The sequence below is a fragment of the Citrobacter pasteurii genome (assembly GCF_019047765.1).
GTDB lineage: Bacteria > Pseudomonadota > Gammaproteobacteria > Enterobacterales > Enterobacteriaceae > Citrobacter > Citrobacter pasteurii.
The window spans coordinates 4,597,355-4,712,697 of the sequence record NZ_CP077262.1 but is presented as its reverse complement, the minus strand read 5'-3'; the positions used below and the strand labels follow the sequence as shown (position 1 = coordinate 4,712,697).

The 115,343-nt window shown below is 52.9% G+C and carries 107 protein-coding genes, 3 tRNA genes and 1 pseudogene (2 of these 111 running past the window's edge); 70 read left to right on the top strand and 41 right to left on the bottom strand.

What is annotated here, in order from left to right; all coding sequences use genetic code 11:
- A protein-coding gene (gene frdA, locus I6L54_RS22725) for a fumarate reductase (quinol) flavoprotein subunit (protein WP_005122152.1) crosses the window boundary here: on the bottom strand, positions 1–1,011 show its 5' portion. 780 nt of this gene lie to the left of the window's left edge; only the first 1,011 of its 1,791 coding nucleotides appear in the window; its start codon is at positions 1,009–1,011; the stop codon falls past the left edge of the window.
- A gap of 324 nt (positions 1,012–1,335) precedes the next feature.
- Between frdA and epmA the strand changes: the two genes are divergently transcribed.
- Complete coding sequence (epmA, locus tag I6L54_RS22720; protein ID WP_040232947.1) at positions 1,336–2,313, top strand: elongation factor P--(R)-beta-lysine ligase; 978 nt, start codon at positions 1,336–1,338, stop codon at positions 2,311–2,313.
- Between the two features lie 214 nt (positions 2,314–2,527).
- Positions 2,528–4,030: a glutamate/gamma-aminobutyrate family transporter YjeM gene (gene yjeM / locus I6L54_RS22715; protein ID WP_040232949.1), complete on the top strand. Its 1,503-nt coding sequence runs from the start codon at positions 2,528–2,530 to the stop codon at positions 4,028–4,030.
- Between the two features lie 136 nt (positions 4,031–4,166).
- On the opposite strand, the gene mscM is transcribed toward yjeM, so the two are convergent.
- The 3 genes from mscM to rsgA form a co-directional block, all read right to left on the bottom strand.
- Positions 4,167–7,481 (bottom strand): miniconductance mechanosensitive channel MscM, encoded by a 3,315-nt coding sequence (gene mscM / locus I6L54_RS22710; RefSeq protein WP_040232951.1) that lies wholly within the window; start codon positions 7,479–7,481, stop codon positions 4,167–4,169.
- Positions 7,482–7,498: 17 nt separating this feature from the next.
- Complete coding sequence (asd, locus tag I6L54_RS22705) at positions 7,499–8,467, bottom strand: archaetidylserine decarboxylase (RefSeq protein WP_005122156.1); 969 nt, start codon at positions 8,465–8,467, stop codon at positions 7,499–7,501.
- A 93-nt stretch (positions 8,468–8,560) separates the two neighbouring features.
- Positions 8,561–9,613 carry a small ribosomal subunit biogenesis GTPase RsgA gene (gene rsgA, locus I6L54_RS22700; protein WP_005122157.1) on the bottom strand — a complete coding sequence of 351 codons (1,053 nt, stop codon included), beginning with the start codon at positions 9,611–9,613 and terminating at the stop codon, positions 8,561–8,563.
- A 105-nt stretch (positions 9,614–9,718) separates the two neighbouring features.
- Here rsgA and orn point away from each other — a divergent pair, with 105 nt between their 5' ends.
- From orn to I6L54_RS22680, 4 genes are all read left to right on the top strand, one after another.
- Complete coding sequence (gene orn, locus I6L54_RS22695) at positions 9,719–10,264, top strand: oligoribonuclease (protein WP_040232952.1); 546 nt, start codon at positions 9,719–9,721, stop codon at positions 10,262–10,264.
- A gap of 241 nt (positions 10,265–10,505) precedes the next feature.
- Positions 10,506–10,581 (top strand) — tRNA-Gly (locus I6L54_RS22690).
- A gap of 37 nt (positions 10,582–10,618) precedes the next feature.
- Positions 10,619–10,694: transfer RNA gene (locus I6L54_RS22685), tRNA-Gly, on the top strand.
- Positions 10,695–10,849: 155 nt separating this feature from the next.
- Positions 10,850–10,925: transfer RNA gene (locus tag I6L54_RS22680), tRNA-Gly, on the top strand.
- Positions 10,926–11,194: 269 nt separating this feature from the next.
- On the opposite strand, the gene queG is transcribed toward I6L54_RS22680, so the two are convergent.
- A complete protein-coding gene (queG, locus tag I6L54_RS22675) occupies positions 11,195–12,334 on the bottom strand; it encodes a tRNA epoxyqueuosine(34) reductase QueG (protein WP_040232954.1) in 1,140 nt (379 codons plus the stop codon).
- On the opposite strand from queG, the gene nnr reads away from it, so the two are divergent.
- From nnr to I6L54_RS22600, 15 genes are all read left to right on the top strand, one after another.
- Positions 12,333–13,880 (top strand): bifunctional ADP-dependent NAD(P)H-hydrate dehydratase/NAD(P)H-hydrate epimerase, encoded by a 1,548-nt coding sequence (gene nnr / locus I6L54_RS22670; protein ID WP_040232955.1) that lies wholly within the window; start codon positions 12,333–12,335, stop codon positions 13,878–13,880. The genes queG and nnr overlap by 2 nt on opposite strands.
- On the top strand, positions 13,852–14,313 hold the full coding sequence (gene tsaE, locus I6L54_RS22665) for a tRNA (adenosine(37)-N6)-threonylcarbamoyltransferase complex ATPase subunit type 1 TsaE (RefSeq protein WP_003025570.1): 462 nt from the start codon (positions 13,852–13,854) through the stop codon (positions 14,311–14,313). Before nnr ends, tsaE begins: the two co-directional genes overlap by 29 nt.
- 16 nt (positions 14,314–14,329) lie before the next feature.
- A complete protein-coding gene (amiB, locus tag I6L54_RS22660) occupies positions 14,330–15,661 on the top strand; it encodes an N-acetylmuramoyl-L-alanine amidase AmiB (RefSeq protein WP_005122164.1) in 1,332 nt (443 codons plus the stop codon).
- A 9-nt stretch (positions 15,662–15,670) separates the two neighbouring features.
- Positions 15,671–17,533, top strand: coding sequence for a DNA mismatch repair endonuclease MutL (gene mutL, locus I6L54_RS22655; protein WP_040232957.1), 1,863 nt, complete (start codon positions 15,671–15,673; stop codon positions 17,531–17,533).
- Complete coding sequence (miaA, locus tag I6L54_RS22650; protein WP_005122167.1) at positions 17,526–18,476, top strand: tRNA (adenosine(37)-N6)-dimethylallyltransferase MiaA; 951 nt, start codon at positions 17,526–17,528, stop codon at positions 18,474–18,476. Before mutL ends, miaA begins: the two co-directional genes overlap by 8 nt.
- Positions 18,477–18,686: 210 nt before the next feature.
- Positions 18,687–18,995: an RNA chaperone Hfq gene (hfq, locus tag I6L54_RS22645; RefSeq protein WP_003025584.1), complete on the top strand. Its 309-nt coding sequence runs from the start codon at positions 18,687–18,689 to the stop codon at positions 18,993–18,995.
- A gap of 74 nt (positions 18,996–19,069) precedes the next feature.
- Positions 19,070–20,350, top strand: a complete 1,281-nt coding sequence (gene hflX / locus I6L54_RS22640) for a ribosome rescue GTPase HflX (protein ID WP_003830495.1) — start codon at positions 19,070–19,072, stop codon at positions 20,348–20,350.
- A 189-nt stretch (positions 20,351–20,539) separates the two neighbouring features.
- Complete coding sequence (gene hflK / locus I6L54_RS22635) at positions 20,540–21,793, top strand: FtsH protease activity modulator HflK (RefSeq protein WP_005122168.1); 1,254 nt, start codon at positions 20,540–20,542, stop codon at positions 21,791–21,793.
- Positions 21,794–21,795: 2 nt separating this feature from the next.
- A complete protein-coding gene (gene hflC, locus I6L54_RS22630; protein WP_005122169.1) occupies positions 21,796–22,800 on the top strand; it encodes a protease modulator HflC in 1,005 nt (334 codons plus the stop codon).
- Positions 22,801–22,882: 82 nt separating this feature from the next.
- Positions 22,883–23,080 (top strand): DUF2065 domain-containing protein, encoded by a 198-nt coding sequence (locus I6L54_RS22625; RefSeq protein ID WP_005122170.1) that lies wholly within the window; start codon positions 22,883–22,885, stop codon positions 23,078–23,080.
- Positions 23,081–23,182: 102 nt separating this feature from the next.
- Entirely contained in the window at positions 23,183–24,481 is a 1,299-nt protein-coding gene (gene purA / locus I6L54_RS22620) for an adenylosuccinate synthase (protein WP_005134423.1), read from the top strand.
- Positions 24,482–24,697: 216 nt separating this feature from the next.
- Positions 24,698–25,123, top strand: a complete 426-nt coding sequence (gene nsrR, locus I6L54_RS22615; protein ID WP_005134424.1) for a nitric oxide-sensing transcriptional repressor NsrR — start codon at positions 24,698–24,700, stop codon at positions 25,121–25,123.
- A 156-nt stretch (positions 25,124–25,279) separates the two neighbouring features.
- Entirely contained in the window at positions 25,280–27,742 is a 2,463-nt protein-coding gene (rnr, locus tag I6L54_RS22610; protein WP_040232960.1) for a ribonuclease R, read from the top strand.
- Between the two features lie 70 nt (positions 27,743–27,812).
- A complete protein-coding gene (gene rlmB / locus I6L54_RS22605; protein WP_003830482.1) occupies positions 27,813–28,544 on the top strand; it encodes a 23S rRNA (guanosine(2251)-2'-O)-methyltransferase RlmB in 732 nt (243 codons plus the stop codon).
- 119 nt (positions 28,545–28,663) lie between these two features.
- Entirely contained in the window at positions 28,664–30,286 is a 1,623-nt protein-coding gene (locus tag I6L54_RS22600) for an isovaleryl-CoA dehydrogenase (RefSeq protein WP_040232962.1), read from the top strand.
- Positions 30,287–30,371: 85 nt separating this feature from the next.
- Here I6L54_RS22600 and yjfN read toward each other — a convergent pair whose 3' ends face one another.
- Together yjfN and bsmA are read right to left on the bottom strand one after the other, a co-directional pair.
- Positions 30,372–30,647: a DUF1471 family protease activator YjfN gene (gene yjfN, locus I6L54_RS22595; RefSeq protein ID WP_005134428.1), complete on the bottom strand. Its 276-nt coding sequence runs from the start codon at positions 30,645–30,647 to the stop codon at positions 30,372–30,374.
- 147 nt (positions 30,648–30,794) lie between these two features.
- The gene (gene bsmA / locus I6L54_RS22590) at positions 30,795–31,124 is read right to left on the bottom strand and encodes a biofilm peroxide resistance protein BsmA (RefSeq protein ID WP_040232967.1); all 330 of its coding nucleotides are present in this window, start codon (positions 31,122–31,124) and stop codon (positions 30,795–30,797) included.
- A 181-nt stretch (positions 31,125–31,305) separates the two neighbouring features.
- On the opposite strand from bsmA, the gene yjfP reads away from it, so the two are divergent.
- On the top strand, positions 31,306–32,055 hold the full coding sequence (yjfP, locus tag I6L54_RS22585; RefSeq protein ID WP_005134430.1) for an esterase: 750 nt from the start codon (positions 31,306–31,308) through the stop codon (positions 32,053–32,055).
- Here the strand turns inward: yjfP and ulaR are convergent.
- Together ulaR and ulaG are read right to left on the bottom strand one after the other, a co-directional pair.
- Entirely contained in the window at positions 32,052–32,807 is a 756-nt protein-coding gene (ulaR, locus tag I6L54_RS22580) for an HTH-type transcriptional regulator UlaR (RefSeq protein WP_005134431.1), read from the bottom strand. The two genes, yjfP and ulaR, sit on opposite strands and share 4 nt — an antisense overlap.
- 106 nt (positions 32,808–32,913) lie before the next feature.
- The gene (gene ulaG, locus I6L54_RS22575; protein ID WP_040232968.1) at positions 32,914–33,978 is read right to left on the bottom strand and encodes an L-ascorbate 6-phosphate lactonase; all 1,065 of its coding nucleotides are present in this window, start codon (positions 33,976–33,978) and stop codon (positions 32,914–32,916) included.
- Positions 33,979–34,341: 363 nt separating this feature from the next.
- On the opposite strand from ulaG, the gene ulaA reads away from it, so the two are divergent.
- From ulaA to I6L54_RS22545, 6 genes are read left to right on the top strand one after another with little or no spacing between them, the layout of a single operon-like run.
- On the top strand, positions 34,342–35,739 hold the full coding sequence (ulaA, locus tag I6L54_RS22570; RefSeq protein ID WP_040232971.1) for a PTS ascorbate transporter subunit IIC: 1,398 nt from the start codon (positions 34,342–34,344) through the stop codon (positions 35,737–35,739).
- Between the two features lie 15 nt (positions 35,740–35,754).
- Positions 35,755–36,060, top strand: a complete 306-nt coding sequence (gene ulaB, locus I6L54_RS22565) for a PTS ascorbate transporter subunit IIB (protein ID WP_003025655.1) — start codon at positions 35,755–35,757, stop codon at positions 36,058–36,060.
- A 9-nt stretch (positions 36,061–36,069) separates the two neighbouring features.
- A complete protein-coding gene (ulaC, locus tag I6L54_RS22560) occupies positions 36,070–36,537 on the top strand; it encodes a PTS ascorbate transporter subunit IIA (protein WP_005134435.1) in 468 nt (155 codons plus the stop codon).
- A 12-nt stretch (positions 36,538–36,549) separates the two neighbouring features.
- Positions 36,550–37,200, top strand: coding sequence for a 3-keto-L-gulonate-6-phosphate decarboxylase UlaD (ulaD, locus tag I6L54_RS22555; protein ID WP_005134436.1), 651 nt, complete (start codon positions 36,550–36,552; stop codon positions 37,198–37,200).
- Between the two features lie 9 nt (positions 37,201–37,209).
- Positions 37,210–38,064 (top strand): L-ribulose-5-phosphate 3-epimerase, encoded by an 855-nt coding sequence (locus tag I6L54_RS22550; RefSeq protein WP_005134437.1) that lies wholly within the window; start codon positions 37,210–37,212, stop codon positions 38,062–38,064.
- A complete protein-coding gene (locus I6L54_RS22545) occupies positions 38,064–38,750 on the top strand; it encodes an L-ribulose-5-phosphate 4-epimerase (RefSeq protein ID WP_005134438.1) in 687 nt (228 codons plus the stop codon). Before I6L54_RS22550 ends, I6L54_RS22545 begins: the two co-directional genes overlap by 1 nt.
- Before the next feature lie 129 nt (positions 38,751–38,879).
- On the opposite strand, the gene yjfY is transcribed toward I6L54_RS22545, so the two are convergent.
- On the bottom strand, positions 38,880–39,155 hold the full coding sequence (gene yjfY, locus I6L54_RS22540; RefSeq protein ID WP_003025668.1) for a DUF1471 family protein YjfY: 276 nt from the start codon (positions 39,153–39,155) through the stop codon (positions 38,880–38,882).
- Between the two features lie 298 nt (positions 39,156–39,453).
- On the opposite strand from yjfY, the gene I6L54_RS22535 reads away from it, so the two are divergent.
- The 6 genes from I6L54_RS22535 to I6L54_RS22510 all read left to right on the top strand — a co-directional run bounded on the left by I6L54_RS22535 (position 39,454) and on the right by I6L54_RS22510 (position 42,882).
- A complete protein-coding gene (locus I6L54_RS22535; RefSeq protein ID WP_040232973.1) occupies positions 39,454–40,218 on the top strand; it encodes a TSUP family transporter in 765 nt (254 codons plus the stop codon).
- Positions 40,219–40,376: 158 nt separating this feature from the next.
- Positions 40,377–40,772: a 30S ribosomal protein S6 gene (gene rpsF / locus I6L54_RS22530; RefSeq protein WP_003025672.1), complete on the top strand. Its 396-nt coding sequence runs from the start codon at positions 40,377–40,379 to the stop codon at positions 40,770–40,772.
- Between the two features lie 6 nt (positions 40,773–40,778).
- On the top strand, positions 40,779–41,093 hold the full coding sequence (priB, locus tag I6L54_RS22525; protein WP_003025674.1) for a primosomal replication protein N: 315 nt from the start codon (positions 40,779–40,781) through the stop codon (positions 41,091–41,093).
- 4 nt (positions 41,094–41,097) lie between these two features.
- Positions 41,098–41,325, top strand: a complete 228-nt coding sequence (gene rpsR / locus I6L54_RS22520) for a 30S ribosomal protein S18 (RefSeq protein ID WP_000135199.1) — start codon at positions 41,098–41,100, stop codon at positions 41,323–41,325.
- Between the two features lie 41 nt (positions 41,326–41,366).
- On the top strand, positions 41,367–41,816 hold the full coding sequence (gene rplI, locus I6L54_RS22515; RefSeq protein WP_005134442.1) for a 50S ribosomal protein L9: 450 nt from the start codon (positions 41,367–41,369) through the stop codon (positions 41,814–41,816).
- Positions 41,817–41,958: 142 nt separating this feature from the next.
- The gene (locus I6L54_RS22510) at positions 41,959–42,882 is read left to right on the top strand and encodes a DMT family transporter (protein ID WP_005134443.1); all 924 of its coding nucleotides are present in this window, start codon (positions 41,959–41,961) and stop codon (positions 42,880–42,882) included.
- Positions 42,883–42,911: 29 nt separating this feature from the next.
- Here the strand turns inward: I6L54_RS22510 and I6L54_RS22505 are convergent, their stop codons facing one another.
- Entirely contained in the window at positions 42,912–43,562 is a 651-nt protein-coding gene (locus I6L54_RS22505; protein WP_040232975.1) for an OapA family protein, read from the bottom strand.
- A gap of 218 nt (positions 43,563–43,780) precedes the next feature.
- On the opposite strand from I6L54_RS22505, the gene bamJ reads away from it, so the two are divergent.
- Both bamJ and cycA read left to right on the top strand, forming a co-directional pair.
- Positions 43,781–44,401, top strand: coding sequence for a BamJ family beta-barrel-assembly machinery protein (gene bamJ, locus I6L54_RS22500; RefSeq protein WP_040233001.1), 621 nt, complete (start codon positions 43,781–43,783; stop codon positions 44,399–44,401).
- A gap of 308 nt (positions 44,402–44,709) precedes the next feature.
- The gene (cycA, locus tag I6L54_RS22495) at positions 44,710–46,119 is read left to right on the top strand and encodes a D-serine/D-alanine/glycine transporter (protein ID WP_005134446.1); all 1,410 of its coding nucleotides are present in this window, start codon (positions 44,710–44,712) and stop codon (positions 46,117–46,119) included.
- Positions 46,120–46,205: 86 nt separating this feature from the next.
- On the opposite strand, the gene ytfE is transcribed toward cycA, so the two are convergent.
- A complete protein-coding gene (gene ytfE, locus I6L54_RS22490; protein WP_005134449.1) occupies positions 46,206–46,868 on the bottom strand; it encodes an iron-sulfur cluster repair protein YtfE in 663 nt (220 codons plus the stop codon).
- Between the two features lie 246 nt (positions 46,869–47,114).
- Here ytfE and I6L54_RS22485 point away from each other — a divergent pair, with 246 nt between their 5' ends.
- Positions 47,115–48,686, top strand: coding sequence for a methyl-accepting chemotaxis protein (locus I6L54_RS22485; RefSeq protein WP_040232976.1), 1,572 nt, complete (start codon positions 47,115–47,117; stop codon positions 48,684–48,686).
- 61 nt (positions 48,687–48,747) lie between these two features.
- On the opposite strand, the gene I6L54_RS22480 is transcribed toward I6L54_RS22485, so the two are convergent.
- From I6L54_RS22480 to I6L54_RS22470, 3 genes are all read right to left on the bottom strand, one after another.
- Entirely contained in the window at positions 48,748–49,716 is a 969-nt protein-coding gene (locus I6L54_RS22480; protein WP_040232977.1) for a DMT family transporter, read from the bottom strand.
- Between the two features lie 76 nt (positions 49,717–49,792).
- The gene (locus tag I6L54_RS22475) at positions 49,793–50,617 is read right to left on the bottom strand and encodes an AraC family transcriptional regulator (RefSeq protein ID WP_040233002.1); all 825 of its coding nucleotides are present in this window, start codon (positions 50,615–50,617) and stop codon (positions 49,793–49,795) included.
- Between the two features lie 81 nt (positions 50,618–50,698).
- Positions 50,699–51,547 (bottom strand): SDR family oxidoreductase, encoded by an 849-nt coding sequence (locus tag I6L54_RS22470; protein ID WP_005134461.1) that lies wholly within the window; start codon positions 51,545–51,547, stop codon positions 50,699–50,701.
- Positions 51,548–51,637: 90 nt separating this feature from the next.
- Here I6L54_RS22470 and I6L54_RS22465 point away from each other — a divergent pair, with 90 nt between their 5' ends.
- Positions 51,638–52,018 carry a winged helix-turn-helix transcriptional regulator gene (locus I6L54_RS22465; protein ID WP_005134463.1) on the top strand — a complete coding sequence of 127 codons (381 nt, stop codon included), beginning with the start codon at positions 51,638–51,640 and terminating at the stop codon, positions 52,016–52,018.
- Between the two features lie 97 nt (positions 52,019–52,115).
- On the opposite strand, the gene cpdB is transcribed toward I6L54_RS22465, so the two are convergent.
- Complete coding sequence (gene cpdB / locus I6L54_RS22460; protein ID WP_005134464.1) at positions 52,116–54,059, bottom strand: 2',3'-cyclic-nucleotide 2'-phosphodiesterase; 1,944 nt, start codon at positions 54,057–54,059, stop codon at positions 52,116–52,118.
- Positions 54,060–54,246: 187 nt separating this feature from the next.
- Between cpdB and cysQ the strand changes: the two genes are divergently transcribed.
- On the top strand, positions 54,247–54,987 hold the full coding sequence (cysQ, locus tag I6L54_RS22455; protein ID WP_040232979.1) for a 3'(2'),5'-bisphosphate nucleotidase CysQ: 741 nt from the start codon (positions 54,247–54,249) through the stop codon (positions 54,985–54,987).
- Here cysQ and I6L54_RS22450 read toward each other — a convergent pair.
- Positions 54,977–55,534 (bottom strand): YtfJ family protein, encoded by a 558-nt coding sequence (locus tag I6L54_RS22450; protein WP_040232981.1) that lies wholly within the window; start codon positions 55,532–55,534, stop codon positions 54,977–54,979. The genes cysQ and I6L54_RS22450 overlap by 11 nt on opposite strands.
- A 326-nt stretch (positions 55,535–55,860) precedes the next feature.
- On the opposite strand from I6L54_RS22450, the gene I6L54_RS22445 reads away from it, so the two are divergent.
- Positions 55,861–56,067, top strand: a complete 207-nt coding sequence (locus tag I6L54_RS22445) for a DUF1107 domain-containing protein (protein WP_003025710.1) — start codon at positions 55,861–55,863, stop codon at positions 56,065–56,067.
- A gap of 65 nt (positions 56,068–56,132) precedes the next feature.
- On the opposite strand, the gene paeA is transcribed toward I6L54_RS22445, so the two are convergent.
- Together paeA and msrA are read right to left on the bottom strand one after the other, a co-directional pair.
- Positions 56,133–57,473 (bottom strand): polyamine export protein PaeA, encoded by a 1,341-nt coding sequence (paeA, locus tag I6L54_RS22440; RefSeq protein WP_005134468.1) that lies wholly within the window; start codon positions 57,471–57,473, stop codon positions 56,133–56,135.
- 152 nt (positions 57,474–57,625) lie between these two features.
- Positions 57,626–58,264, bottom strand: a complete 639-nt coding sequence (msrA, locus tag I6L54_RS22435; RefSeq protein WP_040232983.1) for a peptide-methionine (S)-S-oxide reductase MsrA — start codon at positions 58,262–58,264, stop codon at positions 57,626–57,628.
- Positions 58,265–58,476: 212 nt separating this feature from the next.
- On the opposite strand from msrA, the gene tamA reads away from it, so the two are divergent.
- Genes tamA through I6L54_RS22420 form a run of 3 tightly spaced genes read left to right on the top strand, consistent with a single transcriptional unit; the run spans position 58,477 to position 64,330 of the window.
- Entirely contained in the window at positions 58,477–60,210 is a 1,734-nt protein-coding gene (gene tamA, locus I6L54_RS22430) for an autotransporter assembly complex protein TamA (RefSeq protein ID WP_040232984.1), read from the top strand.
- Positions 60,207–63,983, top strand: coding sequence for an autotransporter assembly complex protein TamB (gene tamB, locus I6L54_RS22425; protein WP_040232986.1), 3,777 nt, complete (start codon positions 60,207–60,209; stop codon positions 63,981–63,983). Before tamA ends, tamB begins: the two co-directional genes overlap by 4 nt.
- 2 nt (positions 63,984–63,985) lie before the next feature.
- Entirely contained in the window at positions 63,986–64,330 is a 345-nt protein-coding gene (locus tag I6L54_RS22420) for a gamma-glutamylcyclotransferase family protein (RefSeq protein WP_003025723.1), read from the top strand.
- 59 nt (positions 64,331–64,389) lie between these two features.
- Here the strand turns inward: I6L54_RS22420 and I6L54_RS22415 are convergent, their stop codons facing one another.
- The 3 genes from I6L54_RS22415 to ppa all read right to left on the bottom strand — a co-directional run bounded on the left by I6L54_RS22415 (position 64,390) and on the right by ppa (position 68,292).
- Positions 64,390–66,399 carry a TonB-dependent receptor domain-containing protein gene (locus I6L54_RS22415; protein ID WP_040232987.1) on the bottom strand — a complete coding sequence of 670 codons (2,010 nt, stop codon included), beginning with the start codon at positions 66,397–66,399 and terminating at the stop codon, positions 64,390–64,392.
- 85 nt (positions 66,400–66,484) lie between these two features.
- Positions 66,485–67,555: a 7-bladed beta-propeller protein YncE gene (gene yncE, locus I6L54_RS22410; RefSeq protein ID WP_040232988.1), complete on the bottom strand. Its 1,071-nt coding sequence runs from the start codon at positions 67,553–67,555 to the stop codon at positions 66,485–66,487.
- A 209-nt stretch (positions 67,556–67,764) separates the two neighbouring features.
- Positions 67,765–68,292: an inorganic diphosphatase gene (gene ppa, locus I6L54_RS22405; RefSeq protein WP_005134479.1), complete on the bottom strand. Its 528-nt coding sequence runs from the start codon at positions 68,290–68,292 to the stop codon at positions 67,765–67,767.
- 309 nt (positions 68,293–68,601) lie between these two features.
- On the opposite strand from ppa, the gene ytfQ reads away from it, so the two are divergent.
- From ytfQ to I6L54_RS22380, 5 genes are all read left to right on the top strand, one after another.
- Positions 68,602–69,558: a galactofuranose ABC transporter substrate-binding protein YtfQ gene (gene ytfQ, locus I6L54_RS22400; RefSeq protein WP_005134480.1), complete on the top strand. Its 957-nt coding sequence runs from the start codon at positions 68,602–68,604 to the stop codon at positions 69,556–69,558.
- A gap of 121 nt (positions 69,559–69,679) precedes the next feature.
- On the top strand, positions 69,680–71,182 hold the full coding sequence (gene ytfR, locus I6L54_RS22395; RefSeq protein WP_005134481.1) for a galactofuranose ABC transporter, ATP-binding protein YtfR: 1,503 nt from the start codon (positions 69,680–69,682) through the stop codon (positions 71,180–71,182).
- Positions 71,183–71,195: 13 nt separating this feature from the next.
- The gene (ytfT, locus tag I6L54_RS22390; RefSeq protein ID WP_005134482.1) at positions 71,196–72,218 is read left to right on the top strand and encodes a galactofuranose ABC transporter, ATP-binding protein YtfT; all 1,023 of its coding nucleotides are present in this window, start codon (positions 71,196–71,198) and stop codon (positions 72,216–72,218) included.
- Positions 72,205–73,206, top strand: a complete 1,002-nt coding sequence (gene yjfF, locus I6L54_RS22385) for a galactofuranose ABC transporter, permease protein YjfF (protein ID WP_005134488.1) — start codon at positions 72,205–72,207, stop codon at positions 73,204–73,206. Before ytfT ends, yjfF begins: the two co-directional genes overlap by 14 nt.
- A 103-nt stretch (positions 73,207–73,309) precedes the next feature.
- Positions 73,310–74,422, top strand: a complete 1,113-nt coding sequence (locus I6L54_RS22380; RefSeq protein WP_082031753.1) for a methyl-accepting chemotaxis protein — start codon at positions 73,310–73,312, stop codon at positions 74,420–74,422.
- A gap of 115 nt (positions 74,423–74,537) precedes the next feature.
- Here the strand turns inward: I6L54_RS22380 and fbp are convergent, their stop codons facing one another.
- Positions 74,538–75,536 (bottom strand): class 1 fructose-bisphosphatase, encoded by a 999-nt coding sequence (fbp, locus tag I6L54_RS22375; protein WP_003025742.1) that lies wholly within the window; start codon positions 75,534–75,536, stop codon positions 74,538–74,540.
- Between the two features lie 175 nt (positions 75,537–75,711).
- Between fbp and mpl the strand changes: the two genes are divergently transcribed.
- Positions 75,712–77,082 carry a UDP-N-acetylmuramate:L-alanyl-gamma-D-glutamyl-meso-diaminopimelate ligase gene (mpl, locus tag I6L54_RS22370; RefSeq protein WP_040232991.1) on the top strand — a complete coding sequence of 457 codons (1,371 nt, stop codon included), beginning with the start codon at positions 75,712–75,714 and terminating at the stop codon, positions 77,080–77,082.
- A 403-nt stretch (positions 77,083–77,485) separates the two neighbouring features.
- On the opposite strand, the gene I6L54_RS22365 is transcribed toward mpl, so the two are convergent.
- Positions 77,486–79,357 carry a YadA-like family protein gene (locus I6L54_RS22365; protein ID WP_217124629.1) on the bottom strand — a complete coding sequence of 624 codons (1,872 nt, stop codon included), beginning with the start codon at positions 79,355–79,357 and terminating at the stop codon, positions 77,486–77,488.
- 900 nt (positions 79,358–80,257) lie between these two features.
- On the opposite strand from I6L54_RS22365, the pseudogene I6L54_RS22360 reads away from it, so the two are divergent.
- Positions 80,258–80,371, top strand: a pseudogene (locus I6L54_RS22360) (IS3 family transposase); the annotation flags it as partial.
- A gap of 14 nt (positions 80,372–80,385) precedes the next feature.
- Here the strand turns inward: I6L54_RS22360 and yjgA are convergent.
- Positions 80,386–80,937: a ribosome biogenesis factor YjgA gene (gene yjgA, locus I6L54_RS22355; RefSeq protein WP_137378430.1), complete on the bottom strand. Its 552-nt coding sequence runs from the start codon at positions 80,935–80,937 to the stop codon at positions 80,386–80,388.
- 95 nt (positions 80,938–81,032) lie between these two features.
- Here yjgA and pmbA point away from each other — a divergent pair, with 95 nt between their 5' ends.
- From pmbA to I6L54_RS22300, 11 genes are all read left to right on the top strand, one after another.
- Entirely contained in the window at positions 81,033–82,385 is a 1,353-nt protein-coding gene (pmbA, locus tag I6L54_RS22350; RefSeq protein ID WP_040230369.1) for a metalloprotease PmbA, read from the top strand.
- A 46-nt stretch (positions 82,386–82,431) separates the two neighbouring features.
- Entirely contained in the window at positions 82,432–82,818 is a 387-nt protein-coding gene (cybC, locus tag I6L54_RS22345) for a cytochrome b562 (protein WP_005134218.1), read from the top strand.
- A 347-nt stretch (positions 82,819–83,165) separates the two neighbouring features.
- Positions 83,166–83,474, top strand: coding sequence for a glycine dehydrogenase (locus I6L54_RS22340; RefSeq protein WP_040230366.1), 309 nt, complete (start codon positions 83,166–83,168; stop codon positions 83,472–83,474).
- A gap of 10 nt (positions 83,475–83,484) precedes the next feature.
- Positions 83,485–83,847, top strand: a complete 363-nt coding sequence (locus I6L54_RS22335; protein ID WP_003830384.1) for an SFCGS family glycine-rich protein — start codon at positions 83,485–83,487, stop codon at positions 83,845–83,847.
- A gap of 2 nt (positions 83,848–83,849) precedes the next feature.
- Positions 83,850–84,149 (top strand): DUF4312 family protein, encoded by a 300-nt coding sequence (locus tag I6L54_RS22330; protein ID WP_005134212.1) that lies wholly within the window; start codon positions 83,850–83,852, stop codon positions 84,147–84,149.
- Between the two features lie 22 nt (positions 84,150–84,171).
- Positions 84,172–84,948, top strand: a complete 777-nt coding sequence (locus tag I6L54_RS22325; protein ID WP_005134210.1) for a DUF4311 domain-containing protein — start codon at positions 84,172–84,174, stop codon at positions 84,946–84,948.
- Positions 84,949–84,959: 11 nt separating this feature from the next.
- Entirely contained in the window at positions 84,960–85,604 is a 645-nt protein-coding gene (locus I6L54_RS22320) for a DUF4310 family protein (RefSeq protein WP_003830379.1), read from the top strand.
- Positions 85,605–85,662: 58 nt separating this feature from the next.
- The gene (locus I6L54_RS22315) at positions 85,663–86,796 is read left to right on the top strand and encodes an amidohydrolase/deacetylase family metallohydrolase (protein WP_040230362.1); all 1,134 of its coding nucleotides are present in this window, start codon (positions 85,663–85,665) and stop codon (positions 86,794–86,796) included.
- Positions 86,780–87,898, top strand: coding sequence for a DgaE family pyridoxal phosphate-dependent ammonia lyase (locus I6L54_RS22310; protein ID WP_040230360.1), 1,119 nt, complete (start codon positions 86,780–86,782; stop codon positions 87,896–87,898). Before I6L54_RS22315 ends, I6L54_RS22310 begins: the two co-directional genes overlap by 17 nt.
- The gene (dagF, locus tag I6L54_RS22305) at positions 87,895–88,635 is read left to right on the top strand and encodes a 2-dehydro-3-deoxy-phosphogluconate aldolase (RefSeq protein WP_005134201.1); all 741 of its coding nucleotides are present in this window, start codon (positions 87,895–87,897) and stop codon (positions 88,633–88,635) included. Before I6L54_RS22310 ends, dagF begins: the two co-directional genes overlap by 4 nt.
- 21 nt (positions 88,636–88,656) lie before the next feature.
- Positions 88,657–90,570 (top strand): BglG family transcription antiterminator, encoded by a 1,914-nt coding sequence (locus tag I6L54_RS22300; protein WP_005134200.1) that lies wholly within the window; start codon positions 88,657–88,659, stop codon positions 90,568–90,570.
- Positions 90,571–90,603: 33 nt separating this feature from the next.
- Here the strand turns inward: I6L54_RS22300 and nrdG are convergent, their stop codons facing one another.
- The 5 genes from nrdG to treR all read right to left on the bottom strand — a co-directional run bounded on the left by nrdG (position 90,604) and on the right by treR (position 97,946).
- Positions 90,604–91,068: an anaerobic ribonucleoside-triphosphate reductase-activating protein gene (gene nrdG / locus I6L54_RS22295; protein WP_040230358.1), complete on the bottom strand. Its 465-nt coding sequence runs from the start codon at positions 91,066–91,068 to the stop codon at positions 90,604–90,606.
- A gap of 106 nt (positions 91,069–91,174) precedes the next feature.
- Positions 91,175–93,313, bottom strand: coding sequence for an anaerobic ribonucleoside-triphosphate reductase (gene nrdD / locus I6L54_RS22290; RefSeq protein WP_005134198.1), 2,139 nt, complete (start codon positions 93,311–93,313; stop codon positions 91,175–91,177).
- 408 nt (positions 93,314–93,721) lie between these two features.
- The gene (gene treC / locus I6L54_RS22285; RefSeq protein ID WP_040230356.1) at positions 93,722–95,374 is read right to left on the bottom strand and encodes an alpha,alpha-phosphotrehalase; all 1,653 of its coding nucleotides are present in this window, start codon (positions 95,372–95,374) and stop codon (positions 93,722–93,724) included.
- A gap of 49 nt (positions 95,375–95,423) precedes the next feature.
- The gene (treB, locus tag I6L54_RS22280; RefSeq protein ID WP_040230354.1) at positions 95,424–96,842 is read right to left on the bottom strand and encodes a PTS trehalose transporter subunit IIBC; all 1,419 of its coding nucleotides are present in this window, start codon (positions 96,840–96,842) and stop codon (positions 95,424–95,426) included.
- Positions 96,843–96,998: 156 nt separating this feature from the next.
- Positions 96,999–97,946, bottom strand: coding sequence for a trehalose operon repressor TreR (gene treR / locus I6L54_RS22275; protein WP_005134192.1), 948 nt, complete (start codon positions 97,944–97,946; stop codon positions 96,999–97,001).
- A gap of 191 nt (positions 97,947–98,137) precedes the next feature.
- On the opposite strand from treR, the gene mgtL reads away from it, so the two are divergent.
- The 5 genes from mgtL to I6L54_RS22250 all read left to right on the top strand — a co-directional run bounded on the left by mgtL (position 98,138) and on the right by I6L54_RS22250 (position 104,281).
- Positions 98,138–98,191 carry a mgtA regulatory leader peptide MgtL gene (gene mgtL / locus I6L54_RS24650; protein ID WP_223237025.1) on the top strand — a complete coding sequence of 18 codons (54 nt, stop codon included), beginning with the start codon at positions 98,138–98,140 and terminating at the stop codon, positions 98,189–98,191.
- Between the two features lie 144 nt (positions 98,192–98,335).
- Positions 98,336–101,044: a magnesium-translocating P-type ATPase gene (gene mgtA / locus I6L54_RS22265; RefSeq protein WP_040230351.1), complete on the top strand. Its 2,709-nt coding sequence runs from the start codon at positions 98,336–98,338 to the stop codon at positions 101,042–101,044.
- A 377-nt stretch (positions 101,045–101,421) separates the two neighbouring features.
- On the top strand, positions 101,422–102,399 hold the full coding sequence (locus tag I6L54_RS22260) for a TRAP transporter substrate-binding protein (RefSeq protein ID WP_040230348.1): 978 nt from the start codon (positions 101,422–101,424) through the stop codon (positions 102,397–102,399).
- A gap of 55 nt (positions 102,400–102,454) precedes the next feature.
- Positions 102,455–102,964 carry a TRAP transporter small permease gene (locus tag I6L54_RS22255; protein ID WP_040230347.1) on the top strand — a complete coding sequence of 170 codons (510 nt, stop codon included), beginning with the start codon at positions 102,455–102,457 and terminating at the stop codon, positions 102,962–102,964.
- 30 nt (positions 102,965–102,994) lie between these two features.
- Positions 102,995–104,281: a TRAP transporter large permease gene (locus I6L54_RS22250; RefSeq protein WP_005134186.1), complete on the top strand. Its 1,287-nt coding sequence runs from the start codon at positions 102,995–102,997 to the stop codon at positions 104,279–104,281.
- Between the two features lie 91 nt (positions 104,282–104,372).
- Here I6L54_RS22250 and ridA read toward each other — a convergent pair whose 3' ends face one another.
- From ridA to pyrL, 4 genes are all read right to left on the bottom strand, one after another.
- Complete coding sequence (gene ridA, locus I6L54_RS22245) at positions 104,373–104,759, bottom strand: 2-iminobutanoate/2-iminopropanoate deaminase (RefSeq protein ID WP_000047544.1); 387 nt, start codon at positions 104,757–104,759, stop codon at positions 104,373–104,375.
- 76 nt (positions 104,760–104,835) lie between these two features.
- Complete coding sequence (gene pyrI, locus I6L54_RS22240; protein WP_003025816.1) at positions 104,836–105,297, bottom strand: aspartate carbamoyltransferase regulatory subunit; 462 nt, start codon at positions 105,295–105,297, stop codon at positions 104,836–104,838.
- Between the two features lie 13 nt (positions 105,298–105,310).
- Positions 105,311–106,246, bottom strand: a complete 936-nt coding sequence (pyrB, locus tag I6L54_RS22235) for an aspartate carbamoyltransferase (protein WP_003025818.1) — start codon at positions 106,244–106,246, stop codon at positions 105,311–105,313.
- A gap of 36 nt (positions 106,247–106,282) precedes the next feature.
- Entirely contained in the window at positions 106,283–106,384 is a 102-nt protein-coding gene (gene pyrL, locus I6L54_RS22225; protein WP_016155570.1) for a pyr operon leader peptide, read from the bottom strand.
- Here pyrL and I6L54_RS22220 point away from each other — a divergent pair.
- Positions 106,364–106,486, top strand: coding sequence for a hypothetical protein (locus tag I6L54_RS22220; protein ID WP_085951582.1), 123 nt, complete (start codon positions 106,364–106,366; stop codon positions 106,484–106,486). The genes pyrL and I6L54_RS22220 overlap by 21 nt on opposite strands.
- Here the strand turns inward: I6L54_RS22220 and I6L54_RS22215 are convergent.
- From I6L54_RS22215 to arcA, 5 genes are all read right to left on the bottom strand, one after another.
- On the bottom strand, positions 106,483–106,962 hold the full coding sequence (locus tag I6L54_RS22215) for an arginine repressor (RefSeq protein ID WP_003839609.1): 480 nt from the start codon (positions 106,960–106,962) through the stop codon (positions 106,483–106,485). The two genes, I6L54_RS22220 and I6L54_RS22215, sit on opposite strands and share 4 nt — an antisense overlap.
- A gap of 144 nt (positions 106,963–107,106) precedes the next feature.
- Positions 107,107–108,510, bottom strand: a complete 1,404-nt coding sequence (locus tag I6L54_RS22210) for a YfcC family protein (RefSeq protein ID WP_005134184.1) — start codon at positions 108,508–108,510, stop codon at positions 107,107–107,109.
- A 55-nt stretch (positions 108,511–108,565) separates the two neighbouring features.
- Positions 108,566–109,570: an ornithine carbamoyltransferase gene (argF, locus tag I6L54_RS22205; protein ID WP_005134183.1), complete on the bottom strand. Its 1,005-nt coding sequence runs from the start codon at positions 109,568–109,570 to the stop codon at positions 108,566–108,568.
- 59 nt (positions 109,571–109,629) lie between these two features.
- Positions 109,630–110,562 (bottom strand): carbamate kinase, encoded by a 933-nt coding sequence (gene arcC / locus I6L54_RS22200; RefSeq protein ID WP_040230342.1) that lies wholly within the window; start codon positions 110,560–110,562, stop codon positions 109,630–109,632.
- 9 nt (positions 110,563–110,571) lie between these two features.
- Positions 110,572–111,792, bottom strand: coding sequence for an arginine deiminase (arcA, locus tag I6L54_RS22195; protein ID WP_003025834.1), 1,221 nt, complete (start codon positions 111,790–111,792; stop codon positions 110,572–110,574).
- A 672-nt stretch (positions 111,793–112,464) separates the two neighbouring features.
- Between arcA and I6L54_RS22190 the strand changes: the two genes are divergently transcribed.
- Positions 112,465–112,917, top strand: a complete 453-nt coding sequence (locus I6L54_RS22190; RefSeq protein ID WP_040230339.1) for a YhcH/YjgK/YiaL family protein — start codon at positions 112,465–112,467, stop codon at positions 112,915–112,917.
- A gap of 106 nt (positions 112,918–113,023) precedes the next feature.
- On the opposite strand, the gene argF (I6L54_RS22185) is transcribed toward I6L54_RS22190, so the two are convergent.
- Positions 113,024–114,028 (bottom strand): ornithine carbamoyltransferase, encoded by a 1,005-nt coding sequence (gene argF, locus I6L54_RS22185; RefSeq protein ID WP_040230337.1) that lies wholly within the window; start codon positions 114,026–114,028, stop codon positions 113,024–113,026.
- Positions 113,998–114,093 (bottom strand): putative translational regulatory protein ArgL, encoded by a 96-nt coding sequence (gene argL / locus I6L54_RS24645; RefSeq protein ID WP_371414859.1) that lies wholly within the window; start codon positions 114,091–114,093, stop codon positions 113,998–114,000. The genes argF (I6L54_RS22185) and argL overlap by 31 nt, the downstream gene beginning before the upstream one ends.
- A 98-nt stretch (positions 114,094–114,191) precedes the next feature.
- Here argL and rraB point away from each other — a divergent pair, with 98 nt between their 5' ends.
- Together rraB and miaE are read left to right on the top strand one after the other, a co-directional pair.
- Entirely contained in the window at positions 114,192–114,617 is a 426-nt protein-coding gene (rraB, locus tag I6L54_RS22180) for a ribonuclease E inhibitor RraB (RefSeq protein ID WP_005134179.1), read from the top strand.
- Between the two features lie 51 nt (positions 114,618–114,668).
- A protein-coding gene (gene miaE, locus I6L54_RS22175; RefSeq protein WP_040230336.1) for a tRNA isopentenyl-2-thiomethyl-A-37 hydroxylase MiaE crosses the window boundary here: on the top strand, positions 114,669–115,343 show its 5' portion. The gene runs 84 nt beyond the window's last position; the window shows 675 of its 759 coding nt (coding positions 1–675); the start codon lies at positions 114,669–114,671; its stop codon lies beyond the right edge, outside the window.

Here is a 115,343-nt window from a genome sequence, read left to right as displayed (position 1 = left end):
TTTCGCCAGTTCGCAGATGAACGGTAAACGTTCGAGCAGTTTTTTCTCGCCGAGGTGACGCAGGTCGAGGTGAACCACATCGCCACGCGGAGTGGAAATGGTGTTGCCTTTGCGCCATTCGTGCCAGAAAGCCTGAGAAACTTTGTCGCGCGGACCGAGTTCCATATATTTGTTTTTCGGCTCGCCCAGCGGAGTTTCTGGGCCCATGCCGTAGTCTTGCAGATAACGATAGCCGTTTTTGTTGACCAGAATACCGCCTTCACCGCGGCAGCCTTCAGTCATCAGGATACCGGAACCAGGCAGACCAGTTGGGTGATACTGAACGAATTCCATATCACGCAGCGGAACGCCGTGGCTCAGCGCCATGCCCATACCGTCGCCGGTTACGATGCCGCCGTTGGTGTTGTAACGGTAAACACGACCCGCGCCGCCCGTTGCCATCACGACTGCGTTTGCACGGATTTGGACCAGGGTGCCTTCCATCATGTTCATGGCGACCAGGCCGCGAGCATGACCGTCGTCCACCAGGATATCCAGAACGAAGTGTTCATCAAAGCGCTGAATTTGCGGGAACTGCAATGAAGTTTGGAACAGCGTATGCAGCATGTGGAAGCCGGTTTTATCCGCGGCAAACCAGGTACGCTCGATTTTCATGCCGCCGAAGCGACGTACGTTGACGCTACCGTCTTCACGGCGGCTCCATGGGCAGCCCCATTGTTCCAGTTGCGTCATTTCAGTTGGGCAGTGGTGGACAAAGTAATCCACGACATCCTGCTCACACAGCCAGTCTCCGCCTGCTACCGTATCGTGAAAATGGTAGTCAAAGCTGTCATGATCCTGCGCGACAGCAGCAGAGCCGCCTTCGGCAGCAACGGTATGGCTGCGCATTGGGTACACTTTTGAGATCAGTGCGATTTTAGCGTTGGGATTTGCTTGTGCGGCAGCAATTGCAGCACGTAATCCCGCGCCACCGGCGCCTATAATGGCAAGATCGGCTTGAAAGGTTTGCACGACATTCCTCCAGATTGTTGTTATTTCATCCCCGTCCGAATTCAGATGCTTAATCGGCTTCAAACAGGTTATGAACGCGTTTCCACTGCTCCTTTATAGGTACAATAGTATAGTCTTAGGGATGTGAGGGAAATTTGACGTGTTCGATTTTTTTAGCGTATCAGAGGGCTGAATTATCATTGAATTTGATTAATTTAATTACTAAACCACCCATTGTTACTTTTTTTACCCGCCAGCCAGTGTTTATTATTCCCGCGTGAAATTTGTCTCGCTAGCGCGATACGAGTAGACTTCGTGCCCTTGTCTGAAATCGGAGAAACAACCATGAGCGAAACGGCAACCTGGCAGCCGAGCGCGTCCATCCCCAATCTGTTAAAACGTGCAGCAATTATAGCGGAGATTCGTCGCTTTTTTGCCGATCGTGGAGTGCTTGAGGTTGAGACACCTTGCATGAGTCAGGCGACGGTAACGGACATCCACCTGTTCCCGTTCGAAACGCGTTTCGTTGGCCCTGGTCATTCCCAGGGGATGAACCTCTATTTAATGACCAGCCCGGAATACCATATGAAGCGCCTGCTGGTCGCAGGATGTGGCCCGGTGTATCAGCTATGTCGCAGCTTCCGTAATGAAGAGATGGGGCGTCATCATAATCCTGAGTTCACCATGCTTGAGTGGTATCGCCCACACTACGACATGTATCGCCTGATGAATGAAGTGGATGATTTGCTGCAGCAAGTGCTGGACTGTTCACCTGCCGAAAGCCTTTCTTACCAGCAAGCTTTCCAGCGTCATCTGGAGATTGACCCGCTGTCTGCGGATAAAACCCAACTGCGGGAAGTGGCGGCGAAGCTGGATCTCAGCAATATCGCCGATACCGAAGAAGACCGGGATACCTTGCTGCAACTGCTGTTTACAATGGGCGTTGAGCCGCATATTGGCAAAGACAAACCAACGTTTGTGTACCATTTCCCGGCCAGTCAGGCGTCACTGGCACAAATCAGTACCGAAGATCATCGGGTCGCTGAGCGATTTGAGGTTTATTACAAAGGTATTGAGCTGGCGAATGGTTTCCATGAGTTGACCGACGCGCGCGAGCAGCAGCAACGGTTCGAGCAGGATAACCGCAAACGTGCTGCACGTGGTTTGCCGCAGCAGGCTATCGACACCAACCTGCTTGAAGCGTTAAAGGTAGGGATGCCGGATTGTTCTGGCGTGGCGCTGGGCGTTGACCGTCTGGTGATGCTGGCGCTGGGCGCAGAGAGCCTGGCTGAGGTTATCGCATTTACTGTCGATCGCGCGTAACCCACTCTTCTTCAATGCAAAGTGGCGGTAAAATCGCCACTTTGTAGCATATTTTTTCATTTTCCCTCTAATGGCCACAATTTAATCCTGGATATTTGATATCGTTCAGGTATCAATTCTGTGTTGATTTTTCTATCGCTGAACTCTGTAAAGAGAGCAGTGCCAATCGGTGAGCGGCGTTGGTTAAACGCTTGCCAGAGTAAGGGATGGTTTAATGACCCAAACAATAAAAAAGATGAGCCTGATTGGTCTCATCCTCATGATATTTACGTCAGTTTTTGGATTTGCCAATAGTCCTTCGGCTTTCTATTTAATGGGATACAGTGCTATTCCATGGTATGTATTTTCTGCATTGTTATTCTTTATTCCATTCGCGTTAATGATGGCAGAAATGGGGTCCGCCTATCGGAAAGAAGAGGGCGGAATCTATTCGTGGATGAATAATAGCGTTGGACCTCGCTATGCCTTTATCGGCACCTTTATGTGGTTCTCTTCCTATGTTATCTGGATGGTCAGTACTGCCGCGAAAGTCTGGGTACCTTTTTCAACCTTCCTGTTTGGCGCTGATATGACGCAGCACTGGCGTATCGTGGGGCTTGAGCCTACGCAGGTCGTCGGACTGCTCGCCGTTGGCTGGATGATTCTGGTGACCTGCGTGGCCTCCCGAGGTATTAATAAGATTGCCCGTATTACGGCAGTAGGCGGAATTGCCGTAATGTGTCTTAATTTAGTTCTGTTGTTAGTGAGTGTCGCTATTTTGTTATTAACTGGTGGCCACTTTGCTCAGGATATTAATTTTATCTCCTCGCCTAATCCGGGGTATCAGTCTGGTCTGGCCATGCTGTCATTTGTGGTATTTGCCATTTTTGCTTATGGTGGAATTGAAGCCGTTGGTGGACTGGTCGATAAAACGGAAAAACCCGAAAAGAACTTTGCAAAAGGCATTGTCTTTGCCGCTATCGTCATTTCAGTTGGTTATTCGCTGGCTATATTTTTGTGGGGTGTTAGCACCAACTGGCAGCAGGTATTAAGTAATGGCTCGGTTAACCTTGGTAATATTACTTATATCCTGATGAAAAGCCTTGGGATGACATTGGGTAATGCGCTGCACCTTTCCCCTGAAACGGCGATGACAATTGGGGTATGGTTCGCGCGAATTACCGGACTTTCTATGTTCCTCGCCTATACCGGCGCTTTCTTCACGCTCAGCTACTCGCCGTTGAAAGCGATTATTCAGGGTACGCCGAAGGCATTGTGGCCCGCGCCGATGACCAAACTGAATGCGGTGGGGATGCCGACGACCGCAATGTGGTTGCAGTGTCTGCTGGTAAGCCTGTTTATCCTGCTGGTTTCGTTTGGCGGCGATACGGCGTCAGCGTTCTATAACAAACTGACCCTGATGGCGAACGTTTCGATGACGCTGCCGTATCTGTTCCTTGCGTTGGCGTTTCCGTTCTTTAAAGCCCGCACGGGTCTGGAAAGATCATTTGTGGTCTTTAAAACCCGAGCGGCGACGCTACTGGCAACAGGTGTGGTGGTGCTGGTGGTGACGTTTGCCAACGTATTCACCATCATCCAGCCGGTGATTGAAGCCGGGGACTGGAACAGCGCATTGTGGATGACCGGTGGCCCGATCTTCTTCTCGCTGCTGGCGATGACGATTTATCAGAACTACAGCCGCCGCGTTAACCGTCAGCCGGTTCTGGTGACAGAGTAAATTGGGCCGTTGTAGGCCGGATAAGGCAATGCCGCCATCCGGCAATCAGCATCGAATTGCCTGATGGCGCTACGCTTATCAGGCCTACAGGACCCACACCGTAGCTTGGCGTCACTGCGTTCGAGCTACTCAGGTATTACAAACTTCCCGCCGGGCGACTGCCTCTTCCTGCAGAACTTAATGTTCTCCCTGTTTGCTTACCGCCGAGGCTCTCCAGACGCATCTGGAACGGTGGGAATGGCATATCAATACCATGCTCGCGGAAGCCTGCCAGAATCAGCTGGTGGATTTCATGGCGCAGCGGCATGCGATGCCCCATTTCAGCGGCATAAATACGCAGTTCGAAGATTTGAATCCCCTGCTGCAGGTCAACCAGGAAGACTTCCGGGGCAGGTGTGTCGATCACCAGTGAACAGCGGTGTGCGGCAGTAAGCAGGATCTGCGTCACCTCCTCGCTGTTCGCCTCCGACGGCGCCGGGATGGTTAACACCACGCGGGTGACCGAATCGGACAACGACCAGTTGATAAACTGCTCGGTGATAAAGGCTTTGTTGGGCACAATGATCTCTTTGCGGTCCCAGTCGCTGATGGTCGTGGCGCGGGTATTAATTTTCGTCACGCTACCGGTGAGATCGCGAATGGTCACCGTGTCGCCAATACGGATTGGTTTTTCAAACAGGATGATCAGACCGGAAATAAAGTTGGCGAAGATCTCCTGCAAGCCAAAACCCAGCCCCACACCGAGAGCGGCTACCAGCCACTGCAATTTCGACCATTCGATACCGATCATCGAGAAGCCAACCAGACCGCCAATCAGCATTAGCAGGTACTTGGTGATGGTGGTGATGGCGTAACCGGTGCCGGGGGTTAAATCCAGGTGCTGCAGCAACGCCAGTTCCAGCAATGCGGGCAGGTTTCGCACCAACTGCGTGGTGATGATAAACACCAGAATCGCAATTAACACTGCACCCAGTGTAATGGGCTCTAAACTTTCCACGCCCTGCACCGTGGAGGTGACATCCCACAGTGAGATATTTTCCAGAAAGCCGAAAGCGGAATGAATTTCTGACCACAGCACGATAACCGAAAGCAGGGCGATGAGCATCAGGATAGAACGCACCAGGCGCAGCGATTGTGCGCTGATCGCATCCAAATCTACTTCGCTTTCATCAACATCAATTGTGCCTTCAAGGCTGGTGGAATGCGGCGGTTCTTCTTCACCTCGCGCGCGCTGCGCCAGCATTTCGGCGCGTCGATGCTTGGCACGATCGAAGGCCAGACGGCGCCGTTGGATTAGCATCCAACGGCGGATGACGTGATAGACCACCAGTAACAAGAACCAAATTGCTACCGAAGTCTCCAGGCGCGCCAACAGGGCTTGTGATGTTGCCAGGTAGCCCACAGCTGCCGCGAGAATAGCAATCAGCGGTGCACCCATCAGCATATTCCACAGCATGCTGTTGACCATGTTGTCGCCATTGCCTTCTTTGTCGAGATACAGCGGTATGCCGGCGCGTTTCAGGCTCAGGGTCACGATCGCCAGCGCTCCGCAAATCAGGATAAAGCACAGGCGCCCCAATGAGGCGGAGAATTCCCGGTCATTGAGGTTATCAAACATAATCACCGCCATGATCAGCGGGACAATCAGCCCGATACTCATCAGGTAATAGTGCATGGCCTTCGCGACACGGTTACGCGGCCAGCCAAAGTGGGCAATGAACAGACCGTTGGGACGCGCAAAGGTGGCGCAAATCATTACCGCCCATAGCATAGGCACCGTGGCGGTAACGCCATCGCCGATAGCAACAGCCAGCGGGTAAGGCCAGGCTTCCTGCAACCCGTAACCGAGCGTTGCCCACAGCACCGGCAGCGGTGAGGCGACGAGTATCGACCAGAATACCGTGCGTATCGTCAGCCAGAAGTGATCCTGGGTTACTTTACCAACACGCGCTGACGAGCGTTCCAGAAAGCGGGTAAAGTGTTTACGTGAAGAAAGGCTAAACCCAACCAGCACCAGTGCACCGAACAGTGGTAGCAGCGTTTCCTTGCTGGTCAGCATCATGATAGTGGCTTTGCCAAGCTGATTAAATGTATCGAGTGAGATCAGACGGCGCAGGTCCTGAACAATGTCGACGGGCCAGGAGAGCGAGATGGGGCTGACGTCTGATGTCCAGAACAGATAACGGTGCGTCGCCTCGTTGACCTCCTTCAGGGCGTCTTCCAGTTGGCTATTGGAGACTTTTAGCTTAGTGAGCTCGAGGATCAGCGTATCGCCACCCTGTAGCAGAGAGTTCAGTAGTTCACGCTGAGTGCGTAACTGGGCGTTGAGAATGCTGCTCTGCTCAGCGGTTAGCGGTTGTCCGTCGGCCTGGTGAATTTGACGTAATTGCGGCTGCTTGTTGAGGAGGTCTTCATAGCGCATACGGTGTACGCGCAGCTGCGCCATTTCGGTATCTAACTGCTGGGGTTTGGGCATTTCTGGCAGGCGAGAAACTTGTGCACGCAGTGCTTCCCCCAGCATATTCGAGACGCCAAGCCATTGTGACTGTTCCCGCAGCGTATTCAGCGCCTGACGTACCTGCAACGTTTGGCTGGTGGCCTGACGCTGCTGGGAGGCGACCAGATCCATACGTTGCGCCTGCTGATTGAGCGCCTGAGACAGCTCACGGTTAACTTTAAACTGGTCAATGATGCCTTCCGGCAATCCTGCGCTGTTTTCTGCCAACAGTTCCGTGCTCTCCAGCGCACGTTCGGCTTCACGCTGGCGCTGGCTGTTGAGTTGGTTGCGTAATGCTTGCAGATAAGCGTCGAGTTGTTGGCTCTGCTTTTCTGCCAGTTCGGAGCGCATTCGCGCCAGTTCCTGGCGGTTATTAGCGGAAAGCTGCGCCAGTTCCAGTTCATCGACCTGGGCTTTAAGCCTGGCGGATTCCGCCTGCATCGCCTGATTGAGCGCTGAGTTACTGTTAGCTGTACCCAGGCGTCGCTCAATATCATTTAACTGGCGGCGGGCATCGGTTTGTTGCTGAGGAAGCTGGCTTAACGAGTCGGCGATTTCCCGGGCGCGATCCTGCTCCTGTTGAGCCTGGCGGCTTTTATCCAGTAACTGACTGCTGACCTGAAGGATCTCCTGGTTTAATGCATCCGTCGTGAGACCTGTTGGTACGCTACGCGGTTCGTCGCGCAGGTTATTTAGCTGTGCGCGTAACGTGGCGGACAGCTTGGGGAAGTTATCGATAACCTGCTGATATTGTTCAGCACGCTCAAGGGAGCCTTTCCGCTCCTCAAGGGCATTCAGCGCGGACTGGAGCGCCTCAACGGTTTCTGGCTGAGCGGGTTTCGCCGCTTTTGCCTGCTCCAGTTCCTGGGTGAGTTGTTTGGCATCGGGGGCCGTCGCAGCGTACGCCCCCAGGCTGAGGCACCAGGCCATCAGAAAAGTGATAATCAGGCGCACTGCAGCGATCCCTATGGTTAACTTTCGTCTTTTTTGTCGTCAACCAGCGGGCTGACGTCGTGTTCTGCTTCGATTTCTTCTTTCGGCAATGGCGCGGGTTCTGCCTCTGGCGTCACAAAGGTCTCGGTAGAGATGGCCATTGGCTGGCCAATTTTGGTTACCGACAGATCCTGCAACTGTGCAACCAGGTTAACTTTGCCTGGCGCGAACAGGTTGATGACGGTGGAACCGAGTTTAAAGCGGCCCATTTCCTGACCTTTCAGCAGCGCCACAGAGCCTTCGCTTTCGCCTTCCGGCCATGTCCAGCGTTTGATCACGCCTTCACGCGGTGGGGTAATGGTGCCAGCCCATACGGTTTCAATGCTGCCGACGATGGTCGCGCCGACCAGAATCTGCACCATCGGGCCAAATTCGGTATCAAACAGGCAAATAACACGTTCGTTGCGGGCAAACAGGTTCGGCACATTCTGAGCGGTCAGGATGTTCACAGAGAAGAGATCGCCTGGCACGTACATCATTTCACGCAGGATACCGTTACACGGCATATGTACACGGTGGTAATCGCGTGGAGACAAGTAAGTGGTTACAAACGTCCCGTTACGGAATTTATCCGCCATCTGGTAGTTGCCTGCCAGCAGCGCTTCAAGGGTGTAGCTATGCCCTTTAGCCTGCAGCAGTTTGTCTTCTTCGATACTGCCTAACTGGTTAATCACGCCGTCAGCGGGCATGACCAGTATGTTTGGATCGGTATTGATCGGGCGTGCATCTTCGCGCAGTGGGCGAACAAAGAAGTCGTTAAAGGTACGATAGCTGGCGGTGTCCGGCTTTTGCGCCTCTTTCATATCGACCTTGTAATATTTCACGAACAGATCGATAACCAGTTTAGTCAGCCATCCTGCTCGTTTGCTTGCACCCCAACCCGCCAGGCGAGTGAGCCATAGTTTCGGCAGAATGTATTGTAGCGAAAGCTTAAATGAGTTTAACAAGGTAGCCTCCAGGCCATAATTTGTTCCCGATCCGACATATGAGCCGGATCCTGAAAAAAAGGGGGACGATTCTAGCGATGCTTAGCTTAGTTGTCAGTTGTCTGTATCAGAAAAGTTTTTACGCGTTTTTACCTGCGCCATGCTTTCCAGGATGCGGTGATAATTTTCAAACCGAATCTCAGCAATTTTCCCTTCCTCGACAGCTTCACGAATTGCACAGCCCGGATCTGCATCATGTTTACAGTCGCGGTACTTGCAATGACCTAAATAGTCATGAAATTCGACAAAGCCATCAGTGATTTGTTCCGGCTCCAGATGCCACAGCCCAAACTCACGTACACCAGGGGAGTCGATGACATCGCCGCCGTGAGGGAAGTGGTACAGGCGAGACGCTGTGGTGGTGTGCTGCCCAAGACCAGAGTTGTCGGAGACATCATTGGTCAGGATCTCTTCCTGCAGGCCGAGAAGGTTATTGAGCAGGCTGGATTTTCCTACGCCAGACTGACCGGCAAAAATGCTGATGCGATCGGTCAACGCTGCTTCAAGCGGTTTCAGACCGTCTTTGGTGCGGCTGGAGACCATCAACACGCGATAACCAATGTTGCGATAGATGTCCATCTGTTCGTTAACAAAGGCCATACCTTCGTCATCCAGCAGATCGATCTTATTCAGTACGATAATCGGTTCAACGTGCAAGGTTTCGCAAGCTACCAGATAGCGGTCGATAATATTCAGTGACAGCTCAGGTAAGATGGCTGAGACAATTACGATTTGATCAATGTTGGCCGCAATGGGTTTCACCCCGTCGTAAAAGTCCGGGCGAGTGAGTACTGAGGTACGCTCATGTACCGCCTCAACGATCCCTTTGACATTCACGCCTTCAGCCGCCGCTTTACCCGGACGCCAGACTACACGATCGCCGGTAACCAGCGAACGAATGGTACGGCGGATGTTGCAACGGTGAATTTCCCCGTCAGCAGATTCTACGTCGGCATGCATGCCAAAACGGCTGATAACGATGCCTTCAGCAGTCTCGCCGAACAGGTTGTCGTCGTAGTCGGGCTTCTCCGCGGACGTTTTAAGACGACGCTGGTGATTGGCGTTCACGCGGCGCTGTTGGCCTTTGGAGAGTTTATTCTTACTCAATCGGACTGGCTCCTGGTCGCCCATAATGGGCAAAACATTTATGATACACGCAATTTTAGATGAATATAGTCACACTGAATGTGACGCTGAAGGGTGGAAAATAGCATGAGTGCCAATGAAAACAACCTGATTTGGATCGATCTGGAGATGACAGGTCTGGATCCCGAGCGCGATCGCATTATTGAGATCGCTACGCTAGTGACTGATGCCAACCTGAATATCCTGGCTGAAGGACCGACAATTGCGGTGCATCAGTCTGATGAGCAACTGGCGTTAATGGATGACTGGAACGTACGTACGCATACCGGAAGTGGGCTGGTGGAACGCGTAAAAGCGAGCACCATGGGCGATCGTGAAGCCGAACTGGCGACGCTGGCCTTTTTAAAAGAGTGGGTTCCGGAAGGAAAATCACCTATCTGCGGCAACAGCATCGGTCAGGATCGTCGTTTCCTGTTTAAATATATGCCGGAGCTGGAGGCGTATTTCCATTATCGCTATCTGGACGTCAGCACGCTTAAAGAGTTGGCCCGTCGCTGGAAACCAGAGATCCTTGATGGCTTCAAGAAACAAGGAACGCACCAGGCGATGGACGATATTCGTGAATCGGTTGCCGAGCTTGCTTACTATCGCGAACATTTCATTAAGCTTTGATTTTGTGGATTGCCGGGTGGCGGCTACGCCTTACCCGGCCTACGAATATCGTTCCTGTGAGCTTGCACTGAGGCAGAATTGTCGCTAAATTAGACGACTTGCCGATAAATTCAGCACTTAAACAGAAAAACGAAAAAATCGCTTTTCTGGGGGTTGCAGCTAAACGGATTTCTCGTATAATGCGCCTCCCGTAACGACAGAGAATTACGCGTTACGGCAGCAACAAAAGCAGTACAGATTTGCGGGAATAGCTCAGTTGGTAGAGCACGACCTTGCCAAGGTCGGGGTCGCGAGTTCGAGTCTCGTTTCCCGCTCCAAAATTTGAAAATGCTTGTAAAGCAAAGACACACCCAAGCGGGAATAGCTCAGTTGGTAGAGCACGACCTTGCCAAGGTCGGGGTCGCGAGTTCGAGTCTCGTTTCCCGCTCCAAAATTTGAAAGTGCTTATAAGCACAGACCACCAATCGCAGGATTTCGAATTGCGACAAGGCGGCAACTGAATGATTCCTTAGGAGCTTACTGAAGTAAGTGACTCAGGCGAATGAAGGCGGCCAAAGCAGTAGCGGTTCGAAAGACGAAGATTATGCGGGAATAGCTCAGTTGGTAGAGCACGACCTTGCCAAGGTCGGGGTCGCGAGTTCGAGTCTCGTTTCCCGCTCCAAATTCTTACCTCAATAAAAATATCCACAACGAATAATCGCGTTGGGGACGTTTTTTTTCGTCATTGACATACTCTTGTAAACAGACTTATCCACAGGTTCGGGTATTATCCCTGGAATACAAAAAACTTCGCTGGGTGAATAGTATCATTTTAACTATTTGAAATTATTGAATTAATTATCATTTCAAATTGTTAATGCGATCACTTGACGATCTTTTCCCTCTTGAATATCAATGTGTTTTTATTTTTATACACAAGCTGTGGATGACTTACGCGTCGCGCGGCAGCCCCTTTTCAATGACCCTGACCAAACGTTGTTTCTTCGGTAACTGCACCTCAACTACGCAGGCATTTCGCTTCTCAATTTGCTGAGCAACCGCCCAGTCTATGTGTTCGTCGAGAAGTGGGTGCTCACCTCTGCGACTTTCCAGCGCGTGAATAACCGCTTCATCCCATGGGGCATTACCCAACGCAACGGCGATATTTCGCAGCCAGCGCAGGTGGCCAATACGGCGAATGGCAGAACCTTCCGTGACTTTTAAAAACCACGCCTCGCTCCAGCTAAACAGTGCTATTAACTCTGGAGCATGAAGCTGCTTACGGGGGGAGAAGTCATCCTCTGTCGTCAACTGCGAATAGCGGTTCCACGGACAAATGAGCTGACAATCATCGCAGCCGTAAATTCGATTCCCCAGCAGAGGACGAAATTCTTCTGGGAGCGCGCCTTCCAGTTCGATAGTGAGATACGAAATACAGCGGCGTGCATCTACCGTGTAGGGTTCCACGATGGCTCCGGTGGGGCAGATGGTCATACAGGCAACACACTTCCCGCAGCCTTCTTCGACTGGCTTATCGACCGGCAGGGGCAAGTCGATCAGTAATTCCCCGAGGAAGAAAAATGATCCCGCTTCGCGATTGAGGATAAGTGAGTGCTTACCTGTCCAGCCAAGCCCGGCTTTTTCCGCCAAAGGACGCTCAAGAATGGGCGCGGAATCGACAAAAGGTCTAAAATTCAGCGAAACGCAGTGCTGTTGAATCCTCTCTCCCAGCTTTTTTAAGCGGTTACGCAGCAGCTTATGGTAGTCGCGCCCAAGCGCGTAACGGCTGACGTAACCGAGTGAGGGGTTTTTCAACGTACTGGCAAAGGCTGCATTAGCAGGAAGATAGTTCATACGTACGCTGATGACGCGTAGCGTACCGGGTAATAATTCGTGAGGTCGGGCGCGCATCATGCCGTGACGGGCCATCCAGTCCATCTCGCCGTGGTATTGTTTATCCAGCCAGGCCTGCAGTTTGGGCTCCGCTTCGCTGAGGTCAGTATCGGCAATACCGACCTGCTGAAAGCCAAGCTCCAGCCCCCACTGCTTAATATTTTGCGCTAACTGATTGAGATCGAGGGGCTCTGACATGATGGACCATACAATGAAGAAAAACCTCGCAAGTATACCACACTCCATCTGGCACGCCGATGACATCAGGCGGATGGAGCAAGAGGCGGCAGACAGTTTAGGGCTGACGTTGTACGAGCTGATGCAACGGGCGGGAGAGGCGGTGTTTCAGGTCACCCGCGAACGCTATCCGAATGCCCAACACTGGCTGGTGCTATGCGGTCATGGCAACAACGGCGGTGATGGTTACGTGGTGGCAAGGCTTGCCAAAGCGCAGGGGCTTGACGTTACGTTGCTGGCGCACGAGAGTGATAAACCGCTGCCCGAGGACGCACTGCAGGCGCGTGATGCCTGGCTTAATGCGGGGGGCGTCATTCACTCTACAGACATCGTCTGGCCTGGTCGTGTGGATGTCATTATCGACGCGTTATTGGGGACCGGTTTAAAACAGGCACCGCGCGAACCTCTCCAGACGTTGATTGAGCATGCCAATGCCCATCCTGCCCCCATCGTCGCCGTAGATATTCCTTCTGGTTTGCTGGCACAAACAGGAGCGACGCCGGGGGCCGTCATCAACGCTGCGCACACCGTTACCTTTATTGCGCTCAAGCCAGGCCTGCTCACCGGTAAAGCTCGCGATGTCACCGGACGTCTGCATGTTAACGCACTCGGGCTGGACGACTGGCTGGCGGGGCAGAACGCGCCGCTGCAACGTTTTGATGCTCAACAGCTTGCGCACTGGCTAACGCCGCGTCGACCTACCTCGCACAAAGGCTCCCATGGTCGGTTGGTGATTATTGGCGGTGACCACGGCACGGCGGGTGCCATTCGTATGGCCGGTGAAGCGGCGCTGCGTACGGGGGCTGGGTTGGTCAAAGTACTGACGCGCAGTGAAAATATCGCCCCCATTTTGACTGCCCGACCGGAACTCATGGTCGATACGCTAACGCCGAAGACGCTGGAAGAGAGCCTGGCATGGGCGGATGTTGTAGTGATAGGACCAGGGCTTGGTCAGCAGGAGTGGGGCAAAAAAGCACTGCAAAAGGTCGAGAATTTTCGCAAACCGATGCTCTGGGATGCCGATGCGCTGAACCTGCTGGCAATCAATCCCGATAAACGTCACAATCGCGTGATCACGCCGCATCCTGGTGAAGCCGCGCGGCTGCTGGGCTGTTCCATTGCAGAAATTGAAGACGATCGCTTACTTTGTGCGCAGCGTCTGGTAAAACGGTACGGAGGCGTGGTAGTGCTGAAAGGCGCGGGTACGGTTGTTGCTGCTGAACAAACTGAGATGGGTATTATTGATACCGGCAATGCCGGGATGGCCAGCGGCGGAATGGGTGATGTGCTTTCCGGTATTATTGGCGCATTGCTCGGACAGAAGCTTACCCCGTATGATGCAGCCTGTGCGGGATGTGTTGCGCATGGTGCGGCAGCGGATGTGCTGGCGGCGCGTTTTGGTACGCGCGGCATGCTGGCGACAGATCTCTTTACCACGCTACAGCGTATTGTTAACCCTGATGTGATTGACGTTTATCATGATGAATCGAGTAATTCCACTACCTGATGAACAGGCGACTTTAGACCTGGGACTGCGGGTAGCTAAAGCCTGTGACGGCGCGACGGTAATTTATTTGTACGGCGACCTGGGGGCGGGTAAAACCACTTTCAGCCGGGGATTCCTGCAGGCGTTAGGCCACAAAGGTAATGTAAAAAGCCCCACCTACACGCTGGTTGAACCTTATTCGCTCGATAATTTGATGGTATATCACTTCGATCTGTACCGACTTGCGGACCCGGAGGAGCTGGAATTTATGGGGATCCGCGATTATTTTGCCAATGATGCCATCTGCCTGGTGGAGTGGCCGCAACAAGGTAAAGGTGTACTGCCAGACCCGGACGTCGAAATACACATTGAATATCAGGCGCAAGGTCGGGAGGCGCGCGTAAGCGCAGTCTCCTCATCGGGTGAATTATTGCTGGCGCGTTTAGCCGAATAACCTTAAGGGTGGCGGGATGATTTATCGCATCAGAAACTGGCTGATGGCAACCCTGGTCCTGCTGTGCGCGCAGGCAGGAGCCGCCAGCCTCTCCGATCTTCAGGTTTCCAATGGCGATCAACAGGCGCGGATCACGCTGAGCTTTATTGGCGATCCTGAATACGCCGTGACCCAGGACGGGAAACGCACCGTCGCGCTGGATATTAAACAAACCGGAGTGATTCAGGGATTACCGCTGCTGTTTAGCGGCAATAATCTGGTGAAATCTATCCGCTCCGGCACGCCAAAAGATGCGCAGTCTCTGCGCCTGGTGGTGGATTTAACCGAGAACGGCAAGGCCGAAGCCGTTAAACGCCAGAACGGCGGTAATTATACCGTTGTGTTTACCATCAAAGCGGATGCGCCACCGCCGCCGCCTCCACCTCCAGTGGTTGCTAAGCGTGTTGAAACGCCGGTTGTCGCCCCGCGTCCTGCCGTGCCTGCGCGTAACCCGTTTAAAGCAGAGAACGATCGCACTACGATCGTTACCAACAGTAATACCTCCACACGACCTGCGGCGCGCGCCAGCTCCGGCAGCGGTGAAAAAGTGGTTATTGCCATTGATGCAGGACACGGCGGGCAGGATCCGGGGGCGATTGGCCCTGGCGGCACGCGTGAGAAAAACGTCACGATTGCCGTGGCGCGCAAACTGCGCAGTTTGCTCAATGATGACCCGATGTTTAAAGGCGTACTCACCCGTGATGGCGATTACTTTATCTCGGTGATGGGGCGTTCAGACGTCGCGCGTAAACAAAACGCCAATTTCCTGGTCTCTATCCATGCGGATGCCGCGCCAAACCGGGATGCCACCGGCGCTTCCGTCTGGGTACTGTCCAACCGTCGGGCGAACAGTGAGATGGCCGGCTGGCTGGAACAGCACGAGAAGCAATCAGAGCTGTTGGGCGGCGCAGGCGATGTGCTGGCAAACAGCCAGTCCGATCCTTATCTCAGCCAGGCCGTGCTGGATCTGCAGTTCGGCCATTCGCAACGTGTCGGGTATGATGTGGCGACCAGCATGATCGGCCAGTTAGAACGTATTGGCTCGATGCATAAACGCCGCCCGGAACACGCCAGTCTGGGCGTATTACGCTCGCCGGATATCCCGTCAGTGCTGGTCGAAACCGGTTTTATCAGCAACAACAGCGAAGAGCGTCTGTTGGCGAGTGATGATTATCAGCAGCAACTGGCCGAGGCGATTTACAAAGGATTGCGTAACTATTTCCAGGCGCACCCAATGCAAACCGGGCCGCAGGGCGCACCGGCGCAAACCGCCAGTGCGGTATCGCCTGGTAACACGTTAACAAATTAAGGATTAGCCATGCCGATTCAGGTTCTACCGCCACAGCTGGCGAACCAGATTGCCGCAGGCGAGGTGGTAGAACGGCCTGCGTCAGTGGTGAAAGAGCTGGTGGAAAACAGCATTGATGCCGGTGCGACGCGCATTGATATTGATATCGAGCGCGGCGGCGCAAAGCTTATCCGTATTCGTGACAACGGCTGCGGGATTAAAAAAGACGAGCTGGCGTTAGCGCTGGCCCGCCATGCCACCAGTAAAATTGCCTCGCTTGACGATCTCGAGGCCATCGTGAGCCTCGGATTTCGCGGCGAAGCGCTGGCCAGCATTAGCTCCGTTTCTCGTTTAACCCTGACGTCGCGTACACAAGAACAGGCTGAGGCCTGGCAAGCCTATGCAGAAGGGCGCGACATGGATGTGACGGTTAAACCTGCCGCACATCCGGTGGGAACCACGCTGGAGGTGTTAGATCTGTTCTACAACACCCCGGCGCGGCGCAAGTTTATGCGCACCGAAAAAACCGAATTTACTCATATTGATGAGGTTATTCGCCGCATTGCGCTGGCACGTTTTGATGTGACGATTAATTTGTCACACAACGGCAAAATGGTGCGCCAGTATCGTGCCGTAGCGGCGGATGGACAAAAAGAGCGCCGACTGGGCGCGATATGCGGCACGCCGTTTCTGGAACATGCGCTGGCGATTGAATGGCAGCATGGCGATTTAACGCTGCGCGGCTGGGTGGCCGATCCGAACCACACAACGGCAGCGCTGGCGGAAATCCAGTACTGCTATGTGAATGGCCGGATGATGCGCGATCGGTTGATCAACCATGCTATTCGTCAGGCCTGTGAAGATAAACTGGGCGCCGATCAGCAACCCGCTTTTGTACTGTATCTGGAAATCGACCCGCATCAGGTGGATGTAAACGTGCATCCAGCCAAACATGAGGTACGTTTTCACCAGTCTCGTCTGGTGCATGATTTTATTTATCAGGGCGTGTTAAGCGTCCTACAACAGCAGTTGGAAACCTCGCTGCCGTTGGTTGATGACGAAGAGCTCGCCCCAAGACATATCCCGGAAAATCGCGTAGCGGCAGGGCGTAACCATTTTGCCGAACCTGCGCCAGCGCGTGAACCTGCTACTCCCCGTTATTCTGCCTCTTCCGGCAGCGGAAGTGGTCGCCAGGGGCAGGCAAGCGTCAGTTGGCCGCATGCCCAGCCTGGATATCAAAAGCAGCAGGGCGAAATTTATCAGCGCCTGCTGCAGACACCGGCTCCGATGCACAAACCGCCGGTCGCTGAAACACCGACAGCACCTCTTACCGGCAACAGTCAGGGGTTTGGAAGGGTGCTGACTATCGTAGGGACCGACTGTGCATTACTGGAAAGCGAGGGCCAGATTCGGTTGCTGGCATTACCAGTGGCGGAACGGTGGTTGCGGCAGGCGCAGCTTACGCCCGGGCAGACCCCTGTTTGCGCTCAGCCATTGCTGATCCCGTTACGTTTAAAAGTCAACGCCGATGAAAAAGCGGCGCTGCAAAAAGGACAGAGCCAACTGGCTGAGCTGGGCATTGAATTTCAACTGGATGCGCAGCATGTGACCATCCGGGCGGTGCCTTTACCCTTACGCCAACAAAATTTACAAATCTTGATTCCTGAACTGATAGGCTACCTGGCGCAGCAAACCGTATTCGAAGCGGGCAACATTGCGCAGTGGATTGCTCGTAACCTGATGAGCGAGCATCCGCAGTGGAGCATGGCCCAGGCGATTACGCTGTTGGCGGATGTTGAGCGGCTCTGCCCACAACTCGTGAAGGCGCCGCCGGGTGGTCTGTTACAACCTGTTGATTTACATTCGGTAATGAACGCCCTGAAACATGAGTGATACCTGTAAGGCGAGCCTGCCAAAGGCAATTTTTTTGATGGGGCCGACGGCCTCCGGTAAAACGGCATTAGCAATTGAATTGCGTAAAGTTTTGCCCGTAGAGTTGATAAGCGTTGATTCCGCCCTTATTTACAAGGGGATGGATATCGGCACCGCGAAGCCTGATGCTGATGAATTGAAGGCCGCACCACACCGATTGCTGGATATTCGTGATCCGGCGCAAGTGTATTCTGCTGCGGATTTTCGTCGCGATGCGCTAGCCGAGATGGCCGATATCACCGCAGCGGGGCGTATCCCGCTGTTAGTGGGTGGCACGATGTTATATTTCAAAGCGTTGCTTGAAGGGTTGTCACCGTTACCGTCGGCAGATCCGGAGGTCAGGGCCAGAATCGAGCAGCAGGCGGCAGAGCTTGGATGGGACGCGTTACACCGACAGCTTCAGGAGATTGACCCGGTAGCTGCAGCGCGGATTCATCCAAATGATCCGCAAAGACTTTCCCGGGCACTGGAAGTTTTTTTCATTTCGGGTAAAACTTTAACGGAGCTGACGCAAACGTCAGGAGATGCTTTGCCGTATCAGGTGCACCAGTTTGCGATCGCTCCGGCGAACCGTGAATTGCTCCATCAGCGAATTGAGCAGCGTTTTCATCAGATGTTAGCTTCAGGTTTTGAAGCAGAAGTCCGGGCGCTTTTTGCCCGAGGAGATTTGCATACGGATTTGCCTTCCATTCGTTGTGTCGGGTATCGCCAGATGTGGTCATACATTGAAGGCGAAATTTCACACGATGAAATGGTTTATAGAGGTGTTTGCGCCACGAGGCAGTTAGCGAAGCGGCAGATAACCTGGTTGCGTGGTTGGGAAGGGGTGCACTGGCTTGACAGTGAAAAGCCTGACCAGGCGCGAAACGAAGTATTACAGGTTGTTGGTGCTATCGCGAACTGAATGTGTACAATTGAAACGTATCGTGCGCAATTTTTCAGAACCATAAGGTTCAATACGCAAAGTCATTCAAGTTGCATCAAGGCAGCAAGAGAGTGAATCCCCAGGAGCTTACTCAAGTAAGTGACAGGGGGGAACGAACGTCGCTAACGTAGAGGCAACCTGAAGGATGAAGCGTATTAAGTACAAATAAGCATATAAGGAAAAGAGAGAATGGCTAAGGGGCAATCTTTACAAGATCCGTTCCTGAACGCACTGCGTCGGGAACGTGTTCCAGTTTCTATTTATTTGGTGAATGGTATTAAGCTGCAAGGTCAAATCGAGTCTTTTGATCAGTTCGTGATCCTGTTGAAAAACACGGTCAGCCAGATGGTTTATAAGCACGCGATTTCTACGGTTGTCCCGTCTCGCCCGGTTTCTCATCACAGTAACAATGCCACCGGCGGCACTGGCAGCAACTACCATCACGGTAGCAACGCGCAAGGTTCATCTGCGCAACAGGACAGCGAAGAAACCGAATAAGGTTGTCAGCTGTTTTACACACGGGGAGCCAGCGATCCTGCGTTCCCCGTTGATACATATTAAGGGGTTGACGCTTGTTTGACCGTTATGATGCCGGTGAGCAGGCGGTACTGGTACACATCTATTTTTCGCAAGACAAAGATATGGAAGACCTCCAGGAGTTTGAATCTCTGGTTTCTTCCGCCGGTGTCGAAGCAATGCAGGTGATTACCGGGAGCCGTAAAGCACCGCACCCGAAGTATTTTGTTGGTGAAGGTAAGGCAATCGAAATTGCCGAAGCCGTAAAAGCGACTGGCGCTGCGGTGGTGATTTTTGATCATGCTCTAAGCCCCGCCCAGGAACGTAACCTGGAACAGTTGTGCCAGTGTCTTGTTATCGACAGGACTGGTCTTATTTTAGATATTTTCGCCCAGCGTGCGCGCACCCATGAGGGTAAGTTGCAGGTTGAGCTGGCGCAGTTGCGCCATATGGCTACACGCCTGGTCCGTGGCTGGACTCACCTTGAAAGGCAAAAAGGCGGGATTGGTTTGCGTGGTCCGGGTGAAACCCAGCTCGAAACCGACCGTCGTTTGCTGCGTAATCGCATTTTGCAAATACAGTCGCGCCTGGAAAAAGTTGAAAAGCAACGTGAGCAGGGGCGGCAGTCGCGCAAGAAAGCGGATGTCCCAACCGTATCACTGGTGGGGTATACCAACGCCGGAAAATCCACCCTGTTCAACCAGATAACCGAAGCCCAGGTCTACGCAGCGGATCAACTGTTCGCGACCCTGGATCCGACGCTTCGTCGAATAGACGTTGCGGATGTCGGTGAAACCGTGCTGGCGGATACCGTAGGGTTTATCCGTCATTTGCCGCACGACCTGGTGGCGGCGTTTAAGGCCACTTTGCAGGAGACTCGTCAGGCGACCTTGCTGTTGCACGTTATTGATGCGGCAGATTTTCGTGTGCAGGAAAACATTGAGGCCGTCGACACGGTACTCGAAGAGATCGATGCGCATGAGATCCCGACTCTGCTGGTGATGAATAAGATCGATATGCTGGATGATTTTGAGCCGCGTATCGACAGAGATGAAGAGAATAAACCGATTCGCGTTTGGGTTTCAGCGCAAACGGGAATAGGTATACCACAGCTTTTTCAGGCTTTGACTGAGCGACTTTCCGGTGAGGTGGCGCAACATACGTTGCGTTTGCCGCCGCAGGAAGGGCGACTGAGAAGCCGGTTTTACCAACTTCAGGCAATAGAGAAAGAGTGGATGGAGGAAGACGGTAGCGTAGGTCTGCAAGTACGTATGCCGATCGTAGACTGGCGTCGCCTCTGTAAACAAGAACCGGCACTGGAAGACTATGTTGTCTGACCTGACGGATATGGCCTGAAGATTTTTTCGCCTCTATTCCTCGTGGATTTTATGCGGCAGAAAGGCGGCAAGTCCTGGAATCTCCAGGCGCATAGTCAACTATGTGACTGGGGTTGAAAGACGTAGCCAACGCATCTGCAGCGCAAAAAACGCAGGTATAGCATCGCATAACAAATATGGAGCACAAAAATGGCGTGGAATCAGCCCGGTAATAACGGACAAGACCGCGACCCCTGGGGAAGCAGCAAACCTGGCGGCAACCCTGAGGGAAATGGAAACAAAGGTGGTCGCGAACAGGGACCTCCCGATCTGGATGATATCTTCCGCAAACTGAGTAAAAAGCTCGGTGGTCTGGGTGGCGGTAAAGGCACGGGTTCTGGCGGCGGTAGTTCATCGCAAGGCCCGCGTCCGCAACTGGGCGGCCGAGTCTTTACTATCGCAGCGGCAGCTATCGTCATTATCTGGGCGGCCAGCGGTTTCTACACCATTAAAGAAGCGGAACGTGGCGTGGTGACACGCTTCGGTAAATTCAGCCATCTGGTTGAGCCGGGTCTGAACTGGAAACCGACCTTTATCGACGAGGTGACTCCGGTCAACGTTGAAGCCGTGCGTGAACTTGCCGCATCCGGCGTGATGTTGACATCAGATGAAAACGTCGTGCGCGTTGAAATGAACGTGCAGTACCGCGTGACCGATCCGCAGCGTTACCTGTTTAGCGTAACCAGCGCGGATGACAGTCTGCGTCAGGCAACCGACAGCGCCCTGCGTGGGGTTATCGGTAAATACACTATGGACCGTATCCTGACCGAAGGGCGTACCGTTATTCGTAGCGATACCCAGCGTGAACTGGAAGAAACCATTCGTCCGTACAACATGGGTATCACCCTGCTGGACGTCAACTTCCAGGCCGCACGTCCGCCGGAAGAAGTAAAAGCCGCGTTTGACGATGCCATTGCAGCCCGTGAAAACGAGCAGCAGTACATCCGTGAAGCAGAAGCGTACACCAACGAAGTGCAGCCACGTGCAAACGGTCAGGCGCAGCGTATTCTGGAAGAAGCGCGTGCGTATAAGACCCAGACCATCCTGGAAGCTCAGGGTGAAGTGGCTCGTTTCGCAAAAATTCTGCCGGAATATAAAGCCGCACCGCAAATTACTCGCGAGCGTCTGTATATCGAAACCATGGAAAAAGTGCTGAGCCATACCCGTAAAGTCCTGGTTAACGATAAGGGCAGTAATCTGATGGTTCTGCCGTTGGATCAGATGCTGAAAGGCGGTAATGCGCCAGCAGCTAAGACTGACAGCAGTTCAAATCTGCTGCGTCTGCCACCGGCAACGTCTTCCGGCACTGGAGCAAGCAACACCTCGTCCACCAGTCAGGGCGATATTATGGACCAACGCCGCGCGAATGCGCAGCGTAACGACTACCAGCGTCAGGGGGAATAACGATGCGTAAGTCAGTTATTGCGATTATCATCATCGTTCTGGTAGTTCTGTTCATGTCTGTCTTTGTGGTCAAAGAAGGCGAACGCGGTATTACTCTGCGCTTTGGTAAAGTTCTGCGTGACGATGACAACAAGCCGCTGGTCGTTGCACCAGGCTTGCACTTCAAGATTCCGTTTATTGAATCCGTGAAGATGCTGGATGCGCGTATTCAGACCATGGACAACCAGGCCGATCGCTTTGTTACCAAAGAGAAGAAAGACCTGATCGTTGACTCCTACATCAAGTGGCGCATCAGTGACTTTAGCCGCTACTACCTGGCAACGGGCGGTGGCGATGTTTCTCAGGCAGAAGTCCTGCTGAAACGTAAGTTCTCTGACCGTCTGCGTTCTGAAATTGGTCGTCTGGACGTGAAAGACATCGTTACCGATTCCCGCGGTCGTCTGACCCTGGAAGTTCGTGACGCGCTGAACTCCGGTTCTGCCGGCACGGAAGATGAAGTCGCGACGCCGGCGGCGGACAGCGCGATTGCCGAAGCGGCTGAACGTGTGCAGGCTGAAACGAACGGTAAAGTCCCGGTCATCAACCCGAACAGTATGGCGGCACTGGGTATCGAAGTGGTCGATGTGCGTATCAAGCAAATCAACCTGCCAGCTGAAGTATCCGAAGCTATTTACAACCGTATGCGCGCTGAGCGTGAAGCGGTAGCGCGTCGCCATCGTTCACAGGGTCAGGAAGAAGCGGAAAAACTGCGTGCAACGGCGGACTATGAAGTCACCAAAACGCTGGCAGAATCTGAGCGCCAGGGCCGCATTATGCGCGGCGAAGGTGATGCAGAAGCCGCTAAATTGTTTGCCGACGCGTTCAGTCAGGATCCTGACTTCTACGCCTTCATCCGTAGCCTGCGCGCTTACGAGAAGAGCTTCGAAGGAAACCAGGATGTCATGGTCATGAGCCCGGACAGCGATTTCTTCCGTTACATGAAGACGCCGAATAGCGCAACACGCTAAAATAGCTCCAGCGGTTTTAGACCAGCAAAACCACCGGCATCCCCAGGGATGCGGTGGTTTTCTTTTTAGATAAGGACGGCAGATGAACTCAACAATTTTGCTGGCGCTCGCGCTGGTTTTGGTGCTGGAAGGCTTGGGTCCTATGCTGTATCCCCGCGCCTGGAAGAAAATGATCTCGGCGATGGCACAACTTCCTGAAAATATTTTGCGTCGTTTTGGTGGCGGTCTTGTGGTCGCGGGCGTGGTCGTCTACTACATGTTGAGGAAAACGATTGGCTGATCAATAAGTAGACTAATTTGCGGATTTTTGGATGCAAAAAGTGCTGTATATCTGAAAAAGCGGTGGTAGAATCCATTTTTAAGCAAACGGTGATTTTGAAAAATGGGTAACAACGTCGTCGTACTGGGCACCCAATGGGGTGACGAAGGTAAAGGGAAGATCGTCGATCTTCTGACTGAACGGGCTAAATATGTTGTGCGCTACCAGGGCGGTCACAACGCAGGCCATACTCTCGTAATCAACGGTGAAAAAACCGTCCTCCATCTTATTCCATCAGGTATTCTTCGCGAGAATGTAACCAGCATCATCGGTAACGGTGTTGTGCTGTCTCCGTCCGCGCTGATGAAAGAGATGAAAGGGCTGGAAGATCGTGGTATCCCGGTTCGTGAGCGCCTGCTGCTGTCTGAAGCGTGTCCGCTGATCCTTGATTATCATGTGGCGTTGGATAACGCTCGTGAGAAAGCGCGCGGTGAGAAAGCGATCGGTACCACCGGTCGTGGTATCGGCCCGGCTTATGAAGATAAAGTGGCTCGTCGCGGTCTGCGCGTTGGCGATCTGTTTGATAAAGCAACTTTCGCTGAAAAACTGAAAGAAGTGATGGAATATCACAACTTCCAGTTGGTGAATTTCTACAAAGTTGAAGCAGTTGACTACCAGAAAGTGCTGGATGACGTGATGGCGATTGCCGACATCCTGACGTCTATGGTTGTTGATGTTTCCGATCTGCTGGACCAGGCGCGTAAGCGTGGCGATTTCGTCATGTTTGAAGGTGCGCAGGGTACGCTGCTGGATATCGACCACGGTACCTATCCGTACGTAACGTCTTCCAACACCACTGCAGGTGGCGTGGCGACCGGCTCCGGCCTGGGCCCGCGTTATGTGGACTATGTTCTGGGTATCATCAAAGCTTACTCCACCCGTGTCGGCGCGGGTCCGTTCCCGACTGAGCTGTTTGATGACGTTGGCGAGTTCCTGTGCAAACAAGGTAACGAGTATGGCGCGACCACCGGTCGTCGTCGTCGCACCGGTTGGCTGGATTCCGTTGCTGTGCGTCGCGCAGTACAGATTAACTCCCTGTCTGGCTTCTGCCTGACCAAACTGGACGTACTGGACGGTTTGAAAGAGGTTAAAATCTGTGTTGCTTACCGTATGCCGGATGGCCGTGAAGTCACGACGACTCCGCTGGCAGCAGACGACTGGAAAGGTATTGAGCCGATTTACGAAACCATGCCGGGCTGGTCTGAATCCACCTTCGGCGTGAAGGAACGTAGCGGTCTGCCGCAGGCAGCACTGAACTACATCAAGCGTATTGAAGAACTGACCGGTGTGCCAATTGATATTATCTCAACTGGTCCAGACCGTACTGAAACCATGATCCTGCGCGACCCGTTCGACGCATAATTCTGGTTATAGCGTGGCGTCGAATGGCGCTGCGCTTGCACTATCTTAGGCCGGATGGAGCGCTTTGCAGCAGAATCCGGCTTAAAATCACATAAGTTCCTCGCTTTTTTCCTTCCTGAATTGAAATAAATTAGCGACCTGGCTGGTGGCTGGTTTATCATCAATATAATTAATACCACCAGGTTTATCCGTTTTATCCCTTTTCCTGAGGTTGATGTGCAGTTAACAAGTTTCACCGATTACGGATTACGTGCGCTAATCTACATGGCGTCACTTCCCGAAGGACGTATGACCAGTATTTCTGAGGTGACAGAAGTCTACGGCGTGTCCCGTAATCATATGGTCAAAATAATCAATCAACTTAGCCGGGCGGGCTTTGTTACTGCTATTCGTGGAAAAAATGGCGGTATCCGCCTGGGCAAACCGGCTAAGGCTATTGGTATTGGTGATGTGGTTCGCGAGCTGGAACCTCTATCGTTGGTCAATTGTAGCAGCGAGTTTTGCCACATTACCCCAGCCTGTCGACTCAAACAGGCGCTTTCTAAAGCAGTGCAAAGTTTTCTCACGGAACTGGACAACTACACACTTGCTGATTTGGTTGAAGAAAATCAACCGCTTTATAAATTATTGCTGGTGGAGTAATGAAGTCCAAAGTAATTCGCGTCGCATCGCGGCGGCAACTGAGCGACTCCTCAGGAGCTTACAAAAGTAAGTGACTAAGGGGAGCAAAGGCAGCCAACAAAAAGGCGTCGTGAAAGACGAAGGAATTCCATCAGAGCTGACAATGGAGGAACCTCGATGTCACAAGATCCTTTCCAGGAACGCGAAGCAGAAAAATACGCGAATCCTATCCCGAGCCGGGAATTTATCCTCGAACATTTAACTAAACGTGAAAAACCGGCCAACCGCGATGAGCTGGCCGCTGAACTCAACATTGAAGGTGAAGAGCAGCAAGAAGCGCTGCGTCGCCGCCTGCGCGCCATGGAGCGTGACGGACAACTGGTCTTCACCCGCCGTCAGTGCTATGCGCTGCCGGAACGTCTTGACCTGCTGAAAGGTACCGTTATTGGCCACCGTGATGGCTACGGCTTTCTGCGCGTTGAAGGTCGCAAAGATGACCTGTATCTGTCCAGCGAGCAAATGAAAACCTGCATTCATGGCGATCAGGTGCTGGCACAACCGCTGGGCGCGGACCGTAAAGGTCGTCGCGAGGCGCGTATTGTGCGCGTACTGGTGCCAAAAACCAGCCAGATTGTCGGTCGCTACTTCACCGACGCTGGCGTTGGGTTTGTTGTCCCTGACGATAGCCGTCTGAGCTTCGATATCCTGATCCCGCCGGAAGAGGTGATGGGGGCTCGTATGGGCTTTGTGGTGGTGGTTGAACTGACCCAGCGCCCGACCCGCCGTACCAAAGCTGTGGGTAAAATTGTTGAAGTGTTGGGCGATAATATGGGTACCAGCATGGCCGTTGATATGGCTCTGCGTACTCATGAAATTCCCTATATCTGGCCGCAGGCAGTAGAGAAACAGGTCGCCGGCCTGAAAGAAGAAGTACCGGAAGAAGCGAAAGTCGGGCGTGTTGATTTGCGCGATTTGCCGCTGGTTACTATCGATGGTGAAGATGCGCGTGATTTCGATGATGCCGTCTATTGCGAGAAGAAACGTGGCGGCGGCTGGCGTTTATGGGTGGCGATTGCTGACGTAAGCTATTACGTTCGCCCACCGACCCCGCTGGACCAGGAAGCCCGCAGCCGTGGCACATCCGTCTACTTCCCGTCGCAGGTTGTTCCGATGCTGCCGGAAGTGCTGTCTAACGGATTGTGTTCGCTCAACCCGCAGGTGGACAGGTTGTGTATGGTCTGCGAAATGACCATTTCGTCGAAAGGCCGTTTAACCGGCTTTAAATTCTACGAAGCGGTCATGAGTTCCCATGCTCGTCTGACTTACACCAAGGTCTGGCACATGCTGCAGGGCGACCAGGAACTGCGTGAGCAGTACGCGCCGTTGGTGAAACATATTGAAGAGCTGCATAACCTCTACAAAGTGCTGGATAAAGCGCGTGAAGAGCGTGGCGGTATCTCGTTTGAAAGTGAAGAGGCGAAGTTTATCTTCAATGCTGAACGTCGTATTGAGCGTATTGAGCAGACGCAGCGTAACGACGCGCACAAACTGATTGAAGAATGCATGATCATGGCGAACATCTCAGCGGCGCGATTCGTTGAGAAAGCCAAGGAACCTGCGCTGTTCCGTATTCACGATAAGCCAACGACCGAAGCGATTAACTCTTTCCGCTCGGTACTGGCTGAGCTGGGGCTGGAGCTGCCGGGTGGCAACAAACCGGAGCCACGTGATTACGCGGAACTGCTGGAGTCGATTGCTGACCGACCTGACGCAGAAATGCTGCAAACCATGCTGCTGCGTTCGATGAAGCAGGCGATTTACGATCCGGAAAACCGTGGGCACTTTGGTCTGGCGCTGCAATCTTATGCGCACTTTACCTCGCCGATCCGTCGTTACCCGGACCTCTCGTTGCACCGTGCAATCAAATATCTGCTGGCGCAGGAGCAGGGTCATAAAGGTAACACCACGGAAACGGGTGGCTACCATTATTCGATGGAAGAAATGCTGCAACTGGGTCAACATTGTTCAATGGCCGAGCGCCGTGCTGACGAAGCCACGCGGGATGTTTCTGACTGGCTGAAGTGTGACTTTATGCTGGATCAGGTCGGTAATGTCTTTAAGGGCGTGATTGCCAGCGTGACGGGTTTTGGCTTCTTTGTTCGTCTTGATGAGCTGTTTATCGACGGTCTGGTGCATGTCTCCTCGCTGGATAACGACTACTATCGTTTTGACCAGGTAGGTCAGCGCCTGACGGGTGAATCCAGCGGTCAAATGTATCGCCTGGGCGATCGGGTGGAAGTTCGCGTGGAAGCGGTCAATATGGACGAGCGCAAAATCGACTTTAGTCTGATTTCCAGCGAACGTGCGCCGCGCAATGAAGGTAAAACCGCGCGCGAAAAAGCGAAAAAGGGCGATGCGGGTAAAAACACCGGTAAACGCCGTCAGATGGGCAAAAAGGTGAATTTCGAGCCGGACAGCGCTTTCCGCGGCGAGAAGAAAGGCAGAGCCAAACCTCAGACAGATAAGAAAGCGGCTGAGAAGAAAGGCGATAAAAAAGCGAAAAAGCCATCGGCAAAAACGCTTAAAATCGCTGCCGCCACCAAAGCTAAACGCGCGGCGAAAAAGAAAGTCACGGAATAAGCCATAAACCGTAAGCCGGGTGGTCAGCGTGCCGCCCGGCGTTACACCTAAACTATTAACGAGTACATTCATGAGTGAAATGATTTACGGCATCCATGCGGTGCAGGCTCTGTTGGAGCGTGCGCCTGAGCGCTTTCAGGACGTCTTTATTCTCAAAGGTCGTGAAGATAAACGTCTGCTGCCGCTGATCCATGCACTGGAAGCACAGGGTGTTGTCATCCAGTTAGCTAACCGCCAGTTCCTGGATGAGAAAAGTGAGGGTGCGGTTCATCAGGGGATTATTGCGCGAGTGAAGCCGGGTCGTCAGTATCAGGAAAACGATCTTCCGGATCTGATTGCTACGCTCGATCAGCCGTTCTTTTTGATCCTCGATGGCGTTACCGATCCGCATAACCTGGGCGCATGCCTGCGTAGTGCAGACGCTGCCGGTGTGCATGCGGTTATCGTGCCGAAAGATCGTTCTGCACAATTGAATGCGACGGCGAAAAAAGTCGCCTGTGGCGCGGCAGAAAGCGTACCGCTGATCCGCGTGACCAACCTGGCGCGCACCATGCGTATGTTGCAGGAAGAGAACATCTGGATCGTTGGTACCGCAGGCGAAGCTGACCATACGTTGTATCAGAGCAAAATGACCGGACGTCTGGCGCTGGTAATGGGCGCAGAGGGCGAAGGTATGCGCCGCCTGACCCGTGAACACTGTGATGAACTGATCAGCATCCCAATGGCCGGGAGCGTTTCATCGCTTAACGTCTCTGTCGCGACGGGAATTTGCCTGTTTGAAGCTGTTCGTCAGCGCGGGTAATTGATTCCCCCTTCTCTTAAGCCATCCTTCGGGATGGCTTTTTTGTGACCTTTATCCCAGGCACCCTCTTCTCTGACTGGCCATACTTAAGGCGACGGCCATTGACGGAGGGAGACACAATGCACTGGCAAACGCATACCGTTTTTAACCAACCTGTCCCGCTCAATAACAGTAACTTATATTTGTCCGACGGCACGCTGTGCGAAGCGGTTCTCCGTGAAGGCGCTGGCTGGGATAGCGATCTTCTCGCCAGTATTGGCCAGCAATTAGGGGCCGCGGAATCGCTTGAGCTGGGTCGCCTGGCTAATGCCTTTCCCCCCGAATTATTGCGTTACGATCCGCAGGGGCAGCGACTGGATGATGTGCGGTTTCATCCCGCCTGGCATTTGCTGATGCAGGGATTGTGCGCCAACCGCGTGCATAACCTGGCCTGGGAAGAAGAGGCCAGGCAGGGCACGTTTGTTGCCCGGGCGGCACGTTTTATGCTGCATGCGCAGGTGGAGGCGGGCACGTTGTGCCCGATAACCATGACCTTTGCCGCCACGCCGCTGTTACTGCAGATGCTACCTTCACAATTTCATGACTGGTTTACCCCTCTGCGCAGCGATCGCTATGACTCACATTTACTGCCTGGTGGACAAAAGCGTGGTGTGCTGATTGGTATGGGGATGACGGAGAAGCAAGGTGGCTCAGATGTGTTGAGCAATACCACTCAGGCTGAGCGTCTTGCAGATGGCTCATATCGCCTGGTGGGACATAAATGGTTTTTCTCCGTGCCGCAAAGCGATGCCCATTTGGTGCTGGCGCAGGCAAAGGGGGGATTATCCTGCTTTTTTGTACCGCGATTTTTACCTGATGGTCGGCGCAACGCCATCCGCCTTGAACGTCTGAAAGATAAGCTCGGTAATCGTTCTAATGCCAGTTGTGAGGTCGAGTTTCAGGATGCCATTGGCTGGTTGCTGGGCGAGGAAGGGGAAGGTATTCGCCACATCCTGAAAATGGGGGGTATGACGCGTTTCGACTGTGCAATTGGTAGCCACAGCATGATGCGACGTGCCTTTTCCGTGGCGATTTACCATGCGCACCAGCGACAGGTTTTTGGCAAGGCATTGATTGAACAGCCGATGATGCGTCAGGTATTAAGTCGAATGGCGCTCCAGCTGGAAGGTCAGACAGCGTTATTGTTCCGACTGGCGCGGGCCTGGGACCGTCGTGCTGATGCCAAAGAAGCGCTGTGGGCCAGGTTGTTCACGCCAGCAGCGAAATTCTCCGTTTGTAAGGCCGGTATGCCGTTTGTTGCAGAGGCGATGGAAGTGCTGGGTGGGGTGGGATATTGCGAAGAAAGTGAGTTGCCTCGTTTGTACCGTGAAATGCCGGTGAACAGTATCTGGGAGGGTTCCGGTAACATTATGTGCCTTGATGTATTGCGGGTACTGACAAAACAACCCGGCATCTACGATATGCTCAGCGAAGCCTTTGCGGAGGTAAAGGGGCAAGATCGGCATTACGATCGGATGGTACGTCAGCTACAGCAGCGTTTACGTAAACCCAGCGAGGAGTTGGGGCGGGAGATTACGCAGCAACTGTTCCTGCTCGGCTGCGGGGCGCAGATGTTACGCTATGCCTCTCCGCCAGTGGCGCAGGCCTGGTGTCAAATGATGCTCGATACGCGGGGTGGACTACGATTGTCTGAACCGGTGCAGAGTGATTTGTTGCTGCGGGCGACGGGAGGAATACGGTAATACCATGCCAGATGGCGATGCCGTCGCGTCGTATCCTGCCTACGTTCAATACAGGCAGGATACGTTTACGCCATCTGGCAATCTGTTATGCATAAAGTATGGCCTGTACGCGCCAGTTATCGGGCTGCTGTTCTTCATACATCTGAATAATCCGGTACCATGAGGCACCTTGTTCATCCGCTTTTAACGCCACAACGCGTTCTACGTCCTGCGGGTTTCCTGCAATGTTACTGACCGATATCAGGCCAATTTCGTTCAGGCCTGTTACGCAGTCAGCACTGGCGAATTCGGCAGACTGCGCCGTTGTACCTACCAGTCCGGCAGAAAGCAGCAGTGAGGATAAGGCAAGTGATTGTTTCATCGTCAGCTCCATTATTCGTACCCCTACACATGGCAGGGCATTCCATCGCGATAATAAACCTCAAGCTCCCTGCTGTTGGTTTATTGTGCACAGGTAAACGCATAGGGGCGCAAAGCAATGTAAAGCTGACTAAATGTCAAGCCAATGTTATTTACGATACAAAATAGCTTGTGAATACCATTGGCCTGTCACGATGGTCTCATCAACTAATAAGACAACGTAATAATCAGCTTTAGCCGCGACGGCTTTGGCACGGATCTCTGCCAGCGCATCATCTGGAGAGCCTCTTACCAGCGCATTGACTGTCCCTATTCGCTGCAACCCGTTGCTCTGGTCACGGCGGATCTCTTGCGGGTGGTCGGCTACGGGCGGTGCAGGTTGTGGTGTACCCTGTAGCACGCTACAGGCGCTTAAAAACGTCACCAGCAACAAAGAGGCAAACCGACGCATAACTCTATCTCGTTTCCTGATAGCCATAGTGTAGTGCCTTATTAAATTCCCTTTAGGGGAATGTTCCCGAATTGTTATCTCTCACGCGATTTTCGAATGAAAATGTTGCGAAAGCGTAACCCAGTTCTCAACATTATGAATCATTGCCGAACACATTCGCTTGCGTTAAGTATTGCGGGATGGCATACCAGAAAGAAAGAGGCGACAAATGATCGAAATTGAAACACGACAGTTGGCGGGTATCCCTGTCCTGCACGCCGTTCCGGCTGGCAAACGCGAATGTTCACTCCCTTGTATTATCTTCTATCATGGGTTTACTTCTTCAAGCGTGGTCTACAGCTATTTTGCCGTTGCTCTGGCTCAGGCCGGATTTCGCGTCGTCATGCCAGATGCGCCCGACCATGGTGCCCGCTTTGACGGTAATGCTCAGGAGCGAATGTTCCGCTTCTGGCAGATTTTGCAGCAAAACATGCAGGAGTTTACGACGTTACGTGCGGCGCTGGTGGCAGAAAATTGGCTATCAGATGAACGTCTTGCCGTCGGCGGTGCCTCAATGGGGGCAATGACGACTCTGGGCATTATGGCACGCCATCCTGACGTAAAATGTGCAGCGAGCCTGATGGGGTCGGGTTATTTTACCCGGCTGGCGCAGACGCTTTTTCCCCCTGTAGTGGTTCATACGCCAGAACAGCAGGCGGAGTTCGATGCCGTTATTGCACCACTCGCCGAATGGGACGTTACGCATCAACTGCAATGCCTGGCCGACAGGCCGTTGCTGCTGTGGCATGGTCAGGATGACGATGTGGTTCCGGCTGTGGAAACTTTTCGTTTGCAGCAGGCATTAATTCAGGCAGGTCTGGATAACCATCTGACCTGCCTGTGGGAAGCGGGCGTACGCCATCGCATCACGCCAGAAGCGCTGGCTGCGACGGTAACGTTTTTCCGCCAGCACCTTTAAACGCGCATAATGCTTACGCCCTGAGCCTCAAGCTGTTGCAGAATCTCAGGGTTCGCGTTTTTACCGGTAATCAGCATATCGATTTGATCGGCGCGGCTGAACAGCATCCCCGCGCGTTCACCGACCTTACTGCTATCGACCAGCACCACCAGTTTGCCTACTACATTAAGCATCTTCTGCTCGGCCATCGCGGTCAGCATATCGGTTTTATACAGCCCGTCCGCAGTCAATCCTTTACCGCTGGTAAACATCCAGTGTCCGGCATACAGGCTATTTTCACTGCCTTGCGGGCTAAGCGTGATGGATTGGCTTTTGTTGTATTGCCCACCCATGATGATCACGCTGTCATGCTCCTGGTCGATCAGAAAATTCGCCAGCGGCAGGTAGTTGGTGATGATCTGCACCGGCTTGCCGCACATTTCTCGACCCAGCAGGAACGCTGTTGATCCGCAGTTGATCACCACGCTTTCACCTGCATTCACTAACTGGGATGCCGCTTTGGCAATACGGACTTTTTCATCGTGGTTCTGCGCCTGGTGCAGATTCATTGGCGTCCAGCGCGGACGCTGCTGGGTAATGGCTTCTGCGCCGTTGCGGACTTTCTTGAGTTTGCCGCTTTCGTCGAGTTTGTTGATGTCCCTACGTGCCGTTGCGGGTGAAATTCCCAGACGCTCAATCACGTTCTCAACGGTAACAAAGCCCAACTGCGCCAGCATATCCAGCAATATTTGATGTCTTTGTGCTTCAGTCATGAGCTATTCCGATACAAATTGATTTGAAAAGATGATATTTGAAATAGCCTGGAAATACTAAAGTAAAAGGGAAAAAATGCCGGTATTACCCGGCATTTTGAGTTGATCACAGAAAGGATTTAAACGGTAAATCCGGTTCAATGGTGAAGCAGTCATCAAAGCCGCGCGGATAGTGATATTCAAAGTTATCTTTGTCCAGCGGCCAGGTGAACTTGCCGCCTACCTGCCAGATGAATGGCTTAAAACCATACTTCAGCCGATCTTTTTTCATCTCCCACAGGACGCGGATCTCCTGAGGGTCGGCCTGAAAATTTGACCAGATATCATGATGGAAAGGGATCACTACTTTTGTATTCAGCGCTTCCGCCATACGCAGCATGTCGGCGCTGGTCATTTTGTCCGTAATCCCACGCGGATTCTCACCGTAGGAGCCGAGCGCGACGTCGATCTGATGCTCGTTGCCATGTTTTGCGTAGTAGTTGGAGTAGTGGGAGTCACCGCTGTGGTACAGCGTGCCGCCCGGAGTCTTGAACAGATAGTTGACTGCGCGTACATCCATGCCATCTGGCAGCACGCCAGCGGCTTTCTGATCGGCGGGCAGGGTGATTAACGCAGTACGATCGAACGCGTCAAGCGCATGAATTTCAATATCTTTTATTTTAACAACATCACCCGGTTTTACCACGATACAGCGTTCTTTTGGCACACCCCAACCGATCCACAGATCCACGCAGGTTTGTGGTCCGATAAACGGCACGTCGTCGGTGCAGTTCTGCATGACGGCTGCCGCAACATTCACATCGATGTGATCGTTATGATCGTGCGTCGCCAGTACCGCATCGATCTGTCGAATGGCAAACGGATCAAGAACAAACGGCGTGGTGCGCAGGTTCGGCTGCAGTTTTTTCACCCCAGCCATACGTTGCATTTGGTGGCCGGTTTTCATCAGCGGGTTACCGTGACTCTGTTTACCCGTGCCGCACCAGAAATCGACGCAGACGTTAGTCCCGCCCTCCGACTTCAGCCAAATTCCGGTACAACCCAGCCACCACATAGCGAAAGTGCCAGGTGCGACCTGTTCCTGTTCGATCTCTTCATTCAGCCAGCTTCCCCACTCCGGGAATGTACTCAGGATCCATGATTCACGCGTGATGCTTTTCACTTTACTCATCGCATTTACCTTCATGTTTGTTCAAGTTGAATCAATGTGTGATTTGTTTTGATTAATTCTGACATTATTTTTTCATATTAGCAATGGGGGATTTTTGAGCTTTGTGCGGATGACAGAAAAGGCAATGTAATGATTTTAGGTGGTGTTACGCTATATTTCTTTTTGTAATTTATTGATTTAATTGATATTAAATGTTGTTCATAGCATTGGATAATTACCCACTCTTCAAATGTGGTAATTATTTGCGTACTTCATCACATTTAATCAAATTTAATCTTGTTGTGATTATTTTTGAAAATTACAGTGAGTGCACAACATCCTGGCGTGTGGAAAGCCCGGCAACTTCGTCTACTGGAGATCGTTATGGAGATCCTCTACAACATCTTTACCGTCTTTTTTAATCAGGTTATGACCAACGCCCCGCTGTTGCTGGGTATTGTGACCTGTCTTGGCTATATCCTGTTGCGTAAAAGTGTCAGCGTTATCATTAAAGGCACGATCAAAACGATTATCGGTTTTATGCTGCTGCAGGCGGGGTCTGGCATTCTCACCAGCACGTTCAAACCGGTAGTGGCGAAGATGTCCGAGGTTTACGGTATCAACGGTGCGATTTCCGATACCTATGCCTCCATGATGGCAACCATCGAACGTATGGGGGATGCCTATAGCTGGGTAGGGTACGCGGTACTGTTGGCGCTGGCGCTGAACATTTGCTACGTACTGCTACGGCGGATTACCGGTATTCGCACCATCATGCTGACCGGGCATATCATGTTCCAGCAGGCGGGCCTGATCGCCGTCTCTTTCTACATCTTTGGCTATTCCATGTGGACGACCATCATCTGCACTGCGGTGCTGGTGTCGCTCTACTGGGGCATTACCTCCAACATGATGTACAAGCCGACCCAGGAAGTGACCGACGGTTGTGGTTTTTCCATCGGTCACCAGCAGCAGTTCGCCTCGTGGATTGCCTACAAAGTCGCGCCTTACTTGGGTAAGAAAGAGGAGAGCGTGGAAGATCTCAAGCTGCCAGGCTGGCTGAATATCTTCCATGACAACATCGTTTCAACCGCGATTGTGATGACCATTTTCTTCGGCGCTATTCTGCTCTCTTTTGGTATTGATGTCGTTCAGGCGATGGCAGGTAAAACCCACTGGACGGTCTATATCCTGCAGACTGGTTTTTCGTTCGCCGTCGCTATTTTCATCATCACCCAGGGCGTACGTATGTTCGTTGCTGAACTTTCAGAAGCGTTCAACGGTATCTCTCAACGTTTGATTCCGGGCGCAGTGCTGGCCATCGACTGCGCGGCGATTTATAGCTTTGCTCCTAACGCGGTGGTCTGGGGCTTTATGTGGGGCACTATCGGCCAACTGATTGCGGTGGGCATCCTGGTGGGCTGTGGCTCCTCCATCCTGATTATCCCAGGCTTTATCCCGATGTTCTTCTCGAACGCGACTATCGGCGTATTTGCTAACCACTTTGGCGGCTGGCGCGCGGCGCTCAAGATTTGCCTGGTGATGGGGATGATCGAAATCTTCGGCTGCGTTTGGGCTGTGAAGCTCACCGGTATGAGCGCCTGGATGGGCATGGCGGACTGGTCAATTCTGGCACCGCCAATGATGCAAGGCTTTGCCTCCATCGGCATCGTGTTTATGGCCGTCATTATTCTGATTGCACTGGCTTATATGTTTTTCGCAGGACGCACGTTGCGCGCTGAGGAAGACGCAGAAAAACAACTGGCAGAACACTCTGCTTAATAAGGAGTTCCGATTATGACCGTACGTATTCTGGCTGTATGTGGCAATGGGCAGGGCAGCTCCATGATCATGAAAATGAAGGTGGATCAGTTTTTAACCCAGTCAAATATCGACCATACGGTAAACAGCTGTGCCGTGGGTGAATACAAAAGTGAACTGAGCGGCGCAGATATCATCATCGCCTCTACCCATATTGCCGGCGAGATTACCGTATCTGGCAATAAATATGTTGTCGGCGTGCGCAACATGCTGTCTCCCGCCGATTTTGGACCAAAACTGCTGGAAGTGATCAAAGCGCATTTCCCACAGGACGTGAAGTAAGGACGCGCCATGAAATTACGTGATTCGCTGGCAAACAATAATTCCATCCTTTTACAGGCTGACGCCAGCACCTGGCAGGAAGCGGTAAAGCTTGGCGTGGATCTGCTGGTTAAGGCTGATGTGGTCGAGCCACGCTACTACCAGGCCATCCTCGACGGAGTAGAACAGTTTGGCCCGTACTTTGTGATTGCGCCTGGCCTTGCTATGCCGCATGGACGTCCGGAGGAAGGGGTCAAGAAAACCGGTTTTGCGCTGGTAACGCTGAAAACACCGCTGGTGTTTAACCACGAAGATAACGACCCGGTCGATATCCTGATAACGATGGCGGCAGTTGATGCCAACACGCATCAGGAAGTCGGCATCATGCAGATCGTGAATCTGTTTGACGACGAAGCCAATTTTGACCGTTTACGTGCCTGCCGCACCGCGCAGGAAGTGCTGGATTTAATTGATAACGCCACTGCGGCGGCTGTTTAAAGGAACAATAAAATGTCATTACCTATGTTGCAGGTTGCGCTGGATAACCAATCAATGGCTTCTGCGTATGAAACGACGCGACTGATTGCCGAAGAGGTGGATATTATTGAGGTCGGCACCATCCTTTGTGTTGCTGAAGGTGTGCGTGCTGTTCGCGATCTGAAGGCGCTCTATCCACATAAAATAGTGCTGGCGGACGCCAAAATTGCCGACGCGGGTAAAATCCTCTCCCGCATGTGTTTCGAAGCTAACGCTGACTGGATTACTGTCATCTGCTGTGCTGATATCAACACCACTAAGGGTGCGCTGGAGGTGGCGAAAGAATTTAACGGTGACGTACAGATTGAACTGACCGGCTACTGGACCTGGGAGCAGGCGCAGGAGTGGCGTGACGCAGGTATTGGGCAAGTTGTCTATCACCGCAGTCGTGATGCGCAGGCGGCAGGCGTGGCGTGGGGAGAGGCAGATATCAGCGCGATCAAGCGTCTGGCTGATATGGGCTTTAAAGTTACCGTTACCGGCGGTCTGGCGCTGGAGGATTTGCCGCTGTTCAAAGGGATCCCGATTCACGTCTTTATCGCTGGTCGCAGCATTCGCGACGCCGCTTCTCCGGTTGAGGCCGCACGTCAGTTCAAACGTTCCATCGCCCAGTTGTGGGGATAAGGAGCGGCTATGCTGTCGAAACAGGTTCCGCTCGGTATTTATGAAAAAGCGCTCCCCGGCGGGGAGTGCTGGCTGGAACGCTTGCAACTGGCGAAGGAACTGGGCTTTGACTTTGTCGAAATGTCGGTTGATGAAACCGACACGCGCTTGTCGCGGCTTGACTGGAGTCGCGAGCAGCGACTGGCACTGGTGGCGGCTATCGCCGAAACCGGTGTGCGTGTCCCCTCTATGTGCCTGAGCGCCCACCGTCGTTTCCCGTTGGGTAGCGAAGATGATGCTGTTCGTGCCCTGGGGCTCGAGATTATGCGTAAAGCCATCCAGTTTGCGCAGGATATCGGTATTCGCGTTATTCAACTGGCGGGTTACGACGTCTATTACCAGCAGGCTAATAACGAAACGCGTCGTCGGTTTCGCGATGGGCTAAAAGAGAGCGTGGAGATGGCGAGCCGTGCGCAGGTGACGCTGGCGATGGAAATCATGGATTATCCGCTGATGAATTCGATCAGCAAGGCGCTGGGTTACGCCCACTATCTCAACAATCCGTGGTTCCAGCTGTATCCCGATATTGGCAATTTGTCGGCATGGGATAACGACGTGCAGATGGAGCTGCAGGCTGGGGTGGGTCATATCGTCGCGGTACACGTGAAGGATACCAAACCTGGCGTATTCAAAAATGTGCCGTTTGGTGAAGGGGTCGTTGATTTCGAACGTTGTTTTGCGACGCTCAAGCAGAGTGGGTATTGCGGACCATATCTGATTGAAATGTGGAGTGAAACGGCGGACGACCCGGCGTGTGAAGTCGCGAAAGCGCGCGATTGGGTGAAAGCGCGTATGGCCAGCGCAGGACTGGTGGAGGCGGTGTAATGCAAAAACTTAAACAGCAGGTTTTTGAGGCCAACATGGATCTGCCGCGCTACGGGCTGGTGACATTTACCTGGGGCAACGTCAGCGCCATCGATCGTGAACGTGCGCTGGTAGTGATCAAGCCCAGTGGTATCGCCTACGAGCACATGACCGTTGATGATATGGTCGTGGTCGATATGTCAGGAAAAGTGATAGAAGGCGGCTTTCGTCCTTCTTCCGATACCGCCACCCACCTGGCGCTCTACCAGCGTTATCCGTCGCTGGGCGGAGTCGTGCATACGCACTCTACTCATGCCACGGCCTGGGCGCAGGCAGGGCTGGCGATCCCAGCGCTCGGCACGACGCATGCGGACTACTTCTTTGGCGATATTCCCTGTACCCGGGCTTTAACTGAAGCTGAAGTTCAGGATGAGTATGAGCTGAATACCGGCAGGGTGATTGTTGAAACGCTGGGGGAGGTCGAACCTTTACATACGCCTGGCGTAGTCGTGTACCAGCATGGCCCCTTTGCCTGGGGTAAAGATGCTCACGATGCGGTACACAACGCGGTGGTGATGGAAGAGGTGGCAAAAATGGCATGGATCGCGCGTGGCATTAATCCGGCTCTCAGCGCTATTGACGGTTATCTGATGAATAAGCACTTCATGCGTAAGCACGGCCCAAATGCCTATTACGGCCAGAAGTAACGGCTAAGCCCTGGAGCCAAATCATTCAGGGGATGTTATCGATCTGGCTTCGGGGCTTTTTTGCAAAAAAAGCCCCCGATAAGGGGGCAAATCAAACTGTGGCAATGTTCTCGTTGGTTGTTTCTGGTGCTAGCGATAAATATCTGCACTGGCGTGCATATTTCCGTTACTACCGGGTTCCCTGGTGAGGATCACGTGATAGTAGGTTGCGCCTTGCGCATCGGTTTCTTCATTCAGAGCCTGAGTGGCTTCACTTTCAGTGGCGAAGTTATGATTTATGTAAATAACGCCTAAGCTCTGCACATCATCCATATTCCTGGCCTGATGATTGTCAATTTTGATGGCTGCCGTTGCATTTGCACTGAGCAAAAGTACAGCCAGAAGGGTCAAAACACGGGCTCGCATAGGTACCTCCTCGACTGCGGTCTCTGGTTAGCTCTCTCCTGTGAGTGATTAGCTTCTGATGTAATTTTAACCGCTCCCGGCGCAGTCGATAGCGACCATTTCTGATGCAGTTGTTCAAAAAATTACCGCAAAGCCATCTTTTCTTTAATTAACAATCAGCTGATACCTTCCGCTGCGGTTAAAAATACCTGCCTTACGCGCATAAGCTCTTACCAAATCGTCAATTTAATCGGGTGAGTACGCCGTTTATAGTGAGCCGAATAATTAATATAACTTTATGATAATAAGGCAAAAACTTATGGATACTTCATTCATGGATTTCAGCTACTTTGTGATTATGTTTATGGTCGCGCTGGTGGCAGGCTTTATTAATGTGGTGTCGGGCGGCGGTGGTTTTCTCTCTATTGGCGCTCTCTTAATTTCTGGTTTACCCCCTGCCAATGCGCTGGCAACCAATAAAATTCAGGCGTTGGGCAGCTCGCTGACCTCCGGAATTTACTTTTTACGCCGGGGACATATTAATGTGCAGGAACACAAATATGTCTTTTTATCTGCCTTTATCGGTTCTGCGCTGGGCACGACGCTTATCCAGTTTATTGAACCGGACGTGTTGAAGAAACTGCTGCCGATCCTGATAATCGCGGTCGCCATCTACTTTATTTCTGCGCCTAATCTTAGCGAACCGAAAAGAAAGCAGCAGATATCCCTGTTTCTCTTCTCGTTGATCTGCGGGGGAGGTATTGGGTTTTATGATGGTTTTCTCGGTGCCGGGGCCGGCTCCTTTTATACGCTCTGCTACATCCTGCTGTGGGGATACAGCATCGATAAGGCGCAAATTCACTCGAATTTTATCAACCTGGCGTCGAACATTGCCTCGATTCTGTTCTTCATTTTCGGCGGTAAAATGATCTGGTCGCTGGGGCTGGTGATGTTTGCCGGTCAGTCCCTTGGCGCACGTCTTGGCGCGACGGTGGTACTGACGCGCGGCAAGAAAGTTATCCGGCCGATGATTGTCGTTGTCTCCATTTGCATCAGCGTCAAAATGCTGCTGGATATGTATTAATGGCGGCACGATAAATAATCGTACAAGCACCTTGAGTTTAGCGGCTGACCCCAGTATTATGACGCGTCATTTTTCAGCCGACCTTTAACACGTTCCTTGCCTCCATGGGCCTCGGCTGACCCAGACAGGAGGCTGAATAATCCGTAAGGAGCAATTCGATGCGTCATTACGAAATCGTTTTTATGGTCCATCCTGACCAGAGCGAACAGGTTCCGGGTATGATCGAACGCTACACTGCTGCCATCACTGGTGCAGAAGGCACGATCCACCGTCTGGAAGACTGGGGCCGCCGTCAGCTGGCTTACCCGATCAACAAACTGCACAAAGCTCACTACGTTCTGATGAACGTTGAAGCGCCGCAGGAAGTGATCGATGAGCTGGAAACTACCTTCCGCTTCAACGATGCCGTTATCCGCAGCATGGTTATGCGTACTAAACACGCTGTTACCGAAGCATCTCCGATGGTTAAAGCGAAAGACGAGCGTCGTGAACGTCGCGATGATTTCGCTAACGAAACCGCAGATGATGCTGAAGCTGGGGATTCTGAAGAGTAATTTCTGATGACCAACCGTCTGGCGCTGTCCGGCACCGTGTGCAGGGCTCCCCTTCGAAAGGTCAGTCCATCAGGAATTCCTCATTGCCAGTTCGTGCTTGAGCATCGTTCTGTGCAGGAGGAAGCCGGGTTTCACCGGCAGGCATGGTGCCAAATGCCCGTTATTATTAGCGGACACGAAAACCAGGCCATTACTCACAGTATAACGGTCGGTAGCGCAGTGACCGTTCAGGGGTTCATCTCTTGCCACAAGGCAAAGAACGGCCTGAGCAAAATGGTTCTGCATGCCGAGCAGATTGAATTGATAGATTCTGGAGACTAGCCATATGGCACGTTATTTCCGTCGTCGCAAGTTCTGCCGTTTCACCGCGGAAGGCGTTCAAGAGATCGACTATAAAGATATCGCTACGCTGAAAAACTACATCACCGAAAGCGGTAAGATTGTCCCAAGCCGTATCACCGGTACCCGTGCAAAATACCAGCGTCAGCTGGCTCGCGCTATCAAACGCGCTCGCTACCTGTCCCTGCTGCCGTACACTGATCGTCATCAGTAATCGGTCACGGTCCATTAATACGACTTTGAGAGGATAAGGTAATGCAAGTTATTCTGCTTGATAAAGTAGCAAACCTGGGTAGCCTGGGTGATCAGGTTAACGTTAAAGCGGGCTATGCTCGTAACTTCCTGGTACCACAGGGTAAAGCTGTTCCTGCTACCAAGAAAAACGTTGAATTTTTCGAAGCGCGTCGCGCTGAACTGGAAGCCAAACTGGCTGACGTTCTGGCCGCTGCTGAAGCTCGTGCTGAGAAAATCAATGCACTGGAAACCGTTACCATCGCGTCTAAAGCAGGCGACGAAGGTAAACTGTTCGGTTCCATCGGTACTCGCGACATCGCTGACGCTGTAACTGCAGCTGGCGTTGAAGTTGCTAAGAGCGAAGTTCGTCTGCCGAACGGCGTTCTGCGTACCACTGGCGAGCACGAAGTGAGCTTCCAGGTTCACAGCGAAGTGTTTGCTAAGCTGACTGTAAACGTAGTTGCAGAATAAGTTTTTATTCTGATGACCGCGTAAAAGCGCCGGCCCTGTGCCGGCGTTTTGCTTTTCTACCCTTCTGTTTTTCGCTCTGGCTATTCTTTGTCCTTTTCGGGATAATCATAAAAATAAAACATTATTTCAAAGTGGTGATGGAATGGAACCAACGCACCAACCTCTTTTCGCGCGTAAAAATGTTGTCTACCTGGGCGCAGCCTTCTGTTGCCTGTTGTGGGGGAGTGCTTATCCAGCGATAAAAAGCGGATATGAGATCTTCCAGATTGCCACGGATGACATTCCGTCAAAAATTGTCTTTGCCGGCTATCGCTTCCTGTTTGCGGGATTATTGCTGTTGCTGCTGGCGATGGTGCAACGTAAACCGATTGGCAGGTTAAGCCCGCGCCAGTTTGGCCAGCTTACGCTGCTTGGGCTGACGCAAACCTCGCTACAATACATTTTCTTTTATATCGGTCTGGCATTCACGACGGGTGTAAAGGGGTCAATAATGAACGCTACCGGTACATTCTTTAGCGTGCTGTTGGCTCATTTTATCTATCAAAACGACAAACTAAGCTACAACAAAGCGCTGGGCTGTATCCTGGGATTTACCGGGGTAATGGTGGTGAACTTTAGCAGCGGGATGGATTTTAGCTTCAGCTTGTTAGGGGACGGTTCAGTGGTGATGGCCGCCTTTATCCTTTCTGCCGCCACGTTATACGGTAAACGCATTTCTCAGACGGTAGACCCGACGGTAATGACGGGGTATCAACTGGGCGGTGGGGGTCTGGCGCTGGTTATCGGCGGCTACGCTTTTGGTGGTACGCTGACCGTACACGGCGCGTCTTCGGTGGCGATTCTGGGTTACCTGACGTTGCTTTCATCGGTGGCCTTCGCTTTGTGGAGCATTTTGCTCAAGTACAACCGCGTGGGCATGATCGCGCCGTTTAACTTCCTGATCCCGGTTTCAGGGGCGGTGCTGTCGTCAATTTTCCTCGGTGAGAACATTCTCGAATGGAAATATGCGCTGGCGCTGGTACTGGTCTGTTCGGGGATTTGGTGGGTGAATAAGGTGAAGCACTAACGCTTCACCTTGATGCCTGATGGCGCCGCTTAACGTGCGCGAATAAAGCTGCCGTTGGGCTGGCGGGTAAACAGGACCTGCTGGCCATTACTGGTATCGATGGTTAACCCAGTCACCACGCCATTGGCATTCTGCCTGATCTGCACCATCTGACCGTCTTTCAGGTTGCTCAGCGGTTTTCCTGCGCCTTCAACCTGCGCCATTGCATACACATCGGTTGGCGGGAGGTTATGGTCACGGAAGACCTGGGCCAGCGTTTTGCCCGAGTCTACGCGATAAGAGCGCCACTGTTGTTCAATTCCGCTATTTTGTTGGAAAGGTTGCGTCTGTGGCTGAGATTGCTGAGCCTGCGGCTGCGCGTCTGGTTCTCCTTCCTGGATCGGTTCCGGTGCAACGGGAGCCACCTGGCCGGGATCGTTTTGCGGTGCGACCAACTGTGCCTGAAGCTGCGCTTCAGTTGGCGGCTGGGACTGCGACTGCAAATCCAGCGGTGCATTACGCGTGACCACCGGGGCATCAGTGGTGTCACTGGAAGGAAGCAGGAAACCTAGCACCAGCACGATAGCAGCAATAATAATGCCGCGTCGGTGCATAGGCGGTAGCGGGTCCATAATGCGAAAATTGTCCGGTGCATGCCAGATTTTCGCCAGGGTTGGTTTTAATTCAAAGCGCCCGGGCATGGCTTTCCTCCTGCTCCGCGTCTCGTTCCTCTGTCATAGAGTATAGATCGCTAACTCTATGATACTTGTTCAGGTACCCGCTTTCGTGACATTGATGCGGACAATAGCATTGTTTCTTTTTCCTCGCGATTTGTCATCTGTTCCCGAGACAAAGTTTTACCGGATGCGGCATGGCTGATATGCTGCCCGCTACTTTACATCCGATGAAAGGAAATATGATGGCTACCCCGACTTTTGACACTATCGAAGCGCAAGCAAGCTACGGCATTGGTTTGCAGGTAGGACAGCAGCTGAGCGAATCCGGTCTGGAAGGGCTGTTGCCTGAAGCGCTGGTAGCGGGTATCGCTGATGCGCTGGAAGGTAAACACCCGGCAGTACCTGTTGATGTTGTGCACCGTGCGCTGCGTGAAATTCACGAACGTGCTGATGCAGTACGTCGCGAGCGTTTCCAGGCTATGGCGGCTGATGGCGTCAAATATCTGGAAGAAAACCGTGAGAAAGAAGGTGTGAACAGCACTGAATCCGGTCTGCAGTTCCGTGTGTTGACTCAGGGTGAAGGTTCTATCCCGGCACGTACCGACCACGTACGCGTGCATTATACCGGTAAACTGATCGACGGTACCGTGTTTGACAGCTCCATTGCACGTGGCGAACCGGCTGAATTCCCGGTTAACGGTGTGATCCCTGGCTGGATTGAAGCACTGACCCTGATGCCGGTAGGTTCCAAATGGGAACTGACTATTCCTCAGGAACTGGCTTACGGTGAGCGTGGCGCTGGCGCGTCCATTCCTCCGTTCAGCACGCTGGTATTTGAAGTTGAGCTGCTTGAAATCCTGTAAGCAGTAACTTCTGTTCCCCCCGAGGCTGGGGGGAGCAAAAAAATAGCGTGAAAAGCTATAGTTACGTCGATGTCGATATTTTATCTTGCAAATGATGTTATTGCGTGTATTTTTGTGAACTGATTCTCGCTATCAGAGTGATATGACACTCACTTTAAACATAAAATTAACATTATATCTAAATCTTAGTATTCATCCCGCCGATTCTTACCTAATATCGATGAGTCCTGCCAACAGGATCGTCGTATCATAGACACACTAAAGGCCGTAGAGCCTGAACAACACAGACAGGTACAGGAAGAAAAAACATGGTAGATCAGGTAAAAGTCGACGCCGTTGAAGAGTCGTCGTCTGAACAGTCGCTACGGCGCAATCTCACAAACCGTCATATTCAACTTATTGCCATTGGTGGCGCTATTGGTACCGGCCTGTTTATGGGCTCAGGGAAAACCATCAGCCTCGCCGGGCCGTCGATCATTTTTGTCTATATGATCATCGGTTTTATGCTGTTTTTCGTGATGCGGGCAATGGGAGAATTGCTGCTCTCGAATCTCGAATACAAATCCTTTAGTGATTTCGCCTCCGACCTGCTCGGGCCATGGGCCGGGTATTTTACCGGCTGGACCTATTGGTTCTGCTGGGTGGTTACCGGGATGGCAGACGTCGTTGCGATTACGGCGTATGCGCAATTCTGGTTCCCCGGACTGTCAGACTGGGTGGCATCGCTGGCGGTGATCATTCTGTTGCTGGCTCTTAACCTCGCCACGGTGAAAATGTTTGGTGAGATGGAGTTCTGGTTTGCGATGATTAAAATCGTCGCCATTGTCGGCCTGATTGTCGTCGGTCTGGTGATGGTACTGACGCACTTCCAGTCGCCAACCGGCGTTCAGGCCTCGTTCACGCATCTGTGGAATGACGGTGGCTGGTTCCCGAAAGGTCTGAGTGGCTTCTTTGCGGGCTTCCAGATAGCGGTTTTCGCGTTTGTCGGTATTGAGCTGGTGGGGACGACGGCTGCAGAAACTAAAGATCCGGAAAAGTCTCTGCCGCGTGCTATTAACTCGATTCCAATCCGTATCATCATGTTCTACGTTTTCGCGCTGATCGTGATTATGTCCGTGACGCCGTGGAGTTCGGTGGTTCCAACCAAGAGCCCATTCGTTGAACTGTTTGTGCTGGTCGGTCTGCCAGCGGCGGCGAGCCTGATTAACTTTGTGGTGCTGACATCAGCGGCCTCTTCCGCAAACAGCGGCGTGTTCTCTACCAGCCGTATGCTGTTTGGCCTGGCACAGGAAGGCGTTGCGCCTAAAGCGTTTGCCAAGCTGTCTAAACGTGCGGTGCCGGCAAAGGGCTTGACCTTCTCCTGTATCTGCCTGCTGGGCGGTGTGGTGATGCTCTACGTGAATCCGAGCGTAATTGGCGCGTTCACCATGATCACCACCGTGTCGGCGATTCTGTTCATGTTCGTCTGGACCATCATTCTTTGCTCGTACCTGGTGTACCGCAAACAGCGTCCGCACCTGCATGAAAAATCAATCTACAAGATGCCGTTAGGCAAGCTAATGTGCTGGGTATGTATGGCGTTCTTCGTCTTCGTATTGGTGCTGCTGACGCTGGAAGAGGATACCCGTCAGGCGTTGATGGTGACGCCGCTGTGGTTCATCGCGCTGGGTCTGGGTTGGTTGTTTATCGGTAAGAAACGTATGGCGGGTATGCGTTAAGCATGTTGCCGGGTGGCCCTGACGCTTACCCGGCCTACGTTCGAGGACGTTGTAGGCCCGGTAAGCGCTAGCGCCACCGGGCTTTTTTATTCACCTGCGAGGGCACGCGGGAACAACACATTATTTTCCAGACTGATGTGTTCCATCAGATCGTCGATCATCTCGTTAATGCCGTTATACATGGCTTTCCAGGTGGTGCAGGCTTCTGGCGGCGGCGTCACGTTGTGGGTGATGTGTTTGATCACTTCCACCAGTTCACCCGCATCGTCGTGTTCGCTTTCCATCACGCTGATTGGTCCCATCGCCTGACTCCCCATGCCCTGTTTGATCATCGGGAACAGGATCTGCTCCTCTTTCATCATGTGGCTGGACAGTTCTTCATGCAGCATGGTCAGGTTTTTCGCCAGACCGCGCGGTACGTTCGGTTTGTCTGCGTGAACGCGTTCAACTTTAGTGGCCTGCAGGATCAGCTCCGGCAGCTGTTCACGGTGTCGGTCGTGATAACGTACGATGATATGGTCAATGATTTCTGCCAGCGCCACGGTACGCCAGTCTTTTTCCAGCGGCTGCTCAGCGAGTTTTGACAGTTCGGCTTCGATGGCCTCGACATCCAGCTCTTTACGTGCGGCAGCGCGTGCCAGCGTTTGCTTACCGCCGCAGCAGTAATCCATATCGTATTTACGAAACAGTGCCGACGCACGAGGAATAGAGAGCGCCAGTTCACCTAAAGGTTGATCGCGATAAGACATAGCCGTTACCTCATTCTCAATAATATAAAGTGCATTTTAAATGCAACTTATAAAGAAGGATATAACCCTTTCGGGGCAGAGGATTTTGTGATGATTGTCACGAAAATTTCTTATCTCGTTAAGGTGCTGAATCTTATTGGAAAGGAGAGGAGCGGCGAAAAAAGCCGCGAGACAGGATTAAATAAGCGCACGCTGCTGCCGATAGTTAGACCTCAGACAATACCTGCATATAATAAAAGGCTACAGATGTTCAAACGAATCAAAGTGATAACCTTACTTATCACCGTGTTACTCGCCCTGGGCGCAATGCAGCTCATCTCCGCGGGCGTGTTTATTGGCGCGCTTAACAACGATAAGCAGAACTTTAACGTTTCTCAACTTTCCAGCCAGAACGTGGCCGAGTTTACCGATGCGTGGATTAGCCTGAACCAGGCGCGCGTTACGCTCAATCGGGGCATGCTGCGTCTGCAGGGCACGATGGCCAGCGATATTAACGGCGGTCAGTTGAAGGAACTGGTGAACACGGCGAATCGCCTGCTGGCAGACGCAAAAGAGCATTACGATAAATACTACGCGTTGCCGGAAACGCCGGGTCTGGATGAAAGTCTGGCAGACCGACTGGAAGAACAGTACGGTATCTATTCTACTGCGCTTGCAAAAATGAACGCGCTGCTGGCTGAAGGCAAGCTGGAAGAGATGTTCAAACAGAATGCCGAACAAAAGCAGACGGCCATGCAAGAGGTTTATCAGGAATGGCGTACCGCGCAAACCGCGCTGGCAAATGAGGGCGTTCGGGATAACGAAAATGACTACCAGAAAATTATCTGGTTGTTATCCGCCATACTGTTGATTGTGTTGACCGTCATTATCGTTAGTTGGATTGCCATGCAGCGTGTCCTGCTGAAACCACTCCATGAGGTGATGGGGCATATTCGGCATATCGCTTCAGGTGATCTGACCCACACTATTACCGCTGATGGCCGTAACGAAATGGCGCTATTGGCCCAGAACGTCCGTGATATGCAGCAGGCGCTGGCGAACACGGTCAGCGTAGTGCGTGACGGTGCAGATACTATCTATACCGGTGCGGGTGAAATTGCCGCTGGCAGTAACGATCTCTCTTCACGCACTGAGCAGCAGGCTGCTTCTCTGGAAGAGACTGCTGCCAGTATGGAACAACTCACGGCCACCGTAAAACAGAATGCGGATAATGCGCGACAGGCGACCAGCCTGGCAAAAAATGCCTCGCAGACGGCGCAGAAAGGTGGAGCCGTGGTCGACGGCGTGGTGCGTACCATGGATGAAATCGCTACCAGTTCCAGCAAAATTGCGCAAATTACCACTGTTATCGACGGCATTGCTTTCCAGACCAACATCCTGGCGCTGAACGCGGCGGTAGAAGCGGCGCGCGCGGGCGAACAGGGGCGCGGCTTTGCTGTCGTTGCAGGTGAAGTGCGCACGCTGGCGCAGCGTAGCGCTCAGGCGGCGAAAGAGATTAAGGCGCTGATTGATGATTCAGGGAATCGGGTCAATGCCGGTACGGCGCTGGTGCATGAAGCGGGTGAGACGATGGCGGAAATTGTCAGTGCCGTCACCCAGGTTACCGATATTATGGGCGAAATTGCGTCAGCCTCTGATGAACAGAGCCGGGGTATCGATCAGGTCGGTCAGGCGGTGGCTGAGATGGACCGCGTCACGCAGCAAAACGCCTCGCTGGTGGAGGAATCTGCTTCCGCCGCTGCTGCGCTCGAAGAGCAGGCTGCACGGTTGAACCAGACGGTGGCAGTGTTTAAAGTGTCGCGCCGGATGGCGGCGTAAACGCCTTATCCGGCCTACATGAGATCGTATAGTCCTTGTAGGCCTGATAAGCGCAGCGCCATCAGGCATCCCCCGAAACCGGCACTACCGCCGGTTTTTGCGGTTTTGACCGCACCGCAATCACCACGCCTATTATCAGCAGCGCAATACCGCTTATCGTCAGCAGCGGCGGAAATTCCTTGCGCAGAATAAAGGTGTACAGCAGTCCCGCCAGCGTTTCAAAGACGATCAGCGGGCCGAGGATCACCGTCGGCAGCTTCTGACTGGCGACGTTCCAGCACAGTGCGCCAACCCACGAACATAAGACCGCAATGGCTATCATCAGGCCGATAAACACGCCCGGACGTGGGCCGAAGGGCAGCGCGAAGTCCGGCGTTTGCCCGTTCAGCCACAGGCAGGCGGCAATATAACCGAGCAGGGATACAGGCAGCGTCACCAGTGCCTGGGCCGTCGCCCACATCATTGGGTGCTTATCCGGATTCTCGCGTAGCCAGCGGGCATTACGCAGCGCATACCACGCCCAACACACCACCGAAATCAGCGCCAGCGCGATGCCATAGCCATACCTCCAGCCGCTAAAATCAGGCAACCCCTGACTCAGCTCAGAGATATTCACGCATAGCAGACCCATGCCGATCAGTACCAGCGCAGGAGCCAGGTGCCACCACGATAATTTGCCGTCACGTTGGCTATAAAGCAGGTTGGCGAAGACTGGGATCACGACCGGTAATGTGCCGATGATCATGGTTGAAACGGGTGCGCCGGTACGCTGAATGGCGCTGGCCAGACAAACGTAATAAATCAGGTTGCCCATCAGGGTTAACGCCAGAGCGGTTACCCAGTCTTTGTACGTCAACTGACGCAGTCGTCCGCGACCCAGCCAGGCCAACGGGAGTGCGATCAGCCCCAACGCCAGATAACGCCCCATCGACTGTAATACCGCTGGGTATTCCGGCACGATCAAGGGGCCGACAAAAATTAATCCCCACATCAGCCCGGCCAGCAGGGCATACAACACACCGCTAATCATTTTTGACATCCACATCATTAAACATAGCGCTGAGTGTAGGCAGGGAAAACATCACTGTATTGTATGAGATTGCGCATTAGCGCGAAAAAACCTGCTTCTGATAGCGTACCGGCGTAATGCCGTAGCGATGGGTAAAGGCGCGGGTGAGGTGCGATTGGTCGGTCAGTCCGGTGGCGGCGGCCACATCTGCGGCAGGCATACCGTAGGTAAGAAAACCTTTGGCTCGCCACAGACGGATCGCCATCAGCATCTGGTGCGGCGTGACGTGAAAATGCAATTTGAACTGGCGCTGGAAATGCCAGGGACTGAGTGACGCCACGCGAGCCAGTTCATCGAGGGTCACAGGGTGCATGTAGTTATCGTGCAGGTATTCACGCACGCGTTCGAAGCGATGTGCCCCCTCCGGTAATACCGGTGCATGGCGAGCCAGCGGCTGGAACGTGTCGATCAGATCGAGTAATAATCCTTTTTGTGCCAGCGGATCCTCCGTGTTCCACAGGCCATGGATCAGCGAGCAGATCTGACGCGAACGCAGCGGATCATGACGGGTAACGTCATGGAACCACCAGTGACGAACCCCGGTGACCTCCTCCAGAAGATCGGGTTCAAGGTAGATCATCCGGTAGCGCCAGCCGTCGGCGGTTTCGGCTTCGCCGGTGTGCAGCTCATCGGGATTCATGGTGACGACGGAATGGGCAGGCGCTACGTATTGCGTGCCACGATAGCGAAAACGTTCGGCACCGGCTTCAATCGCGCCGATACCAAACGCTTCATGGGTGTGCGGCTCGAAGGCGTAACGCGAGATGTGCGCATGATACAGCTCAACGCCGGGCACCTGCGCCAGATGGCGAAAGCGGGCGCTGTCTTTCTCATCAATAAACTGCTCAGGTACACCTTGCACGTTTTCTCTCCCCACGCATCATCCTGTCATTATCAGAGAGGATGCGTGGGGATGCCACCACAATTAACTAATTTTTAACACTTACACGATGCCTTTGACGCTGTCAGCCAGCGATGTGGTCGGGCGACCAATCAGTGTGCTCAGCGTATGGCTGTCGTCGAAGAGGCCGCCTTTGGAGGCGCCAACGTCTGAGTCAGCCAGCATGTCCGCCAGTCCGGCAGGCAGACCAAAACCCTTCAGCGCGGCGGCAAAATCGGCTTCACTCAGGTTCTGATACACCACTTTTTTACCGCTCTGTTTTGCCAGTTCGGTAGCCAGTTGGCTCAGCGTCCAGCCGTCATCGCCCGCCAGCTCATAGATTTTACCGGCATGACCGTCTTCGCTGATAACGCGCGCGGCGGCAGCGGCATAGTCGGCGCGGGTCGCCGAGGCGATTTTGCCTTCTCCTGCAGCCCCAATAAACACGCCGTGTTCCAGTGCGGCTGGCGCACTCGCCAGATAGTTTTCGGTGTACCAGCCGTTACGCAGCAGCGCGTACGCGATACCGGATTCAGCCAGCATCTTCTCGGTTGCCACATGCTCATCAGCCAACCCCAGCGGGGAGGTGTCGGCATGTAGCAGGCTGGTGTAGGCGATAAATTTCACGTGAGCGGCTTTCGCTGCGTTAATCACGTTGCGATGCTGCGGGGCACGTTGTCCCACTTCGCTCGACGAGATCAGCAGTAGCTTGTCGATATTCTGTAGGGCAGTTGTAAAGGCGGCTTCATCGCTGTAATCCGCCTGACGAACGGTAATCCCCTGCTGGCTAAGCGCCGTCGCTTTCGCAGGGTTACGCACAATGGCCACAATCTGGCTGGCAGGAACGGTTTTCAGCAGAGTTTCAATAACGTGTTGGCCCAGTTGGCCGGTGGCGCCGGTAATCGCGATCATGGGGTGACTCCTTGGTATTGGTCTTGTGTTTAATCACGCTAACATCTAAGCTAACTTTTAGTAAGTACGCACAAAAAGGTAAGTATGAAAATGGCCACACCAACGCTTTCTCAGCAGTTACGCGATGGTAATTTGTTCGCCGAGCAGTGCCCCTCCCGCGAGGTGTTAAAACACGTCACCAGTCGCTGGGGGGTGTTGATTCTGGTGGCGCTGCGCGACGGTACGCACCGTTTTAGCGATCTGCGCCGTAAGATGGGCGGCGTCAGTGAAAAGATGCTGGCGCAATCCCTGCAGGCGCTGGAGCAGGATGGGTTTATCAACCGGGTATCGTATCCGGTCGTACCGCCGCATGTGGAGTATAGCCTGACGTCGTTGGGTGAGCAGGTGAGCGATAAAGTCGCCGCACTGGCGGACTGGATTGAACTAAATTTGCCGCAGGTTTTGGCGCAGCGGGAAGAGCGGGCGGCGTAAAGTATTGCCGGATGGCGGCTAACGCCTTATCCGGCCTACAGATTACTTCGACGCGTAGGCCGGATAAGACGCTATTGCGTCGCATCCGGCACGAAAATTACTTACTTAAATCCAACTGGTAAATGGCAAAACCAATGTCATCGGTCGCGACTTTTTTCAGTGGATATTGCCCTTTCTCTTTGATAAATGCGGCGGCCTTCTCGGTTGGCGATGTTTCAAAGCGAATATCCAGTTTTGTATCGCTGTGAATCGGCGCCAGACGCCAGTTGTTATCTGCTGCCGGATGTATTTCACCGGCGCGCTTCGTTTCGGCACCTATCCATGCCGCCAGCACCGAGCGGTTTTCATCCGGTGATGCAAACGCGATGTGACTGTCGCCAGTTCCGGCAAACTTACCGCCGTAGGCACGATAGTTATTCGTCGCGACGAGGAAGGTGGCATTTGGATCGACAGGCTTGCCGTTGAAGGTCAGATTTTTAATACGCTCTGCTTGCGGGTTGATAGTCTGGCATTCACCGTCATAGCGGGCGGGTTGCGACACATCAATCTGGTAATTCACGCCGTCAATCACGTCGAAGTTATAGGTACGGAAGCCGTCCCAGTTAATCAACGACTGTGGTTTGCTGCTGTGGATATCAATCTGATTGAACTGCCCGGCGGAACATTCCAGCCACTCTTTCACCTCTTTACCGCTGGCTTTTACGACCACCAGGGTGTTGGGATAGAGATATAAATCGGCGGCGTTACGGAAGGTGAGCTGACCTTTTTCGACTTCGACAAAGCTGGCTGGATCGTTCTTGCGTCCACCGACCTTAAACGGCGCAGCTGCGGAAAGTACCGGCAGTTTCGCCAGGTCCGGATCGCCCTGAATAAAGTGTTCCACATAGGCTTTCTGCGCGTTGTTCACCACCTGTACGGTCGGGTCATCCTGTACCAGCGCCAGATAGCTGTACATATTGTCGGCGGATTTACCGATCGGTTTGCTCACGAATTCACGCGTGGCGTCGTGATCGGCTTTCAGGATCTCAACGATTTTTTTGTCTTCTGCTGCCAGTGATTTTTTCGCTGCCGCGTCATAGATCGGGCGCGCCTCGGCTTTCGCCTGGGTGACCTGCCATTTACCGCTGTCGTTATTCAGCACCAAATCGACTACGCCGAGGTGATCGCCCCACATGCCTGGCATTACCGCCGGAACGCCATTGAGCGTGCCTTTCGCGATATCAGCCCCTTTGATGTTGGCAAAGTCTTTACCGGGGAAAACGGCGTGAGCGTGACCAAACATAATCGCATCCACGCCCGGGACTTCGCTGAGGTAGTAAACGGAGTTCTCCGCCATTGTCTGGTATGGGTCGGCTGAAAGCCCGGAGTGAGCAACTACCACCACCACATCCGCGCCTTTGGCTCGCATTTCCGGCACGTATTTACGTGCGGTTTCGGTGATGTCGTTCACAGTCACTTTACCGCTGAGGTTGGCTTTATCCCAGGTCATAATCTGTGGTGGCACAAAACCGATATAGCCAATCTTCAGCGTCTGCTTGTTCCCTTGCTGGTCGACAACCTCAGTGTCTTTGATCAGATAAGGCGTAAACAGCGGATTTTTGGTCTTAACGTCGATGATATTGGCGTTAACGTAAGGGAACTTCGCTCCGGCTAGTGCGTTGTGCAGATACTCAAGACCGTAGTTGAATTCATGGTTGCCGAGGTTACCCACCGCGTAATCCAGCGTGTTTAGCGCCTTATAGACCGGGTGAGTTTCGCCCGCTTTCAGCCCCTTGGCCGCCATATAATCCCCGAGCGGACTGCCCTGAATCAAATCGCCGTTATCAACCAGCACGCTGTTTTTGACTTCACCACGCGCAGCGTTGATAAGGCTGGCCGTACGCACCAGGCCAAATTTTTCAGTCGGTGTATCTTTGTAATAATCGAAATCCATCATATTGCTGTGTAAATCAGTGGTTTCCATTATCCGCAGATCGACGGTCGCGGCATTCGCGCTGGCTGCAATCAGCGTGGCGAGAAGCGTTGCACTAAACTTAATCATCAGGGGCATCCTTTTAAGATCTAAGCCACAAAAGAAAATGTATATATATCTTCTTGCTTACAGAACTGTGAATCATGACATGAATATAGCGTTTAAAACCGCAGACGCTATCACAGTTGGCGGATCCCCTGACGATCGGGTATAAGTAAAACAACGAGTTAACACCACGAAAGAAACGAGGTGGAGAATGTTAGAACATGTATGCCAGCTTGCACGGAATGCGGGCGATGCCATTATGCAGGTCTACGATGGACTCAAACCGATGGAGATTACCAGCAAGCAGGACGATTCTCCGGTCACGGCGGCGGATATCGCCGCGCACAAGGTGATCCTCGAAGGATTACTGGCGCTGACGCCGGATATTCCCGTTCTGTCTGAAGAAGCGCCTCCTGGCTGGGATGTTCGCCAGCACTGGCAGCGGTACTGGCTGGTAGACCCGCTGGATGGGACCAAAGAGTTCATTAAGCGTAACGGTGAATTTACCGTTAATATTGCGCTGATCGAAAAGGGAAAGCCGGTGCTGGGCGTGGTGTATGCCCCAGTGATGAAAGTGATGTACAGCGCGGAACATGGCAAAGCGTGGAAAGAAGAGTGCGGCGTGCGCAAACAAATCCAGGTTCGTGACGCGCGTCCACCGCTGGTGGTGATTAGCCGCTCGCATGCCGACAATGAGTTAAAAGAGTATCTGCAACAGTTGGGCGAGCACCAGACCACCTCGATTGGTTCCTCGCTGAAGTTTTGCCTGGTGGCGGAAGGGCACGCACAGCTGTATCCGCGTTTTGGGCCCACAAACGTGTGGGACACCGCAGCTGGCCACGCGGTCGCAGCCGCAGCCGGGGCACACGTTCACGACTGGCAGGGAAAACCTCTGGATTACACCCCGCGTGAATCGTTCCTTAACCCCGGCTTCCGCGTCTCTATTTACTGAGCAGTTTGTGCAGCAGGGCGATAACCTGCTGCACCTCATCCTGCGTTAACGCGCCATCTTTTGCCCACTGTACGCGTCCGTCTTTGTCGAGAACGACGATAGCGGAGCTCTCTTCATCCAGTTGCCAGACCTTACGCGCAATGCCATCGCTGTCGACAATAAATTGTGACCACGGGTAGAGCTTCTTATTGCTCTCCAGACTGCTGCGCACAAACATACCGGAGCCTGGGATGGCGTCATCGGTGTTGACGATTGTGGTGGTCTGGTATTTGTCGTGCGGCAGATTGGCCGCTTTGATGGCCTCGATCAACGTAGCATTTTTCTCTTTGGCGGAGGTGCGTCCGGCGATGTGTTGCACAATGCGGACTTTCCCTGGCAGTTGTGCGCTATTCCAGTTTTTGTAGCTAAACTTATCGTTATCGAGGATCAGTTCGCCGCGATCGGCAATACCCACCGGCGGTACGCGCTGGTTGGTTTCAAATTTATGCGCGGAGGCAATCATCGGCAGCAGCAGGCACGACAGCGCCAGCAGTTTTTGTAAGGTCATGGGTTTTCCTTCTTTCTTTATTTTGCAGGTGATCCGACCACTTGGGCCTGGAATTTAATCATATGTGCGAATTATGCTTTTTCCCGCAAGCGCGATGCCAGTTTGCGGACGGGCGCACAAATCCTGTGAAAAATGAAGGCTTATACTGAAGATAGCGAAGCGTTGAAAAGATAATTCTGAATAATTGTAACCTGAAGGTAAATAAACTTATACACGCTGGAAACATCGTTCAGATAGTCTATAGTCATAAGGCATTAAAATTTGCGCCTGAGGATTGTCGGACCGATTGTGGTACCGCAAAGGCGTAACGCTCAGCAGGAGATACAATGAAAATTTTCCAACGATACAACCCGCTGCAGGTGGCGAAGTACGTGAAGATCCTGTTTCGTGGACGGTTATATATCAAGGATGTAGGCGCTTTTGAGTTTGATAAGGGTAAGATTCTTATCCCAAAAGTGAAGGACAAACTGCATTTTTCTGTTATGTCCGAAGTTAACCGTCAGGTTTTGCGTCTGCAGACTGAGATGGCTTAACCAAAGTGCTATGCAGTAGTTAAAAAAACGGCTCCTGATGGGAGCCGTTGATGTTTCTGTAGGCGTTAAGACGCCTTGGTCTCTTCTTTTGCATCCGGCAGCTTTGGTACCAGAACGGTAGGTTTACTGTCCAGGCGCGTCACCAGCAGCTGATCGATCTTGTAGTTATCGATATCCACCACTTCAAATTTGTAGCCAGAATACTTCACCGAGTCGGTGCGTTTCGGGATTTTACGCAGCATGAACATCATGAAACCGCCGATGGTTTCATAGTTGCCGGACTGCGGAAACTCGTCGATATCCAGCACACGCATCACGTCATCAATCGGCGTACCGCCGTCAACTAACCATGAGTTCTCATCACGCGCGACGATCTGTTCTTCCAGCCCCTGGCCGACTAAGTCACCCATCAGCGTCGTCATTACGTCATTAAGCGTAATAATCCCCACCACCAGTGCATACTCGTTCATGATGACGGCAAAATCTTCGCCTGCGGTTTTGAAGCTTTCCAGCGCTTCTGAGAGCGTCAGCGTATCCGGAACAATCAGCGTATTGCGGATCTGCACGCCGCTGTTCAGCGCCATGCTTTGATTTGCCAGTACGCGGTTGAGGAGATCCTTTGAATCAACATAGCCAATGATGTGGTCGATATCTTCATTACAGACCAGAAACTTGGAATGCGGATGTTCCGCCACTTTGTTCTTCAGGCTCTGTTCGTCTTCGTGCAGATCAAACCAGATAACGTTTTCGCGCGAGGTCATTGAAGACGGCACGGTTCGGGATTCCAGTTCAAATACGTTTTCGATTAGCTCATGTTCCTGCTTGCGCAGAACCCCTGCCAATGCGCCGGCTTCGACTACGGCGTAAATATCGTCCGAAGTGATGTCATCTTTACGCACCATCGGGATCTTAAACAGACGGAAAATGTTATTTGCCAGACCATTAAAGAACCATACCAGCGGGCGGAACACGAGCAGACAGAAGCGCATCGGGTTGATGATACGCAAAGCCACAGCTTCTGGCGCAATCATACCGATGCGTTTCGGGGTTAAATCCGCGAACAGGATGAACAGGCCAGTCACCAGGGAGAACGACAGAATAAAGCTTAACTGTTCGGACAGCTCTGGGGCGAAGTATTTCGAGAACAGACCGTTAAATGCCGGTGAAAACGCTGCGTCACCGACGATACCGCCAAGAATAGCAACCGCATTAAGACCAATTTGCACAACGGTAAAGAACATGCCGGGGTTTTCCTGCATCTTCAAAACACGTTGTGCGTTTACGTTGCCTTCATCGGCAAGCAGTTTAAGTTTGATTTTGCGTGATGCAGCAAGCGAGATCTCGGATATCGAGAAAAACGCACTCACGGCGATCAGGCAGAGAATGACTAAAATACTGTTTAACATATCTTATCCGACCGTTAAGGCCAGATCCTCGGAAGGGATAAATTGATAAATTCGTGTGAAATACACATTGAAAACCGGTCCGAAGGGAGTGGACCGGCAATTTCAGGAGCTAGTATAGCGTAAGGTACTGTAAAGCCGCCAGAGGGGGGCGCTTATCCTTGTGGCGGCAGACAAACGCCAATCCCGCCAATGCCACAGTACCCATAAGGGTTTTTGTGCAGATATTGTTGGTGATCGTCCTCGGCATAGTAGAACGGGGTCGCCGTGCTGATTTCCGTCGTAATCTCGCGTTCGTCGCCCGCGGCTGTCATTGCTGCCTGAAAACGCTCCAGGCTGGCGTGCGCGGCGCTCTTCTGCTCCGGCGTGAGCGGATAAATTGCCGAACGATACTGCGTGCCCTGGTCGTTCCCCTGACGCATACCCTGCGCCGGGTCATGATTTTCCCAGAACACCTGCAGCAGTTGTTCGTAGCTGATAACATGCGGGTCATAGACGATGCGCACTGCTTCGGCATGTCCGGTATCGCCGGAACAGACTTCCCGATAGGTTGGGTTCGGCGTGTAGCCACCGGTGTAACCTGCGGCAGTGCTGTAAACGCCGGGCAAAGACCAGAATAAACGCTCCACGCCCCAGAAACATCCCATGGCGAAGAGGGCTATCTCCATGCCGTCGGGCACGTTGGTCATCGAATGCTGATTAACCGCATGCAACGTTGCTACCGGCATCGGGGTGTTGCGTCCAGGTAGCGCATCTGCTTGAGTAACAAGATGCTTTCTATCAAATAAACTCATGGCCGTTCTCCCGAAATCAGTCATTTGGGTTAAGGTTGTAACGAGACGCGTCTTTGCCCACAATAAATAGCGTGAATGCGTCTAGAGTTAAACATAAGAAATATTTGGGTTGTCGTCTGTTTTTCAACTCTTATTGTTGATTTTTTGTTAAGCCGAGGAACGGCATAGTATTTTTTTCCAGGGGTGGGAAAAAAGGATATTCAGGAGAAAATGTGCCACATATCCGTCAGTTATGTTGGGTGGGATTACTGTGCTTAAGTGGCTCCGCCGCCGCTGCGAATGTTCGCTTACAGGTCGAAGGATTATCTGGACCGCTGGAGAAAAACGTTCGTGCGCAGCTGTCCACGATTCAGAGTGACGAAGTCACTCCAGACCGACGCTTTCGTGCGCGCGTTGATGATGCCATCCGCGAAGGGCTAAAAGCGCTGGGCTACTTTGAGCCAACCATTGATTTTGAACTGCGTCCGCCACCGGCGAAAGGACGCCAGGTGCTGATTGCCAAAGTGACCCCCGGTGAGCCGGTGCTGATTGGCGGTACCGAAGTGATTCTGCGCGGTGGCGCACGTACGGATAAAGATTACCTGGATCTGCTGAAAACACGCCCTGCAATCGGCACAGTGCTGAATCAGGGCGACTATGACAATTTCAAAAAGTCACTCACCAGCGTGGCGCTGCGTAAAGGCTATTTCGACAGTGATTTTAATAAAAGCCAGCTCGGGATAGCGCTTGAGCGCCGCCAGGCATTCTGGGATATCGATTACAACAGCGGAGAGCGCTACCGCTTTGGCCATGTCACTTTTGAAGGTTCGCAAATTCGCGATGAATACCTGCAAAACCTGGTGCCGTTCAAAGAGGGCAAAGAGTACGAGTCGAAAGATCTGGCAGAGCTAAACCGTCGCCTTTCGGCAACCGGATGGTTTAATTCCGTGGTGGTGGCGCCTGAATTTGATAAAGCCCGAGAAACCAAAGTACTGCCGCTAAAAGGCGTGGTCTCGCCGCGCACCGAAAATACCATCGAAACCGGGGCCGGCTACTCTACTGACGTGGGACCGCGGTTGAAAACCTCGTGGAAAAAGCCGTGGATGAACTCCTGGGGCCATAGCCTGACCACCAGTGCCAGTATTTCTGCGCCAGAGCAGGTCCTTGATTTCAGCTATAAAATGCCGCTGTTAAAGAACCCGCTGGAGCAGTATTACCTGGTGCAAGGCGGCTTTAAACGTACCGATTTAAACGACACCGAACAGGACTCCACCACGCTCGCGGTCTCCCGCTACTGGGACCTCTCCAGCGGCTGGCAGCGCGCGATTAACCTGCGCTGGAGCCTCGACCACTTTACCCAGGGTAACGTCACTAATACCACCATGCTGCTCTATCCGGGTGTGATGATCAGCCGGACGCGCTCGCGCGGCGGCCTGATGCCTGTCTGGGGTGATTCCCAACGCTATTCCATTGACTATTCGAATACTGCGTGGGGTTCAGACGTTGATTTCTCCGTCTTCCAGGCGCAGAACGTCTGGATCCGTACATTGTACGATAAGCACCGTTTTGTGATGCGCGGTAACCTCGGCTGGATTGAAACCGGTGACTTCGACAAAGTCCCGCCGGATCTGCGTTTCTTCGCCGGGGGCGACCGCAGTATCCGCGGTTACAAATACAAATCTATTTCGCCTGAAGGCAGTGACGGTAAGCTGAAAGGGGCCTCGAAGCTGGCGACGGGCTCGCTGGAATACCAGTACAACGTGACCGGTAAATGGTGGGGCGCGATGTTTGTCGATAGCGGTGAAGCGGTCAGCGATATCCGCAAAAGCGATTTCAAAACCGGTGCAGGGGTCGGTGTACGCTGGCAGTCGCCAGTGGGGCCTATCAAGCTCGACTTTGCCGTCCCTGTCGGCGACAAAGATGAACATGGTTTACAGTTTTACATCGGTCTGGGGCCTGAATTATGAGTTTATGGAAGAAGATAAGCCTCGGGGTACTGGTTTTTATCCTGCTGTTGTTAGGTACCGTCGCGTTCCTGGTGGGGACAACCTCTGGTCTGCATCTGGTCTTCAAGGCAGCTAATCGCTGGGTGCCTGGGCTGGAGATTGGTCAGGTTACCGGCGGCTGGCGGGATTTATCGCTCAAAAATATTCGTTATGACCAGCCCGGCGTGGCAGTAAATGCTGGCGAAGTACATCTGGCCGTGGGGCTTAATTGTCTGTGGAACAGCAGTCTGTGCGTCAACGATCTGTCGCTGAAAAATATCAACGTAGCGATCGACAGCAAAAAAATGCCGCCATCAGCGCCGGTGGAGGAAGAAGACAGCGGTCCGCTTAACCTTTCCACGCCATACCCAATCACGCTTTCACGCGTGGCGCTTAACAACATCAATATCAAAATCGATGACACCACGGTTTCCGTGCTGGATTTCACTTCCGGCCTCAACTGGCAGGAAAAAACACTGACCCTGAAGCCAACGTCATTGCAGGGGCTACTGATTGCTCTGCCTAAAGTGGCGGACGTGGCGCAGGAAGAGGTCGTCGAACCAAAAATTCAAAATCCGCAGCCGGACGAAAAGCCGCTCGGTGAAACGCTAAAAGATCTGTTCTCAAAGCCGGTGCTGCCGGAAATGACCGATGTGCATCTGCCGCTCAATCTCAATATTGAAGAATTTCGCGGCGAGCAGCTGCGCGTGACCGGGGATACGGATCTCACGGTACATAACCTGCTGCTGAAAGTGAGCAGCATTGACGGCAACATGAAGCTGGACGCGCTGGATATCGACTCGAATCAGGGGGCGGTAAAAGCCAGCGGCACGGTGCAACTCACCGACACATGGCCGGTCGATATTACGTTAAACAGCACACTCAACATCGACCCGTTAAAAGGCGAAAAGCTGAAGCTGAAGGTCGGCGGCGCGCTGCGTGACCAACTGGAAGTCGGCGTAAATCTGTCCGGTCCGGTGGATTTGGACCTGCGGGCGCAAACGCGTCTGGCGGAAGCCGGGTTGCCGCTCAATCTGGAAGTGATGAGTAAGCAGATTTACTGGCCGTTCACCGGCGACAAGCAGTTCCAGGCCGATGATATCAAGCTCAAGCTGACCGGCAAAATGACCGACTACACGTTGTCGATGCGTACCGCCGTGAAGGGGCAGGATATTCCTCCGGCCACCATTACGCTGGATGCCAAAGGTAACGAACAGCAGATCAATCTCGACAAACTGAGCGTTGCGGCGCTGGAAGGGAAAACCGAGCTGAAAGCGCTGGTGGACTGGCAGCAGGCGGTCAGTTGGCGTGGGGAGCTCACGCTGGATGGCATCAACACCGCGAAAGCAATCCCTGACTGGCCGTCAAAACTGAATGGCCTGGTGAAAACGCGCGGTAGTCTGTACGGTGGAAGCTGGCAGATGGAGGTTCCGGAGCTGAAGCTGACCGGCAACGTGAAGCAGAATAAGGTCAATGTGAACGGTTCGCTGAAAGGTAACAGTTACCTGCAGTGGACGATCCCGGGCCTGCATCTGGAACTGGGGCGCAACAGCGCGGATGTGAAAGGGGAACTGGGGGTCAAAGACCTCAATCTCGACGCGACGATTGATGCCCCGAATCTGGATAACGCGCTGCCTGGACTGGGCGGTACGGCGAAAGGGCTGGTAAAAGTTCGCGGTACGGTCGACGCGCCGCAACTGCTGGCGGATATCACCGCCCGTGGTCTGCGTTGGCAGGAACTTTCCGTGGCTCAGGTGCGCGTCGAGGGCGACGTGAAATCAGCTGAGCAAATCGCCGGTAGCCTCAACGTGCGTGTAGAGCGGATTGTGCAACCTGACGTGAATATCGGCCTCGTGACGCTCAACGCCAAAGGCAGCGAACAGCAGCATGAGCTGCAACTGCGCATTCAGGGGGAGCCGGTTTCCGGGCAACTGGATCTGGCAGGCAGCTTCGATCGCAAAGAACAGCGCTGGAAAGGGACGCTGAGCAATACGCGCTTCCAGACGCCGGTTGGTCCATGGTCGTTGAACCGTGCGATTGCGCTGGATTACCGTAATCAGGAACAGAAAATCAGCATTGGGCCACACTGCTGGAATAACCCGAATGCGGAACTGTGCGTGCCGCAAACCATTGATGCCGGTGCAGAAGGGCGCGCGGTGGTGAACCTGAATCGCTTCGATCTGGCAATGCTGAAACCGTTTATGCCGGATACAACCCAGGCCAGCGGCGTATTCAGTGGCAAAGCGGATGTGAGCTGGGACACCACCAAAGAGGGGCTGCCGCAGGGACAGGTCACGCTAAGTGGGCGTAACGTGAAGGTCACCCAGAGCGTAAACGATGCCGCGTTACCGGTGGCGTTTGAGACGCTGAACCTGACCGCTGACCTGCACAACAACCGTGCTGAACTGGGATGGCTGATTCGCCTGACCAACAACGGACAGTTTGACGGACAGGTGCAGGTAACAGACCCGCAAGGACGCCGTAATCTGGGCGGTAACGTCAATATTCGCAACTTCAATCTGGCGATGGTGAACCCTATCTTCTCCAGAGGTGAAAAAGCCGCAGGAATGATCAACGCCAATCTGCGTCTGGGCGGTGATGTGCAAAGTCCACAATTGCTTGGACAACTGCAGCTTAGCGGTCTGGATATCGACGGCAACTTTATGCCGTTTGACATGCAGCCCAGCCAGTTAGCCGTTAACTTCACCGGAACACGTTCCACGCTGGCGGGCGTAGTGCGCACGCAGCAGGGAGAAATTAACCTGAGCGGCGATGCCGACTGGAGTCAGATCGACAACTGGCGGGCGCGTGTTGCAGCCAAAGGCAGTCGCGTGCGTATCACCGTGCCGCCGATGGTTCGTCTGGATGTCTCGCCGGATGTGGTCTTCGAAGCCACGCCGAACCTGTTTACTCTTGATGGCAACGTGGATGTGCCGTGGGCACGTATTGTAGTGCACGACCTGCCGGAAAGTGCGGTGGGGGTGTCCAGCGACATGGTGATGCTCAACGACAATCTGCAGCCAGAGAAGCCGCAAAGCGCCGGTATTCCGATCAACAGCAACCTGAACATTCATGTAGGCAACAACGTACGTATCGATGCCTTTGGTCTGAAAGCGCGTCTGACGGGCGATCTGAAAGTTGCACAGGATAAGCAGGGGCTGGGGTTGAACGGCCAGATCAACATCCCGAGCGGGCGTTTCCATGCCTATGGTCAGGATTTGATTGTGCGTAAGGGCGAGCTGTTGTTCTCCGGCCCGCCGGATCAGCCGTTGCTCAACATCGAAGCGATTCGTAACCCGGATGCCACCGAAGACGACGTGATCGCCGGTGTTCGCGTCACCGGCAGCGCCGATGAACCGAAAGCGGAGATCTTCTCTGACCCGGCAATGTCACAGCAAATGGCCCTCTCTTATCTGTTACGTGGGCAAGGGCTGGACAGCGAGCAGAGCGACAGCGCGGCGATGACATCAATGCTTATTGGCCTGGGGGTTGCACAAAGTGGTCAGGTTGTGGGTAAAATCGGGGAGACATTTGGCGTAAGCAATCTGGCACTGGACACGCAAGGGGTGGGTGACTCCTCTCAGGTGGTTGTCAGCGGATACGTACTGCCAGGTCTGCAGGTGAAATATGGTGTGGGTATATTTGACTCTTTAGCGACACTCACGCTACGTTATCGTCTGATGCCTAAGCTATATCTGGAAGCCGTGTCTGGCGTAGATCAGGCACTTGATTTGCTCTATCAGTTCGAGTTTTAGCAATGCGAATATTTGTCTACGGCAGTTTACGAACCAAACAAGGCAACAGCCACTGGATGACCAATGCCCTGTTGCTGGGAAATTTCAGTATCGATAATTACCAGTTGTATAGCCTGGGCCACTATCCAGGCGCGGTTCCGGGGAACGGAACGGTACACGGGGAAGTTTATCGTATTGACAACGCCACGCTGGCAGAGCTTGACGCTCTGCGTACGCGAGGTGGCGAATATGCACGCCAGTTAATTCAGACGCCGTACGGAAGTGCATGGATGTACGTGTACCAACGTCCGGTTGATGGCTTAACGCTGATTGAAAGCGGTAACTGGTTAGACAGAGACCAGTACTGATATATCACTTACGAGAATAAAACAACGCCACCCGAGGGTGGCGTTGTTTTATTCCGGATTTAAAACTCCACGCGCGCGCCGAGGTTATAGCGGCGACCTTCCACCTGCGCGGATTCATTCCATGCAGTTGTCAGTTTCGGATCCTCATCCAGCACGTTGTAGACCCCTGCCATCAACTGCGTGTGCTTATTGAGCTGATAACGTACGCCCACATCAACCATTGTGTAGTCATCGTACTTGTAGTTATTACCGCTGTTGCGGTTACTGCTGCGATAGTTCACCGTACTCCACACGTCGAGACTCTGTGTCGCCGCCCAGGTCAGCGACAGATTCGCCATATGACGCGGGTAGTCGTTCAGCGCGTAGCCTTTGTTGACGCCGCTTTTCTGCTCGCTGTGGTTCCAGGTGTAGTTAGCGTTGGCTTTGATGTCGGCGCTAATTTGCCAGTCGGCATTCAGCTCAATGCCGTATACGTCTGCCTCACTGACGTTAAAGTATTTACTGACGGAATCTGCTTTGTAGCCATTCACCGAGCACTGGTTTGTCGCCGTGGTTTCACAAATAGTTTGTTCAGCGATTTTGTCTTTGAACTGGGTATAGAAGACCGTGCTATCCAGAGCCAGCACATCGCCCGTCCAGTAGAGACCCAGCTCAGAGTTAACGCTTTTCTCTGGTTTCAGGTCGTCATTACCTACCGTCAGGAATGGATAAGGCACGGTTGAGCCGTAAGGGGTGACGAAGTTGCTGGAGGTCGCGCGTAGCTCCGGTTTTTTATATCCTGCCGAAATACCGCCCTTTAGCGCCCAGGCATCGCTGAAGGCCCAGTTGCCGTACATTTTTGGCGTAATATGCGTACCAAAGTTATCGTCCTGATCCATACGCGCCGAAGTAGTCAGGATGAAATCGTCAATACTCCAGCCATCTTCAGCAAACAGCGCCCAGCCGTTGCGGCTGATTTTGGTTACCGGCTCTGAGCCGGGCAGCGTTTTGTTAGCCACATCAAAGCGGTCATTTAACTCTTCGCGGGTAAAATTCGCCCCGATGGTCAGTTTATGGTTGTCGAGCGTGAAGGTGGTTTGCGAATTAGCGACGTAGTTCTCCATCTGCACATACTGCGGGGACTGGCCGTCATAAACGTATTTTGAGCGGCCCTTTTCGTAGTTGATGTAGTTGGTCGTCGCGATGGTGTCATCAGCATACCAGCCGGTATGCGTCAGAGTGGCGGCGTTACGATCGAACAGCCATGACCATGGCGCACCGCGTTTCTGGGTACGGTTTTTCTCCTGCTCGCCGGTGACCACGTTGAGATCGAACAGGTTATTGTCGCTGGCGGCCAGACCCAGCGTCATATCAACGGATTTACGGTTGTGTTTGCCGAAATAGTTATTGCGATCGTCATCGCGACGGTCGAGCCAGTCGGCCGCGACGCTAAGGCCCAGCACATCAGGCACAATCGGCCCCATGGTAAACAGATTCATCTGGCTGGTATTACCCAAATACTGGTGTTCCTGAAGCCAGGTATTCGCCGCAATCGCTGTCGTCCAGTCTTTCGCACCGTACGGTTTTTTGGTTATAACGTTGACCACACCGCCGATGGCATCTGAGCCGTACAGCGAGGACATTGGCCCGCGGATAACTTCAATACGCTCAATGGCCTCCATTGGCGGTAAGAAGTTGGCTTCAGTACCGATATCATGGCCGTAGGGGCGCGATTCACCGGTATTTTGTTTGACGCTGTTGACCATAAAAGCGGTATAGGACGGGTCCATACCGCGGATCATAATGCTACCCGCGTTCATGCCGCTGCTGTTGGTGACCGAGACGCCAGGCAGGTTTTTAATCGCTTCACCGATATTACGATCCGGCTGAATATCCAGCGTTTTACGATCGATAACCGAAATAGTGGCCGGTGCTTCGCGTTTTTGTTGCGAGAACCCGGATGCGGTGATCACCATTTCATCTTCACTATTGCGTGAGGTTTCGGTGAGTTCTTCTGCCTGAGTGGGGAAAATAACACCGCCTGAGAATGCGACGATCCCCGTCAGCGTAATAAGTTGACGCGTTTTCATAATATAAGACACCTGAAAAGTAAAAAATAAAAGCATCACCTTGCAACCCGGAAAAGCTGCAAGGTGTAAGAAGCGTTTTTAATTATTAATATTTAGAGAGATCGACTTTCAGCACGTAGTCGGGCTTCACACCGGTCATTTTTTCCGACTGCTTTACACTGATATACAAGGTGTTAGCATCTGCCGAAAGCGCCAGACTGTTAGGTAACGCCTGGGTTTCGATGCTTTGTTTTACCTGATAGGTTTTGCTGTCCACGATGCTGATACGTTTTGCATTACGGTGGGTGATATACACTTCCTGGCGTTTTTCGTTATATAGCACTGCCAAAGAGTTAATGACCTTAATTGGCGCAATAACCTTGCCAGTATTAATATCGACAACCAGAACATCAGCCAGATCGGGATCTGTCAGAAACGCACGATTATTTTTTGCATCAAGCGCAATATTCAGGAAAAAATGTTTCTTAGCGGGTTCAATGGTAAAACGGTTAATAATTTTATGGCTGGTGGTATCCAGCGTAATCAGTTCATTCCGGCCATTCACGACATACAGGCGATCTTTATCAGCATCAATGGCCATACCGGTCGGGTACTGACCCATGTTTTCAAGGGTGGCAATTTTTTCACGTTTTTGCGTATCCACGACCCAGACAATGCCTTTTTCAGCCACGCCAGAGACATACAGGCGGTGATGCTGTTTATCGAGCACCATTTCACGGGTATGGACAATGTCTTTCGGGTTTTTTGCTTCGCTCAGTTGCAGTATCGCCAACTCGTTACCGCTGCGGGTATCGATGAGCGTGACTGAACCTTCCAGCGTGTTACCGACATACAGCACCTGATTTTCTTCATCCAGGGCAGTGGCAAAGGCACGACGGCTGGTCTTGATGACTTCGGTGGTGGTGAGTTTTTCCAGATCGAGTTTGTAGATAAGCCCGCTGGTTTTGTCTTTATCAAATGACGGAGACGAGGCGGCATAGAGCGTGTTCTGCTGACTATCAACCGCCAGTTCATACACGCCGTTACCGACATCGTGGGTCAGAAAATCTTTTTCAGGTAGCGTCTGCGCCACGCCGGACAGGCTGGTAAATAACAGCGTCGTGACGAGTGCTACGCCGGAATAGTGTTTCAGGGACTTCACAGTGTGGAGGTTCATTGACTTTTATTCACATTTATTTACGTGTTGCGAATGATAATGAGATCTAATCTCATTCGCAAATAAGATGAATAAAATGTGACTACCCAATCTGGTAGGTCAAAAAGAAAGCAGCGGGCTACCGGGAAAATAAAGGGAGGGAAAGTACAGACATAAAAAAACCCTTACTAACCAGAGGCTGGTGTTCAGGGTTTTCAGCGCCGGCGAAATTATTTCTTCGCGCGCTCGAAGGAAGCAACGATTTCAGCTTTAGCGGCTTCAGCGTTGTCCCAACCGTCAACTTTCACCCATTTGCCCGCTTCGAGGTCTTTATAGTGCTCGAAGAAGTGAGTGATCTGCGCTTTCAGCAGGTCCGGCAGGTCGTTCACATCTTTGATGTGATCGTATTCTTTGCTCAGTTTGGTGTGCGGTACGGCAACCAGTTTCGCATCTTCACCGGATTCGTCGGTCATTTTCAGCACGCCAACCGGGCGGCAGCGGATCACTGAACCTGGCTCCAGCGGATACGGAGTCGGCACCAGAACGTCTACCGGATCGCCATCCAGAGACAGGGTGTGGTTGATGTAACCGTAGTTGCACGGATAGAACATCGCGGTGGACATGAAGCGGTCAACGAACAGGGCGCCGCTCTCTTTGTCAACTTCGTATTTGATCGGATCTGCGTTGGCAGGGATCTCGATAACAACGTAGATATCTTCCGGCAGATCTTTACCGGCAGGGACGTTGAGTAAGCTCATGTCTGTTTCCTTTAAATAAGCTATGGCAAACAAGTGGCGGGTATTATAGCCAACTCGCGCTGAATGTCTCCGCTTGTTTTCGATTTCCCTCCTCAGAATTTGGCCTTTTCCTCCTGCGTTAATGACAGAAAAATCCATATCTTCAGCCGCATTTTTCATAGTGAGATGAAAGCGATTACAAAGTTGTGATTAACGTTTTATTTACTTTTTTGAAGTGTGATGTAACGCAATCCGTTACATGCTCAATTGTCTATAGTTTTTTCGCGACGGTTTATTAACCAACAATAATCACCCTACGAGGACGCACTTATGTGGAAGCGCTTACTTTTAGTCACAGCAGTTTCGGCAGCCATGTCGTCTATGGCAATGGCAGCCCCTTTAACCGTAGGATTTTCGCAGGTTGGCTCTGAATCCGGCTGGCGCGCCGCAGAAACCAACGTTGCGAAAAGCGAGGCCGAAAAGCGGGGTATTACGCTGAAAATCGCTGATGGCCAGCAAAAGCAGGAAAACCAGATTAAAGCAGTCCGCTCATTCGTGGCGCAGGGCGTTGATGCCATCTTTATTGCGCCAGTCGTGGCAACAGGTTGGGAGCCGGTATTAAAAGAAGCAAAAGATGCCGACATTCCCGTCTTTTTGCTCGATCGTTCCATCGATGTAAAAGACAAATCTCTCTATATGACTACCGTCACTGCTGACAACGTGCTGGAAGGTAAATTGATTGGCGACTGGCTGATCAAAGAAGTGAACGGCAAGCCGTGTAACGTCGTTGAGCTGCAAGGGACCGTCGGGGCCAGCGTGGCGATCGATCGTAAAAAAGGTTTTGCTGAAGCCATCGCTAATGCACCTAACATCAAAATTATCCGCTCACAGTCCGGTGACTTCACCCGCAGTAAAGGGAAAGAAGTGATGGAGAGCTTTATCAAAGCGGAAAACAACGGCAAGAACATCTGCATGGTTTACGCCCACAACGATGACATGGTGATCGGTGCGATTCAGGCGATCAAAGAAGCGGGTCTGAAACCCGGCAAAGATATTCTCACCGGTTCCATCGACGGCGTACCGGATATCTACAAAGCGATGATTGACGGTGAAGCCAACGCCAGCGTCGAGCTGACGCCGAATATGGCAGGTCCGGCCTTCGACGCACTGGAGAAATTCAAAAAAGACGGCACGATGCCTGAGAAGTTGACCATTACTAAATCGATCCTCTATTTGCCAGATACGGCGAAAGAAGAGTTAGAGAAGAAGAAAAACATGGGCTACTAGCTTTGTTGTCGGTCTTCCGTAGGCCGGATAAGGCGTTACGCCGCCATCCGGCATTTATTGCCAGATGGCGCTGCGCTTATCAGGCCTACGAGACACCGTGATTTCGTACCGGAGGAATGCCATGACCACCGACCAACATCAGGAAATCCTCCGCACCGAAGGATTAAGTAAATTCTTTCCCGGCGTAAAAGCACTGGATAACGTGGATTTCAGTTTGCGTCGTGGCGAGATTATGGCGCTACTGGGGGAAAACGGAGCCGGTAAATCGACGCTAATCAAAGCGCTGACCGGCGTTTATCATGCCGATCGCGGCACTATCTGGCTCGAAGGCCAGCCGATCTCCCCGAAAAATACCGCACATGCCCAGCAACTGGGAATTGGCACCGTGTATCAGGAAGTGAACCTGCTGCCCAATATGTCGGTCGCGGATAACCTGTTTATTGGCCGTGAACCACGGCGTTTTGGCCTGCTACAGCGTAAGCAGATGGAAAAACGTGCCACGGAGCTGATGGCGTCATACGGTTTTTCCCTTGATGTACGCGAGCCGCTGAACCGCTTTTCCGTGGCGATGCAACAAATTGTCGCGATTTGCCGGGCAATAGATCTCTCCGCGAAAGTGCTGATCCTCGACGAACCCACCGCCAGCCTCGATACCCAGGAAGTTGAAATGCTGTTCGGTCTGATGCGCCATCTGCGCGATCGTGGCGTCAGTCTGATCTTCGTCACCCATTTCCTCGATCAGGTTTATCAGGTCAGCGATCGTATCACTGTCCTGCGTAACGGCGGCTTCGTTGGCTGTCGCGAAACCCGCGAGCTGCCACAGATCGAACTGGTAAAAATGATGCTGGGCCGTGAACTGGATACCCATGCGCTACAGCGTGCGGGGCGCACATTGCTGAGCGATAAGCCGGTGGCGGCCTTTAGCGGCTTTGGCAAGAAAGGCACCATCGCGCCGTTTGATTTGCAGGTTCGTCCCGGCGAGATCGTCGGGCTGGCGGGGCTGCTGGGATCCGGGCGAACAGAAACGGCAGAAGTGATCTTCGGTATTAAACCCGCCGACAGCGGCAGTGCGCTGATCAAAGGTAAACCGCAGACCTTGCGATCCCCACATCAGGCTTCGTGCATGGGGATCGGCTTTTGTCCGGAGGATCGTAAAACGGATGGCATCATCGCCGCGGCTTCGGTGCGGGAAAATATCATTCTGGCGTTGCAGGCACAGCGCGGCTGGCTGCGGCCCATTGCGCGGAAGGAACAAAACGAGATTGCCGAGCGTTTTATCCGCCAGCTCGGAATTCGTACCCCCAACGCTGAGCAGCCGATTGAGTTTCTCTCCGGCGGCAATCAGCAAAAAGTATTGCTCTCGCGCTGGTTGCTGACCAAACCACAGTTCCTGATCCTCGATGAACCCACGCGCGGGATCGACGTCGGTGCACATGCCGAGATCATCCGCCTGATCGAAACGCTGTGCGCGGATGGCCTGGCGCTGCTGGTGATTTCATCCGAACTGGAAGAGTTAGTGGGCTATGCCGATCGGGTCATTATTATGCGCGATCGTAAACAGGTAGCCGAGATCCCACTGGCTGAACTGTCCGTACCGGCGATCATGAACGCCATTGCGGCCTAAGGAGACTATGGTGATGCCTCAATCTCTCCCTCAATCCAACACCGCGAAACGACGGTTCCGTTGGCCAAAAGGTATGCCGCAACTGGTGGCGCTACTTCTGGTGCTGCTGGTCGACAGCCTGGTGGCTCCGCACTTCTACCAGGTGATTTTGCAGGATGGTCGCCTGTTCGGCAGCCCGATTGATATTCTCAACCGCGCCGCCCCCGTGGCGCTGTTGGCGATTGGTATGACGCTGGTGATCGCCACCGGCGGCATTGATCTTTCCGTTGGCGCGGTGATGGCGATTGCCGGTGCGACTACTGCGGCGATGACGGTGGCCGGGCACAGTCTGCCGGTGGTGCTGCTTGCTGCCTTAGGCTCCGGAATACTGGCCGGGCTGTGGAACGGGATTCTGGTGGCAATCCTCAAGATCCAGCCGTTTGTTGCGACCCTTATCCTGATGGTGGCCGGGCGCGGAGTGGCGCAGCTTATCACTTCCGGGCAGATCGTCACCTTCAACTCGCCCGAGCTGTCGTGGTTTGGCAGCGGCTCGCTCTTACTGTTCCCCACGCCGGTGATCATCGCGCTGCTGACGCTGGTCGCCTTTTGGCTGCTAACGCGTAAAACGGCGCTGGGCATGTTTATTGAAGCGGTGGGCATTAACATTCGTGCGGCGAAAAACGCCGGGGTGAATACCCGCATCATTGTGATGCTTACTTATGTGCTGAGCGGCCTGTGTGCGGCTATCGCCGGTATTATCGTCACGGCGGATATCCGTGGGGCAGATGCCAATAACGCCGGATTGTGGCTGGAACTGGATGCCATTCTGGCGGTAGTCATCGGTGGCGGTTCGCTGATGGGCGGGCGCTTCAATCTGTTGCTGTCGGTGATCGGCGCATTGATTATTCAGGGGATGAACACCGGGATTTTACTGTCGGGATTCCAGCCGGAACTGAACCAGGTGGTCAAAGCTGTGGTGGTGTTGTGTGTGCTGGTCGTGCAGTCACAACGCTTTATCAGCCTGATAAAAGGAGTGCGTGGTCATGATAAAACGTAATTTACCGCTAATGATTACCCTCGGCGTGTTTGTGCTGGGGTATCTCTACTGCCTGACCCAGTTTCCGGCTTTTGCTTCAACCCGGGTAATCTGCAATATCCTGACTGATAACGCTTTTTTAGGGATTATTGCCGTGGGCATGACTTTCGTCATTCTCTCCGGGGGGATCGACCTTTCCGTTGGCTCGGTGATCGCTTTTACCGGCGTATTTCTGGCGAAAGCGATAGGCTACTGGGGGATTTCCCCGCTGCTGGCGTTTCCCCTGATTTTGCTGATGGGCTGCGCGTTTGGCGCGTTTATGGGGTTACTGATTGATGCACTGAAGATCCCGGCATTCATTATTACGCTGGCGGGAATGTTTTTCCTGCGCGGCGTCAGCTATCTGGTCTCTGAAGAGTCGATCCCAATTAACCATCCGATTTATGACACGCTCTCAAGTCTGGCATGGAAAATTCCTGGCGGCGGTCGCCTGAGCGCGATGGGGTTGTTAATGCTGGGCGTGGTGGTGATTGGCATCTTCCTTGCGCACCGTACGCGCTTTGGTAATCAGGTTTACGCCATTGGCGGCAACGCCACGTCGGCCAACCTGATGGGCATTTCAACCCGTAGCACGACCATTCGTATCTATATGCTGTCTACCGGGCTTGCTACGCTGGCCGGCATTGTGTTTTCCATTTACACCCAGGCGGGTTACGCGCTGGCGGGCGTTGGCGTCGAGCTGGATGCGATTGCTTCGGTTGTTATCGGCGGAACGCTACTGAGCGGCGGGGTCGGTACGGTGTTAGGCACCTTGTTTGGCGTCGCCATTCAGGGATTAATTCAAACCTACATTAATTTTGACGGCACATTAAGTTCCTGGTGGACGAAGATTGCGATTGGTATTTTATTGTTTATTTTTATAGCGTTACAACGCGGTTTGACGGTGCTATGGGAAAATCGTCAAAGCTCGCCAGTAACCCGAGTGGGTACGACAGCAACATCAAAGTAACATCATGATTTTCAATAAAATGTTTAAATACCTAAACTTTTTCCGGTTGTAGTCGATAGGTTCTGTACAGGTCTGTTTTAACCCTACAACCGGAAATATAACAATGCCAAAATCCCTTTCAATTCGATCAAGTTTGTTGGTGTTATTGTCGCTGCTGACGTTCCTTCTGTTACTGACCGGAGGGATGGGGCTATATGCCTCTACTCGTATTATTACTTCATTGATTTACAACACTATTATGAGTGGGGCGATGTTGGCTGCTATCGCGCTGCTGGCCGTGATTTGGTTTATGCTGCGAAATAAGTTTCTCAAGCCGCTGGATAGCATAGTGGAGCAACTGGAACGCCTGGCGACGGGGGATTTGTCGCCGGTTTCGGCGCCGTCGGCCAGCGCCGAATTCAACCGCCTGAACGCTGCAATGGATGAAATGCGCCATGCGCTGGGGGACTCGGTACAACGCGTACGCGATGCCAGTTCGCAAATTGATATTGGTAGCCGTGAGCTGACGGCCGGAAATCAGCATCTGGCGCAACGCACTGAATCGACAGCCACGTCGCTGGAGCAGACCGCCGCCAGCATGGAAGAACTCACGGCGACCGTGAAACAAAATGCGCAGAACGCGGAACAAGCGCATCAGTTGGCAAAATCGGTGTCGGATACTGCCGATCGAGGTAGCGAGATGGTGTGCTATGTGATCGAGAAAATGCGCGATATTTCCGGCAGTTCCAGCCGAATTGCCGACATCCTTAGCGTAATCGATGGTATTGCTTTCCAGACCAACATCCTGGCGCTTAATGCCTCCGTTGAAGCGGCGCGTGCCGGTGAACAAGGGCGGGGCTTTGCGGTTGTCGCAGGTGAAGTTCGAAATCTGGCCAGCCGCAGCGCTGAAGCGGCCAAAGAGATCCGCACGTTAATCAGCGATTCGCACACGCACGTGGGTGAAGGCAGCGAGCTGGCGCAGCAGGCGGGTGAAACCATGGATGAGATTGCGACTGAGGTCATGCGTATGACCAAACTGATGCGTGAAATTGCCAGTGCGTCCCAGGAACAAAGTCGCGGCATTGAGCAGGTGAATATTGCGGTGATTCAGATGGATGAAACGGCGCAGCAAAATGCGGCGCTGGTACAGCAGTCGTCAGCGGCTACCCGCTTGCTGGAAGAGCAGTCACATGCGCTGCTTGAAGCAATGGCGGCGTTTAAGCTACAGACAGCGTAACCGCGCGTAGGCCGGATAAAGGCGTTTACGCCACCATCCGGCAATATCACCGCATTGTGCCGGATGGCTCTTCGCTTATCCGGCCTACACTGTGCTTGTAAGCCGGATGTTGCGCTTACGCGTCCGGGAACTCGCGGATAAAGCGTTCTACATCTTCAACCATATGGTCGTTACCCACGAAGAAGGAGCGGCGCTGGTGCAGGCTTTCCGGGATGATATCCAGAATACGATTTTTACCGTCGCTCGCCTTGCCGCCCGCTTGCTCGGCCAGCAGGGCCATTGGGTTGCATTCATACAGCAGACGCAGTTTCCCTTCCGGGTGGCTGGCGGTGCTTGGGTACAGGTAGATCCCGCCTTTCAGCAGATTGCGATGGAAGTCCGCAACCAGAGAGCCAATGTAGCGCGAGGTGTACGGTCGCTGGGTTGATTTATCTTCTTCCTGGCAGAATTTAATGTACTTCTTCACGCCGTTCGGGAATTTGATGTAGTTACCTTCGTTAATGGAGTACGTGCTGCCTTTCGCCGGGAAGCGCATACGTTCCTGGCTGAGGCAGAATACGCCCAGAGAAGGATCGTAGGTGAAGGCGTGCACGCCACAGCCGGTGGTGTACACCAGCATGGTGGAAGAACCATAAACCACGTAACCCGCAGCAACCTGCTTGTTGCCCGGTTGCAGGAAATCCTCTTCCGTGACCGGAGTACCGACGGGGGTTACGCGGCGGTAAATAGAGAAAATCGTACCGACAGAGACGTTAACATCGATGTTGGATGAGCCATCCAGCGGATCCATTAGCACAACGTATTTAGCGTGTTCACAGCCTTCAAAGACGACGATTTCATCTTCTTCTTCCGAGGCAATGCCCGCCACAATGTCGCGCGCCTTCAGTGCAGCTTTCAGTTTTTCGTTCGCGAACAGATCGAGTTTTTGCTGAACCTCTCCCTGCACGTTCTCAGCACCGCTGGCACCCAGGATATCGACCAGACCGGCCTTGTTGATATCGCGGTGGATGATCTTGGCACCCAGCTTTATTGCCGACAACAAAGCAGTGAGTTCACCGGTAGCATGAGAAAACTCGTGCTGCTTTTCGACAATAAATTCACCTAACGTTTTCATAACCCTTTCCCTGCAATTTATGTGGAGTAAAGCGACCGCAACAATATTAACAAATATTTCCATTGTTGCGCTCAGGTGAATCGCGCCAGCAAACTACGGAATATCCTGAAATGCGTTTCTCAGTTGCCAGACATGTGCGTAAAATGGCTCCCAGATTAAAAAAGGATAGTGACGTATGCGCATTCATATTTTGGGAATTTGTGGCACTTTCATGGGCGGTCTGGCGATGCTGGCGCGCTCGCTCGGTCATGAAGTAACGGGTTCGGACGCCAATGTGTATCCGCCGATGAGTACTTTGCTTGAGAGGCAAGGCATTGATTTAATTCAGGGGTACGATGCCAGCCAGCTCGACCCGCAGCCGGACTTAGTGATCGTCGGCAATGCCATGAGCCGTGGTAATCCGTGCGTGGAAGCGGTGCTGGAGAAGAACATTCCGTACATGTCCGGCCCACAGTGGCTGCATGACTTTGTGCTGCGCGATCGCTGGGTGCTGGCGGTAGCGGGGACGCACGGCAAAACCACCACGGCGGGAATGGCGACCTGGATCCTCGAAGCCTGCGGCTATAAGCCTGGCTTTGTGATCGGCGGCGTACCGGGTAACTTCGAGGTTTCTGCGCGTCTGGGCGAAAGCGGCTTCTTCGTGATTGAAGCGGATGAGTACGACTGTGCGTTCTTCGACAAGCGTTCCAAATTCGTGCATTACTGTCCGCGTACCCTGATCCTCAACAACCTTGAGTTTGATCACGCGGACATCTTTGACGATCTGAAAGCGATCCAGAAACAGTTCCACCACCTGGTGCGTATCGTGCCGGGCCAGGGACGCATCATCTACCCGGAAAACGACATTAATCTGAAACAGACGATGGCGATGGGCTGCTGGAGCGAACAAGAGCTGGTGGGCGAACAAGGCCACTGGCAGGCGAAAAAGTTGACCACCGATGCCTCAGAGTGGGAAGTGTGGCTGGACGGTGAAAAAGTCGGTGAGGTGAAGTGGGGCCTGGTCGGCGAGCACAACATGCATAACGGTCTGATGGCGATTGCGGCCGCGCGCCATGTGGGCGTCGTGCCTGCGGATGCAGCCAATGCGCTCGGTTCATTCATTAACGCCCGTCGTCGTCTTGAGCTGCGCGGTGAAGCCAATGGCGTGACGGTGTATGACGATTTTGCCCATCATCCGACGGCCATTCTGGCGACGCTTGCGGCGTTGCGCGGAAAAGTGGGCGGTACGGCACGCATCATCGCGGTGCTGGAACCCCGCTCGAACACCATGAAAATGGGACTGTGTAAAGACGATCTCGCGCCATCATTAGGCCGCGCGGACGAAGTGTTCCTGCTGCAACCCCCGCATATTCCGTGGCAGGTAGCAGAAGTTGCTGAAGCCTGCGTTCAGCCGGCTCACTGGAGTGGTGATGTGGATGCGCTGGCTGATATGGTAGTGAAAACCGCGCAGCCAGGCGATCACATTCTGGTGATGAGCAACGGCGGATTTGGTGGTATTCATCAAAAACTGCTGGATGGTCTGGCGAAGAAAGCTCAGCAGGAGTAATTCACCTGGTTTTGCGCTGAGCGGGTTGCCCCTGGCCCTGTGGGGATAGGGGGACTTGTTTGAAATGGCCTACTTAATTTGGATACAGTCAGAAGTTTCTGTCTTTCCATCTCGGTGGTGTTAACCCACCGTTGTTTTTATGTGGCCTAAGACGGTTGTAATATCCGCTCAGATACTGCATCACATCTTTCTCTGCTCCGCTTCTGTTTCAGTAGCTGTAGTGGCCGAGTAATATTGGCCACAGTTTTACAGACAAAAAGGATGGTTAGAGACCAGGTGGCAAATCTACAACCCATAGCGATTTTTGAATGTAAAATGCCCGATGAGTTTCATCGGGCATTATCAGGCTGAAAAGTGTCAATTTCTACCAGGATTAGTAACCTAAATAGTTAAACACAATTGATTAGAAACCAAAACTCAAGCCAACCGCAACACCAGTATTGTGTTGGGTATCAAGAGAGGCCTTCGCAGAAAGAGTGGCATTCTTACCAACATTATAATACGCACCAGCAGCCATGGATTGTTCACCACCAAATGTAGCTGCGCCCATACCGAAGTTGAAATCATAGCCAAATTTTTGTGGAATTGCAGTCATCGCCATTGCGCCAGCAATACCTGCTTTTGCTTGTTTATCGTTATCATCAATTTTGTTATCCAGGTTATTTACTCGGCCATCAAGTTGGGAGAACTTGTTATCGGTATAATTGTTTGCCTGGGTGAGCGAATTATCGACATACGCTTTACCATCTGCGCGATTTTTGGCTGAAGTTGTATCGGTGTAAGCATAAGAAGTGCTGATTGCATCTGCTTTTGCGACATCAGTATAACTATTTGCCGTCGCAATCGCTTCGTTTTTAGCCGTTGCAGTGGTGGTGTCAGTATAGCTGTTGGCAGTGCTGATAGCGTCCTGCTTAGCGACATCAGTATAACTATTTGCCGTCGCAATCGCTTCGTTTTTAGCCGTTGCAGTGGTGGTGTCAGTATAGCTATTGGCAGTGCTGATAGCGTCCTGCTTAGCGACATCAGTATAACTATTTGCCGTCGCAATTGCTTCGTTTTTAGCCGTTGCGGTGGTGGTATCAGTATAGCTGTTGGCGGTGTTGATAGCGTCCTGCTTAGCGACATCAGTATAGCTGTTGGCGGTGTTGATAGCGTCCTGCTTAGCGGTATCAGTATAGCTGTTGGCGGTGTCGATAGCGTTCTGTGTAGCGGTATCAGTATAGCTGTTGGCGGTGTCGATAGCGTCCTGCTTAGCGGTATCAGTATAGCTGTTGGCGGTGTCGATAGCGTTCTGTGTAGCGGTATCAGTATATGATTTACTGTCAGCAGTGCTGTTTGCGATATCTTGAGATAAACCAGTTGCAACATCGTCTACGTGATTGCTCAAATCACTAATAGAACTGGTGTTAGCGGCGATATCTGCAGTGTTGGCCGTGGTACGGGTATCAAGGTCTGCGATGTCCGAGGCGTTATCGGCAATAGCGCTGGTATTGGCTGCTATGTCTGTAGTGTTGGTTGCAGTTGCCGCAGTGTTGGCTGCTATGTCTGTAGTGTTGGTTGCAATTGCCGCGGTGTTGTCTGTCGTACGGGTATCAAGGTCTGCGATGTCCGAGGCGTTATCGGCAATAGCGCTGGTATTGGCTGCTATGTCTGTAGTGTTGGCTGCAGTTGCTGCAGTGTTGGCTGCTATGTCTGTAGTGTTGGCTGCTATGTCTGTAGTGTTGGTTGCAATTGCTGCAGTGTTGGCTGCTATGTCTGTAGAGTTGGCTGCAGTTGCCGCAGTGTTGGCTGCTATGTCTGTAGTGTTGGTTGCAATTGCTGCAGTGTTGGCTGCTATGTCTGTAGTGTTGGTTGCAATTGCCGCGGTGTTGTCTGTCGTACGGGTATCAAGGTCTGCGATGTCCGAGGCGTTATCAGCAATAGCGCTGGTATTGGCTGCTATGTCTGTAGTGTTGGTTGCAGTTGCCGCAGTGTTGGCTGCTATGTCTGTAGTGTTGGTTGCAATTGCCGCAGTGTTGTCTGTCGTACGGGTATCAAGGTCTGCGATGTCCGAGGCGTTATCGGCAATAGCGCTGGTGTTGGCTGCTATGTCTGTAGAGTTGGCTGCAGTTGCCGCAGTGTTGGCTGCTACTTCCCCTTCCAGGGTTTGAGTGGCAGCTGTCACTGCATCATCAACATATTTCTCGGTTGCATTATCGTCAGGCCCAGCAAAAACAACACTCGGTAATAATGCGCATGAAATAACAATAGTAAGCGCGCTACGTTTAAAATTCATAAGTGATAATCTCCGTATATATTATTGTAAAATAACAAGGGCAATATTGATTTATTCCTAATGAGATGAGGTTGCTCTAATACTATAAATCCTTGTTATGTGTAATAAGGTTTCTGCATCTAACGTCACGCGGATTATAAAATTATCATTTGTTAGTTCAATTTTATTATTTATTATGGATGTGATTTTTTTGTTTTTTTTTGTATTTAAAAACAATGGGTAATATCTTTTTTTTAAGGATTTTCTTGTTGTTTTTTTGGGATTTATGCCCGAAAACTGGATGTGGATATATAAAATAAAGATAATTATTGTTTTGATGAATTTATTTCTTGTGTGAATTTTTTATGTGTCACATATTAGTGGTGTATTTATTGTTGGCTGTATAATAAGTTGGTTTGAATATGAATGTTATATGTATATATTTGTCTTGATATATACAATTAGAGGGGGAAGTATGTGAGGTGATTTGATCTATATTAAAGGCTCTGGTATAAAGTTGGACTGCACCCCAATAGTTGGACGCTCCAGTTCTTTATGGCAAATCCAAAATATTCCCTCGGAACCAGATAGTCTGTAGTCAGACGCTACCTCTCCGGTATTGATGGTGTTACCTAAAAAACAACAATTATTCTCCTGAATTTCGGAAAGCTGTTGACTGAGCTTCACTCTGTGAAGAACTTACGATGCGCGAATCAGCGGCACGATTTCACATCTCAAATGAAAGTGTTGTCCCGTACTGGGTTAATGTGTACAAATTCTAAGACCAGAAAGGACTTCTGAGTATAAAACGCGGCTGGGGCAAACCAATGTCAAAACAATCAATAACATCCCCACTTACCGATGCGGGACTGGAAAAGCTCTATCCCGAAGAATTACGGGCTGAACTCCGTTATTTGCAATATCCATTACTACACCTACGAGCGGATGAGTTTTAAAATACAAGGCCTGAGCCCGGTAGAATACCGAACCCAAGCCCTGAAAGCCGCTGTCCCATTTTATGAGTGCAGACTATAACCCTGAGCCTTTTGTTAGGCTTCGTTTTCCGCCAGTTCACGCAGATACTGGAAGATCTGACGTGCTGATTTCGGCGGCTTGTTGCCTTCTTTCTCTTTCTTCGCGTTACGAACCAGAGAGCGAAGCTGCTGGCGATCGGCGGTTGGCCACAGGTTCAGCACCTCTTCTACAGCATCATCACCTTCGACGATCAGGCGATCGCGCAGTTGCTCAAGCTTGTGAAACAGTACAACCTGTTGGTTGTGACGGTTTTTCAGCTTGTCCAGCGCCTGACGGATAGGATCAACATCGCGCTGGCGCAACATTTTGCCAATCAGCTGCAGCTGACGGCGGCGACCTTCCATCTTAATCCGCTGGGCCAGCTCAATCGCGGCACGTAAATCCGCATCGAGCGGGATTTTATCCAGCGCGTTTTTCCCCAGTTCGACCAGTTCCACACCCAGGCGTTTTAACTCCTCGGCGTCACGTTTAATTTCACTTTTACTGACCCAGATAATTTCATCGTCTTCGTCTTCGATGTCATCACCGGGAACGTCGTCGAGCCAGTCTTCGGGCTGCTTAGTCATGTCAGGCTCCTTAAAAAAAGAGGCTAATGTTACCAGTTAAGATGCGCACTGAAAAACGGTTCTCTGTTAGACTTCAGAGAAACTCTCTCTACATTATGGCATTTGCGATGAAAGTAATCTCACAAGTTGAAGCGCAGCGTAAGATTCTGGAAGAAGCGGTCTCGACGGCACTGGAATTAGCGTCAGGTAAGTCGGATGGCGCGGAAGTCGCTGTAAGCAAGACCACGGGTATTAGCGTCAGCACCCGTTATGGTGAAGTGGAGAACGTCGAATTCAATAGCGATGGCGCGTTGGGGATTACGGTTTACCACCAGAACCGTAAGGGCAGCGCATCGTCCACCGATTTAAGTCCGCAGGCGATTGCCCGTACCGTGCAGGCCGCGCTGGATATCGCCCGTTACACTTCACCGGATCCGTGCGCAGGCGTGGCGGATAAAGACCTGCTGGCCTTTGATGCGCCCGATCTGGATCTGTTCCACCCAGCTGAAGTCTCCCCTGACGAAGCTATCGAACTGGCGGCGCGCGCTGAACAGGCAGCGTTGCAGGCGGACAAACGCATCACCAATACCGAAGGCGGCAGCTTTAACAGCCACTATGGCATCAAAGTGTTTGGTAACAGCCACGGCATGCTGCAGGGCTACTGCTCCACACGACATTCCCTTTCCAGCTGCGTGATCGCGGAAGAAAATGGCGATATGGAACGCGATTACGCTTACACCATTGGCCGTGCGATGGGTGATCTGCAAACGCCGGAATGGGTGGGGGCCGACTGTGCGCGCCGCACGTTATCGCGCCTGTCGCCGCGTAAGCTCTCCACCATGAAAGCACCGGTTATTTTTGCCAACGAAGTGGCGACCGGACTCTTCGGACACCTGGTCGGCGCGATTGCCGGTGGTTCGGTGTACCGCAAATCGACCTTCCTGCTGGATTCGCTGGGCAAACAAATTCTGCCGGAATGGCTGACCATTGAAGAGCATCCGCACCTGCTGAAGGGACTGGCGTCGTCGCCATTCGACAGTGAAGGGGTACGGACTGAGCGCCGTGACATCATTAAAGACGGCGTGCTGACTCAATGGCTGTTAACCAACTATTCCGCACGTAAGCTGGGGCTGAAGAGCACCGGGCATGCGGGCGGGATCCACAACTGGCGAATTCCGGGACAGGGTCTAAGCTTCGAGCAGTTGCTCAAAGAGATGGGCACAGGCCTGGTGGTGACTGAGCTGATGGGGCAGGGCGTGAGCGGTATTACCGGAGATTACTCGCGCGGCGCGGCGGGCTTCTGGGTTGAAAATGGCGAAATTCAGTACCCGGTGAGCGAAATTACCATCGCCGGTAACTTAAAAGATATGTGGCGAAATATCGTCACCGTCGGTAATGATATTGAAACCCGCAGCAATATACAGTGTGGTTCGGTACTGTTGCCGGAGATGAAGATCGCCGGGCAGTAATACTCGTTAATGCGTTAATTTTTAATAATAAAAAAGGAAGTGAGCAATGCGTAAACACCTGTTAGCGATCGTCGCGGCTTCAACGCTGGTTCTTGGTTCTTCTGCGTTTGCAGCCGATCTTGAAGACGACATGGGGATCCTCAACGACAACCTGAAGATCGTTGAAAAAACGGATAACGCGACCGAGCTAAAAGATGCGTTAACCAAAATGCGTACAGCTGCGCTGGATGCACAAAAGGGAACGCCACCGAAGCTGGAAAGCAAATCCCCTGATAGCCCGGAGATGAAAGATTTTCGTCACGGTTTTGACACGCTGATCGGTCAGATTGATGGCGCGCTTAAGCTGGCGAATGAAGGTAAAGTCTCAGAGGCGAAAGCCGCAGCGGAAGAGCTGAAAACAACCCGCAACGCTTACCACAAGAAGTACCGCTAATGTGTTGTATCCGGCCTGTGTAGTCCGCAGGTCGGATAAACCGTCATCGCGTCGCTATCCGGCAACACCATTCCCCATAAGTAAACGCTATACCCATCACATTTTTTCATTTTTATCACCCACGCATTGTTCGTTCTGCCCTCCACTTTCCTTGTTCCTCATGCGATCTCAATCACATTATTCCAGCGATAAATCGTGAACCCGACCCGTTTTGCGGCACAGATCACTGTCGCTGCGTCCCTTTCCACTTCGAAGTGGAAAACAACTCGCTACAAACTTTTAACCTCCACCGCTACTTTACCCTCAGAGCCATTAGTGGGGTAAGACGAGTGAATAACGGAGCTGTAATGAATGACATGGGGGAATCGGTGGAACTGGCCGACCGCATGCTGGCGCAGGTGTATGCCTTGCTGCGTGAATGCCACATTATTCCCAACGCAGTACAAGAACAGATGCTGACGTCGCATGTTCGCGCCATGGCGCACCGCTCGGTAACGGGTGAACCCTTACCTGAAGTCGATGCCAGCTTGTTTGATGAAATTTCTGCCGAATCAATGGCGCTTGCCCGCGACGTCGTCGCCGAGTTTGGCAATCTTCCTGAGGAAGAGGCCTGGCTGCTGTCGGTGCACTTCGAAGTCGCGAAAGACAACCTTTAAGGAGCAAAAGATGGAACAGATTACCGTAGTGATTGGCGATCGTCTGGGTAAAGGCCAGAAAGTGGCGGCAGGCGTTGAGAAAGCGGGTGGCCGTGCGGTTGTGGTACCGGGCGTTGCCGCTGATATGAAGCTGGGTGATGTGATGAAAGCGGAAAACGCCACCTTTGGTATCTCGTTTTGCGGCAGCGGCGGGGCGGGGGCGATTACCGCGCAGACCAAATACGGCTACAAGGCGAAATACGGCATGCGCTCGGTTGATGAAGGCGTAACGGCCATCAACGAAGGTTGCAACGTGCTGGGGTTCGGCTTTATGGACAAAGAAGAGCTCGGCGAGCGCCTGGTACAGGCGTGGCAAAAGAAACACGGCGCTTAAGTATGAAAGAGCAATTCACCACCACGGTGAGAGTCACTGGCAAGGGCGAGGCTAAAGCGCGCGCCTTTGCCGATGCCCTGAACCACGTTCAGGCTGCGGTGATGAAAGCATCGTCGCATATCTTACTGCGTATTGAGCCACAGGATGTGCAGGTTGTTCAAGCACGTGAAACGGTGCGCAAAGAGGCGTTTTTATTTCTCTTTCTGCGCCGGGAAAGACGCACCTTCAGCGTGGAGCTGGATGTGACCGTCAACGTGACTGCCATCAATCTCGACAAGGTGGATTTCGTTACGCAACGCTGATTCTTTATTAAAAGGCATAAATATGTTCCTGATAATATTAATAAAATCGCTCATCATTGGTGGCCTGGTTGGCGTCGGTGTCGGCGCTGGGGCTGCACGCATGTTTCATGCGCCTACCACTCAAGGGATGGGCGCGTTTCGTACTCTGGGAGAACTGAATTCCTGCGAAGGGGATCCGGCTTCTCACTTCTCGTTCGGCCTGGGCTTCTTCTTTAACGCCTGGGCTTCTTCCGTTGCGGCGGGGGCGTTCACGCAGGATGTCGACCATCGCATCATCCCCAACTGGGGCGCCGCCGCGCTGATGGTTAAAAACCGCAACGTCGGTGAAACGTTGCACGATCCCAAGCGCATGGCGATTGCCTGTGGTGTTATCGGGATGATTGTCGTGACCTTCCTTAACCTCACCGCGTCATCCGTACCGGAAGCGCTGCAAGTTACCGCCGTTAAGGTGCTGGTTCCTGCAGCCAACCTGCTGGTCAACACGGTAATGCCGGTGATCTTCTGGCTGGCGGCGATCGATGCCGGTAAGAAATCAGGCTTCTGGGCCACCGTCTTTGGCGGCGCGGCGCAACTGATTATGGGTAACGCTGTCCCGGGTCTGGTCCTTGGTATTCTGATCGGTAAAGGCGTGGAAGAGAGCGGCTGGAACCACGTTACCAAAGTCATGATGGTGGCTATCGTCGCGCTGTTTGTCCTGAGCGGCTTCTTCCGCGGCTTCGATATGAAGATGATCGAATCCTTCCATCTGACCGTGCCGAACTGGTTGGAACTGATCCACAACTCACTCAGCGGCAAATAACGGAGGCCATCATGGAACAAAATAAAGGTTTTTGGTTTGCCGACTGGTCGTTCCCGATCTTCGTTGGCCTGCTCTCTTCCGGCGTTTTTGCCGGAACGCACATGTACTACCTGTACGGTATCGGCGCATTTAACGAAGTGGCTTTTGTGGCGATGCTAAAGGCGGGAATGGACACCGGCTCTTACGGGGCGGTGGCGGCATTTGGCGCAAGCTTCCTGTTTGCCCGCATTATTGAAGGTTCGCTGGTGGGGATTCTGGATATCGGCGGCGCGATTCAGACCGGAGTCGGATTAGGTGTTCCGGCGCTGCTGCTGGGTGCGGGCATTATCTTCCCGGTTGCCAACTTCGCCGCCTCTTTGGTCACCGGCCTGGTGATTGGCCTGGCGATTGGCTACATCATCATTCTGGCGCGTAAGTTCACCATCAATCAGAGCGATTCAACCTACGGGGCGGACGTCATGATGGGGGCCGGTAACGCCTCTGGCCGCTTCCTCGGGCCATTGATTATCCTCAGCGCGATGACGGCTTCTATCCCTATCGGCATCGGTTCACTGGCGGGCGCGCTGCTGTTTTACCTGTGGCAAAAACCGATCACCGGCGGGGCGATCCTCGGCGCGATGATCCTCGGTTCCATCTTCCCGATTGCCATTAGCTAACTGTTGATTTGTAGGCCGGATAAGGCGGTTACGCCGCCATCCGGCAAAGGAGAGAGCGATGTTTGATTTACTCCTGCGCGGTGCGCGCCTCGTTGACGATACGGTGAGCGATATTGCGCTGAAAGACGGCAAAATTGCGGCATTAGGCAACGTTGATGGTTCAGCGCTGAAAACTATTGAGCTCGGCGGCGAGTGCTACGTCAGTGCAGGCTGGATTGATTCCCACGTTCACTGTTATCCCAAATCCCCGATTTATCACGACCAACCGGACAGCGTCGGTATTGCGACCGGCGTTACCACCGTCGTGGATGCGGGCAGTACCGGGGCGGATGATATCGACGATTTTTACACCCTGACCCGGGAAGCGGCGACGGAAGTGTATGCGCTGCTGAATATCTCCCGCGTTGGGCTTATCGCCCAAAATGAGCTGGCTAACATGGCCAACATTGACGCTGATGCGGTGCGGCAGGCGGTGAAACGCCACCCTGATTTTATCGTCGGCCTGAAGGCGCGCATGAGCAGTAGCGTGGTAGGTGTTAACGGCATCACCCCGCTGGATCGTGCCAAAGAGATGCAAAAAGAGAACGGCGACCTGCCGCTGATGGTGCACATTGGCAACAACCCGCCGAATCTCGATGAGATCGCCGAACGCCTGAGTGCGGGCGACATTATTACCCACTGCTACAACGGTAAGCCGAACCGTATTCTGACGCCGCAAGGCGAGCTGCGCACATCTGTCACGCGGGCGCTGCAACGCGGCGTGCGTTTGGACGTTGGTCACGGTACTGCCAGCCTGAGCTTTGCGGTAGCAAAACGCGCTATCGGTCTTGGCATTTTGCCGCACACCATCAGCTCCGATATTTATTGCCGCAACCGTATCAGCGGTCCGGTGTTCTCCCTGGCGAATGTGATGTCGAAATTTCTCGCCATGGGGATGTCGCTCCCACAGGTCATTGAGTGCGTGACCGCCAATGCCGCTGACGGCCTGCGTCTGAAACAGAAAGGGCGACTGCAGCCTGGTCTGGATGCCGATTTGACCCTCTTTACGCTTAAGCGCCAGCCAACCGTGCTGGTAGATGCCGAAAACGACAGCCTGCAGGCTGAACAACTGCTGGTGCCGCTTGCCGCCATACGTGCGGGCAAGGGCTATATGACCGAACAAGGGAGCGCGGAACATGCCTTCGATTTTTGAGAAATACAATTTAAAACAGGTAATTAACACATCAGGCCGCATGACGGCGCTCGGTGTTTCCACGCCGCGACCAGAAGTGGTTGAGGCCGCAATGGCGGGGATGAATCAGTACTTCGAAATGAAAGATCTGGTCAATAAAACCGGCGACTACATCGCGAAATTACTGGAAGTGGAAGGGGCAACCGTTGTCTCTTGCGCCTCGGCGGGAATCGCCCAGTCGGTGGCTGCGGTGCTGGTTAAAGACAGCGACTGGCTGCTGGAAAACCTGCACGTTACGCCCATCGAAAACAACGAAATTGTGCTGCCCAGAGGCCACAACGTCAACTTTGGTGCACCGGTAGGCACCATGGTGGCGCTCGGCGGCGGTAAGCTGGTGGAAGCGGGCTATGCCAACGAATGTTCCGCAGCACAGCTGGCGGCGGCCATTACACCGCGTACAGCGGCGATTCTGTATATCAAATCTCACCACTGCGTACAGAAAAGCATGCTCAGCGTGGAGCAGGCCGCGGTGGTGGCGCGCACGCATAACCTGCCGCTGATTGTGGACGCAGCGGCGGAAGAAGATTTGCAGTGCTACTACCGCCTTGGTGCAGACCTGGTGATTTACAGCGGCGCAAAGGCGATTGAAGGGCCAACCAGTGGACTGGTGATTGGCAAAACCCAGTACGTTGAGTGGGTGAAACGCCAGACGGCGGGGATCGGCCGGGCGATGAAGGTGGGCAAAGAGGGGATTCTTGGCCTGACCTGCGCTATCGAACTGTATCTGAACGCCCAGAAAGAGAGCGGCGCGGAGATGGTCGAGAAAATGACGCCGTTCATTAATGCGTTGAACCAGCTGCACGGCGTGAGCGCCCGCGTGGTGTGGGACAGCGCAGGGCGCGACATCGCCCGTACGGAAATTAAGTTTGACGAAGCGGTAACCGGGATCGCCACGGGCGAACTGGTTGAAGCCCTGAAACACGGCGAGTACGCGATTTACTTCCGTGGGTACAAAGCCAACGAAGGCATTATCGAAGCCGATGTGCGCAGCGTGGATCGCGCGCAGCTGGAAATTGTGGCCCGTCGAATTGGTGAAGTGATTTCGCAGGAGAAAAACGCATGAAACTGACCCCTAACTTTTATCGCGACCGCGTCTGCCTGAACGTGCTGGCTGGCTCCAAAGAAAATGCGCGGGATATTTACGCGGCGGCGGAAGGACACGTGCTGGTCGGCGTGTTGTCAAAAAATTACCCGGATGTCGCAAGCGCGGTCGCGGATATGCGTGAATACGCGGCGCTTATCGACAATGCGCTCTCCGTGGGGTTGGGGGCGGGCGATCCAAACCAGTCGGCGATGGTCAGTGAAATTTCCCGTCAGGTACAGCCGCAGCATGTTAATCAGGTCTTTACCGGTGTGGCGACCAGTCGCGCGCTGTTGGGCCAGCAGGAGACGGTGGTCAACGGTCTGGTCTCGCCAACCGGCACGCCGGGCAGGGTGAAAATCTCCACCGGGCCTTTGAGCAGCCAGACGCCGGACGGCATTGTGCCGGTAGAAACCGCGATTGCGCTGCTCAAAGATATGGGCGGTAGCTCGATTAAATACTTCCCGATGGGCGGCCTGAAATGCCGTGACGAGTACATCGCCGTCGCGCAGGCCTGTGCCCGGCATGACTTCTGGTTGGAGCCTACCGGGGGTATCGATCTGGATAATTTCACTGAAATCCTGCAGATCGCCCTGGATGCCGGAGTGCGCAAAATCATTCCTCACATCTATAGTTCGATTATTGATAAGGTGAGTGGTAACACCCGCCCGGACGACGTGCGCCAGCTGATGGCGATGACCCGGGCCTGCGTAGGCTAACTGACAGATGAGGAGACTGACGTGCGATTCCCCAACCAACGTTTAGCGCAGCTGTTTGGCATGCTGCAAAACGAAGCGCTTCCACAGGACGAGCTGGCGCAGCGGTTGTCGGTTTCCACACGCACCGTACGGGCGGATATCACTGCGCTAAACGCGCTGCTTACTCAGTACGGCGCGCAGTTTGTTCTCAGCCGGGGCAGCGGTTACCAGCTTAAAATTGACGACCCGGTAAGTTATCACTCTCTGCAAACGCAGCAGCCTGAAACGTTGCTGCGCATCCCGCGAACCAGCCAGGAGCGGGTACACTGGCTGGTGGTCCGTTTTCTGACGTCGGCCTTTTCACTGAAGCTTGAAGATTTAGCTGATGAATGGTTTATCAGTCGTGCGACGCTGCAAAACGATATGGCCGAAGTTCGTGAACACCTGCAACGTTATCGTCTGACGCTGGAAACGCGCCCCCGTCACGGCATGAAGCTGTTTGGCAGCGAGATGGCGATCCGCGCCTGTTTGACCGATCTGCTGTGGGCGCTGGCGCAGCAGGATCCGCAGCACCCGTTAGTGATGCAGGAGGCGCTGAATGCCGGGATCTCTGAGCAGCTACAGCCTGTTCTGCAGGACATTTTTGCCCGTTTCCATATTCGTCTGACCGATGAAGGCGAGCTGTTTTTACGCTTGTACTGCGCGGTGGCGGTACGGCGGATTAGCGAAGGGTATCCATTGCCGGAGTTTGCCGCAGAAGAAACTGAACAGGCGGTGTGCCAGGCGGCAAGAGAGATTGCGGGGATTTTGCACCAACTGGCAGACAAGCCGCTTTCCGTGTATGAAGAAAACTGGCTTCAGGTACACATTGCCGCCCGTCAGGTACAGGAGATTGCGCCCAGCGCCATCAATGCCGATGATGACGAAGCGCTGGTCAATTACATCCTGCGCTTTATCAACACTCAGTACAACTACAACCTGTTGAATGACAAACAGTTGCATGCCGATCTGCTGACACATATTAAGACGATGATCACCCGCGTGCGCTACCAGATAATGATCCCCAATCCGTTGCTGGAAAATATTAAACAGCACTACCCGATGGCATGGGATATGACGCTGGCCGCCGTCTCGGGTTGGGGGAAATATACGCCGTATATCATCAGTGAAAATGAGATCGGCTTTCTGGTTCTGCATATTGGCGTTGGGTTAGAGCGTAGTTACAACATCGGTTACCAGAGGCAGCCGAAAGTTCTGCTGGTATGCGATGCCGGAAATGCGATGGCGCGGATGATTGAAGCGGTGCTGGCGCGTAAGTATCCGCAGATAGAAATCGTCGATACCGTCACGCTGCGTGACTACGAACAGCGGGAAAGCATTAGCGAAGATTTTGTTATCTCTACCGCGCGGATCGGTGAAAAAGATAAGCCTGTAGTGATGATTGCGCCGTTCCCGACCGATTATCAACTGGAGCAAATTGGCAAACTGGTGCTGGTGGACAGAACCCGCCCGTGGATGCTGAACAAGTTTTTCGATGCCGCCCACTTTCGCGTGATCGACGGCACCATGGATCAGCAGACGCTGTTCAAAACGTTATGCTATCAGTTACAGGATGAAGGTTTTGTCGACGCGGAGTTTCTTGATTCAGTGGTTGAACGTGAGGCCATTGTCAGCACCATGCTGGGCGACGGCATCGCGCTGCCGCACGCCCTCGGTCTGCTGGCGAAGAAAACGGTGGTCTACACCATCCTCGCCCCGCAGGGTATTGCATGGGGCGATGAAACGGCACACGTGATTTTCTTGCTCGCCATTAGCAAAAGCGAATACGAAGAAGCGATGGCGATCTACGATATTTTCGTCACCTTCCTGCGTGAACGCGCGATGACGCGGCTCTGCGCATGCCAGAATTTCAGTGAGTTCAAAACCGTCGCCATGGAGTGTGTGAGCCGTTTTTGAGAGGCGGAAAACAGAATATTAACCGCCTGGAGATCAACGCAAATGATGCACAACCTGGTTGCTGCTGCCGCGCCAGATTAGCGCCGGGTCTTTGAGATCCTGCACGTATTTGCCATCGACCAGCACGTTGATGAGATCGACCACCTGCATTTGTGCAGCGTTGAGTTCATCGAGCTTGTAGCCGGTCCACACCCAGATATCTTTGCCGGGGCACTCAGCGCGAACGCGCTGCACCAGTTGCAGGATATCCGGCACGTTTTGCGGATGCAGCGGATCGCCGCCGGAGAGCGAGATCCCCTGGCGCTTGATTCGCGTATCGTTCAGATCGGCAATGATCTTATCTTCCATCTCTTTGCTAAACGGCTGGCCGGAATTGAGCCGCCAGGTGCTTTTGTTATAGCAGCCGGGGCATTCATGCACGCACCCGGACACAAACAGCGTGCAGCGGGTGCCGGGGCCGTTAACGATGTCGACGGGATAGTATTGGTGAAAGTTCATAGCTTGTAACCATGCCGGGTGGCGCTGCGCTTACCCGGCCTACAATAAGAGTGCGGTCCGTAGGCCCGGTAAGCGCAGCGCCACCGGGCATTAACGTGGCAGCGGATTAACCTATCTGCCCATTACCTAAATGCTTAACGCGGCGCTTCACTTCTTCCTGCTTACCGGCGTTAAACGGACGGGCGTCCGGGCTGCCTAAATAACCGCAGACGCGGCGGGTGACCGACACGCGCGCGGCGTCGTGGTTACCACATTTCGGGCAGGTGAAGCCTTTGCTGGTGCATTCGAACTCACCGGTAAAGCCGCACTCGTAGCATTCATCGATTGGCGTGTTGGTCCCGTAATACGGCACGTGCTGGTAGCTGTAATCCCAGACGTCTTCCAGCGCTTTCAGGTTGTGCTGAATATTCGGGTATTCGCCGTAGCAAATGAAGCCTCCGCTTGCCAGCGGCGGGTACGGTGCTTCGAAATCGATCTTGTCGTATGGGTTAACCTTTTTTTCCACGTCGAGGTGGAAGCTGTTGGTGTAGTAACCTTTATCGGTCACTCCTGGCACCACGCCAAATTCGGCGGTATCGAGACGGCAGAAACGGTCGCACAGGTTTTCGCTCGGCGTGCTGTACAGGCTGAAACCGTAGCCGGTCTCGTCTTTCCACTGATCAACAGCCTGACGCAGACGTTCGACAATGGCGATACCTTTGGCGCGCAGCTCTTCGCTGTCATACAGGTGCTTATCACCAAATAGCGCGTTGATGGTCTCGTGAATGCCGATGTAACCCAGCGAGATAGACGCGCGGCCATTTTTAAAGATTTCAGACACATCATCGTCCGCTTTCAGACGCACGCCGCAGGCACCTTCCATATACAGGATTGGCGCAACGCGGGCTTTCACACCTTCCAGACGTGCGATACGGGTCATCAGCGCTTTACGTGCCAGAATCAGACGGTCGTCGAGCAGTTTCCAGAAGGTGGCTTCGTCACCATGGGCTTCCAGCGCGATACGCGGCAGGTTGAGGCTGATAACGCCGAGGTTGTTACGCCCGTCGTGAATCTGTTCGCCGTTCTCGTTTTCCCAGACGCCGAGGAAGCTACGGCAGCCCATTGGGGTTTTGAACGAACCGGTGACTTTCACTACCTGATCGTAGTTCAGGATATCCGGGTACATACGCTTGCTTGCGCATTCCAGCGCCAGCTGTTTGATGTCGTAGTTTGGATCGCCAAACTTGTGGTTCAGGCCGTCGCGAATGGCGAAAACCAGTTTCGGGAAGACGGCTGTTTTACGGTTTTTACCCAGTCCCGCGATGCGGTTACGCAGAATGGATTGCTGGATCAAACGTGATTCCCAGCTGGTTCCCAGGCCAAAACCAAAGGTGACGAATGGCGTCTGACCATTAGCGGTATGCAGGGTATTCACTTCATACTCAAGGGACTGGAATGCGTCGTAGCACTCTTTCTCGGTACGGGAATGCGCATAACCGTCAGCATCCGGGATCTGCCACTCTTCAGCGGTTTTACGGTGTTTATTAAAGCTCTCGGTCACGAATGGCGCGAGGACTTCATCAATACGGTTGATCGTGGTGCCGCCATAAATGTGGCTGGCAACCTGCGCGATAATTTGCGCGGTGACGGCGGTTGCGGTCGAGATGGATTTTGGCGGCTCAATCTCCGCGTTACCCATCTTAAAGCCCTGCGTCAGCATGCCTTTCAGGTCGATTAGCATGCAGTTGAACATTGGGAAGAACGGCGAGTAATCGAGGTCGTGATAGTGAATATCACCACGCTCGTGCGCCTGAACCACATCACGCGGCAGCAGGTGCTGACGCGCATAGTGTTTGGCGACGATACCAGCCAGCAGGTCACGCTGGGTCGGGATTACTTTGCTGTCTTTGTTGGCATTTTCATTCAGCAGAGCAGAGTTGGTTTGCTCAACCAGACCACGAATTTCCTGGTTCAGACGGCCACGTTTTTCACGCTGGATATCACGGTCGTGGCGATATTCGATGTACGCACGGGCGAGTTGTTTGTACGGACCAGACATCAGTTGGTTTTCTACCGCGGTCTGGATCTCGTTGATATCGACCTGGCTGCGCTCATTCATCTGACTGCTAACGACTTCTGCGACGGTGGCACAGTAATCTGCGTCATCGACTCCCGCTGCTTTAGCTGCACGCAGAATGGCTTCTTTGATGCGCTCTGATTTAAACGGCACTTTACAGCCATCTCGTTTCATCACATGCGGTGTCATGATCACTCCATATTTATAAGAACAGGTTATCCACAGAGGTTGGGGAAGCGGCCATGGGTTTATTCATCTATCAGGCCAATGACTTCCCGCAATCCTGACCCACTTTATCCACAATTCCACCGCTAACCGGGGAAATGTCGTTGTAGCAATTGTAGTCGATTAATACAACATATTGGGTCGGCGTGCATTTTAAGTTCTATATGTAGTGATTTGCATCAAGGATGTTTACGATTTATTTGATGTAGCGCAAAGTAAAAATCGGAGCGTACAGATGACGGGCAGTACAGCGATTGTAAATTGTGGGCAGAAAAATCTGATTAATTATTCAACAAAAACAGTAGGGTAAATGCTGTGTCAGCACTGAAGCCCGGCAACACTACACCTGCCGGGCCTGACGCCAATTGCAAGCTACTTTTGTACCCACCAGACGGCTTCGAAAGGACGTAGCGTCATGTCTGCAGGTTGGCTGGCGACCTCGGCATAGTTGTGCATCAGCACCTGCCAGTTTCCCCCGGTATGGTGCGGCTGCCAGCTCTGGAAGGTATCGCTCAGATTGGCAATGACCAGCAGCCGCTGCCCTTGCCACTCGCGTTGGTAACACCACAGATGCGGGCTGTCCGGTAACAAATCCTGATAGTCGCCCCAGGTAATAACCGGCTCCCTTTTGCGCAGTGCGATCAGTCGCTGATAAGCATAGAACACCGAGTCGGCATCGCTCAGCGCTGCCGCCACGTTGATCTCCGCCGCGTTGTCACACAGATTGATCCATGGCTCGCCCTCGGTAAAGCCCGCGTGTTGGCTGGCATCCCACTGCATCGGCGTGCGGCTGTTATCGCGGGATTTACTGGCGAGGATCGCCAGCAATTCGTTGGCATCTCGCCCCTGACCGTTCAGTTCGGCAAACATATTATGGCTTTCCACATCGCGATAATCGGTAATCTGGCTGAAGTGCGGGTTGGTCATGCCGATCTCTTCACCCTGGTAGATATAGGGCGTGCCCTGCATACCGTGCAGCACCATCGCCAGCATTTTAGCGGCTGGAACGCGGTATTTACCTTCATCGCCAAAACGCGACACGATGCGCGGCTGGTCGTGGTTACACCAGAACAACGCGTTCCAGGCCTGATTATGCATGCCCTGCTGCCAGTGGCGGAACAGGGTTTTCAGCGCCACATAATCGGGTTTGGCTAACGTCCACTTCTCACCGTTGGGGTAATCCACTTTCAGGTGGTGAAAGTTAAAGGTCATCGACAGTTCGCTTCCATCGAGCGCGGCGTACTGCTGGCAGTTTTCCAGCGTGGTGGAAGACATCTCGCCGACCGTCATCAGGCCGCGTGGCGTGAAGACGTCGCGGTTCATCTCGCGCAAAAATTCATGTGCGCGCGGGCCGTCGGTATAAAAACGCCGCCCATCGCCGTCGGGATCGTTCGGGAAGTCCTGATCTTTAGAGATCAGATTCACCACGTCGAGGCGCAATCCGTCCACGCCGCGATCGGCCCAGAACTCACAGACTTTTTTTAGCTCGGCGCGGACCGCCGGATTTTCCCAGTTCAGATCGGCCTGTTCCGGAGCAAAGAGGTGCAGATAGTACTGCCCGCTTTCGGCGTGCCAGCCCCAGGCGTTACCGCCAAATTTGGAACGCCAGTTATTCGGCGGGCTGTCTGGCGTGCCGTCGCGCCAGAGATAAAACTGACGATACGGGCTGTCTTTATCCAGCGCTTCACGAAACCAGGCGTGCTGGGTTGAGGTGTGGTTAAACACCATATCGAGAATAATACGGATGCCGCGCGCTTTCGCCTGCGCCACCAGTTCGTCAAAATCTTCCAGCGTACCGTAGGCTGGATCGACAGACAGGTAATCCGCGACGTCGTAGCCGTTATCAACCTGCGGCGAAATATAGAACGGCGTCAGCCAGATGGCATCAACGCCCAGTTTTTGCAGATAGTCGAGGCGCTGCGTCACGCCGCGTAAATCGCCGGTGCCGCTGCCGGTAGTGTCCTGAAAACTCTTGGGGTAAACCTGATAGATAACGCCGTTTTGCCACCAGTGGGGAATAGTCATGGTTGTTTCCTGGAAATACGCTGGGGCGCAACTGCGCCCCGAAGAAAAGTTAGATAATTTGTAATGTGCCCAGACGGTATTTACGCTGGTAAACAAATGAGGTCAGTATCATTGGGATAACAATCGCAATGACCATCGCCATGCCAAATACCTGCCAATAAGTCGGCTGGATGGAGAGGATGCCCGGCAAACCGCCGACGCCAATCCCGTTTGCCAGCACACCGTTCAGGCCGCACAGCAGTCCGGCGAGACCGGAACCGATCATCGCGCACAGCATCGGGAAACGGTATTTCAGGTTGATCCCGTACATTGCCGGTTCAGTGACCCCGAGATACGCGGAGATGGCGGCAGGGACTGAGATTTCACGTTCGTTGTGTTTGCGACTGGAGATAATGATGCCCACCACCGCAGAGGCCTGAGCGATATTCGACAGCGCGATCAGCGGCCATACCGGCGTGCCGCCCATGCTCTGGATCATCTGCATGTCGATGGCAAGCGTAGTCTGATGCACGCCGGTGATCACCAGTGGGGCGTACAGGAAGCCGAACAACGCCGCGCCGATCGGGGCAAAACTGCCGGTCAGCAGATGACGAACCGCAAACGCGACGCCGTCGCCGATCATGCGACCAAACGGACCGATAAAGGCGTGCGCGAGGAACACTGCAAGGATCAGCGAGCACACCGGGACGATCACCAGATACAGATAATCCGGCACGAGGCGTTTCATGCGCGTTTCAATAAACCCGAGCGCCAGACCGGCCAGCAACGCCGGAATAACCTGTGCCTGGTAGCCTACTTTCTCAATGCTGAACAGACCGAAGTTCCATACTTCCGGAACCTGCTGACCGAGCAAATAGGCGTTCATCAGCTGCGGTGAAACCAGGGTAACGCCCAGCACAATACCGAGGATCGGCGTACCGCCCATTTTTTTCACCGCTGACCAGCAAATCCCGACCGGCAGATAGAAGAAGATCGCTTCGCCAATCAGCCACAGGAAGTCGTAAAGGGTTTTCAGCGAAGGATGCATCTGTGCCAGCGTCTGGCCGTTGCTCATCGGCAGATCGCCGATCACGTTACGGAAACCTAAGATCAAGCCGCCGCTAATCAGCGCGGGCAGCAGCGGGAAGAAGATCTCCGCAAAATGAGAAATTAGCTGTTCGTGCCATTTCATATTCTGCCGCGCCGCTTTTTTCGCCTGCTCTTTGTCGGCGCTGGCTTGTCCGGTCGTCGCCAGCAGCGCTTTGTAGTAATCACCTACCTCGGTGCCAATCACCACCTGAAATTGCCCGGCGTTGGTGAAGCAGCCTTTGACCATCGGCAACTGTTCGATCTCTTTCGGCCTGGCGTTCGCAGGCTGATTCAGCACAAAACGCAGGCGAGTAATGCAGTGACTTACCGTGGCGATATTGTCGCGCCCGCCTACCAGCTCAATCAGCCGGTCGATGTCTGCTTGTTTTATTTTGCTCATGATGACGTGTGTTCCCCGTAGGCCGGATAAGACGCGTTAGGTCGCCATCCGGCAACTCTCGCGTTGTTGGCGCCAGAGTATATCGTCGATAAAAATTTAAAAATGGGAACGTTCCCGAAACGCAGCGAAGATCACAAATTAACGCTCAGAAAGCAATCAGGAGAGGCTGGAGGGAATAACGATTTGTCGTGGTTCGCTGCGGCCGTTGATCTGCTCGATCAGCTGTGAGGCCGCTTGTCGCCCGGCTTCGGCGTATCCTGGGTCGACGGTGATAATTTCCGGATGGAGGAATTTCATCAGCGGCGTGCTGCCCACGCTCGCCAACTGCAGGTTCTCAATTCGCTGCTCCTGCAGGTATTTGCTGACCCCAAGGGCGAGGGTGTCCGTCGCGCAGACTAATGCGGTGGTTTCCGGGGTGATGACACTGGCGGCCTGCTCATAGCCCTGCTTCATGGCCAGACCCGGCAGCGCGGCAACCGGATGCAGTTTGTGTTTCTTACAGAATGCCAGATAAGCTTCATGGCGGCGCTTGCCGGTGGTCACATCGCTATGGGGAACGCCAAGAAAACTGATCTGGCGGTGTTCACGATCGTACAGACGCTGCATCAGGGTATGAATAGCGCCTTCGTCGTCATAACAGACGGAGGCAAAGCCTTTGGCATCTCTTGCCAGCAGCACCAGAGAGTCCTGCCAGGAGGTGAGCATGGTTTCCGTTACGCCGGTAAAACCAAACAGCACCACGCCATCAATGTTGCGACGTTTGAGCATTCCCAGATGCTCCTCTACCAGCTCGGGCGAAAACTGGCTTTCCATCATGATCGGGTCGTAACCCTGCTCATAAAAGGCGGGAAGCATGGTTTGCACGGCGAGATTTTCCGAAAGCGAGTCCAGACGCGTAACGATAATCGCCACCACCTTGTCGCTTTGTCCGCGCATGGCGCGCGCGGAGCGGGAAGGGGAAAAACCGTGCTGATTCATCACGGCTTCAACGCGTTCGCGGGTGCGTTCGCTCACGCCGCTTTCGTTGTTAAGGACGCGGGAAACGGTTGATTTTCCCACGCCGCTTAAGCGGGCGATGTCTTTAATTGTCAGCCGGTTTTGCATCCTGTTTTCCCGTGTTGCGTGCGAAGTTATGCCAAATAGAGAATAACTTTACTCACGCGCAGTGCAATGGGCAAAGTCTGGTATACGTTTGGTTTAGTTTCCATGGTTTATCATACCGCCATAATTGTCACAAACCTTATGGTTTTCTGCGTATAATCCGCAGCGCAAATCATTCACTTACCGGAGGCTATATGGATCCCGATCCCACCCCTCTCCCGAAATGGAGAAACAACCTTTTCCGGTAAGCCTGTCTTTCACTGTCTTACCGGAACTGTAAGACAGTGACGTTCTGACGCCCCTGTTACGATTTTGAGATTGCCATCAGGCAAGGCTTTGCCACGCCTGAAGGATTTACTGCGCCTGTTGATACTGGTGCAGGGGGACTGCCTATGTTCAAAAATATGACTCGCCAGCTGTTTGCACGGCTGAACCGCCATTTACCGCATCGTCTGGTGCATCGCGATCCGCTACCCAATGCGCAGACCGTCGCCAGCACGCCGATCCCGCCTTCACTGAGCGAACATTGCCTGAAAATGGCGCTGATGGACGAAGAGGCGCTGTGGAAAACGTTCGGCGCGCACCCGGAAGGGTTGAACGCCGCAGAAGTGGAGAGCGCCCGCGAAAAGCATGGCGAAAACCAATTGCCGACGCAAAAGCCGTCGCCATGGTGGGTACATCTGTGGGTCTGCTACCGCAACCCGTTTAATATTCTGCTGACCATCCTCGGTGCGATTTCCTATGCCACCGAGGATCTGTTTGCCGCGGGCGTCATCGCGCTGATGGTCGCTATCTCCACGTTGCTGAATTTTGTGCAGGAGGCGCGTTCCACCAAAGCGGCGGATGCGTTGAAAGCAATGGTCAGCAACACCGCTACGGTGCTGCGCGTCATCAACGAGAAAGGAGAGAACGGCTGGGTTGAGCTGCCAATCGACCAGTTGGTTCCTGGCGATATTATCAAACTGGCGGCAGGGGATATGATCCCAGCCGATCTGCGCGTGGTGCAGGCGCGAGACCTGTTTGTGGCTCAGGCTTCACTGACCGGCGAATCGCTGCCGGTGGAGAAAGTCGCGACCAGCCGCGACCCGCAGCAAAGCAACCCGCTGGAATGCGATACCCTGTGCTTTATGGGTACTAACGTGGTGAGCGGCACGGCGCAGGCCATCGTGATTGCGACCGGAGCTAATACCTGGTTCGGGCAATTGGCGGGCCGCGTCAGTGAGCAGGAAAGCGAGCAGAATGCCTTCCAGAAAGGGATCAGCCGCGTCAGTATGCTGCTGATCCGCTTTATGCTGGTGATGGCGCCGATTGTGCTGATCATCAACGGTTATACCAAAGGTGACTGGTGGGAAGCGGCGCTGTTTGCGCTGTCTGTGGCGGTGGGACTGACCCCGGAAATGCTACCGATGATCGTCACCTCAACGCTGGCGCGTGGGGCGGTGAAGCTGTCAAAACAAAAGGTCATCGTCAAACACCTCGACGCCATCCAGAACTTTGGCGCGATGGATATTCTGTGTACCGATAAAACCGGTACGCTGACGCAAGATAAAATTGTGCTGGAGAATCATACCGATATCTCCGGCAAGCCCAGCGAACATGTCCTGTATTCCGCGTGGCTGAACAGTCATTACCAGACCGGGCTGAAAAACCTGTTGGATACTGCGGTTCTCGAAGGTGTGGATGAAGAATCTGCCCGCCGGCTCTCTACCCGCTGGCAAAAAATCGATGAGATCCCGTTTGATTTCGAACGCCGCCGCATGTCGGTGGTGGTCGCTGAAGAAACCGATGTGCATCAACTGGTATGTAAAGGGGCGTTGCAGGAGATACTCAGTGTCTGTACCCAGGTGCGGCATAACGGTGAGATTGTCCCGTTAGATGACAACATGCTGCGTCGGGTGAAACGCGTTACCGATACGCTGAACCGCCAGGGGCTGCGCGTGGTGGCGGTGGCAACCAAATACCTGCCCGCGCGTGAAGGGGACTATCAACGTATTGATGAGTCAGACTTGATCCTCGAAGGCTATATCGCGTTCCTCGATCCGCCGAAAGAAACGACCGCCCCGGCGCTCAAAGCGCTGAAGGCCAGCGGTATTACGGTGAAAATTCTCACCGGCGATAGTGAGTTGGTGGCGGCGAAAGTGTGTCATGAAGTGGGGCTGGATGCGGGCGATGTGGTTATCGGCAGCAGTATTGAAGGGTTAAGCGACGATGAGCTGGCAAAACTGGCTCAGCGCACCACGCTGTTTGCCCGCCTGACGCCAATGCACAAAGAGCGCATTGTGACCCTGCTCAAGCGTGAAGGTCACGTAGTAGGCTTTATGGGCGATGGTATCAACGACGCCCCGGCGCTGCGCGCGGCGGACATTGGTATCTCCGTTGATGGTGCGGTTGATATTGCGCGTGAAGCGGCGGATATCATCCTGTTGGAAAAGAGCCTGATGGTGCTGGAAGAAGGGGTGATCGAAGGACGCCGTACTTTTTCTAACATGCTGAAGTACATTAAAATGACGGCCAGTTCTAACTTCGGTAACGTATTTAGCGTGCTGGTGGCGAGCGCATTTCTGCCGTTCCTGCCGATGTTGCCGCTGCACTTACTGATTCAGAACCTGCTGTACGATGTATCCCAGGTGGCGATTCCGTTTGATAACGTTGACGAAGAGCAGATCAAAAAGCCGCAGCGCTGGAATCCCGCCGAGTTGGGCCGCTTTATGATCTTCTTTGGACCGATCAGTTCGATCTTCGACATTCTGACATTTTGCCTGATGTGGTTCGTTTTCCATGCCAATACGCCAGAACATCAGACGTTGTTCCAGTCGGGCTGGTTCGTGGTCGGTCTGCTGTCGCAAACGCTGATTGTGCATATGATCCGTACCCGTCGCGTGCCGTTCATCCAGAGCCGCGCCGCATGGCCGCTGATGCTGATGACGCTGGTCGTGATGGTGGTGGGTATTGCGTTACCGTTCTCGCCGCTGGCCAGTTACCTGCAATTGCAGGCGCTGCCGCTGAGCTACTTCCCGTGGCTGATTGCGATTCTGGCAGGCTACATGACATTGACCCAATTAGTGAAAGGGTTTTATAGCCGCCGCTACGGCTGGCAGTAACCGCTACACATCTCAACAGGATGGTGTTAACACCATCCTGCATTTCTCTTTTTCATTCGAAAGATATTCCCCCGAAATATTAGTGTTTTATTTTTATTGAAATGCTAACGCGGGTAATTAGTATAAAACCGCGTCCTTTGCGTTGCTTTTTTATCAGGAAAACGATCTGCGTTGCAAAAATGAAACAGCGTGCTAAAAATTATAGAGCTTGGTTTTTTTTTTGTGAAGGCAGTCATCGAAATAAATTGTTACACCAGTTAGTCTGCATCGGTAACGTCGTTAAGAAAGTTTCTCGCTGCCCATTTTTAATCCCGGCAGTCATTTGCTCTGCAAGCTATTCCTGTTAATGGATATTATGAACTTCTGGAGAAGGACAAATGAAACTGACAAAAAACCTGATAAGTCTGTGTATTGGTGCTTCGATATTACTGGCCAGCCATTCAACATTGGCACAAACCTTCCGCGCCGCAGATGTGCATCCGGCTGATTACCCGAACGTGGTAGCAGTGAAACATATGGGGGAAAAACTTAGCGCCGCCACCGAAGGTCGTCTGGAGATTAAAACCTTTCCCGGTGGTGTGTTAGGCGACGAAAAACAGATGATTGAGCAGGCACAATTAGGCGCTATCGATATTATTCGTGTCTCAATGACGCCAGTCGCCGCTATTCTCCCTGAAATTAACGTGTTTACCCTGCCATATATTTTCCGTGATGAAGACCATCTGCATAAGGTTCTCGACGGCATGATTGGTCAGGAGATTGGCGACCGCCTGACGGCCAACGCCAAATCGCGGCTGGTGTTCCTCGGCTGGATGGATGCCGGAACGCGCAACTTGATCACCAAAAATCCGGTGGTGAAACCGGAAGATTTACACGGTATGAAAATCCGTGTTCAAGGGAGTCCGATAGCGCTGGATACCCTGAAGGCGATGGGCGCTAACTCCGTTGTCATGGGCGTCAGTGAAGTATTTAGCGGCATGCAGACCGGGGTTATTGATGGAACGGAAAATAACCCACCGACGTTTGTTGCACACAACTATTTACCGGTCGTTAAAAACTACACCTGGAGCAAACATTTTATTATTCCTGAATTATTTCTTTTCTCGAAAGCGAAATGGGATAAGTTGAAAAAAGAAGATCAGGAGCTCATTATTAAACTCGCCAAAGAAGCACAGGTTGAACAGCGTAAACTGTGGCAAGTCTATAATGAGAAATCGCTGGAAACGATGAAAGCCAACGGCGTTCAGTTCCACGATATTGATACAGATTATTTCTATAAAGCCACTCAGTCAGTAAGGGATAATTACGGTAAAGAACACCAGGATTTGATCAAGCGTATTCAGGATGTGCAGTAGTTCATCGGGCGGATGATATCCGCCTGAATCATTTGATTAATTCGAGGTGATGATTATGGGTGAATGCTATTCATCGGTAATGGATTTTCTTTATCGGGTCTCAATGTGGATTGCCGGTGTGGCATTATTGGTGATGGTTGCCATTATCCCGATTGGGATATTCGCACGTTATGTCCTGAACAATGCCCTGTCATGGCCTGAACCCGTTGCTATTCTCTGCATGGTGACATTCACCTTTATTGGTGCTGCGGTGAGTTATCGCGCAGGCTCACATATCGCAGTGAGTATGGTCACTGACCGCCTGGGCGAAAGCGCCCGTCGTTGCTGCTTTATTGTCGCGGATATCATGCTGGCGGCAATAAGCCTGTTTATCCTCTGGTATGGAACCAATCTCTGTCTTGAGCTGTGGGAGCAGTCCGTTGCGGAATTCCCGCTTTTAAGCGCTGGGCAAAACTATCTTCCGCTGCCGATTGGCTCTGCTATCACGCTGCTCTTTATTGTTGAGAAGATCTGCCGTGGCCCGCAGTACCAGCGTCCCGTTGTCATGCTGGGTTCGACCAGCTAATTACCGCCCCCATTTCATTAAGGAAAGCAGATGGATGCATTTATTCTCGTCTTTACGCTTGGCATCATGCTGGCGATTGGGGTACCGGTAGCGTACGCGGTAGGGATTAGCGCCATCATTGGCGCCTGGTACATTGATATCCCACTGGAAGCGGTGATGATCCAACTGACCAGCGGCGTGAACAAGTTCTCTCTGCTGGCGATCCCGTTCTTTATTCTGGCCGGTGCAATCATGGCCGAAGGCGGAATTGCGCGTCGGTTAGTGAATTTTGCCTACATTTTTGTTGGTTTTATTCGCGGAGGTTTGTCACTGGTCAACATTGTGGCATCAACCTTTTTTGGCGCGATCTCAGGATCATCCGTGGCAGACACCGCGTCCATCGGTTCGGTGATGATCCCGGAGATGGATAAAAAAGGCTATCCTCGCGACTTTGCCGCGGCGGTGACCGCCAGCGGTTCGGTACAGGCAATCCTTACGCCGCCCAGCCACAACTCGGTCATTTATTCGCTGGCAACTGGCGGTACGGTATCTATTGCCGCGCTGTTTATCGCCGGGATCCTGCCGGGTCTGCTGTTAAGTTTCAGTCTGATGGTAATGTGTGTCGCGTTTGCGCACAAACGCGGTTACCCAAAAGGGGAACGCGTGCCGTTTCGCCAGGCGCTGAAGATTTTCGTCGATACCTTGTGGGGATTGATGACGGTGGTGATCATCATGGGGGGGATCCTGTCAGGTATCTTTACCGCGACGGAATCAGCGGCAATTGCCTGTCTGTGGGCCTTCTTTGTCACCATGTTTATCTATCGTGACTATAAATGGTCTGAACTGCCGAAACTGATGTTCCGCACGGTGAAAACGGTCACGATCGTCATGATCCTGATAGGCTTTGCCGCTGCGTTCGGCGCCGTCATGACTTATATGCAGTTGCCGATGCGTATCACTGAAGCCTTCACCAGTATTTCGGACAACAAATACGTCATTCTGATGTGCATTAACATCATGCTGTTGCTGATCGGTACGCTGATGGATATGGCGCCGCTGATCCTGATTTTGACGCCGGTTCTGCTGCCGGTGACCAACGCGCTCGGCATTGATCCGGTCCATTTTGGCATGATTATGCTGGTGAACTTAGGGATCGGCCTGATTACGCCGCCGGTAGGGTCGGTGCTGTTTGTTGCCAGTGCGGTGAGTAAGCAGAAAATAGAGCAGGTGGTAAAGGCGATGCTGCCGTTCTACCTCGTGCTGTTCCTGGTGCTGATGCTCGTGACGTACATTCCGGCGATTTCACTGTTCCTGCCGAAACTGTTTGGTGTGCTGTGATACATGCCCGGTGGCGCTCGCGCTTACCGGGCCTGTAAATTACGCTTGCGTAGGCCGGATAAGGCGAAGCCGCCATCCGGCACAAGGAGACTTAGCGACGAACGGCGATCGCTTCAATCTCGATTTTCACGTCTTTCGGCAGACGAGCAACTTCTACGCAAGAACGCGCCGGGAAGGTCGCGTTGTGTTCGGTGAAGAATGCTTCGTAGGTGGCGTTGACGGTAGCGAAATCGTTCAGGTCTTTAACGAAGACGGTCGTTTTTACGATATCGCCCACTTTCAGGCCTGCGGCTTCAACGATAGCTTTTACGTTTTCCAGCGACTGACGTGCCTGAGCGGATACGTCTTCCGCTACGGCACCGGTTTTCGGATCGACCGGAATCTGACCGGAAGTGATTACCATGCTACCCAGGTCAACGCCCTGAACGTATGGGCCGATTGCTGCTGGTGCATTTTCCGTCGCGATAGTCTTGCTCATGATTTCTCCTGAATTACAGCGGTAATAGAATGTTCCCGCTCATTATAGGGAGCCGGGATCTCATAACCAACCCCAATTAGTTGGCCAGCACCACATAATGCGAAAACTCTTTTTCACAGTATTTGCATTTGAGTGCGATGTCATCAGCGCGTTTTTTCACTGCAAAACTGGAAGAAACCGGCTCAGCATGACTGATGCAGTTGCTGTTCGGGCAAACCAGCACGTTATCGATACGCTCAGGCAGGCTCGGACGTGATTTACCCACCACGTCGTAATCGTCAATGCGGTTTACCGTTGCCTGCGGGGCGTACAGGGAGAGCTGGTTTACCTGCTCGTCGGTCAGGAACGTGTTTTCGATTTTAATCAGATCCTTACGGCCCATCTCGCCAGACGGCAGGTTCAGACCGATGGTGATACGTTGGTCGGTTTCCGTCAGTTTGAACAGCGTCAGCAGCTTAAAACCAACCTGTGCGGGAATGTGGTCAATCACGGTGCCACGTTTGATGGCTTCAACCTGCAGTTTGTTATCGTGTGTCATCTCTTTTTCTCCCTTACAGTGCCAGTTCGCTATTCAGTACCAGTGCCAGTAACGCCTGGCGGGCGAAGATGCCGTTGCCAGCCTGCTGGAAATACCAGGCGTGCGGCGTCTTATCGACGTCGGTGGTGATTTCATCGATGCGCGGCAGCGGATGCAGCACCTTCATGTTTGCTCTGGCACCGTTCAAATCGCTGGCGCGCAGGACAAACTGTGCTTTCACGTTGGCGTATTCGGACGGGTCCAGACGCTCTTTTTGTACGCGGGTCATGTAGAGGATATCGACCTCCGCCATCACCTCTTCGATAGTGCCGTGCAGGCTCCAGGCGATACCTTTTTCGTTCAACATATCCAGAATGTATTGCGGCATGGCCAGTGCGTCCGGGGCGATGAAGTAGAAACGGTTACCTTCGAACTTCGCCAGCGCCTGGGTCAGGGAGTGGACGGTACGGCCATATTTCAGGTCACCCACCATGGCGATGTGCAGATTGTCCAGGCGACCCTGCGTTTCCTGAATGGTAAACAGGTCCAGCAGCGTTTGGGTGGGATGTTGGTTGGAGCCGTCGCCGGCGTTCAGTACCGGAACGTTACCGGAGAACTCTGTAGCCAGACGTGCGGCGCCTTCCTGCGGATGACGCATGACGATGGCGTCGACATAGGTACTGATGACGGAAATGGTGTCGGCCAGCGTTTCGCCTTTTTTGCCAAGCGACGTGTTGCTGCTGTCAGAGAAACCTACCACGCTGGCGCCCAGGCGGTGCATGGAGGTTTCGAAGGATAAACGGGTGCGGGTTGACGCCTCAAAGAAGCAGCTGGCGATGACCTTATGCTTTAACAGCTCCGGCTGCGGGTTGGCTTTTAATTTCGCCGCCGTCGCGAGGACCAGATTGAGGTCATCGCGGCTGAGGTCGTTTATGGAAATGATGTGTTTTTGATAGAGCGGGTTAGCCATGTTTATCTCCTGACGCCTGGGCAAAAAAAAAGCCCCTCAATTGAGGGGCTCGGAATGGATGATCAACGGAAAGAAAAACGGCAGGCCAGCGTCCTTTTTCAGACGCGGTAAGACAAAATGTCGTACACACTGAACCATACATCCTCCCGGCAAATTGTCCGCGATTATACTCAGCTCCGTTATGGGATCAAGCGGAAAATGCACAATTTATTCACCGCAAACGGTTCTTATGAATTTTAATTCATTTTAAATAGATAGTTAATCTGCTTGTGCACCAGCCCCGTTCGCTGCACAACTCGCGGCGCAACCCAGACAATACTGCTGCCAGCGATGACACCCAGAATCTCTGGTAACGCGTGGTAATCGAGGATTCTGGCAACGGCACGGCCATAACCTGCCGCCGTGTGGATGAGGATAAATTCGCTATTGTGCTCCACGCTGACCACCATTTCAGCAATCGATCGGGCAGCATCAGGAGCGGGGCGCGACTGCGGATTTACAGAATAAATTTTTTGCCCTTTTGTATTTCTTATTTTTATAGCCCCGAGCAGTTTCAGCAGACGGGATACCGTTGACTGGCTAATTCCGGTAAAACCATGGTGTTGGAGATCGCGGCGAAGCGCTTCCTGGGACAGGTAGCTTTTTTCGCTAATCAGGCGCTGACAAATCGCCAATTGTTTCTGCTCTTTGGTCGAGTAATCATCGAATTCCTTCATAAATACACCCTAAGTTTATCATTTGTATCAATGTGATGGCGAAATTCACCACATTTGCTATATCAATAACGGCTCAAACGGGCGGTTGTGCAGAAAAACGAGAGCACGCTCAAAAAAGCCGTCGGGATCCGACGGCCAAAACGGCTACAGCATCGCGCCGATACTCAGGACGACCATGTTCAGCACCGTCAGAATCAGCAGCAGCGGGGCGACCCATTTCAGGTAGCGCACATAAGGAACGCGAGCGATGGCCAACCCGCCCATCACGACGGCTGAAGTGGGGGTGATCAGATTCACAATGCCGGAAGCGGATTGGTACGCGGTGACGACCAGATCCCTTTGCACATGGGCGAAGTCGGCCAGCGGGGCCATAATGGGCATCGTCAGCACCGCCAGACCAGACGAGGAAGGGACCAGGAAGGAGAGCAATACTTCCAGCCAGTAGGTCACATTGATGAAAATGGTGGTGGAAAGACCGGAGACTAAATTTTCGGCGCTGTGCAAAATGGTGTGGGTAATCATGCCGTTGTCCATCACCACCACGATACCGCGCGCAATGCCGATAATCAGCGCCACGCCGAGCAGATCCCGCGCACCGTCAATGAAGGTACTGGTGAAGGCTTCTTCACTCATGCGGGCGATCACACCGACGATAATCGCGGAAGCCAGAAAGACTGCGGATATTTCTGCCATCCACCATCCGAGTACCGCGACGCCATAAATCATTACCGCAAAGGCGGCAGCGAATATCAGCAGGATCCACTTACGCGTGGCCGTGAATTCAAGATTGGCATTGCCGCGATTGCCGAGAAAATGCGCGCGGTTTTCCTCCATTTTATCCGCCACAATCGACAACTCCGGGTGATTGCGGACTTTGCGCGCATAACGCATGACCCACACCACGCAGATAACATAGCCGATGACCAGCAGCAGAATGCGCATCAGCATTCCCTGGGTGAAGGGGATCCCGGCGGCGTTTGCGGCGATAACCGTCGCGAAAGGGTTGATTGTCGAACCGAGCGTGCCGATGCCTGCGCCGAGTAGCACGGTCGCAGCAGCAACCAGTGGATCAAAGCGCGCGGCCATCATGACCGGAACTAATAAGGTGTAGAAAGGGAGTGATTCTTCCGCCATGCCGTAAATCGTGCCTCCGGCGGCGAAAAGCCCCATCAGGATGGGGATCATCCACTCTTCTTTGCCGTTCAGCCTGACCGTCACGCGTTCGATGCCTGCGTCGATGGCGCCCGTTTTGTTTACCACGCCGAGAAAACCACCGATGATCAGGACAAACAGCGCGACATCAATTGCACCTGCGGTGTAGGTTTCGTGGTTATAAAGCCCGTCAATCGGTGCCAGCAGAACAGCGGTTATGCCTTGTGGATGCGCCTCTGTCGGGGCATAAGTACCGGCAACCGGCACTTCTTTGCCGAGAGTAGCATTCATCGCCATCTGGTATTTCCCTGCCGGGACAATCCAGGTCATAACGGCGACGAGCGCAATGAGAATAAACAGGATGGTATACGCGCTGGGAAATTTGAATTTGCCCATGATGTTCTCCGGATAGCTTGGGCATATGCCGCCAGGCGACAGATGCCCGCTGGGGTTAGTCGCCGAGTGTCGCTACCATGACCGCTTTGATGGTATGCATCCGGTTTTCCGCTTCGTCGAAGACGATGGAATGCGCTGACTCGAATACCTCTTCCGTGACTTCAAGCCCTTTCAGGCCATAAGCCGCTTCAATTTCACGGCCCACTTTGGTGTGTTCGTTATGGAAGGCAGGCAGGCAGTGCATAAATTTCACGTTAGGATTGCCGGTCGCATTGATGACCTGCTGGTTAATCTGGTAGGGCGTCATCAGGCTGACGCGTTCTGCCCAGGCTTCTTTTGGTTCGCCCATCGAAACCCAGACATCGGTGTAGAGGAAATCGACGTCGTATACCCCTTCTGCAACATCGTCCGTGAGCGTAATGCGTGCGCCCGTTACGCTGGCGATTTCGCGGCATTCGGCAACCAGCGCCTCGTCCGGCCAGAAGGATTTCGGTGCGACCAGACGAATATCCATCCCCATTTTCGCCGCGCCGACCATCAGCGAATTACCCATGTTGTTGCGGGCGTCACCGAGGTAAGCGAAACTCAGTTCGGGTAAGGTTTTACCCGGAGCGTGTTCCAGCATGGTCATCAGATCCGCGAGGATCTGCGTAGGATGGAATTCATTCGTCAGCCCGTTCCAGACCGGGACGCCAGCAAATTTACCTAACTCTTCAACGATCTCCTGGCCGTAGCCGCGGTATTCGATGCCGTCATACATGCGACCCAACACGCGGGCGGTATCTTTCATCGACTCTTTATGACCGATCTGCGAGCCACTTGGGCCGAGGTAGGTCACCTGTGCGCCCTGATCGAAAGCACCGACTTCAAACGCGCAGCGGGTGCGAGTGGAGGTTTTTTCGAAGATCAGTGCGATGTTTTTACCGACCAGCGTTTGCCTTTCGCGCCCGGCTTTTTTTGCCGTTTTTAACTCGATAGCCAGATCGATCAGGTACTGGATTTCCGCCGGGGTGTAGTCCAGCAGTTTGAGAAAATTGCGATTTTTCAGGTTAACAGTCATGAAAATGTCCTTATGTAGGCCGGATAAGGCGGCGCAACCGCCATCCGGCAAAAAAAGCCCTAAGCGTGAGCGTCGGTGGTTTCGGGACGAATTAGCGTGCCTTTGTCGCCGGCGAGAATGGCCGAACCGTCGGCCAGTGAACCGATGCCAGCAATCCCACGACAGTGAGAGACGAATTCCGCGCAGGCGGTGACTTTGGGGCCCATTGAACCGGCGTCGAATTGCATTTCACCGAGCAGTTCCGGGGTGACCTGGGCCAGCGGGCGCTGGGTAGGTTTGCCCCAGTCGAGGTACACGGCGTCAGCATCGGTGAGGATCAGCAACGCATCGGCATGGAGTTGGCGGGCGAGCAGGGCGGCGGAGAGATCCTTGTCGATCACCGCTTCAATACCGTGGAAGCCATCGGCTTTTTCCACCACCGGTACGCCGCCTCCGCCGTTGCAAATCACCAGATGATCGCGGGCGATCAATGTGCGAATAGCGTCACTTTCAACGATACGTTTGGGTTGTGGAGAGGGCACAACGCGACGGAACGCTTTGCCATCGGCTTTGAAAATCCAGCCCTTTTCCGCGTGAAGCGTTTTAGCCTGAGCGTCGTCGTAAATCGGTCCGATATATTTGGTCGGATTGCTGAAGGCTGGATCGTGGGCATCGACTTCAACCTGAGTCAGCAGGACGCTAATTTCACGTTGTGGCAGCTGGTTTTTCAGCGCTTGTTGCAGCATATAGCCAATCATCCCCTGACTTTCCGCGCCGAGAATGTCGAGCGGATAAGGGGTGACGTGGTCATAAGCGCTGTTTTGTAACGCCAAAAGTCCAACCTGCGGGCCATTGCCGTGCACCAGAATCACGCGCCATTGCTGCGTAAGCTGAGCGATAGTTTTTGCCGCCAGCTCAATATTCTTGCGCTGGATGTCAGCTTCCAGCGGTTCACCGCGTTTGAGCAGCGCATTGCCGCCCAACGCCACAACCAGAGTAGGTTTGTTTTCCATAACGTCTCCTTAAATACCGTCGCGTTCCAGTGGGCAGCTCATGCAGCGCGCGCCGCCGCGTCCGCGTCCCAGTTCGTCACCAGGAATGGGTAAAACGGTGATACCGGCTTTGTCGTATTTTTCGTTGGTCCAGATGTTGCGCTCGTAACCCACCACCACGCCGGGGCGCAGCGTCAGGACGTTGTTGGCGTCGTTCCACTGTTCGCGTTCAGCTTCGAAGGCGTCGCCCCCGGTGGTGATCAGCGTGATTTGGTCGAGGCCCAGCGCTTTTTCGAGGGCGTGTACCAGCGTACTTTCCTGGGTGCGTTTCAGGCCGCCGCGCCCGTCTGGCGTCAGGGTCCAGCACTGGACATCCGGGCGTACCACTTCCGGGTAGACGGAGAAGGTATCGATATCAATGTGGGTCATGACGGTATCGAGGTGCATACAGGAACGATGTTTCGGCAGTTCAACCGCGATGACACGTTCAGCCTGGCGATGCTTAAACAGCGACTGGGCAAGGAACTCAATGCCCTGCGGCGTGGTGCGTTCCGACATACCGATGAGTACCGCGCCGCGACCAATCACCAGCACATCGCCACCTTCTAATGTGGCGTGGTCGTAATTAATATTTTCATCGCCGAAGTATTTAATAAATTCACCATCGGCAAATTGTGGATGCCAACGGTAAATTGCTCGCAGGTTATTGGTTTCCCGCTGGCGTGCGGTTTTTGCCATCGGGTTAATGGATACGCCGTTATATATCCAGCAGGAGGTGTCGCGAGTAAATAAGTGGTTTGGCAATGGCTTCATAATAAAGTCATTAATATCGTGAGTATCGACCACCATATTTTTGATGGAAGCAGGAATTTCCCCGTAGGTTAGCCCGCCGCTTAAATGCCGGGCGAGCTCCCGGTGCTGCATATCTGCAAGCCATGCGCGAATATCGGTAGCGAAAGCGGGGCCAAGGCGATAATCAGAGATTTGTGTCTCCAGCAACCAGTCTTTGGCATCTTGGACATCTAAGGTTTGTGTCAATAAATCAGTGAGTAACAGAACCTCAATCCCTTGCTGACGTAACGTGTTGGCGAAAATGTCATGTTCTTCTCCTGCACGTTCTACCGAAAGAACATCATCAAAAAGCAGTTCCTGGCAATTTGATGGCGTCAGCCTTTTTAAGCTGAGATTAGGGCGATGTAGCATTACGCTACGTAATTGACCGATTTCAGACCCGACATAATGCTTTTCCATCATTATTCCTTTAATACTATTTTAAAAAATAAAGAGGATGTGCCTGCAAATAATATTTATTGCAGTCATGACTTTTCAGCTGATTTCGGAATCTATATTTAGATCTTATTTGATGAGGAAACGTGATTTATTTCACAGTCAGGTCGATATTTGACTTTTGATGTTTAATTTATGATATGGCTCGGAGAATTAATAAAATAAAAACATGAATAATTGAATTACTACGCGGGAATATGTCTTGTTATTTATCGGTGTTAATTTTATGTACACTTTTAGTGTGCTACAATATAAGTAATGCATTGATTTATTTGTGCTTTTTTCTGTGTTGTGAATTATTATGCGAATATATGATTTTATTATTTGCGCGGTAAAGTTTATTTCAAAATAAATATGACGATGAAGAAGGATAGCGAAGGAGAGGTGAACTGTGATCGATAGCTTGTTTTTCTAATAAAACTTTTAATAACAGTATGTTACTGATCAGGTTGAAAAAGGGTAGCCGAAAGTTATGCAAAGTTTATGCATAACCTGTTGCTGAGAGTTAGCAATTATTTAACACCATCAGCGATAAACATGCGTTGACGCAAAATATCGGCAAATAGCAGTAGTATGGCAGGCCGTTTTTTCGTATAACAACTAAAATGAAACGATGTTTTAATTAAGGGGTTTGAGATGATTGTTGGCAATATTCACAACCTGGATGCCTGGCTGCCGGAAGAGCTGCGTCAGGCAATTGAACACATTAAAGCGTATGTGACGGATGCGACGGAAAAAGGTAAGCATGACATCGATGGCGATCGTCTGTTTTATCTGATTGCCGAAGATATGACGGAGCCGTTTGCCCAGCGTCGCGCCGAGTATCACGCCCGTTATCTGGATATCCAGATCCTGCTCAAAGGTCAGGAAGGCATGACTTTTAGCACGCAGCCTGCGGGCGCACCGGAAACCGACTGGCTGGCGGATAAAGACATCGCCTTTTTGCCGGAAGGGGCTGAAGAGAAAACGGTGGTGCTTAACGAGGGGGACTTCGTGGTGTTCTATCCGGGCGAAGTGCATAAACCGCTGTGCGCGGTCGGCGCTCCGGCGCTGGTACGTAAAGCCGTGGTGAAAATGCTGGTGGCATAAGTGTATTTGCCGGAGGCGGCTTCGCCTTGCCCGGCCTACGGGAGCGCGGTTGTAGGCCGGATAAGATGCTTAGCATCGCCATCCGGCATTCTTTTCATCCATGCCCTCACTTCGCCAGCGTCGCCACCATCACCGCTTTTATAGTGTGCATCCGGTTCTCCGCTTGATCAAACACGATGCTGGCGGGGGATTCAAAGACCTCATCGGTCACTTCCATCCCGCCGTGCAAACCATACTCTTGTGCCATTTGTTTACCCAGCGCGGTCTGATCGTCATGAAACGCTGGCAGGCAGTGTAGGAATTTCACCTGCGGATTACCGGTCAACGCCATCATCGCGCTATTAACCTGATATTTACGCAGCAGCGCAATACGTTCGGCCCACTTCTCTTTCGCTTCGCCCATCGATACCCAGACGTCGGTATAGATAAAGTCCGCACCTTTCACGCCCGCGGCGACATCTTCGGTCAGCGTAATATTGCCGCCGTTTTTCTGCGCTTGCGCTTTGCACTCCGCAACCAGGCTTTCCTCTGGCCAGCAGGCCTGCGGCGCAACCAGGCGCAGATCCAGCCCGGTTAACGCGGCGGCTTCCAGCATGGAGTTACCCATATTGTTACGTGCATCGCCTGCATAAACCAGCGTCATTTCATTGAACACTTTACCCGGCAGGTGTTCCTGCATTGTGAGCAAATCTGCCAGCAACTGGGTGGGGTGAAACTCGTTAGTTAATCCGTTCCATACCGGAACCCCGGCGTATTCCGCCAGCGTCTCGACAATTTCCTGGCCGTGGCCCCGATACTGAATACCGTCGTACATACGACCGAGCACGCGGGCGGTGTCTTTGATCGACTCTTTATGACCAATCTGGCTGCCGCTTGGCCCGAGATACGTGACGCGCGCGCCCTGATCGTATGCGGCAACTTCGAAAGAGCAACGGGTGCGGGTTGAGTCTTTTTCGAAGATGAGCGCGATGTTTTTACCGGTGAGTTGAGCGACCTCTGTGCCGTTTTTTTTATCCGCCTTCAACTGCGCGGCGAGCTGGAGCAGTGACGTGAGTTCAGCAGAGGTGAAATCGAGCAATTTCAAAAAGTGCTTTTGATAAAACGTAGACATGGTTCCCTCACATGGCTTAAGCCATTTATTGAATTAAAATTCAATTTATATGGATGTTTATTCATTTGCAACCTTGTTTAACAAATCTTTCCTGGAAAGGTGGAGGCAATGTCAGCGGTATGTGACAATAAGAGTATCGGCAGGACATTATGAGGAACGAGCTATGGCAAACCCGGAACTACTGGAAGAACAGCGTGAAGAAACGCGCTTGATTATTGAAGAGTTACTCGAAGATGGTAGCGATCCAGACGCGCTGTACACCATCGAACATCACCTTTCCGCGGATGACTTTGAAACCCTGGAAAAAGCGGCAGTAGAAGCCTTCAAACTGGGTTATGAAGTGACCGAGCCTGAAGAGCTGGAAGTGGAAGAAGGCGACACGGTTATTTGCTGTGACATTCTCAGCGAATGCGCCCTGAATGCCGAACTGATCGACGCTCAGGTTGAACAGCTGATGAATCTGGCTGAAAAATTTGAAGTGGAATACGACGGGTGGGGTACCTATTTCGAAGACCCTAACGGCGAAGAAGGTGAAGACGGCGACGATGAAGACTTCGTCGACGAAGATGATGACGGCGTGCGTCACTAAGTCATCTGCTGACCTACGGTGGCATCTGCTGCCGTAGGCCAAGGACAACGTATGGATTACCTGCAAATACTCTCCCCGATCCACAGCTTCCTGCACTGTAAAACGCCCCAGGCCTGGCTTGATAAAGCGCGAGACCCGGCGAATCTCCCTCTGTTACTGACCGATCACCTTGTCTGCGAACTGAAAGCGGCGCAAACGGCTATGCTGCTGGTGCGTAAATATGTCGCCGATAAACAGGGAGCGCAGGCGCTGCTGGACTGGCTGAAACCCTATGAGGCGTATGCTTTCAGAGAAGGGGATGAACCGGACTTTATCGCGCTGAATAAACAGATTAGCAAAAGCGTAATGCCGCAAACCGACGATCCGTGGGGGCGCAAGCTTATCGACAGCATGGTGTTGCTGATCAAAGAAGAACTTCACCACTTCTGGCAGGTGCGTGAGGCGATGATGAGTCGCAACATTCCCTATATTAAGATTACCGCCAGCCGTTACGCCAAAGGCATGCTCAAAGAGGTGCGCACCCACGAGCCGCTGACATTAATCGATAAACTGATTTGCGGGGCTTACATTGAGGCGCGTTCCTGTGAACGGTTCGCCGCGCTGGCACCGTATCTGGATGACGATCTGCAGGCATTTTATCTGTCACTGCTGCGTTCTGAGGCGCGGCACTATCAGGATTATCTGGCGTTGGCGCAGCAGGTTTCTGCTGACGATATCAGTAGCCGG

What these genes read in the sequence shown, in the direction of transcription:
- epmA (WP_040232947.1), top strand. Translation starts at nt 1,336, where the DNA reads ATGAGCGAAACGGCAACCTGGCAGCCGAGCGCGTCCATCCCCAATCTG.
- yjeM (WP_040232949.1), top strand. Translation starts at nt 2,528, where the DNA reads ATGACCCAAACAATAAAAAAGATGAGCCTGATTGGTCTCATCCTCATG.
- orn (WP_040232952.1), top strand. Translation starts at nt 9,719, where the DNA reads ATGAGTGCCAATGAAAACAACCTGATTTGGATCGATCTGGAGATGACA.
- nnr (WP_040232955.1), top strand. Translation starts at nt 12,333, where the DNA reads ATGATGGACCATACAATGAAGAAAAACCTCGCAAGTATACCACACTCC.
- queG (WP_040232954.1), bottom strand. Translation starts at nt 12,334, where the DNA reads ATGTCAGAGCCCCTCGATCTCAATCAGTTAGCGCAAAATATTAAGCAG.
- tsaE (WP_003025570.1), top strand. Translation starts at nt 13,852, where the DNA reads ATGATGAATCGAGTAATTCCACTACCTGATGAACAGGCGACTTTAGAC.
- amiB (WP_005122164.1), top strand. Translation starts at nt 14,330, where the DNA reads ATGATTTATCGCATCAGAAACTGGCTGATGGCAACCCTGGTCCTGCTG.
- mutL (WP_040232957.1), top strand. Translation starts at nt 15,671, where the DNA reads ATGCCGATTCAGGTTCTACCGCCACAGCTGGCGAACCAGATTGCCGCA.
- miaA (WP_005122167.1), top strand. Translation starts at nt 17,526, where the DNA reads ATGAGTGATACCTGTAAGGCGAGCCTGCCAAAGGCAATTTTTTTGATG.
- hfq (WP_003025584.1), top strand. Translation starts at nt 18,687, where the DNA reads ATGGCTAAGGGGCAATCTTTACAAGATCCGTTCCTGAACGCACTGCGT.
- hflK (WP_005122168.1), top strand. Translation starts at nt 20,540, where the DNA reads ATGGCGTGGAATCAGCCCGGTAATAACGGACAAGACCGCGACCCCTGG.
- hflC (WP_005122169.1), top strand. Translation starts at nt 21,796, where the DNA reads ATGCGTAAGTCAGTTATTGCGATTATCATCATCGTTCTGGTAGTTCTG.
- I6L54_RS22625 (WP_005122170.1), top strand. Translation starts at nt 22,883, where the DNA reads ATGAACTCAACAATTTTGCTGGCGCTCGCGCTGGTTTTGGTGCTGGAA.
- purA (WP_005134423.1), top strand. Translation starts at nt 23,183, where the DNA reads ATGGGTAACAACGTCGTCGTACTGGGCACCCAATGGGGTGACGAAGGT.
- rnr (WP_040232960.1), top strand. Translation starts at nt 25,280, where the DNA reads ATGTCACAAGATCCTTTCCAGGAACGCGAAGCAGAAAAATACGCGAAT.
- rlmB (WP_003830482.1), top strand. Translation starts at nt 27,813, where the DNA reads ATGAGTGAAATGATTTACGGCATCCATGCGGTGCAGGCTCTGTTGGAG.
- I6L54_RS22600 (WP_040232962.1), top strand. Translation starts at nt 28,664, where the DNA reads ATGCACTGGCAAACGCATACCGTTTTTAACCAACCTGTCCCGCTCAAT.
- yjfN (WP_005134428.1), bottom strand. Translation starts at nt 30,647, where the DNA reads ATGAAACAATCACTTGCCTTATCCTCACTGCTGCTTTCTGCCGGACTG.
- bsmA (WP_040232967.1), bottom strand. Translation starts at nt 31,124, where the DNA reads ATGGCTATCAGGAAACGAGATAGAGTTATGCGTCGGTTTGCCTCTTTG.
- yjfP (WP_005134430.1), top strand. Translation starts at nt 31,306, where the DNA reads ATGATCGAAATTGAAACACGACAGTTGGCGGGTATCCCTGTCCTGCAC.
- ulaR (WP_005134431.1), bottom strand. Translation starts at nt 32,807, where the DNA reads ATGACTGAAGCACAAAGACATCAAATATTGCTGGATATGCTGGCGCAG.
- ulaG (WP_040232968.1), bottom strand. Translation starts at nt 33,978, where the DNA reads ATGAGTAAAGTGAAAAGCATCACGCGTGAATCATGGATCCTGAGTACA.
- ulaA (WP_040232971.1), top strand. Translation starts at nt 34,342, where the DNA reads ATGGAGATCCTCTACAACATCTTTACCGTCTTTTTTAATCAGGTTATG.
- ulaB (WP_003025655.1), top strand. Translation starts at nt 35,755, where the DNA reads ATGACCGTACGTATTCTGGCTGTATGTGGCAATGGGCAGGGCAGCTCC.
- ulaC (WP_005134435.1), top strand. Translation starts at nt 36,070, where the DNA reads ATGAAATTACGTGATTCGCTGGCAAACAATAATTCCATCCTTTTACAG.
- ulaD (WP_005134436.1), top strand. Translation starts at nt 36,550, where the DNA reads ATGTCATTACCTATGTTGCAGGTTGCGCTGGATAACCAATCAATGGCT.
- I6L54_RS22550 (WP_005134437.1), top strand. Translation starts at nt 37,210, where the DNA reads ATGCTGTCGAAACAGGTTCCGCTCGGTATTTATGAAAAAGCGCTCCCC.
- I6L54_RS22545 (WP_005134438.1), top strand. Translation starts at nt 38,064, where the DNA reads ATGCAAAAACTTAAACAGCAGGTTTTTGAGGCCAACATGGATCTGCCG.
- yjfY (WP_003025668.1), bottom strand. Translation starts at nt 39,155, where the DNA reads ATGCGAGCCCGTGTTTTGACCCTTCTGGCTGTACTTTTGCTCAGTGCA.
- I6L54_RS22535 (WP_040232973.1), top strand. Translation starts at nt 39,454, where the DNA reads ATGGATACTTCATTCATGGATTTCAGCTACTTTGTGATTATGTTTATG.
- rpsF (WP_003025672.1), top strand. Translation starts at nt 40,377, where the DNA reads ATGCGTCATTACGAAATCGTTTTTATGGTCCATCCTGACCAGAGCGAA.
- priB (WP_003025674.1), top strand. Translation starts at nt 40,779, where the DNA reads ATGACCAACCGTCTGGCGCTGTCCGGCACCGTGTGCAGGGCTCCCCTT.
- rpsR (WP_000135199.1), top strand. Translation starts at nt 41,098, where the DNA reads ATGGCACGTTATTTCCGTCGTCGCAAGTTCTGCCGTTTCACCGCGGAA.
- rplI (WP_005134442.1), top strand. Translation starts at nt 41,367, where the DNA reads ATGCAAGTTATTCTGCTTGATAAAGTAGCAAACCTGGGTAGCCTGGGT.
- I6L54_RS22510 (WP_005134443.1), top strand. Translation starts at nt 41,959, where the DNA reads ATGGAACCAACGCACCAACCTCTTTTCGCGCGTAAAAATGTTGTCTAC.
- I6L54_RS22505 (WP_040232975.1), bottom strand. Translation starts at nt 43,562, where the DNA reads ATGCCCGGGCGCTTTGAATTAAAACCAACCCTGGCGAAAATCTGGCAT.
- bamJ (WP_040233001.1), top strand. Translation starts at nt 43,781, where the DNA reads ATGGCTACCCCGACTTTTGACACTATCGAAGCGCAAGCAAGCTACGGC.
- cycA (WP_005134446.1), top strand. Translation starts at nt 44,710, where the DNA reads ATGGTAGATCAGGTAAAAGTCGACGCCGTTGAAGAGTCGTCGTCTGAA.
- ytfE (WP_005134449.1), bottom strand. Translation starts at nt 46,868, where the DNA reads ATGTCTTATCGCGATCAACCTTTAGGTGAACTGGCGCTCTCTATTCCT.
- I6L54_RS22485 (WP_040232976.1), top strand. Translation starts at nt 47,115, where the DNA reads ATGTTCAAACGAATCAAAGTGATAACCTTACTTATCACCGTGTTACTC.
- I6L54_RS22480 (WP_040232977.1), bottom strand. Translation starts at nt 49,716, where the DNA reads ATGATTAGCGGTGTGTTGTATGCCCTGCTGGCCGGGCTGATGTGGGGA.
- I6L54_RS22470 (WP_005134461.1), bottom strand. Translation starts at nt 51,547, where the DNA reads ATGATCGCGATTACCGGCGCCACCGGCCAACTGGGCCAACACGTTATT.
- I6L54_RS22465 (WP_005134463.1), top strand. Translation starts at nt 51,638, where the DNA reads ATGGCCACACCAACGCTTTCTCAGCAGTTACGCGATGGTAATTTGTTC.
- cpdB (WP_005134464.1), bottom strand. Translation starts at nt 54,059, where the DNA reads ATGATTAAGTTTAGTGCAACGCTTCTCGCCACGCTGATTGCAGCCAGC.
- cysQ (WP_040232979.1), top strand. Translation starts at nt 54,247, where the DNA reads ATGTTAGAACATGTATGCCAGCTTGCACGGAATGCGGGCGATGCCATT.
- I6L54_RS22450 (WP_040232981.1), bottom strand. Translation starts at nt 55,534, where the DNA reads ATGACCTTACAAAAACTGCTGGCGCTGTCGTGCCTGCTGCTGCCGATG.
- I6L54_RS22445 (WP_003025710.1), top strand. Translation starts at nt 55,861, where the DNA reads ATGAAAATTTTCCAACGATACAACCCGCTGCAGGTGGCGAAGTACGTG.
- paeA (WP_005134468.1), bottom strand. Translation starts at nt 57,473, where the DNA reads ATGTTAAACAGTATTTTAGTCATTCTCTGCCTGATCGCCGTGAGTGCG.
- msrA (WP_040232983.1), bottom strand. Translation starts at nt 58,264, where the DNA reads ATGAGTTTATTTGATAGAAAGCATCTTGTTACTCAAGCAGATGCGCTA.
- tamB (WP_040232986.1), top strand. Translation starts at nt 60,207, where the DNA reads ATGAGTTTATGGAAGAAGATAAGCCTCGGGGTACTGGTTTTTATCCTG.
- I6L54_RS22420 (WP_003025723.1), top strand. Translation starts at nt 63,986, where the DNA reads ATGCGAATATTTGTCTACGGCAGTTTACGAACCAAACAAGGCAACAGC.
- I6L54_RS22415 (WP_040232987.1), bottom strand. Translation starts at nt 66,399, where the DNA reads ATGAAAACGCGTCAACTTATTACGCTGACGGGGATCGTCGCATTCTCA.
- yncE (WP_040232988.1), bottom strand. Translation starts at nt 67,555, where the DNA reads ATGAACCTCCACACTGTGAAGTCCCTGAAACACTATTCCGGCGTAGCA.
- ppa (WP_005134479.1), bottom strand. Translation starts at nt 68,292, where the DNA reads ATGAGCTTACTCAACGTCCCTGCCGGTAAAGATCTGCCGGAAGATATC.
- ytfQ (WP_005134480.1), top strand. Translation starts at nt 68,602, where the DNA reads ATGTGGAAGCGCTTACTTTTAGTCACAGCAGTTTCGGCAGCCATGTCG.
- ytfR (WP_005134481.1), top strand. Translation starts at nt 69,680, where the DNA reads ATGACCACCGACCAACATCAGGAAATCCTCCGCACCGAAGGATTAAGT.
- ytfT (WP_005134482.1), top strand. Translation starts at nt 71,196, where the DNA reads ATGCCTCAATCTCTCCCTCAATCCAACACCGCGAAACGACGGTTCCGT.
- yjfF (WP_005134488.1), top strand. Translation starts at nt 72,205, where the DNA reads ATGATAAAACGTAATTTACCGCTAATGATTACCCTCGGCGTGTTTGTG.
- I6L54_RS22380 (WP_082031753.1), top strand. Translation starts at nt 73,310, where the DNA reads ATGCCAAAATCCCTTTCAATTCGATCAAGTTTGTTGGTGTTATTGTCG.
- fbp (WP_003025742.1), bottom strand. Translation starts at nt 75,536, where the DNA reads ATGAAAACGTTAGGTGAATTTATTGTCGAAAAGCAGCACGAGTTTTCT.
- mpl (WP_040232991.1), top strand. Translation starts at nt 75,712, where the DNA reads ATGCGCATTCATATTTTGGGAATTTGTGGCACTTTCATGGGCGGTCTG.
- I6L54_RS22365 (WP_217124629.1), bottom strand. Translation starts at nt 79,357, where the DNA reads ATGAATTTTAAACGTAGCGCGCTTACTATTGTTATTTCATGCGCATTA.
- yjgA (WP_137378430.1), bottom strand. Translation starts at nt 80,937, where the DNA reads ATGACTAAGCAGCCCGAAGACTGGCTCGACGACGTTCCCGGTGATGAC.
- pmbA (WP_040230369.1), top strand. Translation starts at nt 81,033, where the DNA reads ATGGCATTTGCGATGAAAGTAATCTCACAAGTTGAAGCGCAGCGTAAG.
- cybC (WP_005134218.1), top strand. Translation starts at nt 82,432, where the DNA reads ATGCGTAAACACCTGTTAGCGATCGTCGCGGCTTCAACGCTGGTTCTT.
- I6L54_RS22340 (WP_040230366.1), top strand. Translation starts at nt 83,166, where the DNA reads ATGAATGACATGGGGGAATCGGTGGAACTGGCCGACCGCATGCTGGCG.
- I6L54_RS22335 (WP_003830384.1), top strand. Translation starts at nt 83,485, where the DNA reads ATGGAACAGATTACCGTAGTGATTGGCGATCGTCTGGGTAAAGGCCAG.
- I6L54_RS22330 (WP_005134212.1), top strand. Translation starts at nt 83,850, where the DNA reads ATGAAAGAGCAATTCACCACCACGGTGAGAGTCACTGGCAAGGGCGAG.
- I6L54_RS22325 (WP_005134210.1), top strand. Translation starts at nt 84,172, where the DNA reads ATGTTCCTGATAATATTAATAAAATCGCTCATCATTGGTGGCCTGGTT.
- I6L54_RS22320 (WP_003830379.1), top strand. Translation starts at nt 84,960, where the DNA reads ATGGAACAAAATAAAGGTTTTTGGTTTGCCGACTGGTCGTTCCCGATC.
- I6L54_RS22315 (WP_040230362.1), top strand. Translation starts at nt 85,663, where the DNA reads ATGTTTGATTTACTCCTGCGCGGTGCGCGCCTCGTTGACGATACGGTG.
- I6L54_RS22310 (WP_040230360.1), top strand. Translation starts at nt 86,780, where the DNA reads ATGCCTTCGATTTTTGAGAAATACAATTTAAAACAGGTAATTAACACA.
- dagF (WP_005134201.1), top strand. Translation starts at nt 87,895, where the DNA reads ATGAAACTGACCCCTAACTTTTATCGCGACCGCGTCTGCCTGAACGTG.
- nrdG (WP_040230358.1), bottom strand. Translation starts at nt 91,068, where the DNA reads ATGAACTTTCACCAATACTATCCCGTCGACATCGTTAACGGCCCCGGC.
- nrdD (WP_005134198.1), bottom strand. Translation starts at nt 93,313, where the DNA reads ATGACACCGCATGTGATGAAACGAGATGGCTGTAAAGTGCCGTTTAAA.
- treC (WP_040230356.1), bottom strand. Translation starts at nt 95,374, where the DNA reads ATGACTATTCCCCACTGGTGGCAAAACGGCGTTATCTATCAGGTTTAC.
- treB (WP_040230354.1), bottom strand. Translation starts at nt 96,842, where the DNA reads ATGAGCAAAATAAAACAAGCAGACATCGACCGGCTGATTGAGCTGGTA.
- treR (WP_005134192.1), bottom strand. Translation starts at nt 97,946, where the DNA reads ATGCAAAACCGGCTGACAATTAAAGACATCGCCCGCTTAAGCGGCGTG.
- mgtA (WP_040230351.1), top strand. Translation starts at nt 98,336, where the DNA reads ATGTTCAAAAATATGACTCGCCAGCTGTTTGCACGGCTGAACCGCCAT.
- I6L54_RS22260 (WP_040230348.1), top strand. Translation starts at nt 101,422, where the DNA reads ATGAAACTGACAAAAAACCTGATAAGTCTGTGTATTGGTGCTTCGATA.
- I6L54_RS22255 (WP_040230347.1), top strand. Translation starts at nt 102,455, where the DNA reads ATGGGTGAATGCTATTCATCGGTAATGGATTTTCTTTATCGGGTCTCA.
- I6L54_RS22250 (WP_005134186.1), top strand. Translation starts at nt 102,995, where the DNA reads ATGGATGCATTTATTCTCGTCTTTACGCTTGGCATCATGCTGGCGATT.
- ridA (WP_000047544.1), bottom strand. Translation starts at nt 104,759, where the DNA reads ATGAGCAAGACTATCGCGACGGAAAATGCACCAGCAGCAATCGGCCCA.
- pyrI (WP_003025816.1), bottom strand. Translation starts at nt 105,297, where the DNA reads ATGACACACGATAACAAACTGCAGGTTGAAGCCATCAAACGTGGCACC.
- pyrB (WP_003025818.1), bottom strand. Translation starts at nt 106,246, where the DNA reads ATGGCTAACCCGCTCTATCAAAAACACATCATTTCCATAAACGACCTC.
- I6L54_RS22220 (WP_085951582.1), top strand. Translation starts at nt 106,364, where the DNA reads ATGTCGTACACACTGAACCATACATCCTCCCGGCAAATTGTCCGCGAT.
- pyrL (WP_016155570.1), bottom strand. Translation starts at nt 106,384, where the DNA reads ATGGTTCAGTGTGTACGACATTTTGTCTTACCGCGTCTGAAAAAGGAC.
- I6L54_RS22215 (WP_003839609.1), bottom strand. Translation starts at nt 106,962, where the DNA reads ATGAAGGAATTCGATGATTACTCGACCAAAGAGCAGAAACAATTGGCG.
- I6L54_RS22210 (WP_005134184.1), bottom strand. Translation starts at nt 108,510, where the DNA reads ATGGGCAAATTCAAATTTCCCAGCGCGTATACCATCCTGTTTATTCTC.
- argF (WP_005134183.1), bottom strand. Translation starts at nt 109,570, where the DNA reads ATGACTGTTAACCTGAAAAATCGCAATTTTCTCAAACTGCTGGACTAC.
- arcC (WP_040230342.1), bottom strand. Translation starts at nt 110,562, where the DNA reads ATGGAAAACAAACCTACTCTGGTTGTGGCGTTGGGCGGCAATGCGCTG.
- arcA (WP_003025834.1), bottom strand. Translation starts at nt 111,792, where the DNA reads ATGGAAAAGCATTATGTCGGGTCTGAAATCGGTCAATTACGTAGCGTA.
- I6L54_RS22190 (WP_040230339.1), top strand. Translation starts at nt 112,465, where the DNA reads ATGATTGTTGGCAATATTCACAACCTGGATGCCTGGCTGCCGGAAGAG.
- argF (WP_040230337.1), bottom strand. Translation starts at nt 114,028, where the DNA reads ATGTCTACGTTTTATCAAAAGCACTTTTTGAAATTGCTCGATTTCACC.
- argL (WP_371414859.1), bottom strand. Translation starts at nt 114,093, where the DNA reads ATGAATAAACATCCATATAAATTGAATTTTAATTCAATAAATGGCTTA.
- rraB (WP_005134179.1), top strand. Translation starts at nt 114,192, where the DNA reads ATGGCAAACCCGGAACTACTGGAAGAACAGCGTGAAGAAACGCGCTTG.